This window comes from Helicobacter sp. MIT 01-3238 (assembly GCF_003364135.1).
Classification (GTDB): domain Bacteria; phylum Campylobacterota; class Campylobacteria; order Campylobacterales; family Helicobacteraceae; genus Helicobacter_B.
In genome coordinates, this window is sequence record NZ_NXLN01000005.1 from 1 (window position 1) to 107,018 (window position 107,018).

Here is a 107,018-nt window from a genome sequence, read left to right on the forward strand (position 1 = left end):
TGCAGGGATTGGGGAAATGTTTATCTTAACTCACAAAATCTTGCTTTATCTGCTTTTTATTGTTTTTTATCTTACTTTACTTACTTTATTTTACTTTTTTCTTGCTTTACCTTACTTTTTATCTTATCTTGCCTTGTTTTTTATCTTACTTTATTTTTTATCTTGCCATATATTGTTTCAACTTGATTGTAAAAACTTGCTTATACAATCTAAATGCTTGTGAAAAAGATGACTTTGGGTAGAAAAACAGCTAAAAACCTTAAGACTTTACATAAAAATAACTTTTAAAGCTATTGAAAATAATAAACAACTTCTAGTAGATTTCTAAAAAAAAGCAATTTCAAAAACTTTCAAGGTTTATAGCACTCTTAAAAACTTCAAAATTTATAGGAACTTGCAACCCTACAAAACACTTATTTGGATTATTTTTTGACAGCTATTTAGGAAAATTAGTGAATACTTATGAGGAATTTATAAAACTTTTAAGACTATTAAAAATAAAAAACAACTTCAAAGCTAACTTGAAAGTTTGTGTTATTGGGGTGGGGATTACACTTGCTTTGTCTCACATTTTTAGATTTTACTATATCATCAAATGCTTTAAGCAGGGATTATAGAATTTTTGCGCGCACTCTTTTGCAAAGAAAAGAGGCAAAGCAGAAGAATGATGCCGTAAATAAAAGCAGTGTAGATTGCTTTTATAAGCATAATAATTTTTGCACGACTATTGTCGGCTAAATACCATAGCCAACAAAATAATACCACTAACACCACATAAATAGACCTGCCCAGCCACAAGAGTAAGTCCTTAAGCAACCCAATCATAAATCTATGTTTATAAAAACTCATATACATCTAGATTTTCCCTCTTTTGCCACGACTTATTCCAAAGTTAGGTATTAGACAAGGTGTCTCATACCTACGCGCTTTGCTTTAAGAAGTGCGCTATCGCGCACTAAGAATTAAGAGCCCACCTGCGAAGCGCGGGGGGGGGGACAAAATCGCTTAACGCAAACAACGAGCCCGCTCTAGTTTGCTACGATTAAGAGTCCCCCGCGCTTCGCAGGTGGGCTAAAGGCGAAAGGCATTTTAAAGGCATAAAAAAAGCCCTCACACTCATATAGAGTGTAAGGGCTAATGCCATTTTAAAAGAATTGTAATCCTACGGAGAAAGGGCGAAAACTCCTTAACACTTGACTACAATGACCAATCAGGAAAACCTGATATCAGGAAAAATCCTGCAAGGCGTTATTATAGCATAAGAAAATTTAACAAGTGGCTAAAACTTTACAGGAAGTATCCTGCAAGGTGTTGGGGGAGGAGGAGGGATAAAGGAGGGGACAGCCTATCGGCTAGCATTACTTGCGTCCCTCTAATCTCTACGAGATTTTAAGAATGTATTCGCGAGTATTCATTGCGCGAGAACGGAACATTCGTGCAATATCTTACGCCTAAGCGCGAGGGCGTGCTTTATACTGCTATCTTATCTCAAGCCCTCCTAAAAAATGGACCTAGCCATTTTTTGCGCTATCGCGCTACGGAGTGGCTTACACAAACACGAGACGCGCACTACTCGTGCGCTTGTTTGTGTCGCTCGCTTAAGCTTTTGCAACATATATTTTTATCCCTCATCTGCCAAATAAATGTGTAAATTCTACCCATAGCCATATTTTTTTCGTATTTTTTACGCGCTTTTTAAATCACATTAGGTAAAAAAATATATAACCTTTCTAAGCATTCGCTATCATAATTTCATAGATACCAATGCTAAAAAATCTGTAAAAAAGGAGCTAAAATGGCTATAAAAGGTTTTGCGATGCTAAAAATCGGCTCGGTTGGTTGGATAGAAAAAGACGCTATCACGCCTTGTGGTCCGTTAGATGCGATATGTCGCCCACTAGCGATTGCGCCTTGCACTTCAGATATTCACACAGTTTATGAGGGTGGTATCGGTGAGCGACACAATATGTTTTTGGGACACGAAGCGGTGGGCGAAGTCATTGAAGTTGGCGAGCTAGTAAAAGATTTTAAAGTTGGCGATAAAGTCATAGCCCCCGCTATCACGCCTGATTGGGGCTCGATAAACGCACAAAGAGGATTTGCCCAGCATAGTGGTGGTGCGCTTGCAGGGTGGAAATTTTCAAACTTCAAAGACGGCGTGTTTGCAGAAAAGTTTCACATAAATGAAGCCGATGCAAATCTAGCGCACCTCCCAGAAAATGTCGATGTCGCCGATGCAGTAATGCTGTGCGATATGGTTACCACAGGGATTCACTGCGCAGAAAATGCTGATATAAAGCCGGGTGAGTCTGTGGCAGTCATCGGTCTAGGACCTGTGGGGCTTATGGCTTGCGCAGGTGCAAATCTAATGGGTGCTAGCGAAATCTACGCCGTTGATTGTATAGAATTTCGCGCTGATATTGCCAAAAAATATTACGGCGCGACACATTATATAGATTTCACAAAAGGTGCGTTTTTTGACCAAATCAATGAAATCACAAAAGGCAAGGGAGTAGATAAAGTCGTAATCGCGGGAGGGACTACAAGCACGATAGGCGAGTGCTGCTGCTGTGTCAAAAATGGCGGTGTCGTATCAAATGTCAATTATCTAGGCACGGGAGATAATATCACTATTCCTCGCGTGGCGTGGGATGTGGGAATGGGACACAAAGACATAAGAGGTGGGCTAACTCCCGGTGGACGCTACCGAATGGAGAAGCTAGCCTCTTTGCTCTCCACCAAAAAGCTAAATGTCAAGCCACTTATCACGCACAAGCTAGAGGGTTTTGGCAAGATAGAGGAAGCACTAGAATTGATGAGAAACAAGCCAGCAGGGCTTATCAAACCTGTGGTGGTATGCTAGGATTTTAGCCCTAGAAGTGTTTAGGGGGGTTTAGTTTTTTAAGCCGTTTATAAGTGGAGGGGGATTGTCGCTATGGCAGTTATCACAAAAGCAGGGTTTAGATAGTTTTAGGTGTTTTCTTGGCATTGCAAAATCACAAAGCTCAAAATAACTAGCGTAGCAAAATCCAAAAATACTAAACCACTCTAAATCTAGCGCAAAATCTACAAGTCTAGCAAACATACCTGCCAATAATCTGCTTCATAACATTTGTATCAATCATTTCTATGTCCAAAAGCATTTTATAATAAGAAATACACCTAAAATTATTACAAAACTACACAAATGCAAAAATTTCATCAAATATTTTCTAAAAATTCAAAAAATATTTAATCTTTTGGAGTAAAAACGCTTTTGAGGGTTTAAGCAAATGCAAGTTTTACTCCAAAGGATTTTAGGTAGATTTTGGAGCAAAATCTATTTGCAAACGCCTCCAAACAAATAAAGCAAACTCACGCTATCAGGCAAGATTTGCTAAAAAGGGTAACTAAAAGTGTCGGTGTCGCTTGCTTCTACTTCTAAGGGCTTAAAAACGGCTTTATTAGACTTCCTAGTGTCTAAATAGTGCCTAAAAGATTCTTGCAAAAGACTTTCTAAGCATTGTAAGCTAGCCCTAGGGATAGAATCAGCGATAAACAAAAGCCTTTGATTTTGGCAAAATCAAAGCAAACTTATTTTAAGGAGACAAAATGTCTAAAACAATGAAAGCCGCAGTGGTAAAAGAGTTTGGCAAACCACTTGTCATACAAGAAGTCCCAATCCCCGAGCCACGCGATGGAGAAGTGCTAGTAAAGATTGAAGCGTGTGGCGTATGCCATACAGATTTGCACGCAGTCGATGGCGACTGGCCTGTCAAACCAAATCTAAAAGCCTTAGGCAGTGGTGGGTTTATCCCGGGACACGAGGGCGTGGGCTTTGTAGTAAAAGTCGGCAAAGGTGTTACACACATAAAAGAGGGTGATGCGGTGGGAATCCCTTGGCTTTATAGTGCGTGTGGGCATTGTGAGCATTGTATGGCAGGCTGGGAGACACTATGTGAGAAGCAAGACAATGGTGGCTATTCGGTAAATGGAGGATTTGCAGAATATGCCATAGCTGATGCCAACTATGTGGGAATCCTGCAAAAAGATGTGAATTTTTTGAATATCGCACCTATTCTTTGCGCAGGGGTAACCGTCTATAAAGGGCTAAAGGTTACAGAGGCTAGACCGGGGCAGTGGGTAGCTATCTCTGGCATAGGCGGGCTAGGACACCTAGCAGTGCAATACGCAAAAGCTATGGGGCTAAATGTCGCAGCTATCGATGTGAGTGATGATAAGCTAGAGCTAGCCAAAAAGTATGGAGCAGAAGTCGTGGCAAATGCCAAAACTCTAGGCGAAGAAGGCACGATAAAGAAAATCATAGAAGAAACAAATGGTGGCACTCACGGCGTGCTAGTAACGGCTGTGCACCCCATCGCTTTCAAGCAAGCACTAGGTGTGGTTCGCAGAGGTGGCACTGTGGCTATGAATGGCTTGCCACCGGGAGAATTCCCTGTAAATATCTTTGATATGATTCTAAATGGCGTAACGATTCGGGGCTCGATAGTGGGCACAAGGCTTGATTTGCAAGAGGCAATAAGATTTGCCGAAGAGCAAAAAGTCCACGCCCATGTCGCTCCTGCCAAGCTAGAAGATATAAACGACATTTTCGCTCGTATGAAGCAAGGCAAAATCGATGGGCGAATGGTGCTAGATTTTCGCGCTTCATAAATCCGCTAAATATGCTTGTGCTAAAACCAAATGGCACAAGCAAACAAGACACGCAATAGAAGCAAAATGGGGGGAGGAAATATAAGAAAAATGAGGGGGAAGTATGGAGGGGGAAGCAAAGCACAAATACGGAGGGGGATAAATCTATCAAAAAAGCACAAAAAAGAGGATAAACACAACAATTCAAACACTACAAATTATGGATAATCTGCCAAAATCACACACTATCAAAACCACTATAACAAGGACAAACAATGCAAGCAAAACAATCAACACAGCAAGAAGCACAATCCAAAAAAACAAAAATCCTCCTACTTGGCGCGGGCTATGCAAATATGAGCTTACTTACGCGACTAGATGAAGAAACGCTTAGCAAAGCACAATTTAGCATAATCACAAAAGAGCCATACCACTACAAAAGTATCTGTCTGCACGATGTCGCTTCGGGCAAGCACGACAAATCCGTGCTTTTCAATGTGGATTCTACGCTAGATAGCAAAATCAATGTTATCCAAGATGAGATTACAAGCATAGAATCTAGCATAGTCAAAGGGGCAAAATCAAGCTATGAATACGACTACCTTGTTGTGGGGCTTGGATTTGGGAGCGATGATTTTGGCATAAAAGGCGTGAGAGAGTATGCCAAAAGTATCACTTCTTATTCAAGTGCGAGAGAGATTTACGCCCTCATACTTTCAAAGCTAGAGGGCTTGCGAGAAAAAGACGATGATGAAGCAAAGCTAAGTTTTGCAGTGTGTGGAGGTGGCTTTAGCGGGATAGAGTTCGCAGGCTCTCTAGCCGAAGAGGTGGCAAAAAAATGCAGTGAATTTGGCATAGATTTTGGCAATATAAAGATTTATTGCATTGAGGCTGCACCTAAGATTTTGCCTATGTTTAGTGATAGCTTGCAAAGAGCAGGGCTTGATAAGCTAGAATCTCTAGGCGTGCAAGTGCTTACTAGCTCCAAAATCCTAGAATGCAAGCAGCACTCAATCATCATAGAAAAAGAAGCCACACAAAGCGAGATAGACGCTGATGTCATCATTTGGACAGCAGGGGTAAAAGGCAATCCCGTGATAGAAAGCTCTCCACTTTTTAGTAGCACGATTCTAGCTAGGAGCAGGGTAGAAGTCGATGAGTTTTTGCGCCCCAAAGAATCCAAAAAATCACAAGATACAAGACAAAACACAGAGCAAGACACACAAAAAAGTGTGGGGCAAAGCACAGATAAAGCCCTGCAAGATTCACAAGCACAAAATTTAGCGCAATCCCAAAATGACACCAAAATCCAAAGCAATCAAACCTCCTCTCAAGCCACCACTTTGGAGGACACATCACAGAGCTTATCCACGCAAAGCAGTGTGCTAGAAAATGTCTTTGTGCTAGGGGATTGTGCTAGCTTTAGAAATGAGCCAAGTGAGCGGTTTTTCCCTCCCACAGCGCAGCTAGCACGAGAGCAGGGCAAATATCTAGCGCAAGTTTTCCAAATCCTACTAAAGAAAAAGACACAAAAAAAACTAGCGCAAAACAAATCCCCCTATGGCAAAAAAATCCTCCCCTTTAGATTTACCCCAAAGGGCAGTATCTGCTCTATCGGCGAGTCTTATGCACTAGGTGCACTAGGTAGCTTTGAGATAAAAGGACGCCTTGCTAGCGTGCTAAAAAAAATCATAGAATCCCTTTGGAATTTGCAACTAAAGGGATTCTCTTTGTGATTTAGATAGATTTTAGTTTTAGGCGTATTTGGAGGGTTTAAGCTAGATTTAGCCCAAGCCACAAAAACGCAAAATCTTTGTAAAAATTGCGCTAAAATATGACACTATTTTGCCAAATCACAACCAAAAGGAAAAAAATGCGAACACAATGGATACAAAAACGCACAAATGATAAAATCAAAACACAGCTACATTATGCCAAGCAAGGAATCATCACAGAGGAAATGCGCTATATCGCAAATATCGAGCATATATCCGCAGAAGTGGTGCGCAAAGAAGTGCAAAAAGGACGGCTAATAATCCCCGCAAACATAAACCACACAAACCTAAACCCTATGGGCATAGGCGTAGCCCTCCGCACCAAAATCAACTCCAATATCGGCTCAAGCCAAATCATAAATTCCATAGACGAAGAAGTCCAAAAGCTAAAAGTATCTATCCAATACGGCGCGGATACGGTTATGGATTTGAGCACGGGCGGGGATTTGGACTTGATTCGTTGCGCTATCATAGAGGCTTCTAGCGTCCCTATCGGCACTGTGCCTATGTATCAGATACTCCACGATGTGAAAAACGATGTTTTAAAGCTAAATATTGATTCTATGCTAGCTACGCTAGAGAAGCAAGCAAAGCAGGGCGTTAGCTACTTCACCATTCACTGCGGATTTTTGCTGCGCCACTTGCCCTTTGTAGCTAAGCGCAAGATGGGCATAGTATCGCGTGGTGGTAGCCTAATGGCAAGCTATATGATGCACTATCATAGGGAAAATCCATTTTATGAAGCATTTGATGAGATTTTGGATATTTGCCAAAGATATGATGTGAGCTTGTCGCTAGGGGATTCGCTTCGACCGGGCTGTCTAGCAGACGCAAGCGATGAGGCGCAGTTCGCCGAGCTAGAAGTGCTAGGAGAGCTAGCAAAAAGGGCAAATGCCAAAGATGTCCAAGTGATGATAGAGGGACCGGGACATATCCCGCTAAACCAAATCGAGCGCAATGTCAAAATCCAAAAGCAGCTTTGCAATGAAGCACCGTTTTATGTGCTAGGACCGCTTGTAACGGACATCGCCGCTGGCTATGACCATATCGCAAGTGCTATCGGTGCGTGTGTGGCGGCGTGGAAAGGTGTAGCGATGCTTTGCTATGTAACGCCAAAGGAGCATTTGGGACTGCCAAATGCAAATGATGTGCGTGAGGGGATTTTGGCTTACAAAATCGCAGCGCACGCCGCAGACATAGCGCGAGGCAGAGTCGCCTCAAGGGTGCGAGATGATGCGATGAGTGATGCGCGGTATGGATTTGATTGGGAGAGGCAGTTTGAGCTAGCACTAGACCCGCAAAGAGCGCGAGAATATCACGATGAAGCACTACCCCAAGAAGTGTTTAAAAAGGCAGAATTTTGCTCTATGTGCGGACCGAAATTTTGTAGCTACAAAATCACGCAAGATATTTTCAAAAAATATGGCGATAAAGACACGCATAAAGAGGACAAAAGCTCACGCAAAATGGCTTAAATCAAGCGAAATCTAATGTCAAAGCCAAAACCTAGCCCCCACGCACAAATCAGCAAAATAAATCCAAAAAACCTAAAAATCGGGGGGCAGGGTAGATTACCAAGATAAAATGCGAGGATAAAAAGCAAAGTAGTTTTTAACGCAGGAAACACAGCATAAAGTGCGACACAAAGCCCAAGATAAAATCAGCAAGATAACTAGCAGGGCAGACTTTGGCTAAAAATCTTTAGCCAATCCTCTTTAGCCCGAGATTTCTAACCACCCAAAACTAATGAAAGCTAAAAACTATAAGTATAGCGCAGAAGTATGCTATAAGGATTATATATGGTTGTATTGGCTTCTATCTGCTTGTTTAGGTAGGCTATTTCCTTACCTGCATTATTTTGCTTTTTTTGATACTCATCGTAGTATTCATAAAACGCTCTACTTCCAAAAAAAGACACCCTAAAGGCAATCTCCACTCCGTGCACCTTTTGCAAAGTCCCTCTCAACCCCACATTTAGAGCCATATCAAAGCTCGTTGTATTGCGCTTTAGCCCATCTAGCAGGGCTATGTCTTGTGCGCTAAGGTTTGTTTCATAGATACCTTTTAGCTTATCCAAATCTTTGCCAAGCCAAGTATTAGCCCCGATACCAAGCCCTACAAACCCACCAAAGCTAGAATCTCTCATTACGACAAAATTCCCTAGCAAATCCACATTTGCACCGTAGTTTAGCATTGTGGCATTTGCTTTTGTGTTTGGCAAGCTTTCGCCCCTCGCTTCAAACGCCAAGTGCGCGACATTTATATTTGCATAAGCCCTTAGCCCAAAATACGGCGTTACAAATAGCTTATACCCCGCGACAAAACCATAATCCACACCGCCATCACTGCTTAAGCCCTCGCTTCCCTGCCTAGCATCACTGCATACAGGATATTCCGCACTCGTGTCTGTGGCTTGGCATTTATAGTAGCTAGATTTTACCTCCCCCCCCCCCCACTCATTCCTATTTCAGCTCCTACAAACGCACCGCTTCTTTCAGCAGCCACATTGCTAGCCACGCTAGCCAATGCAAACAAAGACACAAACGGCTTGAAAGCAAAAAACTTCAAAATTCTACAAACTTTTTTCATCTTTACTCCTTTTTCCTATTTGGTTTAAGTCTTAGCACATTTGTGCACACTGTCGCTTTTTGCACTATCCTTACGCGCAAAGATTCTTACAAAATCTTACCAAGTGATTCTTGCACAATGCTCCCTTGCATAAGATTTTGCATTATTCTTGTGGCTCATCAGGCAGAGGCATTATCTCCTCACTTGTGCCGATTTGCTCTTTGATTTTGCCTACTATTTCGCTAGCTAGGGCTTTGTTTTCTTTTAGCGCGGCTTTGGCGTTTTCTCTACCTTGCCCTAGCTTCTGGTCTTTGTAGCTTAGCCACGCACCGCTTTTATCGATGATGTCTAGCTTGATTCCATAGTCGATTATCTCGCCCTCCCTGCTTATCCCCTCGCCAAACATAATATCAAACTCTGCTTCTCTAAATGGTGGAGCGACTTTGTTTTTTACCACTTTTGCTTTTGCTCGGTTGCCTATGTGCTGCTCATTTTGCTTTAGGCTTGCGATTCTGCGTATGTCGATTCTCACACTAGCATAAAACTTCAGTGCGTTCCCGCCCGTAGTCGTTTCTGGGCTACCATATCCCATAGTGCCGATTTTCATACGAATCTGGTTGATAAATATCAGCGTGGTATTCATCTTGTGCAAAGCACCTGTGATTTTGCGTAGAGCGTGGCTCATAAGCCGTGCTTGTAGTCCTACGTGCTGGTCGCCCATATCACCATCGATTTCCGCTTTTGGTGTGAGGGCTGCCACCGAGTCGATGACTACCAAATCCACCGCCCCACTCCTAGTCAAAGTTTCTAGGATTTCAAGTGCTTGCTCGCCATTATCTGGTTGAGATACAAGCAGATTTTCCGTATCCACACCAAGCCGCTTGGCATAATACACATCTAAAGCGTGCTCCGCGTCAATAAACGCCGCGATTCCGCCATTTCGCTGACACTCTGCTACGACTTGTAGCGATAGAGTGGTTTTCCCGCTTGATTCTGGTCCATAGATTTCTACGATTCTACCCTTTGGAATCCCCCCAATCCCTAGTGCCATATCTAGCCCCAAAGAGCCTGTGGAAATAGAGTCGATTTTTTCTACTTGCTTATCGCCAAGCCTCACAAGTGCGCCTTTGCCAAACGCCTTGTCAATCTGCTTTAGTGCTAGCTCAATAGCTTTTTGTTTATGTTCATCTTGTGCCATTTATGTCCTTTTAATTGAAATAAGCCGTGATTATACTCAAAATCCATTTAAGATTTGCTTTAGCGCGTAATGATTTGCTTCTAGGCTAAATCCTCTTATTTTAGCATTTGCTAGATACCTTGCCAAAATCACAATAACCAAAATCCAAACAATCTAAAGCCACGATAAAATCGCTTCTTTGACTTTGCTTGGCTCAAGCACTTCTTTATGCACGATAGGCTTATCAAATAGGCTTAATATTTCCTCCCCCACTTCCGCGCCTTTTTCTCGCATCTTTGCGATAGCTTCAAAATCGCTTAAAACCCCACCACTACTATTTGGGCCAGATTCTATCCCTTTTAGCACACTAGGGGCAAATTTACTCCACTGCGCTGTGGAGCATATAAGTGCCTTTGTGTCCGCTCCTTTTTTTGCACAAAGCTCTAGATACGCTCCATATCCTAGTGCGGTGTGCGTATCTAGGATATAGCCCTGATTGTATGCCTTGCCTACTAGCTCCAAAGTGTCGCTATCATTTCCATAGTAGCAGCCAAAATACTCTTGCAGTTTTTCTAGCTCACTTTTTTCTAGGGCATATTTGTTTGTGGATTCTAGGCTTTGCATAAGCTCATTTGTCCGCTTCGCGCCAAATAGTGCGAAAAGCACGCGTTCGACATTGGAGCTTTTTAGTATATCCATAGCAGGCGATACACTTTTGTGTAGCTTTTTGCTAGAAATGTCATACACCCCGCTTGTGATAATCTCGCTTAAGATATTGTTTGCATTGCTTGCGATGATGATTTGTCGCAAATCTAGCCCCGCGCATTTGGCAAAAAACGCTCCCAAAGCATTGCCAAAATTTCCACTTGGGATAATGCAGTATATCTCCTCGCCAAAGGTTATCTTTCCACTCTCTACTAAGCAGAAATATCCCCAAATGTGATAGATGATTTGGAATGCTATGCGTCCGAAATTTACCGAGTTTGCCGCAGATAGCGCATAAGATTTCGCTTCTAGGGCGCAGAGAAACTCCTCATCATTTAGTAGCCCTTTTAGCAGGCTTTGCGCGGTGTCAAAATCCCCATTTATCCCTAGCACTTTTAGGTTACTTGCATTTTGGGTTTGCATTTGCAGGGCTTGGACTTGGCTAGTGCCACCGCTTGGGTAGAGGCAGATGACTTTTATGTTTGGCTTATTTGCAAAGCTATGAAGTGTAGCAGGTCCTGTATCCCCGCTAGTAGCGGTAAGTATGAGGTAGTTTTGTGCCGTGTTTTTGGTGCGGTGTGTGTCTTTGGCTAGATTTTGCTCTTTTTGTATCAGTTCGCTAAATATCACACCAAATGGGCACAACGCCATATCTTTAAAAGCCCTTGTCGGTCCGTGATATAGCTCCAAAAAATGCGCATTTCCCACACTTGAGATAGGTGCTGGGTCGCTAGGATTATCAAAGCTATCATAGCTTTGAAGTGCGGTTTGTAAAATCCTAGAATCTAGCTCTAGCCCAAAATGCCTAAAGACTTCTTTGCACAGCGTGGCATATCTATGCGAAATCGGTGTGGATTTTAGTAGGCAAAAAAGACTATCAAAGTCAATGCTAGGGATTTGGCTAATGCTCCAAAGCCCTTTGTTTGGGGCATTGGGAGAGAGTATCGTGCTAGGGAAATCCACACTTTTTATGGAATCATTCCGCTGTGTGGGGACTTCGCGCGTAGAGACAAACGATTGCATTTGTATCCTTTGTGTGTGTGAAATGAGATTTTGAGGTGCTATTGTAGCGTATTTTGGTTTGTGTTTTTGCTTGGTAGCAAAGCAAAATTGCCCAAAATTGCTAGAGTTTATCCACGCGAACTTGCTTATAAATTTGCCTAGTAAATTTAGCTTGCAATCCCTTTTGCGCAAAACTCCACTTGCGCAAAAACTTACCCGCAAAACCTATTTGCATTAGTTTATTTAATATATAGTGTGAAATCTTATCTGCCCAAAATCTTATCTAAAAGGACAAAAATGGATTTTAACTACAAGCTAGTAATGTTTGGATTCCCAGCACTTTGCGAGGACATAGAGGAAGTAAAACTGCGAATGAAGCAGATTCCGCTAGAGAGGGCAAAAGCAGAGACACTAGAGCAGTGCTACCTCATAGAGCTAAAAACAGCCAAGCACTACAAAATCCTCTGCGATGAAAAGGGCTACTTTATCGATAAAGGCGATGACAAGCAGTGATAAGTAATGACAAGCGCGAAATATGACTTGCCACATTTTGCTTAAAAAAGGCACAGAATATAAAAGCAAAAAGAGGATAAGGAAAGCAAAAGAGGGCAAAACAAAAAAGAGAAAAAAGCATAGCAAAAAGCAAAATCCTAATAAAACCCTAACGATTCCACAGAGACTTTGCTATGCAAAGACTTCCCCCCCCCCGTGAAAATCTACTAGAATCTACTAAAATGTATAAGAATACCCTAGCGTTATGATGAGATTTCGCTCTTCATATTTGGTGGTAGTCCCATTCGCTGTGTCTGTGGTGGTAAGCGTAGTGGCAATGGTAGGGATTCTGAAGTTTAGGCTTGCGTTGTGGTGCTTGCCCATATAGACTTCTAGCCCGACATTTACAGGTAGCACAAATCCACTTGCGACTTTTGTATCTATCGTAGTTGTAGTGGATGCTTCTGTGGTTCTTGTATGTGAGTTTGTCGCGCTATATCCTGCACCTAGTCCCGCATAAGCACCTAGCCCCACGCCATTTAAGTCAAAAAACTTAAATGTGGCTTCGACATTCCCTGCTACTTGATGATATGAAGCAAGCAGGGAGGATTCGGTTGTGGTATTAGTTTCTGTCGTAGTGGTGGTGTTATATGCAAAACCATAATGATAGTTTGCATAACCTCTTATACCCACCCATTTGTTGAAAAAGTGCGTATAGCCAAGCTTCACACCGACATTTCCGATAGGAAATACGCTACTTTCTGTTGTGGTTGTGTTGGTAGCATTGGTTTCTGTGGTAGTCTCTTTTGTGTTTGTGAAACTAGCTTGTCCTCCAACCTCCGCGCCTAAGAAAAATCCGCTTATATCCCCGCTTTTGCCACTTTTGGTAGGGGGGGGGGTGGCTGCACTAGCCGTAGCTAGGCTAAGTGCTATAAATGTCGCAGTTCCCAAAGCCAAGTTTGTAGCTCTTTTTGTAGCTATCAAGTTTTGTCCATAGTCAATATTCATCGTTTCTCCTTTTGATGATTTTGTGTAGCGATTTTTGTTTCATAGATTTTACAAACGCTACCTAGTTTTTAAGCTAGTTTTAAAAATCTTAAAAAGCTAGAGGCTGATTTTCTATCAATAAAGTTACAATAAAGTTAATATGATAAAAAATATCAACAAACACGATGCGTATTCTCTCAATTCGCAATGTTTCTTAGCAATGCTTTCTAAGCCCTGAAGCCACGCAAAACTGTAAAGTCCTTATAATACTACTCATTAAATTTTACTCTTAAATGGCGTTTTTAAGCCTTTGGTTTCATCTCCTTAATTTAGCGATTTGTTGTGTCAATTTGTGCTACAATGCAAGCAAAACAGCATTCTTCAAGGAGGCGAAAATGAGGCGATATGGGCAAGTTAAGCTAGGGGAACTAAGAGAGCTAGTGAGAAAAAGCATAGTCGCGCTGATATGCGCTAGCTTCACACTACTTTACGCGCAGAATATAGGGGGTGTAAAGAGTGCAAATGGTGCAGGTGGTGCAAGGAGTGTAAGTGGTGCAGAAAATATCGATGATGAAGCAATCGATGAAGCCTACATAGACAAAGAACTCCACACGCTCATTTATGGAGCGGATTGTAGCTGTGGAGCGCACGTTACCCCACGAAGTGCCTCTCCCAAAAGCACGATAAACGCAAGCAATAACAGCACCATAGATAGCACAAAATACACCGATACCAAATCCCGCACTATCTCTTTTAATGGCAGTGTGCTATATGGCGGAATCTTTGATAACACTTCTAATGCAAATCTCTACTTAAGCGCAGATAGACGCATATCTTACACGCTTACAAACGGCACTTTGGATAATGGCACACTAGAAATCAAAGCTATTTGTGAGAAGCAGAGCTTTAAGATTAGCAACTTTAGCAATGGCGATTTTAATATCTACCTTAGCAAAAATCCCACAAAAGAAGTCGCAATCGCGCTTAATGTCAATACCTCGATGAAAGGCTACATAGAAGCGTTTAAGGAAATCGCACCCTTTGTAGCAAAGCATATTTTAGGCGATAGGGAAAAGCAATATGCGAAGATTTCGCTTGTGATTTTCTCAAATAGAGGCACGGAGAATTTGGGCACTTTTTATGATGTGCAAGAGTTTGCAAACACGGTAAATAGCGTGCAAGTTATCAAGTCTACTGTCGTGCTTACAAACGCTGCTATTATACGGTCTATAAAGAACTTCACCAAAGACAATGGACTAAAAAAGGAAGTCTATCTAATCGTAGCAGGAAGCCCAGATGATACGCGCAACACACAGACAATGCTAAATCTAACCAAAAGCATTAACGCTAGCATTGTCAAAAACTCGCCACAAAATGCAGACAATCTAGTCAAAATCCACGCTTTTGCACTAAGTCCGAATCTAGAGTTTCTAAAAAATATCGCCAAAATCACAGGTGGCACTTACAATGAAGCAAACAATAGCTATGACTTCAAAAAGCAGATTTTGACCCTTAGCAATGGTGGCAAGCCATTTGATATGCGCAAGCTAGATAACCAAATCCGCCCAAGCAAGACAAACAAAATCTATGACCCTGATAATCCACAAGATAAGCCAAACAAATAAGCAAAAGTAGCGCAAAATCAAGCCAAAAAGCGAGGGGGAAATGAAGTGCAAAAATGAGTATGGATATAAGTGCTAAAAATGGGTGCGAAATGGGTGGGAAAATGAGTGAAAAATAGGCAACATAATTAAAGATTTTACAAATGAAAATAAGCAGAGCATTTACAAATGCTTAAAAGTGGATTTTGCCACAAAATCTCTACTAAAGATTTGTAGCAAAATCCTAGCATAAGGGGATTTGTGTCTTTTAGTGTTTGTTTTTAGAGATTTTGTATAATGCTATAAAAACTCGCAAAAAGCCTATGAAGCAGTGGCGATGAAAAACTAGCAAGGCATACGACAAAGCATGCAGATACAAATTTGGGAGAAATGGCGATGAAAAACACCACACCACCAAGCCCAACCACACAAAGCCAAACCCCAAACCCCGCACAAAGCAAGTCGCCACATATCAGCCAAAGTAGCGCACCCGCCGCAAAAATCGACCTAAAAGCAGATTCTATCCCTAAGCTATTTTTTTACTACTTTATCCCCGCACTTCTTGCTATGCTAGCATTATCGACTTACTCTACGATAGATGGGATTTTTGTCGGCAAAAAGGTGGGAGAGAATGGCTTAGCAGCGATTGGAATTTGCTGGCCTATTTTCCCTGCTTTTATCGCCTATGAGTTGTTATTTGGCTTTGGTGGGGCTGCGATTGTGGGGTATTTTTTGGGCAAAGACCACGCATATAGAGCTAGGCTTGTGTTTTGCTCGATTTTTTATTTCGTGGCGATTAGCTCGGTGTTTATCGGTATAGTTGGATTTTGCTTTGCAGACTTTATCATCACAGCACTCACAGCAAACAAACCTATCTCAAGCGAGATAAAAGACTTCGCACTTGCTTACATAAAAGTGATATTTCTAGGCACACCTATGCTGATACTCCACCCTTTGTGTGATATTTTTGTCATCAATGACAAACGCCCGATTTTGGCAAGCATAGCGATGATAGTGGGCTCTGCTAGCAATATCGTGCTAAATTATGTGTTTTTGTTTGTGTGCGATATGGGGATAGAGGGTAGCGCACTTGCCACAGTGAGTGCACATCTCATCGGTTTTGTGGTGCTTTTTAGCCATTTTATCTCTCACAAAGGCAAGCTATTTTTTATCCCTAGATTCTCTATCGCTTCTATCATCTCTTCGGCAAAAAGCGGTATCCCAGAGAGTATCGCAGAAGTTTCTGCAGCAGCGGTGATGCTACTTTTTAATGTTACTTTGCTACAAATCGCAGGCGATGATGGCGTGAAAATTTATAGCATTATGATGTATTGTGGAATCGTGTTTTTTACGATTTTACTATCTGTATCGCAGGCTTTGCAGCCTATTGCTAGCTTCAACTACGGAGCGGGGAATTTTGCGCGACTAAAGATAGCGTTTTTGTTTTCGCTAGGTATGGTGGTTGCCATAGGAGTGGGAATATACGCGCTTTTTTATGGGTTTGATAGATATTTGGTGGAGCTATTTTTGCAAAAAGAGGATTCCACTCTAGTGCAATCTAGCTTGGTAGATTCCGCTTTGGCACATTCTAGCTTAGCAGAGCGCACGATAGAAGCTATGAGTGTATACTACATAGGCTATGTGATTTTTGGGATAAATATCGTGTGTGCGATATTTTTGCAATCCGTGCAACGCACGGTAAGTTCCTTTATCATCACTATTTGCTATACGATATTATTTCTAGCTATACTTTTACCACCTCTTAGCCACACTTATGGCATAGATGGTGCGTGGGCTAGCTACCCATTATCCCAAGTGTGCGCGTTTGTGGTGGCTTTTGGCGTGATGTGCTATGAGTGGCGATATGGGATTTTTTCGGGCGAGATTCCTAGTGGAGCGACATTGTGGAAAAGGAGAAAACATCGTGGCTAATATTTTTGGTAAATTTTTGGGCGAAAAGGGTAATGAGAGTAGCAAAAAAGCCGCAGAGCAAAACTCACAAAACAAGAGTTTGCAAAATGATGATTTGCAAGATAAATTTGAGCTAGCCCCACAGAGTGTAGCACAAAGTAGCGATGAAAAAATCGAGCTAAAGCCTGATAATGACGCAAAAGGTGGGGATAAAATCATCGCACATTCTACGCAAGGGTATGCTCATCTATCTAGCAACGCGACAAGTGAAAAAAAGATTATTTTGTTTGATTTGGATGGGACGCTGCTAGATTCATTGGAGGGAATCTATGCGAGCTTTTGCCGAGCGTGCGAAGAGGAGGAGGGCAAGGAGGCATACGCACCTAGCCTAGAAGAAGTGCGCTCTATGATAGGACTGCCTTTGAGGGAAATGTTTTTGCGTGTGGGGTTTAGCCAAAACGAAGTAGAATCCCGCGTAACGCGCTACAAAAACCACTACCGCAGAATCTGCATAGAGAAATCAAAGCTATACCCAAAGGTGCGTGAGGCTTTGATTTTGGCAAGGGAGTTTGCTCATCTTGGTGTGGTAACGACAAAAACAGGGCTTTACTCTAAGCAGATTTTGGAAAATTTTGAATTGCTAAAGTATTTTGGCGTAGTCATCGGTATCGAAGATGTAAGCGAGCCAAAGCCCGATGCTGAGCCGATTTTGCGTGCGCTTAGCTTTTTGCCCATAGCACCAAAGCAAAAGGTGTATATGATAGGAGATACCATACTAGATATAGAGTCAGCCAAAAACGCAGGTGTAAATGCGCTGTGGGTGCGCTGTGGCTATGGGCAGGGGCTAGAAAGTCAAGCGGATAAAAGTTTTGATACCGTCTATGAAGCAGTGGCTTATATCAAAGAAGTGCGATAGACTTGGCTAAATCTGCTACAAAATCAAAATGCTAGAATCTAATATCCTCTATGAGCAAAGCAGGGCTAGCTCTGCTTTTTTGCCTCGCTCATATCCCCAAAAAGACACACCTCTTTTGATATATGGTCCCCCAAAAAGTGGCAAAACCTCCCTTGCGCTTGAGTATGCCAAAAATGCAAAGAATGCCAAGCGTGTTGTATTTGTTGATTGCTCTGATATGAGATTTTGCCTAGAGGACACGCAAAAGGAGCTGCTTAAAGCATTTTTGGAAAAAGCCTTTGATTTGCTCGTGGTGGATAACTATGACATTTCCTCTCTTGCTTTTAACCTATCATCTAAGCCCTCGCTTATTTCATCTGCGGAATCCACTCTATCTAGGACTGCTACGCCTGTGCTTACTCTGCCAAATCTTAGCAATATTATCCTTGTTTGCGCCACACCTATTTGTGATAAGCAGGGCTTATCAAAATATCCTACACACCATTTTGCACACCATCTTGCACACCTTAGGCAAATGAGGGTTTTGCCTCTTAGCTTTAGGGAGTTTGTAAGCTTTAGCAAAGCCCAAAAGCTAGAATCGATTTTTTCGACATTTCTAAAAAGTGGTAACTTACCTGAAATGCCATTTCTCACAGAGTCAAAGCACACCGCTAGAAATCAAGAAATTATCCGCCTTGCTTATCAAAAGCACGCACGGATTTTCCAAGAGATTTTGGACTTTCAAGGGCAAAATTTTAGCGCGTATAGCCTTTTGCGCAAGCTAAAGCCAAGTCTTAAAACCTCCAAAGATACGATATATGCTTTCATAGAAAGCCTAAAATCCCAGCAAAGTATCTTTTTGCTACCCCACACCCAAAATCGCTCAAAGCCTAAGCTATATTTGTATAATTTTGCCCTGCCTTACGCACTTAGTGCTTCGCCACATTTCCAGCATATTTTTGAAAATATGGTGTTTTGTGAGCTACTTCTAAAGTATAGCAATCCTTTTAGCGAGATTACCCAAGCAGAATCTAGCACGCCAAAATCACTTATAAGCTATGATGAGGAATGTGATTTTTTGGTAAATGATATTGCTTATATTGTTATGCCATTTCCAAATGATACGCTACTAAAAGCAAGGCTACAAAAGCTCACAAAGAAGTATAAAAAAGTCATTTTTATTAGCATTGAGCATAGTGAGAAACAAAGCGAATATGAAGTGCAAAGTTTTATTGATTTTGCACTAGATGATGAGGTTGGCTAGGATTATTTGCTATTGCCTAAGCACAATACATTGCTTGTAGCATTGCCTATCTTTGCTTATCTCATTGCCATTCATCGCTTAAGAGTGCGTGGCATAAGTCGCCTATGGTTTTTAAGTGCAAAATCTTAAAAAAATATATGAAATTTTGCGTGATTTTTTCGACATATTAACTGAATTTTTGATAAAGTCTTGGCTAATCTTTCTAGCCAAAAGAGGTTTTGCTGATTTTGTCAAAATGTGCCAAAACCTTTGCAAAATCTTTCACAAACCTTTCTGTTTGGCGATGATAAGAAATCTACTTCACAAAGGACTTAGTATGACTACTAAAAATCTTTTAGCTTTGGCGTTTCTAGCGGCGTGTAGCCTTGCATTTGCAAAGGATTATGAAATCAAAATGCTAAACAAAGGTGCAGAGGGACCTATGGTATTTGAGCCAGCGTTTGTGCATATTCAGCCCGGTGATACTATCACATTTGTAGCTACTGACCCTACACACAACGCACGAAGTGTAGTAATCCCAGCAGGTGCGGAGAAATTCCAAACACCTCAAACGATGATGAGAAACAAGGGTGAAAAATTCACTATCAAGCCAAACAAAGAGGGCGTGTATGTATATGAGTGCATACCTCACACACCAATGGGTATGGTAGGCATATTCCAAGTAGGCAAAGCTACTAATGCAGCTGCTATCAATGATGGAATATTTAAGCAGCCAAAGGCAAAAGAGCGACTAAACAAATACATTCAGCAAATCAAAAAATAGCGCAAGTAGCACTTAAGCCTAGACGCGCTAAAAGTGCGGGCTTAGGTGCTTTTGCTAGATTTTGTATTTTTGCTTTATTCTCGCATTTGACTTCGTTTCCCCTGACTTCATTTTTGCTTTATCCCATAAATATCAAAATCTTTTGCGCAAAAATCTTAGCTTCTTAATCTTTGTAGATTCTAAGTCATAAAATCCTAAAAACTTTTTTCTAAAAACCCTAAGCAAATCTCACACTTATCTATAAAATCTATTTGTAATTTGGGTAATGATATTTTGCACTTCTAGCGTGCCTTTTGGGACAAAAAAGCGTTGATTTTCCTGCCTTATGAAGCCTCTTTGCCTAAAGTCAAAAAACGCCCTTAGTGCTTCATCTAGGCTTTTTGCGTGGCGCATTAGGGAGTTTTCTAGCAAGTATTTATCGTGATAGAGCAAAAGTGAGCGAGTAGATAGCGTGGGTATGCCTAGAAAGCTAGATTCTAGATTCATAGTCCCTCCTCCACCTAGTAGCATATCTATGCAGGGATAAAACTCGTGCGTGAAAAGCGTCTCTTTTGCCACACACACGCTAGGATAGCTACCAAATTCAGCTTCTAGGTATTCTCTCTCATATCGTGGCATAATGATGATATTTGCCTCCTTAGCAAGCGCGTGCAAAGCCTCATAAAAAAGCGGATATTTTTTTTTCACATAGTGGGCTTTATACTCCTCCTCTCTAGCTAAAATTAGTGGCTTATTTTCATTGGCAAAGCCAAACTTTTTCAAAAATGCCTTTTTTGCTTCTTGGCTAAATTTTAGCCTATCTACTTCTAGCCACAATGCCACATCAATGAAGTTGTAGGGAATTAGATTTTGCTCTGCTACACCAAAAAAACTATATGCTTGCTTTGGCACGACAAATGGATAAAAAATAAGGCTTGATAGGGGCAAACTAAGGCGTGATAATAGCGTGATATGTGCTTCTCCACCCTCAAAGCTATCCATAGGCGTATCGCTAAAATGCACCACAGGAATCCCTAGCCCAAAAGCACTTTGCGCCCCATCCGTGCTAGCACCTGTGAGAAACACTCTAGGCAAGCCCACGCGCTTAAAAAGAGCGATAAATTCTTCTTGGCGTTTGATTCTAGCCAAAAATTTATCCTCTAGCCCGCTCCCACCATATCCACTCTCCCCACCTATGCAAATCGCTTCAACCCCTAGCTTTTCCAGCAAGGAAGCGCACTCGGTATAGCCTGCACTTTTGCGCGTGGTAACTAGCACGGTGTCGATTTCGCGCAAATGTGGCAAAAGAGAGCTAAAAAACAGCGCGTATTTTGGGTCTGTGATGTCTATCCATAGCATTTTGTGCCTTAGATTTGCTAGATTTTACTAGATTTGGTTTTGCTACGCATATTTGCTTTAGCCTACCTCAAGCCTAAAGCCACTCTCACGCTTTTATCAAATGATGATTTAGTATTTCTTGCGTGATAGATTCTAGTGGTTTGCTCGCATCGATGACTAAATCTGCGGCGTTTTTGTAAATATCTTTGCGATAGAGAAGAATCTCTCTAGCTTTCTTCAAATCCCTAAAAAGAGGCCGTTTAGTTCTTTGTATAGAATCTAGCCTTGAGAGAATCTCATCAAAGCCAATCTCTAAATACACCACAAAGCCCATTTGCTTGACATCATTAAAAATCGGCATACCGCCACCTGTGGAGATGATAGCGTTTTTTACACTTGAGCACACCCAAGCGATAAATTCCGCTTCCCTCAAGCGAAACGCTTCCTCGCCCCTGCGCTTAAAGTATTGGCTGATACTCATACCCAAATTTTTGCTTATCATCTCATCGCTATCAAGCACAAATCGAGTAAATTTTGGATTTTGCGCGGTGTCTTTGCGCGGTGTCTTTTGTGATAGATTTTGGGACGGATTTTGACTTTGGCTATATCTTTTGCCAAGATTTTTAGCCACGCTACTTTTGCCACTGCCCATAAAGCCGATTAGGACAATGTTTGCACTATCAAGCACCAAAATCACTCCACCGAGATAATGTAATAATCCACTTCTTTGTCAATGTGGTAGGTGTATTGTCCATCAAGGGTGATGATGAAGCGATAGAAATCTTTATGCACATCTAGGGCGGCTTTGGTGAAATACTTGACATTTAGCGGGACAAATCCATTGCTAGATGTTGGAGGCTTTTGCAAGCCGTATTGCTCTGCTTTGTCTATGTCTATTACGATGCGATAGGGCGAGGGAAGCACAAATGAGCGGATAATAGTGTTGGCACTAAAGAGGTAGAATCGATTTTTTTGAGTGAAAAAATCAAAAGGCGTGATAGTGTAGTGCTGCACTTTTTCGTTTAGAAATGCTTTTCTTTGGCTTAGCAAAATAGGGAAATGCCAATCAATCCCCTCATCAATATTTAGGGTTTTGCTCTCTGTGCTACCGTCAATATTTTGGTATGTTATGGTTACGGTCTTTAGGATTCTAGCGGTGCTAGGTAGCTTGAAGTCAAACTCTTTGAAATAGTTTTTTGCATTGGGGGATTTAAAAGTATCTTCTTGCGGGCGACTCATCGGCTCAAATGGATTCTCTCTAGCCAGCGCAAAATCAATAGCTAGTAGCGCAAAAAGTGTGGCACAAAGCAGGGCGGGCGCAAAATACGCAAAATATGCGACAAATCGCGCAAAAGTAGCTTTGATAGCATTTAGCTTGCTAGCACTTAGTATGTCTTGTAGTATGTTTTGATTACTCACGGTTCTAATCCTTTGAGCTCAAATAGCACTTTTTGCAATCTAGCATTTTCAGTTTGTAAGGTATCGACTTCTTTTTGCAGGGTGTTTTTTTGCTCCCTATTGTGAAGTAGCACTTCCAAAGAATTCTCCCCCACGACCAAAAATGTCAAATACGCACTGGCCCCTGCCAAAAATAGCAAGAAAAAAGCGTATTTTCTATGTGTGTAGAGGAAATACCAAAGATTTTGCATTTTGCTCTCCGTTTTGCCTAGTTTAGTTTTGGATTCTAGGCTAGATTTTGCTTGCAAATACTTGCGTGGTGGTTGCTAGATTTTGTGGCTTTTTTGGGATAAGCATATTTTTTATGCCTTTTTCACTTCTTAGGCTTTTTACACGGTTTTGCGCGTTTCGCACTTCTTTGGCTACTCTTCTATGCTTTTATACGAAGATTTAGCCAAATAGCTCCCTGCCTAGATAGTGAGGTTTTGCTAGCTCGTGATGCAGGGCAAGCAAGCGATTATACTTTGCCATTCGCTCGCTTCTAGCCGTGCTTCCTGTCTTTATCTCGCCCGTGTTTAGAGCTACTGCAAAATCCGCGATGAAGCTATCCTCGCTCTCTCCACTTCTGTGGCTCATTATGCACTTATAGCCATTTCTTTGTGCCAAGCGCACGGTTTGCATAGTTTCACTCACTGTGCCGATTTGATTTGGCTTGATTAGAATCGCGTTTGCGATTTTTTGTTTGATTCCGTGAGAGAGAATCTCTGCATTGGTTACAAACAAATCATCGCCCACAAGCTGGACTTTGCCACCTAGCTTTTTGGTAAGTAGCTTCCACCCTTCCCAATCATCTTCGCTTAGCCCATCTTCGATAGATACGATAGGATATTTCGCGCATAGTGTTTCGTAGTATTCTACCATTCCTGCAGAGTCTAGCTTCCTGCCCTCGCCATCTAGGTGGTAGATTCCTTTTTCATCGACTAGCTCGCTACTAGCGACATCTAGGGCGATAGCCACTTGCTCTTTTGGCTTGTATCCCGCTTTTTCTATGGCTTGGAGTATCACTTCGATTGGCTCGGCATTATTTTTGAGATTTGGTGCGAATCCCCCCTCATCACCGATACTTGTGATATGTTTGGATTTTTTTAGAATCGCTTTTAGGTGCTGGTAGATTTCCGCACTTGCTCGCAATGCCTCATCAAAGTCCTCAAACCCAAGTGGCATTATCATATATTCTTGGAAATCCACCGTATTATCCGCGTGGCTACCACCATTTATGATATTTAGCATAGGCACGGGAAGTGTTATAGCATTTGCGCCACCTAGATAGCGATATAGCGGGATTTTTAGGCTTTTGGCACTTGCCCTAGCCACTGCCATAGACACGCCTAAGCTAGCGTTTGCGCCGATATTTGCGTAGTTGTTTGTCCCATCAATCTCTTTTAGCGTAGAGTCGATAAAGGCTTGGTCATAAGGGCTAGTCCCCACAAGCGCGTCTGAAATAATCGCATCTACATTCTCGCACGCCTTTAGCACACCTTTGCCAAGATAGCGCGACTTGTCGCCATCTCGTAGCTCTATGGCTTCTCTTTTGCCCGTGCTTGCGCCACTTGGCACTATCGCACTCTCTATCGTGCCATCACTTAGGGCGACTGTGGCTTTGAGGGTGGGATTCCCCCGAGAGTCAAGCACTTCTTCGGCAAAAATACTATCAATAAAAGTCATTCTACGCTCCTTATGCGTCTATAAAGTCTCAAAATGTAGCCTTAGCAATTTGGATTCCACCTATTGCACTACACTTACACCACTTTGATGATTCTTTGGCAGTTTCACATATCTTTAGTTCGTTTTGATTTATAAAAGCAAAATCTATTGTAGCATTTCTTTGTAATGCAAAAACAAGTTTGGTGCTTTTATTGCCCAAAGCAATTATTGAAGTGAAAAAGTCTTTTGCTAAGATTTAGAAGTGATAAAAAATGATAAAAGTGTCGCAAGCTAGATTTAGCTTTTTCAAAGTTATTTAGCAATTTTTTGAAACTCGCGTGGACTTATGCCGTATTTTTCTTTGAAGTTTTTGCAAAAGCAAGATACATTTATATAGCCCACTTCATTTGCTGTGAAAGAGATAGATTTGCCCTCTTTTAGGATTTTGCAAGCATTGTTGATTTTGCAGGATTTTAGGAACTGATAGATAGAGATTCCCTCATATTTGACAAAATCCTGCGTTAGCTTGCTCACACACACGCTAAATCTCTCGCTCAAATCACGCAAGTTTAGCTCATCTTGGCTTAGAAAATAGTTTGCTTGCAAATATTCCTTTACTCGCGCTATGTATGCTTTCGTGGTGTATTGCGTGCTTTGGCAAGTTGTTGGTGTTGTTGCCCTAGCTTGCTTTAGCTTCATATCTATCTCTAGCAAGCACTCAAGCACCTTTAGTCGTATCATATCTACGCATTTGGCTTGCTCGATATGGTGGAAAAGCATTTTATCGCGCACGCAAGCGTCCAAAATATATGGATTTTGGTTTGACATTTCATAAAACCTCTCCAAATCAAATTCACTAAAAAACGCGTTTATCTCCTTGCTCGCTTCTTGTATGTCGATATTTATCTGCACGCATTTGCATTGTGCTTTCGCGCTTTGCCCAAAATCGTGCATATTTGGCGAGATGACAAACATTTCATCATCGCTTAGGGCGAAGTCTTGCCCATCGCAGCTACTTTTGTAATACCCACTTTGTATTAGCCCAAAATTTACACTTGGCTTATCATAGCTTAAATCTAAATGCCCAAAATCCCCCACAAACTCCCCAAAATCCACCGACACTCCTTGCAAAATAGAGCAGGTTTTTATATCTACTTTTGCATCTTTGCACTCAAGTTTTAGCTCTTTTATACCATTTTGGTTTGCTTGATAGTGCTTTAGCGTGCCACCGATTTTGGCAAATGCTTGATAATGCCTGCTAAAATCTCTTGCTTTGTTTAGAAACCTTGCTTCACTCATTTTCTTTCCTTGCTTTTTTGATTTTTGTGCTTTCTATACTTAAATGTATTTTGTAGCTATTTTTGGGTTTTTGATGACTTTAGCTGTGGTATTCTCATTATATTTCAAAATATGAGAATCACTCTAAAAGTATCTTAAAAAGTCGCCATTGTAGCACACAAAAAAGAATAAAAATGCAAAAAAATGGCAAAACGCGTTATTGCAAAAAATTATGGCATTTTGAGGTAGAAAAAATTTTTGGGTTTTATTATCATTTGTCTTGTTTAAAATCTTTTCCACCCTCATAAATGAAAATCTCAAAATGATAAAAGGAAAGCCAAAATGAATACTTTGCCAAAAGCGACAAAAAAGCTAAAGCTAATCCTGCTAGTAGCCACGCTAGCAAACGCACAAAATCTGCCAAGCACTCTACAATCTAGCACAGATTCTAGCCAAACCACAGATAGCCAAACCAAACATAGCACTTATGAGCATCTAAAGCCCCACGAGCTAGAAAAAATCACAACGACTGCAAACAAATATGAAGCAGAAGTATCAAGTGTAAATTCTAGTGTCCAAGTCATCAAAGAAAAGCAAATCGCCAATACAAACATAAACTCCACCGATGAGCTAGGCAGTGCTTTTGCAGGACTACAAATCCAAAACTCCGATGGCTCAAGCGTGTTTCCTATGGCGGTTTTGCGCGGTGTGTCAAGCAGCGATTATTACTCCACCACGCTAAATCTCTATGTCGATGGCGTGCCTCAAAGCCCAAATTTCATTATCCAATCTCTAGGAGATGTAGAGCAAGTAGAGCTACTTCGCGGTGCGCAAGGCACGCTTTATGGCGAGAATTCACAAAGTGGGCTTATCTCTATCCGCACCAAAAATCCTATGAAAGGCAACTATGCAAATATCTCCCTCACAGGCTCAAAGCTCTATGAGGACTTAAACGCATATTTCGGTGGCGTGCTTATCAAAGACAAGCTATGGGGCAAAGCAAATGTGCGCTACACTCACGAAAATGGCTTCATCAAATACGGAGATAAGTATAGAAAGACAAGTGATAACATTCTAGGTGGTGTGGCATTGTATTATGCACCTACAAGTGCATTTCTAGCGACACTAAGCTATAATTTTAGCTTTATGCCAAACAACACCAAAGGATTCTACCTCACAAAATCCCAATTTGAAAACAATGCCACAGATTTTGGCTATGAGATTTCAGGGGATATTCCGCCTTTATCTAGTTTTGCTAGCCCGCATATCTACGCGCCAAATCCGTGGCACAAATCCTTACAAAATAGTGCTTCTCTAAAGCTAGAGTATGATTTTGGCAAGCATATTTTAGCTTCCATTAGCGCGTTTAGCAAAAGTGATTCTCTACTAAATGTTTATCCCATAGTTGGGACTTCTCCAAACACTTCAAAAGGCTATTTTGCCACCAAACAAAATGGATACTTTTATAATGTAACCCAAGCACTAGAGGAGCTTCGCCTAAATAGTGAGTATAAAAACGGAATCAAAACGACTTTTGGGGCGTATTATAAATATTTGCAGACAGATAATGGTATGCGCGGATTTATCGCTGATAATGGCAATGGGCTTACTTCGTTTGGATTTCGTGCGAATTGGAACGCAATAGAGAGCATAAACACCGCTGCGCTATTTGGAGATGCTTCTTTCCCTATCGGTAGGCACTTTGACATAGGCGTGGGTGCTAGGTATCAAATCTTACGCGCTGATATGGACGCCCCCATTTCCCCGGGAGCGGGGATAACACAGCCTTACAAATCCCACAAGATTTGGCATAGCTTTGACCCTAGAATCTCTTTTGGCTTTAGTATTAACGACAATGCCAAAATCTACATTAGTGGCACTAGCGCGACAAAGCAAGGTGGCTTTGCCAAATTCCCTTATGCCAATAGCGACCAGCGTCCCTACAACCCCGAGTATATTTATAGTGCGGAGATTGGCTCGCATTTGAAGTTTTTGGACTCTAGGCTAAGGGCAAACTTGGCGGTGTATTATATGTTTATCAAAGATAGACAATCCTATGTAGGCAACACCACTCAACAATCCATAAAAAACATAGGCGATGCACAAAGCTATGGGCTAGATGCAGATATAAGCTACTATGGGGAGCGCGTAAGCACAGGGCTTGGGCTAAACATAGGGAGTGCTTCATATACAAACTCTAGCAAAAACGCAGGCTATTTGGATTTTTATAACGCCACACAAAGTCAAAATCAGCAAGTGCCTTATGATGTGCGAGGAAAGGGACTCAAATTTTCGCCACTGCTTAGTCTAAGCGCAAATGTTGATTGGAATTTTTTGCGTGTAGGGGGGGGGCGCATAGATTTTATCTAGGTGGAAATCTAAGATTTTATACCAAGCAGTATTTTGAGGACTTAAGCAGGAGTGATGATTTGGCACAAAAGCCCTATGCGGTTTTGGATTTGTTTGCAAGGTATGAAGTCAAAAATCTAAGCCTAAAAATCTTTGCCCAAAACGTCACAAACACCAAATACGCGCTATATTCTCGCTCATTTAATGGAATGGCTACTTACTATATGGTAGGCAACCCTTGGAATCTAGGTGCGCAAATCGCGATTAAATACTAGGAAGTGCTATGCAGATTTATGCTATTTCTTTTGGTGTGTATGGGGTTGTGAGTATTTTTACGCTAATGATTTATGGCGCATTGCCTGCTATCGCTGCCAAAAACGGCTTGCCCCCACAGCAAATAAGCCTGCTATATCTTAGTATGATTCCTTTTATGCTTAGCTTTTTTTACTCTGGGTTTGTAGAATCCTATCGCAAAAAGCCCCCACGCAATTTTAAGCTACTCTGCCTCACACTTGGAGCTGTATCCGTGCTTGGATTTGTGCTACTTGGGGTGGTTTGCGCACCAAGTGATATTTTGCTTATGAGTGTGGTATTTGTGGCTATGTGTTTGCTTGGGGCGTGCGCTATCATTAGCCTAAATGCAATCGCTATTGAGCAAACAAGTGCGGATAAAAAAGTCGCGCTAAATACCATAATGCTACTTGCTTCTGGCGTGGGTGGAGTGCTTGGGATTGTGCTAGCACTATTTGTGTATGAGGAGTTTGGCTTTAGCGTGGCTTGCTATGCAATGGCTATGTGTGTGGGTGTGCTATGTGTGCCATTTGTGCTTATGAGTAGTAGTGGCAAGTATGGCAATATAAAATCTAGCACAGAGCACACCAAACCCACACACTCCATACTAAAAACGATAAAAACCCCGCGCCTATGGTGGCAGCTAGGATTTTTGTGTGCGTGTATGCTCCCTATCACACTAGCAAACACCACAAGCACAATGCTTCTAGTCTATATTGGATTTTCCTTGCAAGTGGTTGGAATCTTTAGTGCGATACTAAATTGCGCGATTATGTTTGTAGGCTCGCCTTTGGCATATTTTTTTATACGCATACTTGGGTTTAGGAGGGCGTTTATAGCCTTACTTGGATTTTGTGTGGTGGTGTTTGTAGGGCTAGTAGTGAATATGTGGTTATGGCAAAATCACGCATTTATCGTGCTTGGGCTAGCAGGAGTGAGTGTGTATTTTTGCGCCCTTTTTGTGTTTGTGTATTCGCTTGGTATGCGCTGGTGTGAGGGCAGCACACAAAGTGGCGTGGATTTTAGCTTTTTGCGCTCGGCTGAAAATGCTTGCTTTGTCATCGGTGGCGTGGTCGCTTCACAGATTTTAGGGATTTTTATCGCGCAAGAAAAGCTAGATTCTCTAAGTAGCCACTCTAGTGATTTTATCGGCTTTTCTTTGTGCGAAGTCTTGGGAAAAAGCGGGATTGAAAGCAGTGTGGCAAATGGCTATGGAGTGCTTTTTTGCGCTTCTTTGTTGTTTGCTATCATCGCACTTGGTATCGTTGTGCGCGATAAAAAAATCACCTAAACATAAAATCTAAACCAAAGGAGCAATGATGAACGCACAAAATCAAAAAGCACAAGAAATATTGCCACAAAAGCCCAAAAAAGGAATCTTGCGCTTGCTTGAGCTAAGCGGGGAGAAAAAAACACTCCTCATCTTTTCAAGCCTGCTTTCCTCGCTTGCGGCGATTTGTCAGTTTGTGCCTTATTTTGCGGGGTATTATATCGTGCAAGAATTTATCCTAAATGCCTACGATTTGGGCAATGTCGATAAAGAAATCGTCTTTTGGTGTGCGTTTATCGCCATTGCTAGCGTGCTTGTAGCGATGCTACTAAATGGCATAACATTCACACTTAGCCATTTTGGCGCGTATAGGATTTTATACAATCTGCGCTTGCGATTAGCGCGACATTTAGCGAGCCTCCCGCTAGGGTATTTCACGCACCACACAAAGGGGCAGATTCACAAAACCTTGCAAGAAAATGTCGAAAAAATCGAAAACTTTGTCGCACACAAAATTCCAGAATTTATCCAATCAGTTATAGGTGCGAGTGCGCTATTTGTGATTTTTTTGATGAGTGATTGGAGGCTAGGGCTTGTGTGCGTGGCGACTTATATCGTGGCGATATGTGTGCAGTTTAGCACCTATGGCAAGACCAAAGAGGAGATGAAGCACTGCTTAGAGCAGTATTTTGACAAACTAGAATCCATAAACGCCTCAAGTATTGAGTTTGTCAAAGGCATAAGTGTGGTAAAAATGTTTGGCAAAAGCATTAGCTCTTTCCAAGATTTTGCCAAAAGCATAGAGCAGTATCATCACTTCACGCTAGGCTTCACTTACAAGTGTATGCGCCCTTTTGGGATTTTTAGCACACTTGTAAATGGCTTTATTTTATTTACCCTGCCATTTTGTGCCTACTTCATCACGCGCGATACATTCAATCTCTATGACATTTTGCTTTGCGTGTTTTTTATTTTGCTTAGCAATGGACTGATTGCGCCGTTTTTAAGGCTATTTAACCTAAGTGGCGAGCTAATGCAAATAAGCGAGAGCGTGGAGCGCATAGACAAAATCTTTGGCCAAAAGCCCCTGCCACAAAGCCAAAATCCCAAAAAGCCAACGCGCTTTGACATAGCGTTTGAGAGCGTGGATTTTGCCTATACAGATTCTAGTGGCAAGCCCTATGCCAAAAACGCGCTAAAAGGCGTTAGCTTCACACTCAAAGAGGGCGAGTCCCTTGCCATAGTAGGCAAAAGCGGTGCGGGGAAATCTAGTGTATTACACTTGCTTGCGAGATTTTATGATACAAATAATGGACATATATGCATCGGTGGAATCGACATAAAAGACATAGCCGAGCGCGATTTAATGCAATCTATGAGCTTTGTTTTTCAAGAGAATTTTATGTTTTTGGACTCATTGCGCGAGAATATAAAAGCGGGCAAAGAAGCCAGCGATGAGGAAGTGCTAAATGCTGCTAGTCTAGCGCAATGCAAAGAAGTCATCGATAAATACGGGCTTGAGTGTGTCATAGGCAAAGAGGGAATGAATTTGAGCGGTGGGGAAGCACAAAGAATAAACCTCGCCCGCGCTATCCTAAAAAACGCGCCAATACTTTTGCTAGATGAGGTCAATTCCGCACTAGATAGCACCAATGAAGCAAAGCTCAATGAAGCTTTGTCCCACCTAGCCAAAGGCAAAACGCTCATAATGGTCGCCCACAAGCTAAACTCCGCGCTAAAGTGCGACAAAATCGCGCTAATGCAAGATGGGCAAATCATCGCTTTTGGCACGCACAAAGAGCTACTAGCAACAAGTGCGGAGTATAAGGAGCTGTGGAATCTCTACAACGACACACAAAAGTGGAGTATCAATAATTAGATTTTGGAGGTGGTGGCTTTGGGGATTTTGGTGGATTTTGGGCTTTTAGATTTTCAAAGCACGAGAATTTTTCAGAATTTAAATTTTAAAGGTGTGTAAAAAATGTATGAAACGCGCATAAAGCGCAAAAAATAAACCAAAAAGGAGCAAATACAATGTTGCAAATGCTAAAAATCATCACCCTAAATGATATGCCTAGATTTTATAAATCGCTTTTTTGGACAAGCATAGCAGAGATAGCAAAATTTAGCACGATTTTTGTGGTGATTTATTTTGTCGCTAGGGTTTTGGGTCCGTTTTTTGAGGGCTCGCTTTTTTACTTTGGTGGGGTGGAGGCGAGCTTTAGCGAGCTATTGCTTATTTGCGCAGTGGGATTTTTGCTAATGATAGCGGGCTATTATCTCTCTATCCCTGCGTATAGGGCAAACTTTGAGAGCACTTACAAAGCAAGCGCAAAAGGGCGCATAGAGCTAGCCGAGCATATCCGCAAACTGCCTCTAGGGTTTTTAGAGAGTGCAAATCCTTCAAGGCTAAGCCACTGCATTATGAAAGATTTTGCAAGTATCGAGCAGGCAAATAGCCACCTTGTCCCGCAAGTCTTTGGGAGCTTTGTGGTGAGCGTGGTGGTATTTGTAGGGCTAGCGATTTATCATTTTCAAATGGCGTTGGCGTTTTTTGCGTGCGTGCCTTTGGCGGTGGTTATTTTATGGGCTACAAGGAGGCTTAGCGATTATCTAAGCGCAAGGCATATCGATGCGGTTTTGGACGCTTCAAATCACATAAACGAATACATTGATGGAATCACTACGATAAAAGCGCATAGCCTAAGTGGCGAGAAATTCAAACGACTAGAGAGGAGCTTTGAAAACCTGCGCAAAGAAAGCATAAAAATCGAAGTGGGGCTAATGCCTTTTGCACTTGCTGTGGTGTCGTGTATGGGTGCTGGAATCGGGCTTATGATAGGCTTTGGCAGGGAGTTTTTGCTACGCGGAGAACTCTCTGTGATTGAGTATTTGGGCTTTATTTTGGTGGGCTCTAAGGCGTTTGTCCCGCTAATGACTTTTGCGATAAATTTCATTGAGCTACGCTACTTCGTAAAATCTGGGCAAAATATCCTAGCCCTAAGGGCGCAAAAAGAAGTGAGCGGAAGCGATAGGCAAATCCCGCAGGGAAATGACATAGTCATAGAAAATCTGTGCTTTAGCTATGGCGCGAGGGGTAAAAGCAAAGGCGGGGATTTCGAGAATGTGCAAGGAAATGGCAAAGATAAGGGGGTAATTAAGCAAGACTTAGATAGGCAAGACTTCGCACTGCGAGATATAAACCTCCTAATCCCGCACAAAAGCAGTCTAGCAATCGTAGGCGAATCTGGCTCGGGCAAAAGCACGCTAGTCAAGCTCATTGCTAGATTTTATGAGCCAAGTAGCGGGGCAATCAAAATCGGCAACGCAAATGAAAAAGCTAGCCTAAAAAATATCGCTTGGCTAGAAATCGAAAGCCTTATGGGTAAGTTTTCTATGGTGTTTCAAAACCCTTATCTTTTCGGTGGGAGCCTGAAGTCAAATGTCGCCTTTGGCAAAGAAGACGCAAGCGATGAGGAGATAAGAGAGGCACTAAAATCTGCCAACGCGCTAGAGTTTGTAAATGCGCTACCCTATGGCATAGACACAAAGGTGAGTGAGAGCGGGGCAAGCCTAAGCGGTGGGGAAAAGCAGCGAATCTCAATCGCTCGGTGCAACCTCAAAAACTCGCCTATAATCTTGCTAGATGAAATCACTTCAAGCCTTGATGTGTATAATGAGTTTGCGATGCAGCGCGCGCTAAACCGCCTAGCAAAAGACAAAACAGTCATCATAATCGCCCACAAACTAAAAAGCGTGATGAACTGCGACAAAATCGTGTTTTTAAAAAACGGCAAAATCGTAGAGAGTGGCACGCACAAGCAGCTACTCGCACTAAAGGGCGAGTATGCCAAAATGTGGAGCGCACAAAATCTGGGGTAGTGGCTAAGGTGGCTAGATTTTGGGGATTTGATTTTGTGGATTGCATAGATTGTGTGGGGTTTGGGAAGCAAAGATTTTTGTAGAAAGATTTTGTTAGCGAAAGTTTTAGTTAGCAAAAAGGTTTTATCAAAATAAGGCGATAAGCGAACACTATGTCTAGAAATCTAGTTTGGATTTAGCGGGCTTGCTTGAAGTAGTGTGTGAAGATGTGCTAGGGTTTGCTTTTTTAGCGAGGGGTTGCGTAGGAGCTGTGATAGAGAGTAGGTGGCTATTGCCTTTTTGTCTAGCAAATCTAGTGCTACGCCTTTGTGGCTAAAGTCTAGTCCTAGCACACTCTCACACACCACTTCGCCAAAAAGCACTACGGCTTTTGCTGGGCTTTTTGATAGCTGGGATATGAGGTAGGGTTTGCACGCTTCGCGCTCTTGCTGGGTGGATTCTCTAGTGGCGCATTTTAGCAGGGATAGCACGCTAAATTTATTGGTTTTAAACACATTTTGGGCGATGTTTTGGAGCATTTGTGCTCCTTTGGAGTCGAAAAGAAATGGCGAAAAGTTCGCGGAGTGGGCGGAGGGACTTTGCGGATTTGATTTTGGTGGCTTTGCCATATCGCCCATAGCAAATTCGCTTACAAACACCACCACACTATCGCTTCGCACATAGTCAAGTTTGGGTGTGTCTAGCTTGCTTCTAGCGCAGATGCGACAGCTTTTGATTTGGGCAGCTAGGCTTGATTCTAGGGATTTGCTTGGGGCGACTTGGGGAGCGCACTGGGCTATGTAGTCTACTCCAAATGACTTTGCTAGATATAGTTCATATAGCTTATAGATTTCAGCGGTTTTTGGATTTTGCGCTGGATTTTTGGTGGCTTGGGGTGTCATTTAGAGATTCCCTAGATGCTCGATTAGTAGCAATGGAGTGAGTGCGTAGGGGTTTTTCTCTCTATGAGAAGCAAGCGCGTGGGCTAAAGAAGCGTTTATCGTGCAATCTAGTGGGGATTTTTTTGGGGTGGCTTTGGCTACTGATTGGGCTAGATAGGCAGCGATGACACCGCATAGCACATCGCCACTTCCGCCTTTGGCTAGGGCTTGGCTACCAAGTGGGTTTATGTATAGCTTGCCATTTTGAGCGATTATGGAGTTTGCTCCCTTTAGTAGTAAAGTGGCTTTGGGATAAGTTTGGCTAAATTTTAGGGCGAGAGAGAATCGGTTTTGTAGCACCAAATCAATCTCTTGGCTTGCTTGCCCATCATTTGTTTGGCTAGAATCCTCCAAAATCGAGCAGATTTTGGCTAGAGAAGCAAACTCTTTTGGGTGGGGAGTAAGCACGATTTTGCCTTGTACTACTTCATCGCTTAGCAGTTCTGCTACAAACTCCGCATAGCACATATCCGCATCAAGCACGACAAAATCCAAGCTAGAATCTGCTAGAGCGGATTTTAGCGCGGTTTTAAGGCTTTTATCTATTGAGCTAAGCCCTAGCCCCATTCCTACCACAAGGACATTTGCCCCCTTTGGTAAGCACTGCTCTAGCATTATCTCTGGATTTGTGGCGATGAGGGCAAAATCACTAGATTTGCTTTGGCTAGATTCTCTTTGAGTAGAATCGCTAAAATCTTTTGCCCCCGCTGCCCCCCCGTCTAAATCTTTGCCAAAATCTTTTATCAGGCTTACTTTGCCCGCTCCCATACGCAGGGCAGATTTTGCTGCTAGCACACTAGCACCTAGCTTTTCTCCGCAGATAAAAGCGACATACCCGAAGTCGCCTTTGTGGCAGGATTTTTCTCTCCTTTGTGGCAGGACTAAGTCGCTTTCCTCTAGCAAAAAAAACGGGCTTTGCACTTCATAGTCTTGCGAGCTAATGCCTAAATCCCCTACGATGACTTCGCCTACGAAATCTTTTGCATTATCGCTAAAAAGCCCTATCTTTAGCGCACCCATACAAAGTGTATAATCCGCCCTAAACGCTTCTTTCACTCGCGTATCAAAGCCGTTGCTTATATCTAGTCCGCTTGGAATATCACACGCGATTTTTACCCTAGCACAAGAGTTCATCTGCCCTAGCAGTGTGATAAACTCACTCCCTAGCTCGCCACTAAAGCCACTCCCAAAAAGACAATCCACCACCACATCACAAGGCAAAATCTTTTTTGTCCACTCTACGCCACACACTTGCGCCCTTTGGGCTTGGAGCTTGCATAGAGTGGATTTTGGCTCTTTTGCTTCATATACACGCACGAGATAATCCCCTCTAATCTTTCTAGCAAGTGCGTAGCCATCACCTCCATTATCCCCGCTACCGCAGACTATGGTTATCACGCTTTTTTTGTGCGTAATCCTAGATATGAGCGAAGCAAGCGCGTTTGCGGCGTTTTCCATCAAAATCTCTTCGCTTAAAAGAAATTTGCTAATCGCGCGTTTATCGAGATTTGCACTGCTTTGGTAGAGTTTTTTCATTTCGGCTTCTTAAGGTTCTATGTTTTGATTTTGTGGGGTTTGTGGCTTTTGTGATTATTTTCGCAGATTTTGCAAAGCTAAAGTCTATCCACTTATTTGCCACACTTATTTTTTACTCGCCATTTTTGACAAAGTCTATGACATTCTTTATGCTTAAAGCCACTAGCTCTTTTAGAGAATCGCCATACGCCCACGCGATATGTGGCGTGATAAGCAATCTATGAGATAGCTCCCCGCCACTTATAAGTGCGGAATCCAAAAACGGGTGATTCTCCCTCATAGGCTCGCTCTCTAGCACATCTGTGCCGTAGTAAAAATCCGCGCCATTTTTTAGGGCTTTTGCCACTGCTTCTTCGCTGACTATGCCACCGCGTCCTAGATTTAGCAATATCGCACCACTCTTTAGTAATGATAGCTTGCTAGAATCTATGAGGTTTTTTGTCGCAGGGTTTAGCGGGGCGTGGATAGAGATGATGTCGCATTCTCTTAGTAGCTCATCTAGCTTTACGCGCTTAGCGTTTGGGTTGTCGTTTTTGCCACTTGTGGAGGTGTAGCACACTTGCGCGTCAAAGGCTTTGACTAAGTGGGCTACTCTCTGCCCTATGCTACCAAAGCCTATGATTCCCCACCTTTTCCCTGCTAGTCCAGCCCTGCCTATGCCTAGATGAGTGAAAATATCGCTTTTGCACCACGCACCAGATTTGACATAGCTATCATAGTAGTGGATTTGGCTTAGGAAATCTAGTGCTAGAGTAAGTGTGTGCTGTGCGACACTTAGCGTGGAGTAGCCCGCGACATTTTTTACCTTTATCCCGCGCAAGGTGGCATAGTCTATGTCGATGATATTTGTGCCTGTGGCGGTTACGCAGATGAGTTTGAGATTTGGCAGAGATTCTAAGATAGGCTTATCTAGGACTACTTTATTTGTAAGGATAATATCTGCTTGCTTTGCTCGTTCATAAGTCTGCTGATATGTGGTGGTGGGGTATTCTATATAGTTGCCATAGGATTTTAGCTCGCTCAAATCCGCGCCACCTAAGGTTTTGGCATCAAGGTTTATTATGGTTAGATTTTGCATTGTTGCTCCTTTTGCTGTGGGGTTTGTCGCTGTATTGTCGCTGTGCGCTGATTTGGCAAGGCGTTTGGTTAGAGATTTTAGCTTAAGGCGATGATTTGCTGATATATTATTAGTAGTTATTTAAGTGGATTTTATATATTTTGGGTTTTGCGTGGCTTGAAATCTCACTTTAAAAATATCGCTATATTAAAGTGTTGCAAGGGTATTTTATAGAAAAATTAACAAAATATGTGTTTTTTGCGCAAATATTTTGCAAATTTCTTTGTCAATTAACTTTTTTTATGTTATAACTTCAGTTCAATTTCACTTTTTGAGGAGAATCCTATGAAAAAATTGGCTCTTTTTGCTTTCGTAGCAGCTCTAGGCGTATTGTTTGTTGGTTGTGGAGATGACAAACCAAAACAAGAAGCTACTTCCACAGAAGCTCCAGCAACTGAAGCTACACCAGCTCCAGAAGCTAGCACAGAAGCTCCAGCAACTGAAGCTACACCAGCTCCAGAAGCTAGCACAGAAGCTCCAGCGGAAACTAAAACAGAAGAAGCTAAATAAGGCTTTTTTAGATTTTATTCCGTCTTGCCTAGCTTAGGGATTCTAAGCTAGGTTTTTTTATGCCCTTTTTTTAGGGGTTTTTACTTCTTTAGTTCTCTCTTGCTTTTTACTTCTTTTTTCTTTTCTTTATTTCTTTTATTGGATTTTTTAGTAGAGATTTCGCGTTTCCACGCTTGACAAAAAAAAAAAAACGGGCAAAATCACATAACAAAACTTCTAAATATAAGGATATGTGATGCGAACCTCTTTAACTCGCTCGTGGCAAATTTCCCAAGCACAAATCTCCCAAGATTCACAAACTCCCCAAGTATCTGCCAAAACCTCTAAAATGCTTAAAGCCTTGTGCTTAAGCGCATTTGTAGCGTGTGTGGCGCAGGCGCAAAATCTAGACGCAGAGATAGAGCGACTAGAGAAGCAAAAAAAGATTTTGGAGCTAAAAAGGCAAAATAATCAACTCCAAAAAGAGCTAGATAGGACAGGCACGCGAAGCAATCCCCAAAATAGCGCACCAAATAGCTATCCAAACAACTATCAAAACACACAAGGCAACTATCAGGGCAACTACCCAAATAACTACCCAAACCAAAAATCAAAGCAAAACTACCCGAAAGGAAATCAACCCCAATACTACGGTCCCCCTGCGCAAAATCAGCAGCAAAACAAAACAAGATACTACTATGAAGAAGAGGAAGATGATGAGGAAGTCATCTATACGAGCAAAAAAGACACAGATACGCAGTTTTATATCAGGCTTGAGGGCGGGGCTTATATCGGTTTGCATTTGTGGATAGTCCCACAAACTAGCCTTGAGCTAGGGTTTAAGTATGGCGATAGCACTAGGTTTTTCTTAGGAGCAAGCTATGCGTGGGCTAAGGGAAATCAATTTATCGTAGATGGATATTTGGGCTTGGGGTGGATTCCTCAACTTTTTGATAGCCCTGTGCGATATGTGCTAGACGCGTATATCGGCGGAAACTATGGGGAGTATGATTATGAATATGAAGTCGGCACTAAATCGTATGTGGGAAATACTTATTTAGGCTATGGCTACAAATATAAAGGCAGAACTTCGGGTGCAGGTTTTTTGGCAGGGATAAAGACAGGGCTAGCCTTTGATATAGGTAGGCATACTTGGCTTGAGTTTGGGACAAGAGTGGAAGCCTCCATAGGCTCGCTGTATAATCTTGTCGTTGTGCCTTATGGCAGCTTTAGTGTGCTTTTTTAGAGAATCCAAATGAAATATATCTATCATAATCTATGTAGATTTGTATACGCGGTTTGTTTATGTCTAGCGTGTGGTGTGGGGCTAAGCGGGTGTCTAGATGTCGTGCTACCAACCGTCATAAATGAAATAACGCCAGCAAACACAGGCAAGAGTATCTATACACCAAAGCAGAGTCAAAATCTAGGATTTACCACCTTGCAAGGAAGCTCACTAGGTAGCAATCCTATGCAGGACAAAAGCAAAATCTGCTTTGCTAGCTTTTGGGACAATACAAAGCTAGCATTCCCCGTGCACTTTGAGTATAATCCAAGCCTAAATAGCGAGGGCAAATATAGTCCTAGCGGGACAAAAGCGCAAGGTAGCTTTGGCGAGATGAGGGGCAAAGGCGGGTTTTGCGTAGAAGTGGCTGGGGACTATCCTCTAGCTATATTTTCACTTGGCAAATATCCAAGCTATATCGTGTTTGTCCCATCTTCTGGAGCGACTTACTGCATAAGGGGCGACATAATACTAGGAGGAGGAGCTGGGTCATCTCTAAGTTTGACAATGTCAAATCGCGCATATTGTGAGATGTTTTTCGCCACTATGAAAAAGAAAAAGAAGTAAAAAAGTAGGCTAGAAGCAGGGCATTTGTGAATTTTGCTGGTTGTATATTTTGGATAAAAAAGATTTTTGGGGCATTTTGGGGGAGTGCAAAAATCTAGTGTTTGAAGCATTGGGATTATTTTATGAAAATGCTTGGTTTATAGTAGGGACACTTATATCTTTGATTTTGATATGCCTTATCTCATTTGCTATAAACAAATTGATTGCTAGTTTTTTTGAAATTTTGATTAAGGTTTTGCTTGGCTTTGTTTGTTTATCGTGTTTCATTATCGCAGTTGCTTGCTTTGTAAATAAGTCTATTTGGGGAGGGGTAGGCTGGGCAGTAGCTTCTTTGCTACTATTTTTGTATTTGCTTGCGTGTGTAGGCTCTAGCGATTCTATCAAAAAATCTAGCGATAAATCCACCACACCATAAAGACAACTAAATGGTGTGGTATTTTATTGCGCCTCACTCGCTCAAAATCTCAATGCTTACAATACTATCCCCTTGCTTTAGTGAGTCAAGCGCGGCAAAGCTGTCTTTGTCCTGCTCCTCTATACTGCCAAACACCGTGTGCTCCCCGTCCAAATGAGGCAAATCCACAAAACACAAAAAAAACTGACTGCCTCCTGTGTCCCTCCCTGCGTGCGCCATAGAGAGTGCGCCCCTCTTGTGCTTGTGGGGATTGCTAGCTACTTCGCACGCGATAGCATAGCCCGGTCCGCCTGTGCCATCGCCTTTTGGGCAGCCACCTTGCGCGACAAATCCATCTATTACGCGATGAAATGTGAGATTGTCATAAAATCCGCTTTTTGCTAGAGTGGCGAAATTGCTAACTGCTTGTGGTGCAGCTTCGCCAAAAAATCGCACGATAATATCGCCCTTGCTTGTGGTGATTTTTGCCTTTGCATAAGAAGCTAGCTCCTCTTTGCTTGGGCTAAATGTCTTTAGCTCTTTCATTTGTATCCTTTTAAGTTTAGTTTCATAAAGAGTGCTTAAAGCAATGCGTATTTTACCGATTTTGCATTTACCACATTTTAATGCCTAGAAATTTATCTTGCTTTTTTGGCGTGAAATATTTTGGGCGTTAGTTGATTTATCTTTTTTGTGGGGGAATATTTGGAGTGGTAATCTTGGGGGTAAATGTGTGGAATCGGGGAAAAATCTATGCCAAAGGCTTATCAAAATGCGCGTTTATAAAATCTACAAAAATGCTATTATTTTTGGTGTTTTGTGCTTTTTTGGCGGATTTGTCGCGCTTGCAGAGGGGGCAGAGGAAGTAGGAGCAGCAGAGAATACAGAGACAGCAAATAGCGCAAAAAGCTCCCAAATCGCCAAGCAATTTGAAGCGATAAAAGAATCTAGCCAAGATTCTAATGATAGCTTGGCAAAAAGCAAAAATTCTACACAATCCACCGCACAAGCTATCGCCCAAACTCCACCAAAGCCCAAAATCCCTACAAAAATCCCCACTCACAAGCCAGAAGCACTAAACCTCCCCGCCCCAAAAAAAGGCTTGCAAGATTTGCTCGTTATGCAAACGAGCTTGCCACAGGATTTCCAAGAAGTGCAGAGAAGTTTCCCGTGGATTCGCTACATAGGACTTGCTATGGTAAGTTTTGATGATGGGAGCTACCGCAGTGGGTTTGGGCTACTACTACCTGATAAAATCTTTTTGACTTCTGCGGAGCTAGCGCACAACGCTTCTGCTTACCCAAAAGAAATGCTCCTAAAAATGCGCGATGATAGTGCGGGCAACCTCATCTGCATAGCACAGCTTCGGCTAAAAGCCCTTGATAAAGGGCGCGGGCTAGCACTATTTGAAGTGGAGGAATACACTGATGACTACTGCAATATCCGCGCTCAAAGCTACTACCACGCAAGGCTTATGAAAAACAATGCCTATGACATTAGCAAGCCTGCTGTGAGTGCGAGCGATTATTTCACAGTTACTACGACATTTAACAACCCCGATATAAGCGTGCTTCGCGTAGGCAGGGCAAACACCCAAAGTGTAGAGCTGCCTATACAAAACGACCAGCGCGTAATCTTTGGGCGTCCGTTTTTTAGCCGAAGTGGCGTGCTACTAGGTATGGCAAGTATGCAGGAAAATGCGTTTAAACCGATGATTATCAGCAATGCTAAGATAAAGGAGTTTATCTGCGCTATGCGCACAAGCGGTGTGGTGCTACCTGCAAGTGTCGGCAAAATCTGCGCTGGAGCGCAAAAATACGCCACAAACTCTATGAGTGGCTTTGGAGCGCAAAAAAGCTCTCAAAAGGACTCTATCAAAAACTTTGTGCCAAAGTCCAAAACAGATGTTCAGAAGTTTAAAGAGTATCTAGAGAGGCAAGATGCGTGCCTAAGTGATAAGGCTGCCAAAGAAGCAGGCTCGTATAAGAACGGCTCTTTTGTAAGCAAGAGTAGCGACTTCTACGAGTGCAAAATAGACTAGAAGCACAAAATAGACTAGCGTTTTGGTTGGGGGTTTTGCACATTTACAAGAAAAATTGCAGATAAATGTTTATGTGCAAAAATGCTTTAGTGCGTGGTTAGAAGCGAACTCATCAAATGTGGATTGCCATTAAACAACGCAATACTATCACTTGTAAGTCGCACTTCTAGTTCTGTAAGGCTACTAGATTCTATGGAAGAATCATATCTATCAGTAAGGTAGATAAACCGCTGATTGCTAGAGCCTACTAGATTGCGTGAGCTACTTTTTTGCTCTTGTATATATCGCCCATCGATTAGCACATCTAGGTAGGATAGTAGCTCTGCTCGCTCGCTTATATGAGAGTTTAGGATTTCTTTGTGTGTAAAACCACTAAAACAAATGATAGAAAGCCCCATTTGGCGTATACCTTTGGCTAGCTTTGATAAACCCTTTGCTTGCAAAAACGGCTCTCCACCTAGAAAGGTTACTCCCTCAATATTGTGCGCTTTTTTTGATTGTGCGATTAGCCCTAGTAGTTTTTGTGTGGACATAAGATTGCGCGGGATAAAGGGCTGTAAGGCTAGATTGCAGCAGTTTGGGCAGGCTAGATTGCAGCCTTGCACCCATATACAAAATCTCTTGCCTATGCCCTCTGCTTTTGTGCAAGGAATGAAGCGAGCGATATTTAGCAAATTTACTCCTTAATTGTGATTAAATCTAGACAAGCTAAAAATCTATGCTTTATACAAATTCTATTTTTAGTCCCTCATCGCCACTGCGAGAAATCTTTAGCACTTTGTTTGCATACTCATCACTTTCAAAAATCGCATTTGAAATAGGGTCGATGAGAGAATCTACCGCCGCGTTTAAAATCCCTCTCCCACCACTACTAGAGCCACCCTGCTTCAAAAAATCACTAATCATTGGATTTAGTGCGGAGTCTTGCAAATCTAGCGAAGTGATTTTATACTTGCTTTGTAGAAGTGCTTCTAGATTTGATAGTTTGGATTGTATGATTTCGCGCAAAATGTCTTGATTGTCGATGTGATTAAAGGCAGTGATATTGTTGCCAATGCGGTTTAGCAATTCTGGGCGATTGAGTTTATCCCTAAAGTGCTCTTGCACAGCTTGTATAAACTCTTTTTCGCTTCTAGCCGTGCTTGCACCGATATTTGAGGTAAAAATAATCACAGATTCTGTGAAGCTAACTGTCTCTCCTCTGCCATCGGTAAGTCGCCCATCCTCTAAAATCTGCAAAAATTTATCTAAGATTCTTGGGTGTGCTTTTTCGATTTCATCAAATAGTAGCACGCAAAATGGACGCTTTTTTAGGGCGTTTGTAAGCTGTCCACCCTCCTCATATCCTACATACCCGGGTGGAGCACCTACTAGCCTTTGGTCGCTGTGTTCGTGATTATACTCACTCATATCAAAGCGGATACACAAATCCTCATCGCCAAATAATGCTTGTGCCAAGGCTTTTGCTAATTCTGTTTTGCCAACTCCTGTGGGTCCTACAAAAAATAGCGCACCTTTTGGTGTTTTTCTAGCACTTGAGTGCTGAATCCCAGATAGTCCCGTATATGCGCGAAGCACCATTTGAGCGACTTTATCTACCGCGCTATCTTGTCCTTTTACGCGCTTTTTTAGCGTAGTTTTTAGCTCACGCACTGTGGCTTTGTTTAGCGATTCCCACGGGCTAGTTTTTGTGCCATATTTGTAGCGATAGATTAGGTCTTTGTGATTTATGTTCTCACCTTGTAGCGTGCAATATGCTAGCAAATCACGCAAATGCAAAATATCCCTAATGCTAAACCCCTCCAAATGGTCGATAAACTCCTCTTGTGCCGTAGAATCTTGTAGCAATTCTTGGCTAAAGTCAAAAGTAGTCATATTGATAAATGTTTCTCTTGTAGCTCTATCTGGCATAGGGATAGCAATATCCTTAATAGAAGCATTGTTTTGCGATAAAAGCAGGGGGATATGCGCTAGATTTTGCACGATTAGAATGATTAGTGGCTGTGGTTTGCCTCTATCGCTAGATTCTGCAAAGTGTGATTGGCTCACACACTCACGCAAAAACATCAAAGCCTTTTTGTCATTGTTATCAAGCTGCGTGGCATTTGGCATAGCAAATGAAGCATAGTTTGCAATAAATGCCACTCTTTTTTGCCCTACTTCCTCACTTTCATTTGCCTGCATAAATGCGGAGCGAATCATCGCAAAAAATTCTGTTGTATCCGTTTTTTGTGGTTGTTTTTGGCTAGATTCATCATCAAAATCGATTGGCACACCGCTACTTGGCTCTTTGTGCAAAGATGATATTTTTGTATTGTCTGCGCCATTTAGCCTATCCCAAAAGCATAGCTGTGTATACCCTACTTCGCGCAAAATCTCTTCAAGTCGCTTCTGCAAAAGGACAAAATCCTCTACGATTGGCGAGTAGAAATAATCCTCTACATTGCCGTGCAAAATCAACATTTTGTTGGCAAAAATTTGTGTGCGCAAAAACGCCACCCATTCGCCTTCTTTGTTTTGCTTATCTAAACTTACGCTAGCCATTGTGTCCTCCTGTATTGGTATGTGTGGGTGCTGGGATTGGTTTCGCGCTTTTTTTGATTCTATCTGGGTTGCCCTCTATTAGCTTTATATGGCTTGTGTCGATGCTATATATGGATTTTAGGATTTCTAGCACCTTAGAGCTTCCCTCAAAGCAAGAATCCCCCTCATACCCCTTAAACTCATAGCGCACACCCAAATCATTGATAGCAAAGCTCGCCCTCTCGCCACTGAAGTTTTTACCCTCGATTATAAAGGTATTTTGCTCTGGCTCAAACCTCGCTTTTGAATCCAGCCCTATGCTATCAAGTGCTTTTTTGATAGATTTTAGATTGTCATATCTTTGCTCCTCATCTTGGATATGGCTCATAAACTCTTCGCCAATGCCAAATATCTTATCTCTTAGCTCGCTAAAATTTGTGCTAGTCATATCTCGCTTTTTGATTGCTTGGCGCATAGATTGTATACTTGCACTTAGATTCTTAGCCAAGCAATCTTTGACTTCTTTGATAGTGAAGTCTTCTTTAAATGTGTTATCTCGCAGTGTTTCTAGGGCGTCTAGTTGCTCATTTAGCAAGCGATTCTCTGTGGCAAATGCTTCCTCCTTTTCAATGAGGGCTTGACTTTGAGATAAAATCTGTCGTTGTCTTTCTTGCAGTCGCAAAGCTGTGTTTAGATTTTGCTTTGCTTGGCTGTGTATGTTGTTGATTTTTTGCGTTTGCTCCTCTGCATATTGCTCTACATACCACGAGCCACGATAGATGTCTTCTTGTAATTGTGGCAGGGCAGAATCCAAATCAATGTCTTGCTTTAGCGTTTCTAGCTCATTTTGCAATGTGTCAAATTCACATTGCAAATCGCTATGCACACTAGCCTTTTTCTCTAGCGTGGCTAGTATGCGGCGGATTTTAGCTCTCATATCTATGATTTGCTTTGATTTTATGCGGTGGTTATCTAGCTGTGCTTGTGTGATATGGCTCATTTCTTTTTCCTTTTCTTTTGGAGTTGATTGACTTGAGGGTCATTGATGCCTGCGTAGAGTTTTTCTAGTTGCCCATTTGTGCCATTTGCCCTTGCACATAGATTGTTATCATTGCTCCTAATCCACACCTTTTTTACAAGCGATTTGCGCAAAGGGTCGCTTAAAAAATCTTTTGCGATTTCTATGAGGCTATCATCTGTGCCAAACCTATCGTAGTCAAAATCATCATATTTATCAAAGCTAGATTTGGCTAAAAAGCGGTTTACTTCGCGCACTTTTTGCGCCCTTTCATCATCGCCGTTTTTTAGCCCATCTAGTTCTTTTAGGACAGATTTTGGGACTATGTTATACAAATCGCGCATTTTGGATTCTAGGGATTTGCTAAAGTCAATAAGTGCGCTTGTATCCCATATAGCGATAGTTTTGGCATTATATTTTTTGAAGTAGTCAATATGCTCAAAAATACCCGCGCTAAATTCGCGTAGATTTTCTAAAATCTCTTTGGTGTGGTTTATATCGCACTCTTTTTGTAGCTTGTCGTGCACTTGAATCAACCCTTGTAATAGCTTAAGTTTGTCGCTTGGGTGGATTGCTTTTGATAATTGACCGTGTAAATCGATGATTTTATACGCATTGTGCGAGGTAAAGCTAGCAAACTCATTTGCGCTATCTATGCTTTGATTTGTTGCTAGTTTGTCAAACTCTCTAAATAGCTCTTGGGATAGAGTGCGATTGCTTAGGGCAATGTCTTGAGTGCTTTTATCAAGTAGCTTGTATTGACTAGCTCGCTTTATATCAGCTAGATTTTGTTTTGGCATATTTTTGATAAATACGGGTTTAATCCACTCATATATTGCCTCTAGTGAATCATCTTTTAGCGTGGCTAGCAAAGTATCGCTTAGAGTGCCTTTTGTAAGTGGGGGATTTTGGCAGTATTTCTCAAATAATTGCTTTGCTTCCTCGCCTTTGTGCTGTGATTTGTGAGTGGCGATAGTGTGCAATCTATCGATATACTCTCGCCCCTCCAAGCACTTGCCAAATAAAAACATTTTTAGATTTTTATTTGCAGGGATATTTTGCTCAAAATAGTGCGTGATGAAGCGCATAATAGAGGATTTTTGTAGTTTGTTTATCGCTGTTTGTATATCGTGTAGCTCTACTTGCTTTTTGTCGTGCTCGCTTTTATCGTGTGTCTGGAGTGCGATAGAGAGTGGTTTGGGGTTTGGCTCTGCGCCAAGTGCGTGCAAAGCTATGTAGCACTTAAGAGAAGTGATAATCTCACTAAAATCACGATATTTTTTATACTCGTTTTGTAGGTAGGATATGACTTGTTCTTTTACGCTAGTGATTTTTGAAGAATCATTTTTTGCTTCAATCACAGGGATTTGTAGCGTTTTGGTGCGCTGTTTGGACATTTTTAGCTTGACATTGTAGAGCGTATAAAGTGAATCTTTATCAATCCACTGCCCACATTCTAGTCCAAAATCATTAGGAATAACTATCTCATTATACTCCTCTTGCTCATCTGCTTTTTGTGCGGATTTGCCCAAATCATTCTCAAGCAAAATAAAAAGCGTGTTGTGATTTTGGTTGTGATTTTGCCGTATCGCTTCTATCGCATTTGCCCTGCCTATACATAGATTATCGCTTATTTGATACTCAAGTCTATATGTGGCATTGGTGGCTAGATGGGTTTGGTGCAAATCTAGCAGGGCAAAGTCCTCACTACCTGCTTGTGTGCTGATAAATACCTCATCTAGTAGTTTTTGAATCACGCGTGTATCATTTAGTCCATTTAGATAGTTTGCAAACTTTTTACTTGGAGAAGCAAACTCAATCACGCACTCGCTCATATCAATACGAATATGAAGTTTTGTATCTTTGCTAAGCTGCTCTTTCTCAATGTTCTCAATTTTTAGATTGAAGTGCTTTTCTAAGCCATTGGCGATAAAGTCTTTTAGCTTATCTTGGTTTATTTGGGAAAAGTCCGCATTAAGCTCATTTGGGCTACTTGCCCTTTCGGATTTGTGCATAGAAAATACATCATCAGCGAAGTAATCATAATAGATTGTTTTAGACTCTTTCTCTCTATCGCCTAGTATGTATCCACGGTCATAAAAATCACGCATTTCCTTGCTAATGCTTATATCCTTTAGTGGCGATTGCATAATAGACTTTTGCTCGCTAGAATCTGTGCTAGAAATAATATCCCTTGTGGTTAGATTTTCTTGTATCATCGAGTATAGCAGTGATTTTGGCAAGTGAAATGAAAAATCACGCGGGATAGATTCTATCATATCCTCTAAGCTAGAATCTCCACGCTTTTCCTTATAGTGCATAATCATACTTAGCACAAAAAACTCTATGTCATTCATCAGACGCTCTTGCTTGGAGTAAGAATAGCTTGTCTCTAGCTTAAAGTATGGTGTGGCGATGATAGTATGAAAAGGAGTCATTGTTAGCCTTTGTGTGGTTTATCTGTGCTTGCGTAATCACTAGATTTGTAATGAATAATGTCTTTTAGCTTTTTATTTACTACGAAGCATTTTTGGGATTGGCGCATTTTTTGGTAGCCTAGTTTGGTTTCCTTATCACCAAATGATAGTTGAACTCTATCAAATGCTTCATTGCACGCTATGACTATGAGTAGCTGCCTTGCGCGAGAAAAAGCCACATTTACACGGCGATAGTCTTTGATAAAGCGATTGTGGCTAATGCCTTTATCCGTGCGCACAAGGGATACGATGATGACATCTTTTTCTTTGCCCTGAAAGTCATCGACTGTGGATATATCTATGTCTAAATCCTTAGAATAGTCTTTATCCTTGCGGATATTTCTAAGCTCTCCTACTTGCGCACCATAAAAGCTAATCACTCCTATTTCTTTGCGCTTACTTTGGGCGAGATTGTGCTTAGTTTTGTGTGCTTTATACACACTAGCCATATCTTTGATGATTTTTCTTATGACTTCTACTTCTCGCATATTGCGCTTAGAGGTGCTGTGCTCTGGAGCGTCTTCACAGCTAGTGCTACTATCTATCCATAGTATATGTCTATGTTCTATGCCATATAGCTCTCCAAACTCGTGCGCTCTGGTTTCATCTGGATTTGGCAGTCCGCATTGTAGTCGCTTATCATTATAAAAATGGTTTATAAACTCCATAATGTGTGGATGCATACGAAACTGCGTAGTTAGTCGCGACTTGGCACTATCAGGGAAAATCTCAAAAAACTGCGTGAATTTAGAATACTCGATTAGATTTTTGTATCTATCAAACATTTCATCTGAAATATCAAGCATTTCTTTTATCTCTTCTCGTTGTATGCCCTCTTTAAATATCGGTGGGAGCTGGTGCTGGTCGCCTACTAGGATAAGCCTTTTTGCCCTCTGCATTGGCAGTAGCATTTCAATAGCGTTCATCTTGCTTACCTCATCGACAATGACGACATCAAATATGATTGGTGTTTCTTTCTCATCTTGCATTATGGAGAGTTTTCTGGGGTCGATATTGCAAGTAGCAGCATAGACATTTGCGCAAATCTTTATGCCCTCCATTACATTGGCATATCTAGTGCAGTTCTCACTAGCTTTGGCGCCTTGTTTTGATTGTAGTATTTCATTTGCGATTGCTTCTAGCTCTTGCTCGCTTATGTTTTGTTTGTTTTCTTTGGCAATATCAATATCACGCAAAATCTTTTTTAGCTCTTTTTCATTGGTAGTGGCATTTGTAGCAAATCCTTTTTGCATTTTTTCTAACATTTCTTTGGTAATGTCTAGCCCAAGTTTTTGGTTTAGCTTTTGGGCTATCGTTTGGAATGTGGATTCTTTGCTAGGCATCTCCAAAGAATCTAGCTTTTTATAGATAGCTAGCTTTTCTTGCAGGTGTTTGATATGTGCCTTTAGCTCACTATGTGTGTTTTGAGTCGTGTTTTGTGAGTGGGTATTTTTGTCAAAATCTAGCTTCTTTGCAATCTCTTCTAGAGTGGATTGTATAGAGTCTTTGCGCTTGGCTAGGGCATCTCGCTTTTGCATTTGCTCTTTTAGTTTATCTTGGATTTTATCTTGTAGCTTTTGTGCTTGCTCTTTTGTATTGACCGTGTTTGCATTTATGTGATTTTCTCTCATAAATTGTTTGATTATGTTGGGTGGAGTATCGCCTATGCAGCTTTGCATTAGCGTGTGAATCTCTTTGTTTCGCGCTTCTTCGCCTTTTTCCCATAGAGTTTGCCATTGCTGGTTTGGCTCATTTGGCTCATCACTACTTGCATACTTGCCAAGAAAGCTATATTTTTGCTGACTTTGCTCGCACAAAAACTTATGAAATCTCTCGCACTGCTCCTTTAGCATAGATTTTGAAATACTTCGCAATATAGAGAGATTGGCACTATTCAAATCTTTGCAAACGGTATCTATGTATGCAAAAAAGCTAGATTGTATGACTGTGTCTTGCTCTTGTCGCGCACTTGTGATGCTAGACTCTAGCTTGTGTAAGTCTTTATCTATGTGTATGAACTCATTATATGTGCTTATATACTTATCAATGTTCTTGCCATAAGTGTCGATAAACTCACGGATTTTGCCACGATATTGGTATATAAAGTAGTCTATCACTTGAGAATCATTGGCAAATAGCTTGTCTTGGATTTTGTCCTCACTACCGATACGCGTGGGGAAAATCCTCTCATCTTTTGGCAATCGCTCTAAGACATTATCTACTGCGAGATTTGACTGCGAGGTTAGCCAAATCTTTTTGCCTTGTGCGGTGTATTGGGCTATTAGCTCGGCTATGACGGTGGTTTTGCCTGTGCCGGGTGGTCCTTGGATTAGGTAGATGGGAGTAGGGCTAGATAGGGCTTTGGATATGGTTTCTTTTTGGTCGGGGGTTAGAGATTTGTTAAAATAATTTATAGAGCTGATATTGTGGGGGGGGGGGGGGCAAAACTTCGCTTTGTTTTTGAGCAGGGTCTATTGTCGCTTGGCTTGTGCTTGTCGCTATTTCTTTAGGAAAATAAGTCTCTGGGTTAAAAAATATGTCATTTAGTGGCAAGTCTTTGGAGTGATTGTCGCAGTTTTTTACCCACCTATCGATTTGGACTTTATCTCGTATGATATTTGTGCTTATTAGGACTTCTTCTAAGTTTTGCGCTTCTTTGTCTGTGAATATCTTAGAAGCACGCACAGTAAGAGAAGCTGATAGCACATCTGTGTAGTTTTCATCTTGCTTAAAATCACTTATATCAAGCACATCAAAAGCTCTAAGTCTTCTCTCTTGCTTTTCTAAGTCATCTTGGCTATATAGCACATATTCACCACCCTTGCCTTTTTTGGATTTTTTTATTTGGTTGGCGCAGTAGATGGCATTAGCTTTGCTATCTTTGTCGTTTGAGACATATATTTTGTAGCGATATGCCAAGACAGGCTTGATAGCTGATTTGGTAGCACCTTTGCTTGCAGATTTGCCATTTGGTGGATTTTCACTGATACTTTCTGCTTCATCTTCGTATTCTATATCATCACTCTCTACTTGGTATTCGTCTTTGTCCTCATACTCTACCTCTGCTTGTGGGATTCCTCTTTTTTGTGCTTGCTTTTGGACTATGTTGTAGAGATTTGCACGCACGAAGTTTTCTAAATAGTCTTTGTAGATAGCAAACTCTCTCTCATAAGGGTAGCTTAAGGCTTGCTTTACCTTATCATCATCTAGAATAAAAGGTTCTTCATTTTCACTAAAATCCCCATAGAAAAAGCTCGCTTCAATCTCTATATGTGGCACAGAGTCCAAGTCATCGATTTGTAAGTGCTTTGGCAGAGTTGCATTTATAGCGTTTATGGCGTCCTGCGTGTCGTGGTAAATGTTGTCATTTACCCAAAACCACCTATCATTTTGTTCATTATTTCGCTTAGGTTTATTTGCAGAGCACTGTATGAACTCATCTTCTTCGTTTCTAAAAAGATATGTGTTTGTATCGACTTTGTATAGTGTGTAGTTGAGGTAATAATCATCTCTAAAGATTCCCATCACTTCATCTTCATCACCAAGAAATGGTGTCTTTTGAGAATCAGAAAACGCTAATGAAATGGTAAATTCTGTGGCTTGTGGCAAGGCAGACTCCTTATGATTTGATATGGCGTTTAGACAATTTATGTTGGTGTAGCTTTGTGGTAGTGCAGAAGTATTTTACAAAAGTAGATAAAACCTTGACTTTTATTTTGCTAGAAAGTTTTGCTTAAGCGAGTGAAAATCTTGCGTAGAAAATCTTGCAGGGCTTGAAGTCCCAAAATCACGCAACTACCAGCAGTGCAAGACTTTGGGACATATCATCTACTATGCAAATCTAGCTAGAGGCTTTTGCTAAGGGCGCAAAAACGCCCAAAACAAAGCTAGAATCTAGCTAGCAGCTATAAGTAGTGATAAACTCAAATGGGTGAGGGCGTCCCTCCCAAGGCCAGATTTCGGTTTCAAACTTATATTGCTTGTAAGTTTGGATAAAGTCCTCGCTAAAGACTTTGCCCTGCTTTAGATACTCTTTGTCTTGGAGCATTTCCTCTATGGCGTGGCGAAGTGTGTGTGGAAGCTGCTTTATGCCTTTTGCACGGATTTCATCAAGCGTTAGCTCAAAGAGATTCATCTCCATTGGTTTGCCCGGGTCGATTTTGTTTGTGATTCCATCTAGTCCTGCCATAAGCAGTGCGGCAAACGCTAGGTAAGGATTGCTTGAGCTATCGGGGAATCGAAATTCCATTCGCTTTGCTTTCTCGCCACTATTGTATGGTATGCGGATACTTGCACTACGATTTTGTGCAGAGTAGGTAAGGATACTAGGGGCTTCAAATCCCGGGATAAGCCTTTTATACGAGTTTGTGCTAGCGTTGGTAAAGGCTGCTAGAGGGCGAGCGTGCTTTAACACGCCGCCTAAGAAGTGCAGTGCCATATCGCTAAGCCCCTCATAAGCATTCCCTGCAAAAAGATTTTTGCCACTTTTCCAGATGCTAATGTGTGTGTGCATACCGCTTCCGTTGTCGTTATACAGCGGCTTTGGCATAAATGTCGCGGTTTTGCCATTTAGGTGGGCTACCATTTTTACGACATATTTAAACTTTTGGATATTATCCGCCGCTTCTACAAGAGTGCCAAACTTCACGCCGATTTCGCCTTGTCCTTGAGCGACTTCGTGGTGGAGGACAAAAGTCTCTAGCCCTACTTGGTTTAGCACTTTTACCATTTCAGCGCGCAAATCCATCATCGTATCCACAGGTGGCACAGGGAAGTAGCCGCCCTTTGTGCCCGGGCGATGTCCTATATTTACGCCATCAAACTCTTTGTCGCGATTCCACTCGCCCTCTTCGGTGTCGATTTCATAGTATTGGCAGTTTACCGCACTTTTCATTTTGATAGAATCAAAGACAAAAAATTCATTCTCTGGTCCGAAATACGCGACATCGCCTATGCCACTAGAGCGCAGATATTCGCTCGCTCTTTTTGCGATAGAGCGGGGGCATTTCTCATAGGGCTCATCTTTGTAAATATCCCAAATATCACAAAACACCACCGCTGTGGTATCTGCGGTAAATGGGTCGATGAAGTATCGCACAGGGTCAGGGATAAGAATCATATCGGATTTGTTGATAGGCTGCCACGCAGGAAGTGAGCTACCATCAAATGGAATCCCCGCAAAGCTGTCCTCATTCACAGCATTTGCAGAAAATCCAAGATGATGCCACACACCTTTTATATCAGTGAAGCGAAAATCGATAAATTCTACCTCGTTTTCTTTGCAAAACGCAAAAAACTCCGCAACCGCCTTTTTGTCAATGGCTTTTTTGCTCATTAGTTCTCCTTTTTGGATTTGTTGGCAAGGGCGTAAGAAGTGGAAGTCTAAAAAAGGGGGTTGCTTTGCTAAGAGGAGAGAATCTGCATCGTGGCTAGTTGGCAAGTGTAAAGCTTACAAAACCAAAGCTTAAGAAACATCGATAAGAAGTAGCATTATGCAATCCCTTATTAGGCTTTACTTCTAGTAGCACAATGCAAGCGAATTTTAGCATTTTTTGATTATTTTTAAGAGAGATTTTGGGGGATTTTTGTGCGGATTTGTGTAGATTTGGAGTAGATTTTGCCAAGTGGATTTGGTAAGGTAAAGGGATTTTATACTTTTGTGATTTTTGTGGAGTTTGGCAATGTGGCTGTTTAGTAAAAACCACCACAAAGCTATGAACCATATCATTTGAAGCAATATTTTACAAAAACTCGCTTATTTTGCGCACGCCCAAAATGCACTCAAAATCTCTGTGGCAAGAGTTTTTGTGGATAGAATCTTTGCAAATATCCTTGATAGAATCGCTATGAGCGTTTTTGGCAAAATCGCTAATAGAATCTTTGTGAGAACATTTGATAGAAGCATTAGAGGCGTTTTTGGCGTAGTCTTTTTTGGCAAATATGTCTTTTATAGAAATGTCTAGCTTTTTTAGGCTTAAGTCTATTTTTGTGATAGTGGGATAGGAGGTTTTTAGCGAAGAGATAATCTCATCTAGGGCGTTTTCTAGCAAGCCGTATTTGCGCTGCTTTAGCATAGTGGCGATATGCTTTATTATCTCTACATAGTCCAAATACTCACTTAAGCACTCTTGTCCTGCCAAATCAGCAAATCCCTCCAATCCGCTATGCGAGCTTTCGCGCAAATCTTTTTTTGCACCCTCACTTTTGTCTTTCCTATCATTTTGCCTCTTATCACTTCTGCTCTCATAGTGTATGCTTGCATTTATTAGCACTCTTTGTGGTGTCTCTCTCTCACTAGGTAGCACCCCTATGATAGCCTCTATACAGAGATTTTCTATGAGAATCTCATAGCCCATACCAAACCCCAATCACACAAAATCTAGCAAAACCTATCAAAAGCACAAATCTAGCATAAAATCTAAACAAGCTATAAAACCTTGCTTTCTTGTCCCTTAAATAGTCGCATAATATTTGGTATATGCGTGTAGAGAATGATTAGCCCGATAAGCACGATTGGCGTGTGGCTGTTTATCTGGGCGGTGATGTCTATGCTAGGAGGCAATGGCAAAAGATAGGGAATCACAAAGGTAAGCACCACGCCACTTAGCACGCCTGTAAGCGAGGAGAGTGAAGAGACTTTGAAAACTTTGCCAACCACTGCCCACACTACAAGTCCCAATGCCCCCTCAATAGGCATAAGCAAAATCACCGAGCCAATCGCGGTAGAAACCCCCTTGCCCCCGTGAAATCCCAAATACGGACTATAACAATGTCCAAGCACAGCCAAAATCGCCATAAACCACTGCGCGCCATAAGGCAGTCCCACAGCTTTAGCAAGTGCTATGATGACCGTGCCTTTTATCGCATCAAGTATGAGCGTAGCGATAGAGATTAGCTTCGCTCTTTTGGGGTCGTGCTCTTTTAGTGCGCGATAGACATTTGTAGCACCGATACTACCCGAGCCTATCTTGCGCAAATCAATTCCATAAAGCACTTTGGTAAGCATAACGCCAAATGGTATCCCACCCACAAAAAACGCAAGCAGATAAAACCACAGATTGATATAGTTAGTAAAAAACTCCATTTTTGCTCCTTATTTTGCCTTTTGTCGCAATCCTTGAGGCTAGATTTGCAAAACGCTAGATTTAGAATCTATCATTTTCAAACCTAACTTCTTGTGGATTTTGTTTATTTGATTTTGTGTTTTTGGATATGAGTGCACACAAATCTGTGCATAAATCTAGCCTTTGGATTTAAAAAGCAAAAATACTAGCACAAAAAGGATAATTTAGAATAATCTCATTTTTTGATAGATTTTGATATGCTTGGGATAATGCTTTTTGGCAATGTTTCTATTTGGATTTTGCCACGCAAATCGCGCACTAAATCATAAGAGCGACTAGCCACTTCAAATCTACACAAATCCACTACGATAGAAGCAAATCTCGCTTAAAAACACCTACTATGATGATATATTTCACTTTTTCTAATAAATTTTGCATAGATTTTACACAAATTGACAAATTCTAAATGATTTTGTTACCAAACATTGCGTAGAATTTCTCATTTATATGCCGAGTTTGAGAATCTAAAGTCATTTAGATTTTGCTTACACTTTTGCTATGCGTTCTTAGTGTGGCAAATGCGTAAGCAAACAACCGCATATAAAACACCTAAGGAGTAAGGAGAGTAGATGCGCTATAACATTCTCATTGCCGCGATAATCTTTGTGGGCGGATTTATAGTGGGAAATGGCGCGTATAGCCTCTATAATGCGGATACTCTAAGCTATCTCTCAAGCGATTCTAGCGCGTGCAACAACTGCCATGTGATGAATGAAGTCTATGCTGATTATCACAAGGCATCTCACCACGAGCTAAATTGCATAGAGTGCCACTTGCCTCATTCTTTTGTGCGCAAATGGGCTGCCAAAGCCCAAACAGGCTTAGGGCACGCTTATCATTTCACTTTTGATAAGTCATTGCCACAGCACTTTAGCGCAAATAGCGATACAAAGAAATGGGCGCAAGAGAATTGTATCCGTTGCCACGGCGACTACGCACACAATGCCATAAATCCAACGCTAAATCCAAGTAGCACAAAAGACGCGCTAAATTGTGTCTCTTGCCACAGCAGTGTGGGGCATTTGCGCTAGCTAGTCTAGGCGAAATAAAACACCAACCAAACACCAAAAGGAGTAGAAAATGAACAACAACAAAAAATTGTGGGGAATCCTAGCAGTAGGCTTGATAGTAGGCTTTGTAGTGGCTTATATCACCGCAGACATAGGAGAGAAAAAAGGCGAGCAAATCGCGCTAGCTAGCGCAAATATGGCAGGAATCAGCGATGATGACCCGAGATTTACCACTTGGGGCAAGGCTTTCCCAGAGCATTTGGACTCTTATCTAAAGGGTGCGAACTATGAGCCTGTGCCAACGAAATTTGGTGGAAATCTATCATACAACAAACTTGATAGATTCCCTCAACTTGTGAGAATGTGGGCAGGGTATCCATTTTCGGTGGATTTCAATGAAGAAAGGCATCACTTCTATATCCAATCTGACCAAATGAAAACCGCTAGAAACAACAAAGACTTGCTAAATTCTGCGGGGCTAAAGGCGTTTGGCGGGCAGCCAACTGCGTGTATGAACTGCCACAGCGGCTGGACAAAATGGCTTATTGATAATGTAGCTGGTGGGGATTTTGTGAAGTTTAATAGCGCGAAGTATTGGACAATGATAAAAAATGTCCCAACAATGGACAATCAAGCACCCGATAGCAAAGAGCACACAGGACTTCACGGAGGCACACGAATGGGGCTTACTTGTGCGGACTGCCACTCTCCAAACGATATGAGTTTGCGACTTACTCGCCCAGCTCTCATAGAAGCACTTGTGGATAGAGGCTATGAAAAAGACGCAAAACAAGGCATAAAAGCATCTCGCCAAGAAATGAGAACCCTTGTATGTGCGCAATGCCACGTGGAATACTACTTCAAATCCACAGGCTCAAAAGTCGCCACTATGGGTGAATCTATCGCTAGCAATCCAAATGCAAAATGGCTTGATGGCTCACAAAAGACTTATGAGCAGATTGATTATTGGCGTGATGGCAACAAGCCAACAGAAGTAACCGTAGACGGACTCACACTTGCATTCCCTTGGAGCGAGTGGAAAAAAGGCGAACCATTTAGAATCGAAATGCTTGATGACTACTATGACAAAGTGCGTGAGAAATTCCCGCAGGATTGGGTGCATAAAGAGACAAAAGCTCCTATGATAAAAATCCAACACCCAGAGACAGAATTTGCAAGTGGTGGTATCCACGCTCAAAATGGTGTATCTTGCGCGGACTGCCATATGCCTTATACACGAGGTGGAGCAAAAAAAATCACAAGCCACGAATTTACCTCTCCGCTTAGAGATGTCAATGCTGCGTGCAAATCCTGCCACGCACAGCCTGAAGAGTATCTAAAAGCCCAAGTATATAGCATACAAACTTCTATCGCTTCTATGCAGCGAAGTGCAGAATACGCCATAGTAAGCCTTATCGAGGATATAAAAAATGTCCGCGCTGCTATGGGCAATCTAGCAAAATACCAAACTGATGGCAAAGCTGATGACAAAAAAATCTCTGCCGCGCTAAAAGAAGTGCTTGAATTGCATAGAAAATCTCAAATGAGGGCGGACTTTGTCAATGCGGAGAACTCCACAGGATTCCACAATCCTACTGAAGCAGCTCGCATAATGGGGCAATCTATCGCTATGGCAAAAGAGGGACAAGGGCTACTTGTAGTGCTAGCGCAAAAAGATGGCATAACTATCACTCCTTCCAATCTAGGATTTAAAGAAATCCAAAAATACGCACCGGGACTATTGCGCTACCCAGCTGATATGGACGGACACAAAAAAGGCGACATATACTATGATGAGCACGATGAAAAAGATGTAAATCGCGCACCTGCTAAGGATTTGCTAGAGCTTGATGAAAATCTAGCCCCCTACAACTACAAAAAAATCATCAAGCCTCTCACAAGCGCGAAATAAGGCTAGCTAGCTTAGGGAGGGTTTAAGAAAAAAAGGGGGGGGGGCAAAAAGTGTTTTTTGGTGATTTCGCGTCTATTGTGGAAGTGGGGGAAGTGGAGGAAAAAGATATGACAAATCTAAGGAGGGGGATTTATCCTATCTAGGTGTCTTATCTTGTGATTTTGCTTCTAGCTTTACTAAAAAAGCCTATTTTAGGTGGATTTTTTTACTCCATTTTGTGAGAGAATCTCTTTTGTCTATGGTGTAAATTTTGGCACAAAATCATCGCTAAGGCTTTTTAGCCAAAAAGTTTCTAGCTATTGTTGCGCTAAATCTTTGCACACAATGTGGCTTTTGCCCTTGCTATCTTTTAGTAGATAATCGCCATTTGTATTTAGCTGATTTCCATTTGGCTTTTGCTCCTTTGCAAGTATTTTCAGGCGACATTTATCAATTTTTACTTGGCATTTTATCGTTATTTATTCTAGCTTTTACTTGGATTTTAGGAGTTGCACTTAGCATTCCTTATAGTTTAAAAATACCCTGCATATCACTACACACATACTCTTTTAGATTTGCATTTGTTGTGCCGTTTTTGTTGTAATACACTAGCTTCACACGCACATTTTGCCCTTGATATGTCAAAGCTATGTTTTCAAAAATCTCTCTAAATCCTTGCGCTTTATTTTCTGCGTTTTGCGGGGCGAGGCTCACTCCCTTTGGGTCTATAAACACTATATCAAACTCACTTCCCCGCTTAATCCAAAAGATAAAATCAGGGTAAAATCTCCTCATTTCTTGCGCACTCTCATCAAAGTAAGGGATATAGATTTCATCGACATTTTCTACCAAACGACAAAAACACCACTCACAATCTTTTAGCACACTATCCTCACGCAAGATATAGCCCTGCAAATCACGCAAAAATTCTACCTCACTGCTATGCCTTATAGCATACACGATACTTCCTTTTTCCCTACTTGTGCCTTTTTCATCGATTATGAGTGGATTGTAGTAGTGCTTTGATAGACTAGAATCTAGCTTGTATCCATACACTTCGCATTGCGTGGATTTGCTTGCGTTTGATTTTATGGCTTGTGTGTATTGCTCTATGCTGATTTTGCTCTGCTTTACTTCCTCCATTAGCTGTGCTTCGCTTTTGGTGCTTGGGCTACTGCTTACTAGCTCTTTGATTTTTTTGTTTATTTCATTGATTACCATTTCATCAAGTGTGCTTGTGAATCTCTCAAAATGGCAGATTTCGCCATCTAGATTCACAAATTTACTAAACTCTTTTCTCTTTGCGTGAAAAAACCTATCAATTACCACAAAAGCATTACTAGAGCGCAAGACTTTTTTATTGCCCCGCACTTCAAAGCCCTCATTTGCGCGGATTTTTGCGATAGTGTGTAGTCCCATATCCACACTACTTGCCCCACCACAAAGTAGCAAAATATCCTCATCATAGCTTTTTACATACTCTTGCAGATTTTCCAAATCCACCTTAGAAATTCCGTAGTTTTCATTGTGCTTTTGCCCCTCTTTGTATGTCGGCACGAGCAGTGGCGAAAAATCACGCCGAATTTTAAACCCCTTTATGCTCCCACTTGTCTTAAACGCCTCTATCCCCTCTAGTATCGCCTCTATCGCACTATAATCACTCGCCATTATAAAAAGTGTCTCCACCCCCACGCATAGCGGAGCTAGATTTTCTTTTATGGCTATGTCTATATGGGCTTTTTCTAGCCTTTGACGCACATTTGCAAAAGGCTCGATTCTTACCCCTCGCCCGATAGTTTGGAGGACATATTTTTTGGCATTTTTTGAGCCTATGTTTATAAAGCAGATGAGATTCACGCGGTTGCTATCCCACCCCTCGTTAAAGACTTTGCTACCCATCATTATATTGATAGGCGAAGTGCTATCATTTATGCTACCAAAATAGCCTAATCCCAAATCCTCTCCACTCTCTAGCCCAAGTGATTGCAAATAGTGCTTTTCCCACTCTTTTGTGCTACCAATATTAAGTAGCATAAATGGCTTATTTGCATTTTTGCTTTTAAAAGCGAGTTCTTTATCATTGCCTTTTATTTTGCACGCCTCTACACTAGAAATCCCACCCGCATAAAACACACTCTCCCTCACAGCCTTGCTATCCACACTACGCACAATGTCTAAAAACGCTTCGCTTAGCTCATTTTGAGCGAAATACATATTTGCCTCTTTTAGCTTTGTGGCTAGATTTTGCGCGATTGGCTTTATGTCTATATCATTTGCCAAAATCTGCAAAATCGCTTCAAAATAGAGCTTTACCCCCGCTTCTTTGGTATTTACCTTATCGCTTACAGCGATTATCAAAGGATTGTGATATAGCAATGGCATTGTTTGCAGCGATTCATACTCGCTAAATTTGTCAAAAAGTTTATCTTTGCTTTGTTTTATCGCGCAAAATAGCACAAAACTTTCTATGATTTTCTCTCTTTGTGTTTTCTCATCGCCTTTGTCTCTAAATGAGCGCAAATCGCTATCAAGCACGGCGATATTTTTGCCATAGCCGTCATTATTGAATCGCTCTAAGTTATAGTTAAACGCGCAAGTGTTCAAATCTAGCTCATCTTCAAATGTCGCGCTAAAATTAAATATAAATCCACGCGCAAAGTCATTATTACGCAAAATCTCGCCATTTGGACGCATTCCACTTGCCAAAGCATTGAAGTAGCTTTTGCGCACGGAGTCCTTGCTATCACCTTTGTGCGCTTCATCTAGCAGGATATACCACCCACTTTGTGTGAGGAAATTTCTATAATTTAGTCGCTTTGCCTTTGCGTCTTTGCCGACATTTTCAGCTGTGTCTAGTAAATCAATCCTAGCGATATACACCACCACTTCGCCAAACAAACTCCCGCTAGATTGCGCTCTCTCAAAGTCTTTTAGCTCAATAGGCGTTATTTGCTTAGCATTAAAGGCATTATAGCTTTCTATCTGCGCTCTAAACTGCTCCAAAATCTTATCATTTGGTGCGAGTAACATTATGGGTTTTTTGGGAATCACGCCCTTTTGGCTTAAGCCACCTAGCAAGGCGATAAGTTTTATCATCACAATAGTTTTGCCACTGCCTGTCGCCATCCAAAAACTAGCTCTGTTTATCTCGCTTCGCTTTATTTGTGGCATAAGATTTTGCTTTTGGTATGTGTGATAGGCATTCAAAAGACTAAGCGCATTATCTTGGAATCGCTCTATATTGCGCAAATCTTTGTGATTGTCCTCTGTATCGCCCATATAGAGTTTTAGCGCGATTAGGGCATTTTTTAGCGCGGCTTGTTGGTAGTCTTGGAGTGTGATAGAGTAAGAAAATGTGCCAAATTCTAGCTCACGCAAAAACTCATCAAAATCTTTATAATTCTCTTTGATGATTTCATTTAGCACAAGTTTTTTAGCCACAGGTTTGCTTAGGGATTTTTGTGCCTTACTCATTTTTTGTCCTCAATTTGTTTGGCAAATTTTTCAAACGCGATTTCTATGTCCTCTTTTGTCTTTTGCTTATAGAGGATATACTCTTTATGTGCTTTTTGTATCGCCTTTTTGTGCGACACACTCCCCGCATTATCTAGCACCGCTCGTCCAGAAAAACGCAAAAACTCATTTAGCTTATCAATATGCTCTTGCATTGTCTTTGGCTCTCTATTCATCGCAGATAGCTCGGCAAACTCAAAATACGCGCTTACGATTCTATTTAGTGCTTCTAGTTCATCTTTGTTTAGGTAGTTTTTGGCAATTTCACTTTCTTTTTTGGTCGGCATTTTGCCCTTGAAATTTGTAAGCCCCAAATGCGGCTTATCGCTATCTACGCGCTCAAATATCACCTCACTAGCTGTATATCCGTGTGCAGAATAATGGAGTTTGTTTTGAATAGTTTTAAAAAGCTCGATTGTGCGCTCATCGTCTTTATCATAGTCTATCGCTGTGGAGTAGATTTTTAGCACTTGGGCGTAGATTTTTGCCTCACTAGAGCGAATATCCCTAAGTCGCTCTAATAATTCATCAAAATACCCCTCATTTTGTCCTTTTAGTCGCTCATCATCAAGCGCAAATCCTTTGATAATGTATTCTTTTAGGATTTTACTAGCCCATTGGCGAAACTTTGTCGCGTTTTTGGAATTCACACGATAACCCACCGAGATAATCATATCCAAATTATAATGCTCGATTTCGCGCGAAACTTCCCTATTTCCCTCGTTTTGAACTATCAAGAAAAACTTGATAGTTGATTTTTTTGCCAACTCACCCTCTGCAAAAATATTGTTTATATGCTGATTTATGGCTTGTTTGGTTACGCCAAAAAGCTCGGCAATTTGCCTTTGTGTAAGCCATAGCGTTTCATTTTCTAGCACAATGCTAATGGAGGGTGAGTCGCTAGAATCTTGATAAATCACGATAGGATTATTTGGCATTAGTTGCGTAACAGGCGACTTTTTAGGCATTACTTTCCCACCAAATAAGGCTTTTTAGCTTTGGGTATTTTGCTATGTTGATGCTTTGCACATTTAAAATCTCACCGTTACTATATTCGCACAATTCTATTGTTTTATCCAAAAATAATCGCTTGATTTTCCACCCCATAAGGTTAGCGATAGTTTGAAATATATCAAATTCCGCTCTATATCCACCCATATTTAGCGTTATTGGCTTATCATATTCTTTGTTTAGCTCTTTTATAAGTTTGCGTGATTTGCGATAGTCAATGATAGAATTTTCATCTAAAACATATTCGCAATTTGCCAAAGCCTCTTCATAAGATTCTAATTCATAATATCTAAACGCTCCGCCACCTTTATAATCCACTTCTTTGCTGATACCGCTAGCAAACCCTGCTATGACCTTTTTTAGTCTTGGTAGCACCACTTTATAAAAATGTTCGCCCATCTCTACGCCTACAAATTTTCGTCCTAATTTTAAAGCCACAGCACAAGTTGTCCCACTTCCTACGAAAAAATCTAAAATAGTAGAATTTTGATTGCTTCCTGTCAAAATAGCCCTTTGTAAAATTTTTTCGTGATTCTCTGTTTGAAATCCCCAATCACTAGAATATCCCACCCAATCTGTCCAATTTGAAGTCAATTTTTTTATATCACTTTCTTGTGTTTTTGGATTGCCGTCTATCAATCTAATTTCACTTCATTTTTCCAATTCAAAAATTGTTTCTTGACTTAAAGCCCAATGCCTACCATTGGGTGGCAATAATTCTTTACCCAATATAATTCTAGCCTTACTTGTGTATTTACCATTTTTAATAACTAAGTTATCTTGCGAAAATAAATGAATGTAATCATTTGGGATTGGCGACCATCTTTCACCGGGCAAGTGCATATCTCTCCACTTTCTCTCTTCTCTTTGAATGCCCTGAACATTAAAAATGCAATCATTTGTTTTTCCAAAAAAGAAAAGTGAATCGCTTCCGCTATGATATTTTTTTATTGTTTCTGTAAGTTTTGCTGATTTGCTTACTACAATTTCGTTGATAAAATTATCATCGCCGAAAATGTTATTCAATAAGCTTCTTACTATAAAATTTCCATTATAATCGCACCTTACGAAAATACTTCCTTTGTTGTTTAAAATTTGATTTGCTAATTCCAAACGAGAATCTAACAACGAAGCCCAAGTAGAATCTTTAAAATTTACTTTATAATCAAAACTAGCATTCTCGCCAAGATTAAAAGGAGGGTCGATATAAATCAAATCAATTTTTCCTTGATATTTTGGCATTATGGAGTTTAGGGCTTGGAAATTATCGCTTTTGATTAGCTCACCATTTAGCAAAGACTCCAAATCGCTAAATGCAGAAAGCAAGGCAAATCTACTCTCTTTGCTTAAATGCTTTGTGTCAATGGGCAGAAATTTATATTTATCATTTTGGAGTGCTTGTATTGCTTCGTTCCCTTGCAATGATGAGAGAGCAAAATCCTCGCCTACTAAATTTAGCTCTTTCCATTCTTTGACTTGCGATTCAAAGTGTGAGTCACTAAAGATTTTTGCTAAAAGTGCGTTTGCATTTGTGGCGTTTGATAAAATCGTATTGATACTAAACACATATTGCGTATTTTTGGCAAATTTTGGTTTAAGCCATATCGCTTTTAGCTCCTCCTCAAACGCTACGATAAAGTCAATAATCTCATAAGCTAGATTTTTGACATTTTGCAATCGCTTGATAGAGACTTCCTCCCACTGCTGAAACGCGCTATCTTTGTAAAGATAGCTAAACATCCACAAATCAAACTGCTCTTGCAAAAACTCTTTGGCATTTTTGTGGATAAAGAAGTCGATTTCGTTTTGTTTTTTGTAGCTTGAAAAGAGTTTTTTAAGCGACTCAATGTGCGAATCGGTAGGCTTTTTGGGCAATAAATTATTATCGCTTAGTGCTTTGATAAAATCATCGCTAAATTCATTGGAATTTGATTTAAATACATTGAACGAATCGGGAAATAAATCTTTTTGATTGGTTACTTTTATGGTGATTTGGGGGATTGACAAATTATCCTCTTGCTCCCCCTCACTTGCGGAATGCAACTCTATTGTTCCCCCTCCCTCTGCGGAGGGGGCTAGGGGGTGGGTAGAATTTAACGCACCATTTGTGATACAATCAAGCTTAAAAATCACCTTATTTTTGCTATTATCGGCGTTTTGTTTGTATTCACTCGCATCAAAAAATATGCTAAATCTACCCTCACTATCTTTTTCTGCATTATTTTGCAAAATAAGACTTTGATAGAGTGTGTCGCTTTTGACATAGTAGAGATTTTGTGTTTTGTAAAAAAGGCTTGTGTCTTTGGAATTGCTATAAATTTTGGCATAAATGTTTTTATAAATGGGCGTATCGGTAAAAAACGGCGTGCCTGTCTCATTTAGGTAGCTGTCAAAAAATGTGTAGAGTTTGTTATAAATGTCTTTTGATTCTATGGTGTCATTGCCGATGAGGGCTTTTATGCGTGATTGTAAGTGTGCTTTGATATGTGCGAAATACTGCTCTTTGATATGAAGTAGGTTTGTAAAGCCACTTTTGGTGGAGCTATCGCTGCTACTTGCTTGGCTATTTGCAAACGCGCTATTTGTATTTGATTCTTTTGCCACTTTGGTTTCTTTGTTTGCACTCACTTCCTTGACTTTTGCCCCAAGATAGCAATCCTCTAGCTTACTATAAAACGCCTTTTTGTAGTCCATATCTGCATTCCTTTTTTGCCCCACTACACTATGTTTGCAATTCCTTTGTTTCACGCTAATTTTTCTTAAAAATCTAAAAAAATCAATAGAAAATTATAGCCAAATTTCGCCCTATCTTTATCCCCTTAAGCCACTTTTGATTGGGATTTTAAGCCCGATATTTTAGCCAATTTATGTTAAGATTTTGGCTTTGCTTTGGACTCTTAAACATAAGGCTTTTGCTAGATGAAAACACTGATTTTACAAGACTTCCTAAACCGCTACAAAGACATAAAAGCCCGTGTGCATTCTATGGAGAGCTTCGGTGGGAGCGATGGTCCGGGCGTGCGCTTTGTGCTATTTCTACAAGGCTGTCGCCTGCGCTGTCTCTACTGCCACAATCCTGACACTTGGGACACGCACAGCGGGCAAGAGATGAATCTAAAAGACATTCTTAAAAAGATTTTGCCCTATAAAAAATTCTACCAAAATGGCGGGGGAACGATTTCTGGAGGCGAGCCACTGCTACAAAGCGAGTTTTTGTATGATTTTTTAGTCGCATTGAAGGTGCTTGGATTTCACAGCGCGATAGACACAAGCGGGGTTGTCCCGCTTAAGAAGTCCAAAAAGTGCATAGATGAGGCAAGTATGCTCCTGCTAGACATAAAGGAGGTAGATGAGCGCGACTGCGTGGCACTCACAGGTGCTAGCGGAGAAAACGCGCTAAAAACGCTCCACTACTGCGAGGAGACAAATAAGCCCGTGTGGGTGCGCTATGTGTGCGTGCCAAACTACACTCTAAGCACAGCCAAAATCCACGCACTAGGTAAAATCTTGCAAGGGCTAAAGTGCGTGCAGCTAGTCCAGCTCCTGCCATTTCATCAGCTAGGGGCGCACAAATACGCACAGCTAGGCTTGCCCTACAAGCTAGCAGCCCTCCCCACACCCACAAATGAGGCAATGCAAGAAGCAAAGGGGATTTTGGCGGACTATGGGGTGGTGGTGTGAGATTTCGTAGGGTTTATACGAGGGGTTGCATTGTTTAGAGATTGCGCTTGGTAGAGCCTTTTTAATCAATTTTAGCCAAACTCTAAAATAATCCTAAAGTAGCCTTTGGGAATAGATTTTTGAGGATAAGATTTTGCCGACAAAATTAAGAAAAATCACTTAAAAAAGCAAAACTACAAAAAGAAATCATAAAAGCTAAAAAAAACTAAGACAAAGTAAAAATACGCTAAAGGCTTCACACCTTTAGCGTAGTAGATTTAGGCTTGAGGGGCTTGTGAGTATGGGTGAAGTATCGCGGGGTCTGGGAGCAAGCACACGCTTGATGGGTCTTTGCCCTCATAGTCGATTTTGCTTAGCAAATCTCGTGCAAGATTTATCCTCGCTGCTTTTTTGTCATTAGAGTCCACGATAATCCACGGCGCATAAGGCGTATGCGTGCGTGAAAACATTTTTTCAAACACCGCAGTGTATTCATTCCACAAATCAAGCGATTTGGAATCTATCGGGCTTAGTTTCCACATTCGTAGTGGGTCTGTTTTTCGCCTCTTTATACGGAATTTTTGCTCATCTCGCGAAACATCTAAGAAATACTTAAATATCATTGTCCCGCTTGCGATAAGCATTTGCTCTAGGCTAGAGACTTGGTAGATAAATTGACGATACTCTTCAGGCGTGCAAAATCCCATAACCCTTTCCACACCCGCACGATTATACCAGCTTCTATCAAAAAACACGATTTCGCCACCGCTTGGCAAAGAGCCTATGTAGCGCGTGAAATACCATTGTGTTTTTTCTACTTCTGTTGGCTTAGCAAGTGCTACGATGCGAAATCCACGCTGATTTAGATGCTCTGTTAGGGCTTTTATCGTCCCACCTTTTCCTGCCGCATCGCGTCCCTCTAGGATAATGACGATTTTTTTGTTATTTTTCTTTACCCAATTTTGAAGCTTAAGTAGCTCTACTTGGAGTTTTTGGATTTCGTTTTCATAAAACTCCCTTTTTAGACGCCCCGTTTTTTTCTTAAACACATCTTTAGCGTTTGTTTTTACGGATTCTGGGCGAACCGTAATTGCCTTTTTTGTTTCTTTTTTTTCTGACATTGACTTCTCCTTACAGCGAATGAAATAAAAAGCAATAAATGATAAGAAAATTAACTTAAAATAGACTTTAAATTTCTTAAATTTTGGCTAAAATATCGCATTTTTACCCAAAAGTAGCAAAATCTATCCGCTTTTTAGCCTACACTTCTATAAATCTATCTTTTAGCATCTAGTTATTTGCAAAATCAAAATAGCACCACAAGGCTACTAAAATCTACAAAAAAATTCTAAAATCCATTTAAGGAAAATCTATGCAAACCTCCCCAAATGCCAAAACAAATACTCAAACAAAAGCCCAAACGCCACTAAGCAAAATCTACTTTCTAAATATGCAAATAACAGATGCTATGACTTTGTGCGGGGAAATGCTGGAAAAATACGCCCTTGTATGTGAAAAAGATGGCGATATATGCGCAACTATCTATGCAGCACAAAGTCAAAACGGCACAAAAGAGAATCAGGCGAGATTTAGCGAGTTTGTCGCGTGGTGCAAGGGGTTTTTTGGTGCAAATGTCCTCTTTGGAGATTGCCTAGACTCTATTGCTTTGGAGCGACTAAAAGCCCAAAATCTTATGTGTGCTACCGCAGAGAGCTGCACAGGCGGGCTTCTAGCCTATCATTTTACACGAAACGCTGGAGCTTCTGCGGTGTTTTTGGGCGGAGTGGTAAGCTATGATAACTCCATAAAGCAGGAGATTTTGGGCGTGAGAGAATCAAGCCTGCAAGACTTTGGTGCAGTGAGCGAAAAAGTAGTAAGCGAAATGCTACACGGAGTTATAGATAGATTTGGCGCACAAGTGGCACTAGCTAGCTCTGGCATAGCTGGTCCTAGCGGTGGAAGCGCACAAAAGCCTGTGGGGTGTGTGTTTTTGGGTGTGCAAAAGTGTGGCGAAAAGCCCCTCATAGAGCAGTATTTTTTCACAGGCACTAGGGAGCAAATCCAAGAGCAATCTTGCCAAAAAGCCCTAGAAATGCTACTAAAAATCATATAACCCCTTGACAAAATAAGGCAAAAAACAATATAATCGCGTTTTGCTTTTTATTTGGGCTTTTGGTTCGTATTTTGCTTAAGGCTTTATCTCTAGCTTAGATTTCGTTAATTTTGTTAAGAGATAGGAATCTATGCAAGAGAAGTGCGAAATTTATAAACTTGTTCTTTTATTTGATTTTGTAATCTGTTTTTTGATTCTGTGGTGCTGACCCGCTAGCTCAGTTGGTAGAGCAATTCCCTTTTAAGGAATGGGTCGTTGGTTCGAATCCAACGCGGGTCACCATTTGATTAAGTAGTGGCCCCTTCATCTAGTGGTTAGGATACCACCCTTTCACGGTGGCTACAGGGGTTCAAATCCCCTAGGGGTCACCACTTTTTCATCACTTCTTTTTCTTATCAAAATCGCTGGTCGCTTAGCTCAGTTGGTAGAGCGCCACCCTTACAAGGTGGATGTCATAAGTTCGAGCCTTATAGCGACCACCACGATTTAGCGACTTTTTACTTTCTTTTTGCGTAGATTTGCGTTATGTTTTGCGTGATTGCGCGGATTTAAGGTTGCAGCGGTAGTTCAGCTGGTTAGAATGCCGCCCTGTCACGGCGGAGGTCGCGGGTTCGAGCCCCGTCCGCTGCGCCACTTAGCTTTTTCTCACTTTTTACTTCTTATGCTACACTTACGACACAAAGCCTAGCAATTTTTACTTGACTTTCTCTAAAAATCACATTCCAAAATACACATATATATGCTTTATTGATTGCACCTACCACTAGCACATTGATTTAGCGTAGCTGCGCTAGGGAGTGCGTTATTCCCACGCCTATCATCTCCCTCGCCTACACAATCGCTAAAAGAAAGCGCACTAGCAAATGGCAGATTTGGGGCTTCTCTCACTTCTATTAGCCCTAGCCCTGCTAGGATTGAAGTGCGCCCTCTTGCCCTAGCAGTAAGCCTTGCGCGTAGTTCAGCATTGTTGGTCGCTACCTGCATATATCGCCGAAGCGCGTCAAGCGAGAGAGCGCGTATATTTGTAGGAATCATTACAATGCCCTCATTTGTGTGCAAAATAACCACGGTATGCCCCATTATAGTTTCTCGCTCTGGCAAAAATAGCAACAAAAATGCAAGATACATATCCCCCCTCCTGCTATCCCTAAATAGCCTATCTATCAAGTCCGTTATGCCCTGCGTGTTTGCACTCACGCCAAACAAACTCCAATCATACTGCGGAAGCATAGAAATAGAGCTAGCTATCGCGGTATTCATAGAGTTTAGAAATACGCTTGAAGCTGCGGTTGTGGGAATCGCATAATAATCCTCAATATCTGCCAAAGTATCGTGCAGTATAGAATGCCGTTGCTGAAAACTTGTAAATGGATTGGTATTTGGTGCGGTATCAAAAAAATATCCACCGCTTGTGGGTGGAGAGTTGTGATAGTGCATAAATTCTGCGACTATTTGATATGCTTGTAGCATACACACGCCACAAATACCCTGCGAGTGAGACGCAGAATCGCGCCTTGTGGTATTTATGATTTGCAAAAGCCTCTGCTCCCACGCACCTAGATTAAAATCTGGCGGTAGCTGCATTAAAGGTTGCATTAAAGTGGGCGTTGTCAATAAAAGCGTGTTTGGCTTAGTGTAGATTCTGCGATTTTTTTGCGGATTTTTGGCTAGATATTGCGTGAGTGCAGAATCGTGCGGGGCAAATTTAAATCCATTGCGCTCTAAATAATCATATTTCTCATCATACTCTTTCTTTGCCTTTTCCGTGCTAGAGTCAAGCAGAGATTGCACTTGTGGGTGGGCATCAGGGATTTGTGGAATATTATAATCTTTGCTACACGCGCTAAATGCAATTAGCACAAATACAAGCAACAAAGATTTATGCAATGATTTTTTCATTTTTTCCCCTTAATTCCTAATCAGGTCTAGGATTTCCCGGAGCTGGACAAAATGGTAGATTATCCCCCTCATTTGCACTAATAAGTGCTAACCAATCTTGGAATTCTCTAGAGATGATAAACTCCGAACTAGCCGCGTTTGCTGTGTCTTTTGGGATATATGAGGGCTTAGCAAGGTAGGGCACACCCCAATGAATCCCATAATGCGTTACGCGTAAGTAATTTCCATTTCTATCTTTCAAGGCTACCTTTTTTTCACCGATTAGCACGGGCTTAAAAAACGCTCTATTTTCCTTAGGTGGCTTTGTATCATCACATTTTCCCCACACTACCCAATCCCAATCCCCGCCATTTAGATTAGAATACATACAATTTAGCTGTGGCACAAACGCATCATAACTAGCGATATGCCCACTCTCTACATTGTAATACAAGGGGTATTTTTCTGTTGAGGAGGAGTCATTTCGCACATAGTATTTTACGCCTTTTTCTTCCCAAGATAGCAAAAATCCAAAATTAAGCGTCCCCGCTGGTGCGATTGTTTTTTCCCACTCAAGCATACTAGAATCAAGGCTGTGTTCATTGTATTTCTCATCAAAAGCCCACGCTGCATAGAGAAAATCCCCATCATCTTTTATGCTATATCGCTCATCGACACTCCAAAACTGCCCATTTTTGATTTTCCACTGCTGTCTTTCATCGTTGATTACGCAAGGGCTAAGGTATAGCATATCAGCTTCTCTAAGTGAGCTAAACACCGAGCCGGGTGCGGTTATACACACCCAAGTATTATTTATGTAATAGGCTAGGCGAGAGAGGACATCATAACGAGCTTTGAGTGCTTCATCACGCGAACAGCTTATAAGTGCCATATATGAGTAGTTTTGCGCACTCGCAGAGAATTGCGGTGCATAGCACCATTTGGCATTGCCCTGCACTCGCACAGCTATGGGAGTATCTTTGGGATTATCTGGCGGGAGCTGTCTAGGCGAAGATAGATTTGGTGTAGCTCCTAGTGCTTTTAGCGTTTGTCCTTGAGTGCGCTTATTTTGGCTAGACTGGCTGATAGGTTTGTTATGAAGCGAGCAAGAAGCAAAAAATAGCGATGCAAAGAGTAGCGCAAAAATCGCTAATGAATATTTTTGTAGCATTGCAAATCCTTAAAAGTGGTATGCAGACATATTACAACAGATTTTACAACATATCATCTGAAATCTTACAAATGCGCGTTTGGATTAGATTTACACAAGTTTTTGGCAATAGATTCTGCCTATTTAGTTTTGCTTACTCTTATCCCTCACAAATCCCTATTGCGCCCCTGCTCCCTAGCACTCCTTTGCATAGCGCATAATATCTAGGATTTGCTCCTTTGTTTTTCCTTTTGCACGCTCCTTTAGGTATTCTTTGGAAGCAAGCCCTAGCTTTGCCTCATCGCGAAATACTGCCCTTACCAAGTCCATTCCCGCATAAAATTCTTTCATCAGCACCACGCACACATAGTGCCCAAACTCCGTGCATCGCAGTATCCTTTTAAAATCTAGATTCTCTCCCGCGCTATTATCCCCCTTATCACGCTTTTTGAGAAAATCCCTTTCCACCCTTATCGCACCACACGCCTTTAGCCCCGCTATTTCCAAGCGCAAATCCTTCTCCAAATCACATTTATTGCTTGCATTAAACTCCTCTAGATTAAGCTTGCCTGAAAAAATCTCACACAAAAACAAATAGCGCAAAATATCCACCCTCGCAAAATCCGTATAAGCGATATTTGCATTGCGCTTCTTAGCCACGCTCTCGCAGTAGTCTTTGAGGTTAAACGCATTGACAAAAAGCCTCCCGCCGATGAAACTAAACGCCCCACTTCCCGCGCCCAAATACTGATGATTGGCACTGACATATTCATCACTAAGCGTGCTTGCTTGTGTCGCTTGATTTTGCCCGCGATTTTCCTTGCTATTTTTGCCGTGATTCCCCCCAAGATTTTCGCTGCGATTTTCTCCACTATTTTCCAAATGATTCCCGCAATCCAAAACCTTAGAAAACCCCCACGCGTTGTTGCGTTTATAGTCGCTAAACTCCGCGCAAATGATTCTATAAAACTCCAATTCATTATCTTGCATAGCCCCGCCTAGCGCACTTTCTATCTTAGATTTAGTAAGGTTTGAGCGCATAAGCGGGTAGGTGGTGATTTGCTGTGCGCCGATAGATTTTGCGATAGCTATGTCGCGCAAAAGCTGTTCTTTGGTTTGGTTTGGGAAATTGAAAATCAAATCAATGCTAAGCGTAGGCAAAATCCCGCACGCCTTTGCTAGCTTATCTTGGAGAATCGCACTTGAGCCAAATTTCTCATACCGCCCGATTTTGCGCAAAATCTCATCATCAAAGCTCTGCACCCCACAGCTAAGGCGCGTGATAAGCCCCCTAAATCGCTCTAGTTGCGCCCTCTCAATGTGGCTAGGGTCGCTCTCACACGAGATTTCTTTGATACTAAAGAGCTTTTTACACAGCTCCAAAGTCTTTAGTAGCTCGCTTTCATTGATGAGTGTCGTCCCGCCACCCACCACAAGCGTGTCAAAATCAAAGCCCTTGTCCTTGATAATGTGTAGCTCTGCCCGCAGGGAATCAAAATACGCGGCGGCTAGATTCTCATCATAAAGGTATTTGTGGAAGCTACAATACGGGCAAAATGTGTGGCAAAAAGGAATGTGGATATACAGCATTGTGGGCTTGCCATTTGGCAAGATTTCGCTCTGCCCCAATCGCACCTTGAAGCTCCGCTTTAGTGCGCTTTGCATAGAGTGGCTTGCATAGCGCGTAGCAAGGGATTCTATGAGGGTTTTTGTGGGATTTTTTGCAAAAAGAGAGTGTCTTAGTAAGTGATTTTGGGCGACATTTGACACTTGGACTCCTTGTAAAGCAAGTAGTGTAAGTAGTGGGCAAAGCGGTGCTAATATGAGAAATGTTTAAAACAAATTCGCATTATACGCTAATAATAAAAATTTATGAGGAAATATTTTATGTGTTCGCGCTGATTTTGGCAAATAAGCTAAACGCGCTTAAGTTTGGTAAAAAATCTTGCTACCAAAAAACTTTTGACACAATCAAAGCTAGCGCAAAAATTAGTGCAAAATTCGTCCTAATGCGCTATTATAGAATTTGTAAATGCTTAAAAGCAATGACACAAAAAAGGATAGCAATGCAGAATTTATATGATTTATTTGGCGCGGTTGTGGGGGAGGCTAGCGGATTTTTATACACTTATTGGCTTGTGTTTGCACTGATTTTGTGCGGGCTGTATCTCACTATTGCTACGCGCTTTATCCAAGTGCGATTTTTGCGTGATGTATTTGGTGTGCTAAAAGAGCGTAGTCAAAAAGAGCATATCTCGCCCTTTGGTGCGCTGATGATTTCTACCGCCTCGCGTGTAGGCATAGGCAATATCGTGGGTGTCTCTGTGGCGATTGCAAGTGGGGGGAGTGGTGCGCTATTTTGGATGTGGGTAAGCGCGATTGTCGGTGGTGCAAGTGCCTTTGTAGAATCCACTTTAGCCCAAGTCTATAAGCGCAGAGTCGGCACTCATCGCTATAAAGGCGGACCAGCTTATTATATCGAGCAAGCACTAGGCTCACGCAAGCTAGGCGTTATCTTTGCTATTTCGCTGATTTTTTGCTTTGCCTATGGATTCAATGGCTTGCAGGCTTTTACGCTTACCTCGTCATTTGAAGTTTTTGTAGGGAGTGAAGTCTTTGCCAATAGTCCTTTGACAATTTTTGTGGGGCTTATTTTGGCGATTTTGGTGTCGTTTTTCTTTTTTGGAGATGATAGCAAATCCGCGCTTATCTCATCGATTTTAGTGCCTATAATGGCGTTTGGCTACTTCGCAGTCGCCCTTGTAGTCATCGGGCTAAATGTCGATAAAATCCCGCTTATCTTTGCTAGCGTATTGCAAGAAGCATTTGATTTTAGTGCGATATTTGGCGGGTTTGCAGGGAGCGCAATCGTTATCGGCATAAAGCGCGGGCTTTACTCAAACGAAGCAGGTATGGGCTCTGCGCCAAATGCCGCAGCCGCAGCGCACACTAGCCACCCTGCAAAGCAAGGAATGGTGCAAACGCTTTCAGTTTTTATCGATACTTTGATTATCTGCACGGCAAGCGCGTTTATGGTGCTATGCTCTAGCATAGATAAAGCCGAGCTAAAAGGAATGGCTCTAATGCAAGCCGTGATGCAAGGGCATTTTGGCACATTTGGGCTTATCTTTGTAAGCGTGGCAATAGTGCTTTTTGCCTTTACCTCGCTTATCGGCAACTATTTCTACGCGGAGGCAAATTTCAAATTTATCACCGAGAATAAAGCCGCCTTGCAGGTGTTTAGATTTAGCGCGGTGGTAATGGTGTTTGTCGGTGCGCAGCTAAATCTAGGCTTGGCTTGGGATTTGGCAGATATTTTTATGGGGCTTATGGCTAGCATAAATATCATAGTGATTTTGTTCCTCAGCAATATCGCACTAAAGGTTTTGCGCGACTATGAATCGCAGAAAAAGGCAGGGAAAAATCCTGTGTTTAGGGCAGAGAGTGTAGGAATCTATAATACAGAATGCTGGAAGTGAGAATCTAAAAAGGAGGTAAGCAATGCCATTTGTCAATATCCGCATAACCAAAGAAAAAGGCGAACCCACAAAAGAGCAAAAAGCGCAACTCATAGAGGGCGTAACAAACCTGCTTAGTGAAGTGCTAGGCAAAAACAAATCTAGCACCGTGGTTATCATCGATGAAATCAGCACCGATGACTACGGGCTAGGGGGCAAGCCTATCACGCAAGTGCGCAAAGAGCAGGCAAAAGCGCAGGGCAAATCCCAAGCCAAAAAGCTAAAATGAAGCGCAAAAATCGTAGTGATGAAATCAAGCGATTTAACGCGATTTGGTGGGGTTTGCGGGCTTTGCTAAAACTCTCGCTTCACAAGCGCATTGTGATAAGCGCGTAGTAAGCTACGAAAATCTATCACTTTTGTTTTTCTATGCGCTTGATTTTGCTATTTTGCTTTGTAGATATTTTGTCTAGTCAAGCTAGCGAAATCTTTTATCACAAAGCACTTTGCCAAAAAGTTTTATGTAGATTCTGCTAGCCCTAATGTCGATTCTAAAGTAGTGCCTTACACGCTGTGAGATGGGCTTAAGCCTATCAATTTTTGCACAAAACTCTTTATAATCCCTACACTCTAAAATCGCTTTTAATCGTGGATTAAAACGCAAAATATCCTCATCAAAGTTATATGAAGCTATGAGATTTTGCAGCTTTGTAAAATGCCTATCCTCTGCACCCATAGGCATATTTTGCACCAAAGAAATATCAATTTTATGCGCCCTTAGCAAGTCAAATTTCACAAAATGCTCTAGCATATAGGCAAAATTCGCAAAATTTTCATCATAAGAATATCGCCATAATTTCATAAGCGAACCCTCTCTTTGTCGGTAGAAATACCTAGCCGTGCGAGTGTAGGCGACTTTGTCAGCTAGCGCATTTACGATATTACCAAAAGTTATATCCTCGCCCAAACGCGCATTTGAATAGCGCAAATGCTCTAAAAATGGGGCGCGATACAACGCCAGCCACGAAGCGATTTTGCTACCCTTACGCGTGATTCCACCACGCGATTTACGCCCACGATAGGCAAAAATCGCACTATTATAATCCTCGTGCTTAAAGCGATATGTATTAAAACTTTTTGTTACCATAATACCCTGCTTGGAGTGTGATTCTAGGCAATAGATAAGGTTTTTATAATAATCTAGCGCAATCACATCATCACTATCCACAAAGCCGATATAATCGCTCTTGTCGGGTTTTAGCGTATTAAAGATATAATCTAGCCCCGTGTTTCGTGCCATTCCAAGCCCTTCATTTTGTGGCTTTGTAACCAAGATAAACCGCTTATCATTTTTGGCATATTGCCCAGCGATTTGAGCGGAACTATCCGTGCTGCAATCATCTACCATAATGGCTAGAAAATTCGCATAAGTCTGTGCTTGGATAGAATCCAAACATTCCTTTAAGGTATGGTTCTACATTGTAAATAGGGACTATGATATGAAGTAGATTTGTATCATAGTGGGGAGAATTTGTGTAGGTGAAAACCGTGTAAGCAGTATTTGTAAGGGTGGAATCTTTTTGGGTGGAATTTGTAGAATCGTTTTGTGTTAGATTTTGGCTTGTTTGGCTGGCGGAGTTACTCTCTCTCTCTCTCTCTCTCTCGTTTTTGCGCGGTGTGGTTCATCGCATACTCCTTATTATGATAAATATTCTAAAAACGCGGTATTATAACACATATTTTTAAGCCAAAAAAGGAATTAAGAAAATGCAAATCTATCTAGCGGGTGGGTGCTTTTGGGGCGTGCAGGCGTATTTTGACCTCCTGTATGGCGTGGAGAGCACGCGCGTGGGCTATGCAAACGCGCAGGAGCGCACGCTTAAAAATCTAAGCTATGAAGTGGTGTGTAGCGGGCTAAGTGGCGCGGTGGAAACAGTGGAGATTGCCTTTGATGAGGGGGTGCTACCGCTTGAGGAGGTGCTTGCGCGCTTTTTTAGTATCATTGACCCCGTGAGTGTGGATAGGCAGGGAAATGACATAGGTAGCCAATACCGTAGCGGAATCTATGCGCGAGATTTGCACATTCTCGATGTGATAAGCGAGTTTATCACGCGCTATGTCGCGCCAAAAGTCGCGCTACGCACTTCTAAGCAAATCGCTACTGAAGTTTTGCCCCTGCGCAACTTCACTCCCGCAGAATCTTACCACCAAAAATACCTAGCCAACAATCCAAATGGCTACTGTCATATTGATATTTCTAAAGCCTTAGAGCCAATAGAATCATAAAATACCACACAAAGATAATGCCTTTTGCGCGTTTTTACGCTGTTTTGCAGATTTTGCAAATCATTAGTGCCAAAACTGCATAAAGCCCAAAATCTATTTAGAAAAATTATGCTACAATTAAGACACTTTTGTTGTTGCCATAGTCGTTGCTACAAATGCTTCAAACCCACGCTAAGCACGACAAACAAACTTAAAACAGCCAAATCAAAAAGCAAAATTTAGCAAAGTCCAAAATCAGTAAAATCCAAAAATCAAGGATGTGTAAAATCGCGCTTTGCAATCCACAAGCACGATTAAGGCGAATAAAGGAGTAGAAAATGCCTGATAACAAACCTAGCAAAATCAATGTCCCAACATTTCGAGAAAAAAATGTCAAACTTGATGTCAAAGATGAAAGCGAGCTAAAAAAGAAAGATGATTCACTTTTTTTGTATGTCATCGGCGGGATTCTAATCGCAGTAATGTTTATCGTGCTGTTTTTAAGCGAGGCATAATCTAAATCCATACACATAAATCAGCCAAAGCAAACCTCACAAAATCCAACCAAACAACCACGACACAACTAAAAGGGTAAAAAGTGCAAGGCTATATTTTGCATACCCAAAGGCAAAAAGGCGAGGACTTAATCGTCCGCGTGCTGACAGAATCAAAAATCAAGACCCTATATCGATTCTATGGTGCTAGGCATTCGCTCGTGCATATCGGGCACAGAATCGACTTTGTCCAAGAGAGCAATGGAATATTTTTGCCAAAACTTCGTAGCGTTATGCACTTAGGATTTGGCTGGGAGAGGGAGCTAGAGAGAGTGTATGTGTGGCAAAGATTTATCGGGCTACTTGATAAGCATTTGCGTGATATTTATGAGGTTGATAGGTTTTATATGGAGGTTTTGGACGAAGCAGCTCGCAAACTCCTAAAGCAAAATCCTATGCGCGTGATGATAGAAGCATATAGTCAAATCCTCTCAAAAGAGGGACGAAAGCCAAGTCAAGCAAGCAACAATAGCGAGTGCTTTTTGTGCGGGGAGGCACTAGGCGAGGATATAGCACTTGCAAGGTCGTTTATGGCAGCGCATAGGCATTGTGCGCGTGGGCTGCACACACAGATGGGCAAAATAAAAGATTTCCTAAGCACAGGCGATAGCTTAAGGCTAAGTGATGAGGAGGTGCGCTCTTTGTATGAAGTGCTTTTGCTTGGATTTTAGGTATCTAGCAGCTTTGGCAAGATTTTGCGGGTAAATTGTAGATAAAAATTGCGGGTAAAATCGTGTGTAGATTTGGGGGAAAATTTGTGATTTATTTTGTTTATTTAAGGATTGTGCTATGAGATTTGTTGGTAGATTTTGGTTGTGTAAATTGCGCAAGCTGTGCAAGTCGTGTGAGCTACATAAAATATGCTTGGGGCTAGCTGTTGTGGGTATGATTGGCTGCTCGACAAAGTCCCCAAACACGAATCAAAACATCAAGAATAGCTCTGTGCAAGATATTGGGCAAAATATCGCAAAAGTAACGATAAATATCTCTAGCCAAATTGATGGACTAAATAAATCCGTTTTGACATATTGGTGCAAGGTAGATGAAAAACCAGCAGATGACAAAGAGGCAAAAGAACACAAATGGACAGAGGATGACGAGAATAAGAGGGACAAAGATGATAAAAATGACAAAGCAGATATGCCTAAACAAGACTTCATACCACAATCCACACACTCTAAAGATTTTAGCCCACAAGATTCTAACCCAGATGATTTTACAAAGAATTTTACACAGGATTTTAGCCTGCAAGATTCCAAAAATCACAAAAGCCATAGCGAGCTAGACTTACAAGCAAAGCCTACCCACACCACCCAAAACCCTAGCAAACTAGACACTACCAAACCACCCAAATGCAAAGCTATCGGCGGGGCAAATGCGTTTTTCCGCGCACTAAAAACCTCTCGCTTTCGCGCCCCAAGAGATGAGGTGGTGGAGCTAGAAGCAGGCGTGTATTATCTCGCAGCTTTTGAGATAGAGGCAAAAAGGCATATTTTGCACTCTTGTGATAAGGAGGCGAGCAAATGCGGTGGCTATGAGGGAGGCAAGCCTAGATTTTTGGCATTTCGCGTGGATAGTGGCGAGAATATCACCTTACCAAAGGTTCTTATTTTGCCAAAAGCAGAGGCTAAAGAGGCAAATCTAGCAAGTGATTTTGATAGCAAAACAAACGATAAAAAAAGCGAAAAAAAAAGCAATAAAGATAAAGAGAGCAAAAAAGCTAAAAAATCCAAAAATGATGAACCAAAAGAGCTTATTTTTGTGATTTTGGAGGATTTTGACAAGCAAGGAAGTGAAAATCTACCACATAAAGCAGAATCTAAGCGTGGTAATGCTATATTTTCGCTTGGCTCTAGTGTGTCATTTGAGTTTGATAGCACTCAAAACAACAAAAATGAAGCAACCCCAAAAAGCTCAAACCAAAAAAGCAATGACACAGATAGCGCAAAAGACAAGGAGACACAAAGTGGGTCAAGAAGCAATGAGGTAAGCCACACTCACACACAATCTACAAAATCTATGGATTAAGATTGATACAGCACACAGACAGGCAAGCAAGCCAAGTGAGTGGGTGGCGAGCGGAATGTAAGTTGCTTTTAGCAAATCGACTAAAAAAAACAAAAAAGAGGTGTAAAAAATGTCTGAAGTTATAACGATTACTTCTGGTAAGGGAGGTGTGGGCAAATCCACAGCTACGGCAAATATCGCTGTGGGGCTTGCCCAGATGGGGCAAAAAGTCGTGGCAGTGGATTTTGACATAGGCTTGCGAAATTTGGATATGATTTTGGGACTAGAAAACCGCATAGTATACGATGTCATTGATGTTATGGAGGGGAATTGCAAACTTGCCCAAGCTCTTATACAAGACAAAAGAACACCAAATCTACACTTTCTCCCTGCAAGCCAAAGCAAAGACAAAAATATCCTAGATAAATCAAAAGTCCAAAACCTCATAGAAGAGCTAAAAAAAAGTTTTGATTATATTTTGCTTGATTCTCCTGCGGGGATAGAGGGAGGGTTTGAGCATTCGATTTTTTGGGCAGATAGGGTGCTAGTGGTGGTTACACCTGAAGTAAGCTCGGTGCGTGATAGCGATAGAGTTATCGGGCTTATCAATGCCAAGTCCCACAAAGCAAGTGAGGGGATAAAAATCCCACTTCATCTAATCATCAACCGCATAAAACCCGAGCTAGTAGAATCTGGCAAAATGATAAGCACTCAAGATGTGCTAAAAACCCTTGCTATTGAGCTTATAGGGCTTGTGCCTGAAGATGACAAAGTCGTAACAGCGACAAACAAAGGCGAACCTGTGATTTATGACAAAAACAGCATAAGTGGCGAGTGCTACAAGCGTATCGTAGCTAGGGTGCTAGGCGATGAGGTGGAGTTTGTGGAATTTAAGTCTAATGGTGGCTTTCTAAAAGCACTCGGCAAGATTTTCAACAAGTAAGGTTTAAGCGATGGGTATCCTAAACTACTTTGTCAAAAAAGATAATAGCGCGAGAGTCGCCACAGATAGATTACAGCTAATCCTCGCCCACGAGCGCACTGCCAAAATCCCATATATGGAGCAAATGAAGCAAGAGATTTTAGCAGTGGTAAAAAAATACACCAACACAGATAATATCTCCATAAAAGCAGATTCTAATCAAGACATAAGCACACTTGAAGTAGAAATCATTTTGGATAACACAAAATAGCACATTACAGCACTTGCACTCTTAGGCACAATCTTAGCGAGATAATATCCATTACGGAGGTTTGAAAATGATGCGATTTAGCAAAAGCATAAGCACGATTCTTGTCGGCTTGTTTTTGGCAGGTATCGGGCTATATGCGTATAAATTCTACGAAAACGACACCGTAGTCAAGCGAGAAAAAATCCAAGCCCAAAAAGAAGCCAAAAAACAAGATGATTCAAAAAATGAAGCGCAGAGTGCAGAATCTAGCGGCTGGCAAAATATCTTTGAAAAAGCCCAAAATATCGTAACTTCTAGCGTAAGTAGCGCAAAAAACGCAATAACTAGCCACAAAAAACCCTACCTCGCCATAATAATGGACGACATAGCATACCCTAGACAATTTGAAGACTTACAAAAGCTAGGGCTAAAAATCACGCCCTCATTTTTCCCTGTGAGCTACTACTCGCCCCAAACAGCCAAGCTCGCAGCAAAAAGCGAATTTTATATGGTGCACTTACCACTAGAATCAATGAGTGTCCAAAGCCCGAAATTTGAGTGGATGCGCGTAAATATGGACATATCCAAAATCCAAGAGATTATCGCTAAAATCAAAAAAGACTTCCCCAAGCTAGAATATATCAACAACCACACAGGTAGCAAGTTTAGCTCAAGTTTTAGAGATATGCAGCGGCTACTTTATGTGCTTGATTTGTATGGGATTGATTTTGTGGATTCACGCACGAGTGCAAACACACAAGCACCTAAAATCTATGATGAGAGCAGGAGAGAACTGCTAAGTAGAGATGTGTTTTTGGACAATGAACAATCCGTGCCATATATCAACTACCAAATCCACCAAGCCATAGAAACAGCCAAGCAAAAGGGCTATGCTATTGCGATTTGCCACCCACATTCTGCGACATTTCGTGCACTAAGGGAGGCAAAATCCACCCTCCAAAACGAAGTAAATCTAGTCTATATAAAAGACTTGCCACTTGCCAAATCCAATCGCCCACGCCTACAAATAGCCCTAGATGACAAAACAAAATCCAAGATAAATCCAAAGCTCTTTGAGGGAGTGCCAAACTCACGCTATGCCAAAATCGATGATAGTATGTTTGCAGAGAGCAAAAGAGAAAAATCCCACCCCCAAGTCGCACCAAAAGATTCTAGCCCAAGTGTGGCAAAGCAAGCTGGATTTAGCAAGACTTCTACCCAAACTTCAGAAGTAGCCCAAATGGCAAAATACACCAATTCAAATAACTCCATAAAATCCCAAGCAGGTGTCCTAAGCACAAGCAAACCAACCCCGCCCACAAGCACACGGTCAAACCCACAACCCACAAAAGCATATCCACAGCACCTAGCCCAAAGCCCTGCACCAAAGCCACAAACTCCACAAAGGCGATATACTCCACCCACACCACCCAAATCCGTTCCCTACTCGGTGTGTTCAGGCGATGAGCTAGAAGCGTTTGTATCAGGCTGTGGCGGCTCAAATGATATGGGGCAAAGTGTGAGAGAATATCAAAGAAAGCAAAAAAACACAGATAATTTCCTAAGTGTCCAGATGTGCAAAGACGCGGGTGGTAAATGGCAAAATGGCAAATGCCAAAGCTCCAAAAACGCACATTCTTTCCACTCTCAAAGCATCTCAATAGAGGGATTTTAGTCCGTCTATGCAAAGTCATTTTTCTAGCTGTGAGCTAGATAGGATTCCAAAGGAACTTCTTGGGCTAAAATCCCCACCCAAAAGGCTTTTTTTCACAGGCGATACAAGCCTACTAGATATTTCGCCAAAAGTCGCTATCATCGGCACTAGGAAGCCAAACCAATACACCCAAATCCAAACCACAAATCTAGCAAAATCTATCAGCCAAGCAGGTGGTGTGGTGGTAAGTGGGGGGGCTTTGGGCGTGGATATTATCGCTCATAGTGCCGCGCTTCCCCGCACGATTATGATTTCTCCATCTAGCCTTGATACTATTTATCCTGCAAGCAACTCAAAGACAATCTTTCAAATCGCTACAAATGGGCTAATCCTAAGCGAATACGAAAACAACAAAACCCCACAAAAATATGATTTTCTTCACCGAAATCGCCTAGTCATCGCCCTAAGCGACATAGTGATAATCCCCCAAGCCGACAAAGCAAGCGGCTCTCTCTACTCTGCTAACCTAGCCCTAGAATCCAAAAAGCCCCTTTTTGTCCTCTCTCATCGCATAGGAGAGTCGCTAGGGACACAGGATTTATTACTAGAGGAAAAAGCAGAGGCGATTTTTAGCATAGAAGCATTTTTGCAAAAAATAGGACTACAAGAACTCACCTTAGATTCTAGTAGCGGAGACTATGCAGAGATTTTAGATTTTTGCAAGGGGAGTCCTAGCTTTGAAGAGGCATATTTGCGCTATGGAGAGGAGATTTTAGCTCTTGAGCTAGAGGGGAAAATCACCCGCACAAATGGACGCGTGGTGGTGCAATGAGCGCACACTCACAGCCAAAATCTAGCGTGATTATCGCTTGTGATGTGGGGCTAAAGCGCATAGGGCTAGCCACACTCACAAATGGCATAGTCTTGCCACTAGAGCCCATAATCCGCAAAAATCGCAACCAAGCAGCTAGAGATTTGCGCGAAGTGCTACAAATGCGCGGTGTAAATAAGCTAATCGTAGGACTTCCACTATATCAGCACACACAAGATATAAACTCGCAAAATCCACAAAAAGAATCACAGCAAACATCACAAAACCACACAGATTCTAGCAATGCAAAATCTGGCATAGATTTTATAGATTCTAGCCTAGATTCTAGCACAAACCCTACTTCTGTGCGCATAAAGCACTTTATTGGGCTGCTAGATTGTGCTAGTATGTGCTGTGAGGTGATGTATGTAAATGAGGATTTTAGCTCTATCATCGCCCTAGAAAACCTATCCCACACTACCAAATCCGCTCGCAAAAAATCAGTCAAAGACGGCAGGCTGGATTCTCTAGCGGCGTGCGAAATCCTGCGCCGCTACCTTAAAATCAGTGATGCAAATCCATAAAATGTAGTGTTTTTGTGCGTAAATAGCTTGAATATTTTACAAGATTTTGCAAATTTATGCGTATTTTTGGGCTTTTTAAGCGTTTTTGCGACACACTTGCCCAAAACTAAATTATAATAGCGTTTTTACTTTATCCCAAATCCACGCAAAATCTAACATCTCTTTATTAGCAATCATCTAATCATAAGCACATTTACATTAACCAAAACGCACCATATAAGGAGATTGTCGTGCTTTACTACCTGTATTCTTATTTTGATGTCAATATTTTTCGCTACCTTACTTTTCGTGCGGGGATAAGTTTTTTTGTAGGATTTTTGCTATGTGTGTTTTTGATGCCCTACTTCATCTCTTGGGCAAAGAAGCGCAAATCCTGTCAGCCTATCTCACGCTATGTCCCCGCTCACAAATCCAAATCAAACACCCCCACTATGGGAGGCGCAGTATTTATCTTTAGCACAGTGATAGCCTCGCTTCTATGCGTGCAGTTAAGCAATATTTTTGCCACGCTTGGTATTATCGTGCTTGTGGCTTTTGGGCTTATCGGCGGGAGAGATGACTATATCAAAATCGCACACAAAAGCAACGCAGGAATGAGTGCTAGGGCGAAAATGTTATTTTTGTTTGTGGTGTCTTTTGGTGTGTGTTTGATTTTGTATTATTGTGCGCATCTAAGCTCGGATTTTTATTTCCCCTTTGTCAAAAATCCTCTTTTCGCACTTAGTAACTATCCCACGCTAATGATAGCGTTTTGGGTGCTTGTGTTTTTGGCTAGCACCAATGCTGTAAATGTAACAGACGGGCTAGATGGGCTTGCTACTGTGCCTAGTATTTGCGCGATATTTACGCTATGTGTGTTTGTGTATTTATCGGGCAATATTGAGCTTAGTAAGTATCTATTTTTGCCAAAGGTAAATGCAGGCGAGCTAATGGTAGTAGGTGTTGCCCTAATCGGCTCTTTGCTAGGATTTTTGTGGTATAACTGCCACCCCGCACAAGTATTTATGGGCGATAGCGGAAGCCTATCTATCGGAGGCTTTATGGCGTATATGGCAGTCGTCTCAAACAACGAAATACTACTAATTCTAATCGGCTTTGTTTTTGTGGTAGAAACACTATCTGTGATGCTCCAAATCGGTAGCTACAAGACACGAAAAAAGCGGATTTTTCTTATGGCACCTATCCACCACCACTTCGAGAAAAAAGGCTGGGCAGAAAACAAAATCATCGTGCGATTTTGGGTGATAGCCATACTTGTAAACCTAATCGCACTTCTAAGTATAAAGGTGCGCTAATGCCACAAAGCAGTAAAATCCCTATAAAAGTCCCACCTCACTTGCTTCCTAGCCACATTAGCGTATTTGGCTATGGGGTTACAAGCAAGCCATTTGTAGAGTTTATAAACTCACTTGGCAAGACTTGCTCTATTTATGATGATAGGTTTGAGGTAAAATCTAGCGATGAGTGCGGCAATGCTTTGCTCCCACCTAGTGCGTTTGATGAGAGTAAATCTAGCCTAGAGTTTATAAGCCCCGGGATTTTGCCTACTCATAGTGATTTCTCAAAAGCGCGAAATCCTATCGGCGAGTATGACTATGCCTATAAGCTAATGAGTGCAAATGATTTTGAGCTAAAAAGTATATGGATAAGCGGGACAAATGGCAAAACAACCACCACGCAAATGCTAACTCATCTGCTAGAATCTTTTGGTGCACTCTGTGGTGGCAATATCGGCACACCACTTACCACACTCGCGCTAAAGCACGCACAATCACTTGAATTTACCAAAAATCCACCCCAAAAAGAGATTTATCAAAATCAAAATAACCCAAAAGAAAAAACCACCAACACTCCCAAAAAAGATTCAAAAAAAGAGCCTTTTTGGGTGCTAGAATCTAGCTCTTTTGCTATGCACTATGCCCACATTGCTACCCCGCAGATTTATCTGCTACTTCCACTTAGCCAAGACCACATAAGCTGGCATAGCGGATATGAGGGCTACATAGAGGACAAACTCCGCGTTTTAGCGCGTATGGGCAAAGGCACTTGCGCCCTGCTACCACAAGAGCTAAAATCTCACAAAATCGTGCAAGAATATATCCACAAAAATCACTCAAAGCCCAATAATGAGTGTACAGAGTGCGCAATTTTTTATGAGGATTCTAGTGATTTAGCGAAGTTTTTGGGTATAGAGCTAGATAGCATTTCTTTTGGCGAGCCGTTTTTGCTAGATGCGCTTGTGGCACTTAGCGGGTCGGTGTTGGCACAAAAAATGGGCTTATTAGATTTTAGCGGGGATTTTAGTGCTACCCCTGCGTATTTTTTAGAAAAGCTAAAATCTTTCCACATAGGAGCGCACAGAATTGAGGAATTTTATGAGCCCTATAATCAAAATGGAGCAAAATCCAATCTACAATGGCTTTGGGTAGATGACTCCAAAGGCACAAATACCGATGCCACACTAAAGGCTTTTACACGATATAAAGGCAAGCGCATCTATGCTTTGCTAGGGGGCGATGATAAGGGAGCAGATATTGAGCCTATTTTTGAACTTATCGCAGATGGATTTTGCAAAAAAAACAGCTTTGTAAAGATTTTTGCCATAGGTAGCAATGAAAAAAAGATTTTGTCCCTAGCGCAAAAATATGACATACCTGCCTTTGCTTGCCAAAATCTAAAAAACGCTATGGGGTGCATAAAAAACGAGCGAGAGAAAGATTTGATAGAATTTAGCGATGATTTTGCAAGTGAAGCAAAATCATCGCAGACAAAATCCACTCAACAAGATACAGAAAAAAACGCAAAACAAGATTCTAAGGCAGATTTTATCGCTTCTTTTGTCGGGCTACTCTCTCCCGCAGCAGCAAGCCTTGACCAATTTCGCTCATACAAAGAAAGGGGCGAACTTTTCAAAAAATACGCGCTAGAATCATAATTTAGGAGCAATGATGAGTAAAAAAACACAAAATCCACAAGAGGAAGAAAAAGCAGCCTACAATCCAAAAGCGATAGAATCTACTATCTATGAAATCTGCAAAAATAGAGGGTATTTTGAGACAGATGGCAATGCAGCCCTTGCTAAAAAACGACAAGAAAGACTAAAGCAAGAAAAAAATAGCGACAAAAATGGCAATGAAGCAAATGAGAAAAAATTAGAGCCAAAAGACACGCATTTTTGCATAATGATGCCCCCTCCAAATGTAACAGGCGTGCTTCACATAGGGCACGCACTTACCCTTAGCTTGCAAGACATTATCGTTCGCTATAAGCGAATGCAAGGCTTCATCACTCTCTATCAGCCCGGGCTAGACCACGCAGGAATCGCCACGCAAAATATCGTAGAGAAGCAGCTCTTAGCAAAAGGGATAAAAAAAGAGGAGCTAGGCAGGGAAGCATTTATCAAAAAAGTGTGGGAGTGGAAAGAAGAGTCTGGAGGCAAAATCACAGGGCAAATGCAAGCCTTAGGGATTTCTCCCGCACTTTCTAGGGCGCGATTTACTATGGATAAAGGCTTGCAGCAAGCCGTGAGGGAAGCATTTGTCGCGTGGTATGAGCAAGGGCTAATCTATCAGGGGGATTATATGGTGAATTGGTGCACGCACGATGGAGCACTAAGCGACATAGAAGTGGAGTATGAGGGGCAGGATACAAAGCTATATTATATCGCTTACAGGCTAGCTGATAGTTCGCAAACTAGCGATTATTCTTTGAGGGCTCATAGCGCGGATTTTGCAGACGCGCAAGGGGACACAAATGAGCATAATTTCCCAAAAGACGCCCTTGTAGTGGCTACTACGCGCCCTGAAACTTTCTTTGGCGATGTCGCTGTGATGATAAATCCAAATGATTCTCGCTATGCTCATTTGGTGGGCAAATCTGTCGTGCTTCCTCTGCTAAACAAAGAGATTCCTATCATCGCTGATAGTGCGGTGGATATGGAGTTTGGCACGGGTGTGGTAAAGGTAACGCCCGCACACGACATAAACGACTATGAAGTAGGCAAACGACACAATTTAGAAAACCTCGTCATATTTGATGAAAAAGGAATCTTTAATGCAAATGCAAAGGGGTTTGAGGGTAGGGAGCGACTAGAAGCACGAGAAGACATAGTCGCAGCACTACACTCTTGCGGTGCATTGCTAAAAACCCAAGACTACCAAAATCAAGTCGGCAAATGCTATCGCTGTGGCAACATAATCGAGCCATATATCTCAAAGCAGTGGTTTGTCTCAAAAGAAGTTGCTAATGGCGCGATAAAGCGCGTAAATGAGGGCGAAGCGAAGTTTTATCCAAGCGCGTGGCTAAATAATTTCAATGCGTGGATGCGTGAGCTACGACCGTGGTGTATCTCGCGCCAGCTGTGGTGGGGGCATAGGATTCCTATTTGGGACTGCCAAAACCCCAAATGCGCTCATCGCTTTGCCTCCAAAAACGAAGTAGAATCTAGCTGCCCAAAATGCGGAGGCGAGCTAAAGCAACAAAGCGATGTGCTAGATACTTGGTTTAGTTCAGGTTTGTGGGCATTTAGCACGCTAGGGTGGAAAAACAATCTATCTTTAGATACTAATCACACAGATTCTGCACCCTTGCACGAAGCAAGCACGAGCGAGAATCCATACAACCCAGATGATTTGACAAATTTCTACCCAAATTCCCTGCTTATCACGGGATTTGATATATTGTTTTTTTGGGTAGCTAGAATGCTATTTAGCGGCGAGTCTTTGCTAGGCAAACTACCATTTAGGGATATTTATTTGCACGCCCTTGTGCGCGATGAAAATGGGCAAAAAATGAGTAAATCTCGCGGAAATGTCATCGACCCGCTAGAAATGATAGAAAAATACGGCGCGGATTCACTGCGATTTAGCCTTGCCTATCTATGCGCACAAGGACGCGATATACGACTATCCACCGCTCAACTAGAGATAGGCAAAAACTTTGCAAACAAACTTTTTAATGCCACGCAATTTTTGCTTTTGTATGCTAGGCAGCAAGATTGTGGATTTGGTGGATTTAGTAAGGTTAGCAAATACCACACGCCACTTGGCAGATACGCCAAATCGCGTCTAAATACTGCAAATAGCGAGCTTATAGCTGCACTAGAATCTTATCGTTTCAATGACGGCGCAAGCGTGCTTTATCGCTTTTTGTGGGGGGAATTTTGCGATTGGTGTATAGAGCTAGCCAAAGTGCAAAAAGAAGCGATAAACGAGCTTGGAGCGGTGCTAGCAGACGCGCTAAAGCTATTGCACCCTTATATGCCCTTTATCAGTGAGGAGCTATACCACAAGCTAAGGGGGCAGGAGCTAAAAGATGCCCAAAGCATTATGGTGGAGGAGTTTCCTAGCGATTTTGAGCGGGATTTGGAGGTGGAGGCAGAATTTGAGATGATAAAAAACGCTACGATTTCTTTGCGCAGACTAAAAGCAAGCATAGATTTGGCAAATAAGCCCGTGCAACAAGCATATATACAGAGCTTTGATGACAAAAAAATCGCCCAAAAAGCCCTAGATTCTATCCAAAAACTTGCACGAGTAGAATCTATAAAGATTTTTGATAGCACAGATACCAAAAACTTCGTAGTAGATATAGGCGAGGGCGTGAAGTGCTACTTACCGCTTGATAATATCGATTTATCGCCTATTTTGGCTAGGCTAGATTCTCAAAAACAAAAGCTAACAAAAGAGCGTGATAAGCTAGAATCAAACCTCAAAAATGATAGATTTTTAGCAAACGCGCCAAAAGAGGTAGTCTCAAAGCTAGAATCTAGCCTGCAAGAAGTCCTAGACAAACTACGCAAAATCCAAAGCGAAATAGACACGCTAGATAGAAGATAGTTTGGCTTCTATCAGCGATGGAGCTTGATTATTTCCGCACAATGTAGGGATTTTGTTTCGCAGATTTTTGCGCACTATTAAGTTGGTATTTTGGGCTGATATTTTGGTGGATTTGCGATAAGTGAGAGAATCTTTCTTGGCAAAATATTGTGTTTCTTTGTTCTGCGTGCTTGGCGCATTTGATTAGTGTGCTTGATAAGATTCTCTATTGCATTATGGATAAATGTCTTAATTCTTACTGATTTTGAAATCCGCATTATTTACCAATCTATTGGCAAACTTTGCAAACGCGCTGATTCTACCACACTTTTTAGATGATACAAGCTAGTTAGCATAGCTACTTATAGCGTTTAAAATTTTTACTTCTTGCGTCCGTCTTCTAGGACTTTGTGGCTTCCATTTTCATCAAACTCAACTACCACATAGGGCAAACCTTGTTTGTTTAGCTCCTCCATAAATGGGTCGGGATTGTTTTGCTCCATATTCCACACACCAGAGCCTTGATTAGAATCTAGCCCTTGAGATTCTCCACCTTTTGGCATATCCGCGTTAAACGAGGGAACGCAACCCAAGCCATTAGAATCAAGATTCTCAAATTCTAAGGTTGCAGATGAATTTTTGGGGTTGTGCGAGGTAAGCGAATGAGACGCACTCCTCGTGCGTTGCAGTGAAGCGTCCGAAGCACTCCCCAAAAAGTCGCTGCAAACTGAATTTGTTATTTTTTCACAATTTATGCCCCACTTGCCCTCACATATCAACTTCGCCCCTATCATCGCAGGCACACCTGTGGTATAGCTCACCCCCTGTGCGCCCACCTCCGCGTAGCACTCCTCGTGCGTGCAAATGTTATAAATGTAAATTACGCGCTCCTTGCCATCTTTTAGCCCCTTTATGTAGCAGCCGATATGCGTCTGCCCTTTGGTGCGCGGGGCGAGACTTGCGGGGTCTGGCAGGAGTGTTTTTAGCACCTCTATTGGCACGATTTTGCCCCCCTTGTGTGCCACCTCATCGATTCGCAACAGCCCCACATTCTCCAAGCACTTCATATGCGTAAGATAGCTCTCCCCAAATGTCATAAAAAAGCGGATTTTGCGCAGTCCCTTGATATTGCGAATAAGCGATTCCAACTCCTCGTGGTAAAGCAAATAGCTATTTTTCACGCCCACGCCCAAATAATCCCACTCTTTCATTAGAGCAAGCGGGGCGACATCGCGCCACTGCCCGTTAAAATACGGCACATTTTGCAAATCCTGCGTGTTTGATTCAAGTGCGAAGTGCTTTTCCTCTCTTTCAAATTTGCGATAGATTTTGTCTTCTTGCAAGTCGGGGTTAAGTGCTAGATTTGAATCCAAACTCACAGAATTTGCGACACTTGAATTACAAAGTTTTTGCGCAAAATCACTAGAAATTCTAGAATCTTGAGAGAAATTTGTGGGTTGTGTAGCATTTGGCGAATGAGGCGCACTTGCGTGTGCACCGCAGTGAGATGAATGCAAACTCCCGCAAATTTCGCCAAGAGTCGAATTTTCCTTTACCCAATACCTAGCTTTGCTGCTCACTTCGCGCAAGTTAATTTCAGGGTTAAAGTTTGTCGCAAACGCATAGCCGTGGTCCCCAGCATTGCAGTCCAAAATATCAATGCTGTGAATCTCATCAAAATAATGCTTTTGCGCATAAGCACAAAACACATTAGTAACCCCCGGGTCAAAGCCACTTCCCAAAAGCGCGAAAATCCCCGCTTCCTTATAACGCGTGTCATAAGCCCACTGCTCCTTATACTCGAAGTACGCGTTATCGGGGTGCTCGTAGTTTGCAGTATCGAGGTAGTGCGTCTTTGTGCGTAGGCACGCCTCCATAATTGCCAAATCTTGGTAGGGCAAAGCCACATTTACCACGAGTTTTGGGCGGTATTTCTCTATCAAAGCCACCACAGATTCGACATTATCAGCATCTACTTCATCGATTTCAATCTCTCCAAAGCCCTTAGAATGAATGCTATCCGCAATCGCCTTGCATTTAGACAAAGTGCGCGAAGCTAATATAATGCGCGAAAACACACCACCAGATTCAGCGCGATTTATCGCCATTTTGTGCGCCACCACGCCACCTACGCCACCTGCTCCGATTTGTAAAACACACGCCATTTTCACTCCTTATAAGATTTATGCACCTAGTAGATTTACATAGTTGAGATTTTAGCAAAATTTCTTTAAGCAAAAAACACAAGATTTTGCTTACAAAGCCACGCCCTTATAGTAAAGCAACTTAAAGCGATAAAAAGTTTTGCAAAATTTGCAAGCCGATTTTGTGGCTTTTTTCGGGGTGGGCTTGGATACCTAGCACATTATCTTTTGCGACAATAGAGGGAAACCTAGTGGCTTCTACCTCACTTTTTTTGTGGCTCTTGCTAGGCTCGCTATATTTACACCACGCCAAAACATCTCTCTCATCGACATTGCTCGCATAATATGAATGCACAAAGTAAAGATACGCACCATTTGGCACGGTATCTAAAAGCGAGTGAGGAAGCGCGCAAATCTTTTGCTTATCCAAGTTTGCATCCTCATTAGCAAAAAAGTTTTGATTCCACCCGATATGAGGCGTGCGCAAATCCTCCCCAAACTTCACAATCTCGCCTTTTAAAAGCCCTAGCCCTCTATGCTCTCCAAACTCATAGCTTCGCTCAAAAAGTAGCTGCATACCCACACAGATTCCAAGCATATATTTGCCACTTTTGACAAACTCTGCTATCGCTTCATCAAACCCACTTTTCCTAACTAGCCCCACCACATCGCCAAACGCACCCACACCGGGCAAAATCACTTTGTCATAATCACACAATTTGTGCGGGCTAGACTCTATGGCAAGGCAAGCACCAAGATATGCAAATGAATTTCTCACACTTCCTAGATTTCCCGCTCCGTAGTCGATGATAGCGATATTTTGTGTTTTCATTGTCGCGCTTTTGATACTTTTGACATTTACTAAATTATCTTACTAAACAAACTCTAAAACATCATTTCCCAGCGATTTTTTCACACCGCTCACATAGCCCGCCACTAGAGCTTGCCATATATCGCCAGCACCGCTCGCATTTGCACTCGCCACTTTTGTGGATAGCATAGATTTTGCCCTCTATCTCTATTGTGGAGATTTTTTCGCCAAGCTTTTTGCCCTCTTCACTTACTATAAGCCACTTAGCACTTTCTTTGAAATCGCCAAAATCCCCCACCACACAAAGCTCAAGCCCTGATTTTACTACTCCGTCTTTTTTTAGGCTATCAAGCGTTTCGTTAAATTTATTTCGTAGCTCAAGCAGCAGGATAAAATCTACATTTTCCCTATCACTAGCAATCTCTTTGTAAGATTCTAGTGGGGCAATCTCAAAAACGCCAAATTCTCCTCCTACACCCAAAATCTTAGGCGCAAAAGAGAGTGCTTCCTCTATGGTGTAGGTAAGCACAGGTGCTAGCAAATGACACAAATGGCTTAAAATCACTGCCATTACGCTTTGGTGTGCCACTCTCTCTTTGCCATTTTTTTTATCACAATACAAGCTATCTTTGCACAAATCCAAGTAGATTCCGCTTAGCTCATTGCTAATGAAATATGAGAGAATCTGCATAGCACTGATGAAATTATACTCTTTGAAATGCGCCCTAGCTTGACTAAACGCGCTAAAAGCCCTGCTTAAAATAAACCTATCTATCTGTCCTAAATCACTCTCTTTAGCCAAGCAATCCAAATCGCTCACATTTGCCATAAGGAATCTAATAGTATTGCGGATTTTTTTATACTGCTCGCTTACTTGCTTTAGTATGTCATTTGAAATTTTTTGGTCATTTTGATAATCACTTAGTGCTACCCAAAGTCGCAAAATCTCGCTACCATATTGCTTTAGCACCTCTTGAGGTAGGACTACATTGCCCTTTGATTTGCTCATTTTTTGCCCATTTGCATCCATTGTAAATCCGTGAGTAAGCACGGCTTTATACGGTGCACGCCCTTGCAAAGCACAGCTTAGCAAAAGAGAGCTTTGAAACCACCCTCTATGCTGGTCGCTCCCCTCCAAATACATATCACTAGGATATTCTCCTGCATCATAGATTCCGCTTTTTAGCACGGCATTCCAAGTGCTACCGCTATCAAACCACACATCTAGTATATGCTCGCATTTTTCGTATTTGTGCGCTTGAGATTTGTAGCTTGAGGGAAGTAGCTCTTCTATCTCTTTGTCCCACCACGCATCACAGCCCTCTTTTTCAAATATTTTTGCGATAGATTCTAGCACATCTTCATCTAGCAGTGGCTCGCCGCTTTCTTTGTCGATAAAAAACGCGATAGGAACTCCCCAATCACGCTGTCTAGAGATACACCAATCAGGGCGATTCTCTATCATAGCATTTATGCGATTGCGTCCGCTTGCAGGATAAAATCTAGTCTCATCTATCGCCTTTAGCGCGACTTCTCGCAAAGACTTGCCATCTAAAAATGGCTTATCCATTAGGATAAACCACTGCTTTGTTGCACGATATATCACAGGCTCGTGTGTGCGCCAGCAGTGCGGATATGAGTGGACAAATTTGGAGCAAGAGATGAGATTCTCCCCTAGTAGCTCTAGGATTTTCTCATTTGCCTTAAAAATATGCAAGCCAACAAAATCATTTGCCACGCTACTAGGCAGTAGCTCACACACACTCTCATCATAGCAGCCTTTATCATTCACGGGCATCAAAATCTGCGTAGGATTGTATTTTGCCATTTTTGCTTCATCGGCGTATTTTAGCCACAAGAAATAGTCATCTTCGCCGTGTCCGGGCGCGGTATGCACAAGCCCACTTCCCCCCTCCATAAGCACGTGCTCGCCTAGCAAAATCACAGATTTTCGCTCATTTAGCGGGTTTATCGCTTCGCAGTATTCTAGCTCTTTTGCATAGACTTCTTTGAGAATCTCGCCTTTTGTTATGCCTTTGTCGATTAGAGAATCTAGCAGTGGTTTTGCTAGCAAATATCCCTCTTCTGTGATGACATAGATTTCATTTGGATTTAGCGCGATAGCTTGATTTGATAGAAGCGTCCAAGGCGTGGTAGTCCATATCACTGCTTTTATCTCTTTATTTGACTCTAGGGTGAGTTTTTGCTTTGATTCTTGCGTGAGAGAAAATCCCACAAAAATACTATAATCCTCTTTGTCTTTATACTCCACTTCCGCTTCAGCTAGCGCACTTCTAGCTGCCCAGCTCCAAAATATCGGCTTAGAGCGAGTGGCTAGCAAGCCCTTTTTTGCCACCTCACAAAGCGTGCGATAGATATTTGCCTCAAAGGCAAAATCCATAGTTTTATATGGATTTTCAAAATCCCCCAAAACCCCCATTTGCTTAAATTCATCTGCTTGGATTGCGAGATATTTAGCAGCGTGAGCGCGACATAGCTCGCGGATTTTAGATTTTGGCAGAGTGTCTTTTTTTGCCTTTCCTTGTGCATCTTTGCCAAGTGATTTTTCTACTTGCTGTTCTATGGGCAGTCCGTGGCAGTCCCAGCCCGGTGTATAGCGCACCGAATCGCCATTAAAAAAATGTGTCTTTATGACAATATCTTTTAGGATTTTATTTAGCGCGTGCCCTATGTGGAGATTGCCATTTGCATAGGGAGGTCCATCGTGTAGAGTGAAAGTCTTTTGTGGATTATGAGTATTTGTAGCACGCAAGGAGCGCATTTTGTGATAAGCTGCGCAATCTTTTTGCCATTTTTCATAGATTTTTGGTTCATTTTGGGGTAGATTGCCCCGCATTGGGAAATCTGTCTTTGGCAACAACAAAGTGTCTTTATAGTCCATTTAGTGTCCTTTACTAAAGTTTATAGGCAAGTTTTTAGGCTTTTTAAGCAAAATCTAAAATGCTTAAAAAAACGCTATTGTAGCCAAAAAATACCTCAAAAAAGCTTAGTGCAATGCTCGCTTGCCAAAAGTTTGCCCCCAATAAGCCTAAATTGCTAAAAGCAAATTGCCAACGCAAACCACAAAAGCAAATCACAAAATCCACCTACAAAATTTTCCTAAAAAAATTTTTTTGCAATTTTTGCAAACCTAGCACGCTCCGTATTTATAATAAGCCGCGCAAGCCCCCTCAGAGCTTACCATACAGCTTCCTAGTGGGTGGCTAGGGATACAAGATTTGCCAAATACCTTGCAATCTAGTGGCTTTGCCACCCCGCGCAGTATATCCCCACAGCGACAAGATTTGTTATCTGCTATGGGGGTAAAATCTAAAACCTCTTCAAACTCACGCACTGCATCATAAGCACGATACTCTTTGCGCAATCTTAAGCTAGAGTTTGGCACTTCGCCTAGCCCCCTCCACTCAAAGCTAGGTGCGATTTCAAAAAATGTATTTACTAGTTCTTGTGCTTTTTGATTGCCCTGCATATTTACTACGCGGGTGTATTGCACTTCTAGCTTTGGGTTTGCATTGTGGGTTTGTATGTCATTTGCTTGGCTAGCTAGCATAGCGATACTTTGCATCATATCCACAGGCTCAAAGCCACTCACCACGATTGGAATGCGATATTTCTCTAGCAATGGTTTGTAGATTTTCGCACCTGTGATGACACTTACGTGAGATGGAGCGATAAGCGCGTTTATAGCACAATCTTTGGAATCTAGTATGGCTTCTAGCGGTGGAGGGACTAGAATATGATTGATATGAAAAAATAGATTTTGGCATTTTGCTTCTATGGCGCGAGATAGTAGTGCGGCACTCATAGGCGTAGTCGTCTCAAACCCGATAGCAAAAAACACGACTTTTTTGCTTGGATTTTTTAGAGCGATTTGCAGGGCTTGGCTAGGCGAGTAGAGAAACCTCACATCTGCGCCTTTGGCACGGGCATCTTGGAGAGAGCCATTACTCCCCGGGACTTTTAGCATATCGCCAAGCGTTAGCAAAATCACATTTGGCTGCATAGCGATAGTGTATGCTTGGTTTATGCGAGATTTTGGCATCACACATACAGGGCAGCCCGGTCCGTGTATGCACTCAATATTGCTTGGCAAAAGCCCCTTTAGCCCATAGCGCATAAGCGTGTGAGTATGCCCTCCACACACTTCCATCATTTTTAGTGGAGTTTTTAGATTTTTGGCTAGTTTGTGGATTTGCTTTGATAGGGCTAGAATAGCGTCTTTTTGGCGAAATCCATCTAGCAAAAGAGAAGTGCTTAAAGTGGCTGAAGTTTTTGCAGGAGCGTTTGCAAAAGCACTTGCAGAAGCATTTGGAGTAGAATCTTTGCTAGACATTGCCCTATCCTTAAAAAATATGTGAATCTAAAATGCACCCAAAATCTTATGGCTTAAACTCGCTTGGCAAGCTACTATAAGACTCCTCGACTACGGCGAAATCTGGCTTTTCGCCCTCATACTTGGCTATGTCTTGTGGGCTTAGTGGCGTCCAAGTAAGGCTTTCCCCTAACCACCCCTTTTTATCTAGGCTTGCCCTTAGTGATAGATTGCCATTAGATTCTATGGTAATTTTTAGGTAGTAAGTCTTGCCATCATCGTAGTTATACACCTCTCCGCCCTCATATACGCACTCATCAGCAGATTTTGATAGCCCATAGACAAACACCGCACCTTTATCCACGCGCTCTCTTAACTTTGGATTTGGGTTTTTTATGTCTTTTTTGGGTCCGCTACCATCGACATTGGCATAGCCATAGGCGTAGATTTTGGTTTTGCTACCATTGCTTTTTGTGAAAAACTCTACGATACTTTGACGCCCGCTTTTGCCTATGTGGGTTTTGTAGTGCTTTGTCTTAGTGCCTAGCTCACATTCTTTTGCTTGAGCTATACTAGCAGAGCCAAGCCCCAAAGCAAAGCAAGCCACTAGCCAAAATCCACCATTTGTATGTCTGTGATTTTTCATCTACTCTCCTTTATGGCTTTTGTGATTTTATTGCGTTTTTTGCGCTGTGTCATATTGCTCATCTATGTATTCATCATCGTCCATACTTGCTACTATTTCCTCATATAGCTTTATGGATTCTAGCGCGGATTGTGTATCAATCTTGCTCATCACATAGCCGATATGCAATAGCACATATTCCCCCACTTGGACTTCATCTTGCATCAAATCTAGGCTTGCCTCGCGGCTAACGCCTAGCGTCTCTATGGTGGCGGTATTGCTAGATTTGTCTATGGATATGACTTTTGATGGGATAGCTAGACACATTTACTCTCCTTTTTGTTAGACATTTGGCACAAAAATCCTAAAACTTATGTTTGGAATGATACCCTTTCATTTTGCATTCCACAATAAAAGTGCGCACTTTTTGGATAGAATCTATGTCATCTTTGCTTGTGAGAAAGATAGGAATGCCTTTTTTTAGCTTAGCCAAATCACTCTTTACCCGCTCCAAATCAAAGCCAAAATGCTCTATCAAGTCTGCTTTGGAAATGATAAGTGCGTCTGCACACAAAAACATCGTAGGATACTTTAGCACCTTGTCATCGCCCTCTGGCGTGGATAAAAGCACGATATTTATATCCGCACCGAGATTGTAGCTCGCTGGACACACAAGATTGCCGACATTTTCAATAAACAGATAGCCTACACTCTCTAAAGCATTGCTAGATTTTAGATGATGATATGCCTCCTCTATCATTGTAGCATCTAGGTGGCAGGCTTCGCCTGTGAGGATTTGATAAGCGTTTATGCCTTTTGCTTTTAGCCTATCAGCATCGCGATTTGTCTGCAAATCTCCCTCAATAACGGCAAACCCAAAATCACTAGATTTTGCGCTAGATTCTGCAAGGGTTTCTAAAAATGTCGTTTTTCCACTGCCTGCAGAGCTCATAAGGTTTATCACATATAGCCCATCTTGCGCGTATAACTCACGCATTTGCAGGGCTTTTTTGTCGTTTTTGCTTAGCACTTTTTGGACAACTTCCATAGTTATGCTTTGGGTTGTGTTTTGAGTTTGTGTTAGATTGTCTTTCATTATGGATTTCCTTTTTGGTGTTGTTAGGAGTTGTGCGAAAGGCTAAAAGTGGTGGCTATACATAAAAGACATAAGCAAAAACATAAGATGAGATAGGACAAACCCAAGCAATATCCAAAGCTAGCCCGAGATTTTAGCCAAATATCACACAAGAATATTTCACAAGATTTTTGCACAATGCTTTTTATAGCGGGCTTTCTAGCGTGCCTTGTGGCAAAATCTCACTATCCAAAACCACTACCCAAAGCTAAGCTAGATAAACATTTTTAGCGGATAGCTTTCTTTGCTTATCCTCTTTAGCTCCATATATGCCACAACCCCGCGCATATCCTCGCTATTTCGGCTAGATTTTATCTCGCTTTGCGCTCTATCTATCATCTCTAGTTCAAGTAGCACATACACAAACGCCTTATGCACCCTCTCGCTTTTATCGCTCAAATCACTAAAGATTCTTAGCCATTTATCAGGGCTTAGCTTGGCGTGCGTAGACTTTGCTAGAGCCAAATAATCATCACCATCAAACCCCACTCCCTCGCCCAAATCTATGATTTGACTAGAATCTAGCGGGCAAGATTCTAGCGCAAGGCAAGTTTGCAAGGCATTGTGCAAAGAGGGTTTATCAAGGTAGTCTTGGACTTCAAGGGCTTTTTTTATCTCTTTTGGCACACCACCCTCACAGATAATCCCAAGCGCAAATCGGCGAGATAGCAAAGGCTTAGTCGGGTCCTTTATCACTTCAAGGGCATTTTTGGCACTTTTAAGAGCATAGTTTTGCCAATTTTTCACCACAAACGGAGAATCTTTTTCTAAGTGATATTTGTTTATCTCCTCATATTTTCCGTTACTGATGCTTACAAGTCGTGCCAAAAGTTTGTCTATGCGGGAGTTTCCGCACTCTTGTGAGCCTAAATTTGGCAGTAGCTCAAAGCGAGATATGATAAGCGATAGAGTGCGCAAATGCGGGTTTTTTATCGCACTTGGAGATGGCTTAGCAACTCTTTTAGAAAAATTTTCAAAAAGTTTTGAGCGTATTTTTAGGGCGTTTGCTATGAGAGAGGCAGTATCTGCGATGTCATTTAGGCTTTGCTTTGGATTTTTTAGCAGATTTTGCCCTATGCTTTTTTGTGGATTTTGCAGCGTGCTACTTTGGACTATTTGCCCTGCTGTTTTTTCTTGCGCGGTATTGGCACTTTTGGCATCTTGCGTGCTAGAGTGTATCTCATCTATTGTTGGATAAGTGTTTTGTGGATGGGCATTTTGCGTGGCTTGGAAAAGCACTTGAGAGATTAGAGAGTCCAAATCCTCATAGTTATTTCTGCGCACGATAAGCGAGCGCACCCAGCTATACGCAAAAAATAGCGAGCTATACACAAAAAACACCACCAAAATCAGCACTATCCATACAGCGATATGCAGGCTCATACCAAACGCACTATATTCTTGTGTGTCAGTGATAGTGTATGCTCCGATATACACAGCGATGATAAAAAACAGCGAAAACAACGCGTAGTATTTAAACTTCAATCTAACTCCTCTACTTTGATTTCAAACATTTCTAAAGCACCCGACACTTCTTTTAAGCACCTAGCCTCGCACTTCAGTCCCAAACGCTACCAAAAGAGCGAAAATCTTGCAATACTTCACGCCAAAATTTGATTTTGCAAAGATTCCTACCAAGACTTCGCCACAGACTTAGTTGCTTTATCATCATTTGCTTTGTCATTTTTGGCTACTCTTTGGGATTTCTCATAGACTTCACGGCAGTCGATACAATATCGTGCGTGAGGCTTAGCACGCAGTCTATCTGTGCTTATCTCATCATCACACATTTCACAAATCCCATAAGTGCCATCTGCAATCTTTTGCAACGAGCTCTCTACCTCTTGCAATTCTAAAGCATATTTTTCAATAATGAGACAATCAAGCTGCCCTTGAATATGTGCCACTGCCAAATCGCTATCATCTTTTAGAGCACTAGAGTGCAAATCTTTGATATTACCATTTCTAGAATCCAAAATCTCTAATAGACTTTTATGCCTAATCTCCAAAATATTTTCAAACTCCTTAAACTTCGTTTTTGTTTGGCGTTTTGTATTCTGTTTTGCGCACTTTTTGTGTGGCATTTTTGCTCCTTATTTGTGGTATGGGTGGTGGTGGATAATGCTTAGAGCACGATAGATTTGCTCTAGCAAAACAACGCGAACGATTTTGTGCGAGAATGTCAAATCACTAAGGCTAATCGCACTTGTTTTAGAGATAAACTCATCATCAAATCCATAAGGACCCGCGATAAAAAAGCGTAAATCCGCTTTAGACTGCCTCACGCTATCGACAAGCTGTGAGAATTGAATGCTATCAAGTTTCATTCCTCTAGGGTGAAGTGCGATAGAATCCGCCTTTGTCCCAAGCAGTGGGCTAAAGGCTTTTGTATATGCTGCTTGAGCTAGGCTTGCACTTTTGTTTTGCTGTGAGTTTTGCGCTCTTTTTAGTTTTTGATTTTGCCATTTTTGGCTTTTGTTGTGCTTGTGAGCGACTTTGTGTGCGCTATCTATGTCGGTGTTAAATATTGATTCTACACACACACTTGCATTAAATGTTTGGCACAGCTTTTGGTAATGCCACTCTAGCGGTGTCATAGGCATCGACTTAGATATGGTGTAAAGCAGGATTTTCATAGCCATAAGGATTGAGATACAAGCTCAAATCTTTTAGCGTCTTGCGCAAATCGCCTCGTGCTACCACCATATCAATAAGCCCGTGCTCAAGCAAAAACTCCGCCGTCTGAAAGCCCTCTGGCAAATCCGCGCCGATAGTTTGCTTAATCACTCTTGCTCCTGCAAAGCCTATCATCGCTCCGGGCTCTGCGATGATAATATCCCCCAAAAAAGCAAAACTAGCACTCACCCCGCCAAAAGTCGGGTCTGTAAGCACAGAAAAAAACGGCAATGAATGCTCGCTTAAGCGATTTAGCGCAGCAGAAGTCTTTGCCATTTGCATAAGTGAGTAAGTGGATTCTTGCATTCTAGCTCCACCGCTTGTAGATACGATAAGCAGTGAGTGCTTTTTCTCACACGCCCTACTTATCGCTCGGACGATTTTCTCTCCCTCTACCGAGCCCAAGCTCCCCCCCATAAACGCAAAATCAAATACCACGATTTGAAATGGGACTTTTTCTATCAAGCCCTCGCCTGCGATGACAGAGCTAGGACGCCCTGTTTTTTGGGTGTATTTTTTTACCCTTGCCTTGTAGCTTTCTTTATCGACAAAATCAAGCGGGTCAACAGGGGCTAATCCCTTATCAAATTCTACAAAACTCCCATCATCACAAAGCAGATTGATTCTCTCATTTGCCGATATTCTAAAGTGATGATTGCATTTGGGGCAGACTTGTCCGTGCTCATAAACTTCTTTATAATACATTAGCGAGCCGCATTTGTCGCATTTCACCCAATGGCTTGAAGTATCTTTAGCACTTCTTTCTTCATCGCGTTTGAGGTTTTTTAGAAAATCTACAAAACCCATTCTCTCTCCTTATACTCTATCTTGTTTTGTTGTATTTGTGGGATTGGTGTTCTTAGCGTGTGTTTGTCAAAGATTGCCTAAAAATTACTTAAGAATTGATTTTTGAATCTGCTTTAGTCCAAAACAATCCCTGAAATCATATCAAAAATTTCTTTATACTTGCTGACAAGCAAAAAGAACGCACCATTTTTATCCACTATTTCCCTGATATGCAAGTCCCGAGCCAAAAACTGTCCAGCTTTAGCGTCATATCGCCTACTTTTCCCCCCAAGAAGCAAAAACCTCCCCTCCAAGCAATACGCCCAAGATAGCGCACCCGCACCTAGTGAGCGAAATTTAACCTTGTGATTGTGTAGCTTTGCCACCACGCTAGGATTGCAATACGCCCGCTCAAAGATTCCACATTTTGGGGGTTGTAGGGGCTGTGTGTTTTTATCATCGGCGATAGGTTTTGGGCGCAAAATCTCCTCTCTAAATAGATGAAGTTTTGTATATGGGGGAGAAATCTCATCTAGCGAATTTTGAGTGTTTGAGGGTTTGCAATCCCGCTTAGAGTCCGCTCTATCATAGAATACCTCGCCACTGCAAAAATTCATAATGCACGCTTCTTTTACATTGCCATCTTTATCACAAAGCGCCAAAGAAGCACCATAGTAGGGAATGTTTGAGAGATAGTTATCACTGCCATCAAGCGGGTCTAGCACGATAATATCACTTGACTCCCCCCTGCATTTTATAAGCCCCCCCTCTTCAGAATCAAGGCTTGCAATACCAAGCAGTGCCTCCCCAAACTCCTCCTCACACAGCAAATCCGCCCCGATACTTATATCCCCTCCAGCTCCCTTGCTGTGTCGCACAAACATTGCCCTGTCCCTTTTAGCAAGGATTGGTGCTAGCTTCGCCCCTGCTTTCATACAGCCCATCAAAAACTGACTTGTTTGTAGCAACTCATCAAATTTCATCATTTTTCCTTAAAAACAATCCTAACAAAACTCTATCTAGTAACCCACTTGCAATTCACTTAAAAAAACCTACAAATCCCTTAGAAATCTATGAGCGATAATCCGCATTTATCGAAATGTATTGCGGTGTCAAATCACAGCCATAAGCCTTTGCAGATTTTGCACTATTTGTGTTTTTTAAATCAGCGATTATGCTTACTTCATCAAATCCTAAAATCCTTGTTGCTTTTTTTTCATTGATTTGCAAGGCTTGCCCATTTTTCATTATGATGATTTCCCCACCTTTGCTTGTGATTTTTAAATCCAACTTTTCTTTTGGGAATTCAACCCCTGCATATCCCATAGCACACAGGATTCTACCCCAATTTGCATCATTGCCATACACCGCACACTTTACAAGATTTGAGCTGATTATGGATTTTGCTAGTTTGCGTGCTACGCGCTTGCTTGGAGCATTTTGCACGCTAGCAGTGATTAGCTTGCTTGCTCCCTCGCCGTCTTTTGCGATTTGGCGAGATAGCTCATCACATATCATCATAAGCCCTTGCACAAACGACTTATAATCCACGCTCCTCTCATCGACTATGAGCTCATTTTTTGCGGTTTTGTTGCTAAGGGCTAGCACCATATCATTTGTCGAAGTGTCCCTATCCACGCTTATCATATTAAAGGTATTTTTGGTTACTTTTTTTAGGGCTTTTTGGAGGAGTTTTTGAGAGATGCTTATATCAGTGATGACAAACCCAAGCAATGTCGCCATATTTGGGTGTATCATTCCGCTACCTTTAGCTATGCCAGCTAAGCGGATTTTTGAGCCATTTTTGCTTCTAAACTCTAGCGAGCATTGCTTTTGGTGTGTGTCTGTCGTCATTATCGCTTTTGCTGCATTGCTTGCGCAAACCTCACTAGAGCCTTTTGCTTTGGCAAGGCTTAGGATTCCTTTTTTTATTTTTGGCATTGGTAAAGGCACGCCAATCACCCCTGTGGAAGCCAAAAGCGTAGAGTGAAAATCTATATCTAGCGCGATACTCGCACTTAGCGCACTCTCTAAGCAGTCTTTTTTGCCTCTCTCTCCTGTGCAAGCATTTGCGTTACCTGCATTTATGATGACAGAGTGAAAGTAGGGCGTGTCTTTTAGTCGCTCTATGTTGTATTCTACGCAGGCAGCCCGCACCTTATTGTGCGTGAAAACCCCCGCAGCCACACAAGGAGTAGCACTATAAAGTAGTGCCATATCAAGCCTATCTTTATACTTCACGCCAGCTTTTACCCCCGCAAACTCAAATGAGGGCAGGATTTCTAAGCCTTTTTTTAGCATTCGCATTTTTGGAGCAAAATCCTTGATAGATTTTTGGGTGGATTTTGTAAGTATCTTTGTGGCGTTTGTAGCTGTATTTGCATTGGTTTTTGCTTTTAGGAGCTTTAGATGAAATGTCGTGGTGGATTTTATGCTTGGTTTGGATTTTGGAGTGGTTTTGGGTGTGGACTTTGTGCTAGACTTTGTGCGTGATTTTGGGGTAGATTTTGCTATATTTGGCTTTGGTGTGCTTGTCGTTTTTGTATTGCTGGAGCGTAGATTTTGCACGATTTGACTAGGGGTTAGAGGTGGATTTTTTGCAGGATTTTGCAAATTATTTTGTTGCAAAGTATCGTTTTGTAAGTCATTGTTTTGCAAGCTAGGATTTTGTGAGCTAGAGTGTTGCGAATCTGTGGAAGTATTTTTTAGATTTGATGAGTTCATTTTATCTCCTTAGAGTCTTATGTAGCAAAACCTTTTGTGCCTTTGCTAGAGTTGCCCCCAAATCGTGTGCCAAAATCGTGCCAAAAATTTGTGAGATTTTACACTACAAAACTTAAGTTTTAGCAATTTTTAGATTTTGCTTTTGCTAAAGAGTCTTATCAAAAGTAGTAAAAGCCTTAAAAATTGCCAATATTTCCTTAAAAAATATCACAAAAATTTCCCCAAAATCTTTCCACGCAATATTTTAGGCAATATTTTAGATTTTGGTAAGCGTGTTTTGTGTATTTAGGCTTAGCTCATAGCGATTAGTATTTGTTCGCAAATCCCAGCCTTGTGTTTTCCAAAAGGCATTGCCGATTAGATTTTCGCTAAACGCAATAAGCGCAATCGAAGTGATACACTCCCTCTTAAACCCCTCTAGCGCGTAAGCCACCATAGATTTGCCGATACCTTGCAAGCGGAAATCTTTATGCACGCAAGCGTGATAAATACTTCCATAGCGTCCATCGTGTCCGCACAAGATAGAGCCTACGATTTTTGGCTTGCTTTCTTTGTCTTGAAGTGCCAAACCTCTAAGCACCAAATCGCTACCCTGCTTATCTTTTTGGCTTGTTATTTCTGCGACAACGCTAAGATTTGGATTGCGCTTTAGAAATCTCTCTATCCCCTCACGCGAGTCATCTACACTGCGGATATAAAACCCCTCAATATGCGCCCACAAATGAGCCACCGCTTCATAGTCATCAATACTCATAGGGCGGATATGGATAATGTGCTGATTTTGCATTTTTTTGCACTTTTGATTTTTAGGTTTTAGCCACATTTATGGAAATAACGGCACAGCTTCAAGCCCTGTGTGTTCACTGATTCCAAAGAGTAAATTCATATTTTGCACAGCCTGCCCAGCCGCACCTTTGATGAGGTTATCTAGCGTAGCAGTGATGATTATGCGGTTTGTGCGCGTGTCAAAATACGGCGCAATATCGACAAAATTACTACCCTCTACCCAGCGCGTTTGCACACTCATATCCGCTTCCAAAATCCGCACAAATCTTTCCCCCTCATAAAAATCTTTATAAACTTGTGTTAGCAAGTTTTTAGGAGAATCTGCTTTGTGTAGCTCTTTTGCAAAATTCTCACTTGGCGAAGCATAGATTGTGGCAAATATCCCGCGATTCATCGGCACTAAATGAGGAGTGAAGCTAAGTGTGATTGGCTCTTTTGCTAGTTTTGAGAGAGTTTGCTCGATTTCGGGTGTGTGGCGATGAGAAGCGATAGAGTAGGCTTTGAAGTTTTCATTCACCTCGCAAAAAAGCGTATCGATTTTTGTGCCTCTACCCGCACCTGATACGCCAGATTTTGCATCTATGAGTATGCTAGAAATGTCTATGCTAGGTTTTGCGCTATATTTATCAAGTTTTGATTTTGAGGATAGAAGCGGGGCTAGGGCTAAAGCAGCACAAGTAGGATAGCAGCCCGGATTTGCGATTAACCTAGCGGATTTGATTTGCTCTCTATTTAGCTCACAAAGCCCATATACAGCCTCTTTTAGTAGATTTGGATTGCTATGAGGAGCGTGATACCACTGCTCAAAAACACTTGGATTTTCCAATCGAAAATCCGCACTCAAATCAATCACTTTGGTGCAATCTAGTATGCCCTCATCTAAAATCTTGGCACAAAAATTATGCGGTGTCGCGCAAAAAAGCACATCAATTTGCTTGGCAAGCTGCGCTAGATTTTCCCCATTTATGCACTCCAAAGGCAAGATTTCAAAAAAGTTTTGATACGCTCTTGTGTATGGCTTCCCATCAAAACTTTGAGAGCCAAGCCAGATAATCTGTGCTTGTGGGTGTGTGCACAAAAGTCTTACAAGCTCATTTGCGCTATATCCACTCGCACCCAAAATCCCTACTTTTATCATATTTGCCATTTTTTGCCTTATTTTTATTTGATAAGTTTATGCCTAAACACCGCTTTAGTCAAAACGAAATTATATAGCAAAAATGTATTTTTGTAGTTGAAGTTTGCAAGCTGTGTTATTTCTTTGTCTTGCGTTTTTTCCTGCCTTTTTTGCGAGATTTTTTGGTGGTGATTTTTTTGGGCTGTGTGGTGTTTTTGTGTTCTATGTTATCGCTTTTTGAATTATTTGGTAAGGCATTAGATTTTCTTGTTTTGCGTTTTTTTCTTTTGTATAGTTTTTTATACCTGCTTGTGCCTTTGTTTGCTTTTTTGCTTCCACTTTTATTTGCACCTTTATCCCCCCCAAACTCATACCCTAGTAGCATTCCAGCTTTTAGAATATAGGGTTTGCCCTCTATTATATCTAGCACTCTATCGACAAACACTCCACCTATATCAGCATTTAGATACAATTTACCATTGCTTCTTTGCAAAGGAAACTTTTGAGAAAACACAAAGCTAGCAGAATATATAGCATTATTAAAAAATGTAGTGTTTTTATAGTGTGCTCCATTACCCAAAT

General features: G+C 41.7%; 90 protein-coding genes, 4 tRNA genes and 2 pseudogenes. 44 read left to right on the forward strand and 52 right to left on the reverse strand.

The genetic code is table 11. The annotated features are described in order from the left end of the window. Nucleotides 1-1,435: 1,435 nt before the first annotated feature. Both CQA40_RS02445 and CQA40_RS02450 read left to right on the forward strand, forming a co-directional pair. Complete coding sequence (locus CQA40_RS02445) at nucleotides 1,436-1,651, forward strand: hypothetical protein (protein ID WP_115519389.1); 216 nt, start codon at nucleotides 1,436-1,438, stop codon at nucleotides 1,649-1,651. A gap of 144 nt (nucleotides 1,652-1,795) precedes the next feature. Next, complete coding sequence (locus CQA40_RS02450) at nucleotides 1,796-2,863, forward strand: NAD(P)-dependent alcohol dehydrogenase (protein ID WP_309544443.1); 1,068 nt, start codon at nucleotides 1,796-1,798, stop codon at nucleotides 2,861-2,863. 30 nt (nucleotides 2,864-2,893) lie between these two features. On the opposite strand, the gene CQA40_RS02455 is transcribed toward CQA40_RS02450, so the two are convergent. Continuing rightward, on the reverse strand, nucleotides 2,894-3,094 hold the full coding sequence (locus tag CQA40_RS02455; protein ID WP_115519390.1) for a hypothetical protein: 201 nt from the start codon (nucleotides 3,092-3,094) through the stop codon (nucleotides 2,894-2,896). A gap of 497 nt (nucleotides 3,095-3,591) precedes the next feature. On the opposite strand from CQA40_RS02455, the gene adhP reads away from it, so the two are divergent. The 3 genes from adhP (at nucleotide 3,592) to thiC (ending at nucleotide 7,882) form a co-directional block, all read left to right on the forward strand. Beyond that, nucleotides 3,592-4,653 (forward strand): alcohol dehydrogenase AdhP, encoded by a 1,062-nt coding sequence (gene adhP, locus CQA40_RS02460; protein WP_115519391.1) that lies wholly within the window; start codon nucleotides 3,592-3,594, stop codon nucleotides 4,651-4,653. Nucleotides 4,654-4,907: 254 nt separating this feature from the next. Then, a complete protein-coding gene (locus CQA40_RS02465) occupies nucleotides 4,908-6,368 on the forward strand; it encodes an NAD(P)/FAD-dependent oxidoreductase (RefSeq protein WP_115519392.1) in 1,461 nt (486 codons plus the stop codon). 137 nt (nucleotides 6,369-6,505) lie between these two features. Beyond that, nucleotides 6,506-7,882 carry a phosphomethylpyrimidine synthase ThiC gene (thiC, locus tag CQA40_RS02470; RefSeq protein ID WP_115519393.1) on the forward strand — a complete coding sequence of 459 codons (1,377 nt, stop codon included), beginning with the start codon at nucleotides 6,506-6,508 and terminating at the stop codon, nucleotides 7,880-7,882. A gap of 278 nt (nucleotides 7,883-8,160) precedes the next feature. Here the strand turns inward: thiC and CQA40_RS02475 are convergent, their stop codons facing one another. The 4 genes from CQA40_RS02475 to thrC all read right to left on the reverse strand — a co-directional run bounded on the left by CQA40_RS02475 (nucleotide 8,161) and on the right by thrC (nucleotide 11,880). Continuing rightward, the gene (locus CQA40_RS02475) at nucleotides 8,161-8,742 is read right to left on the reverse strand and encodes an outer membrane beta-barrel protein (protein ID WP_115519394.1); all 582 of its coding nucleotides are present in this window, start codon (nucleotides 8,740-8,742) and stop codon (nucleotides 8,161-8,163) included. Nucleotides 8,743-8,843: 101 nt separating this feature from the next. Then, a complete protein-coding gene (locus CQA40_RS10985) occupies nucleotides 8,844-8,996 on the reverse strand; it encodes a hypothetical protein (protein ID WP_181882801.1) in 153 nt (50 codons plus the stop codon). 142 nt (nucleotides 8,997-9,138) lie between these two features. Continuing rightward, nucleotides 9,139-10,173, reverse strand: coding sequence for a recombinase RecA (recA, locus tag CQA40_RS02480; RefSeq protein ID WP_023928721.1), 1,035 nt, complete (start codon nucleotides 10,171-10,173; stop codon nucleotides 9,139-9,141). A 153-nt stretch (nucleotides 10,174-10,326) separates the two neighbouring features. Continuing rightward, the gene (gene thrC, locus CQA40_RS02485; protein ID WP_115519459.1) at nucleotides 10,327-11,880 is read right to left on the reverse strand and encodes a threonine synthase; all 1,554 of its coding nucleotides are present in this window, start codon (nucleotides 11,878-11,880) and stop codon (nucleotides 10,327-10,329) included. 276 nt (nucleotides 11,881-12,156) lie between these two features. Between thrC and CQA40_RS02490 the strand changes: the two genes are divergently transcribed. Next, nucleotides 12,157-12,372 carry a hypothetical protein gene (locus CQA40_RS02490; RefSeq protein WP_115519395.1) on the forward strand — a complete coding sequence of 72 codons (216 nt, stop codon included), beginning with the start codon at nucleotides 12,157-12,159 and terminating at the stop codon, nucleotides 12,370-12,372. A 216-nt stretch (nucleotides 12,373-12,588) separates the two neighbouring features. Here CQA40_RS02490 and CQA40_RS02495 read toward each other — a convergent pair whose 3' ends face one another. Then, entirely contained in the window at nucleotides 12,589-13,359 is a 771-nt protein-coding gene (locus tag CQA40_RS02495; protein ID WP_115519396.1) for an outer membrane beta-barrel protein, read from the reverse strand. 374 nt (nucleotides 13,360-13,733) lie between these two features. Between CQA40_RS02495 and CQA40_RS02500 the strand changes: the two genes are divergently transcribed. The 5 genes from CQA40_RS02500 (at nucleotide 13,734) to CQA40_RS02520 (ending at nucleotide 19,772) form a co-directional block, all read left to right on the forward strand. Beyond that, complete coding sequence (locus tag CQA40_RS02500) at nucleotides 13,734-14,963, forward strand: hypothetical protein (protein ID WP_115519397.1); 1,230 nt, start codon at nucleotides 13,734-13,736, stop codon at nucleotides 14,961-14,963. Between the two features lie 372 nt (nucleotides 14,964-15,335). Then, on the forward strand, nucleotides 15,336-16,871 hold the full coding sequence (locus CQA40_RS02505; protein ID WP_115519460.1) for an MATE family efflux transporter: 1,536 nt from the start codon (nucleotides 15,336-15,338) through the stop codon (nucleotides 16,869-16,871). Beyond that, nucleotides 16,864-17,766 (forward strand): HAD family hydrolase, encoded by a 903-nt coding sequence (locus CQA40_RS02510; RefSeq protein WP_181882802.1) that lies wholly within the window; start codon nucleotides 16,864-16,866, stop codon nucleotides 17,764-17,766. The genes CQA40_RS02505 and CQA40_RS02510 overlap by 8 nt, the downstream gene beginning before the upstream one ends. A gap of 28 nt (nucleotides 17,767-17,794) precedes the next feature. Beyond that, nucleotides 17,795-19,009, forward strand: a complete 1,215-nt coding sequence (locus CQA40_RS02515) for an AAA family ATPase (protein WP_115519399.1) — start codon at nucleotides 17,795-17,797, stop codon at nucleotides 19,007-19,009. 316 nt (nucleotides 19,010-19,325) lie between these two features. After that, the gene (locus CQA40_RS02520; protein WP_023928734.1) at nucleotides 19,326-19,772 is read left to right on the forward strand and encodes a pseudoazurin; all 447 of its coding nucleotides are present in this window, start codon (nucleotides 19,326-19,328) and stop codon (nucleotides 19,770-19,772) included. Nucleotides 19,773-20,006: 234 nt separating this feature from the next. Here the strand turns inward: CQA40_RS02520 and CQA40_RS02525 are convergent, their stop codons facing one another. The 7 genes from CQA40_RS02525 to CQA40_RS02550 form a co-directional block, all read right to left on the reverse strand. Then, nucleotides 20,007-21,110, reverse strand: a complete 1,104-nt coding sequence (locus tag CQA40_RS02525; protein WP_115519400.1) for a DUF354 domain-containing protein — start codon at nucleotides 21,108-21,110, stop codon at nucleotides 20,007-20,009. 85 nt (nucleotides 21,111-21,195) lie between these two features. After that, the gene (locus CQA40_RS02530) at nucleotides 21,196-21,777 is read right to left on the reverse strand and encodes a shikimate kinase (RefSeq protein WP_147290143.1); all 582 of its coding nucleotides are present in this window, start codon (nucleotides 21,775-21,777) and stop codon (nucleotides 21,196-21,198) included. A gap of 5 nt (nucleotides 21,778-21,782) precedes the next feature. Beyond that, entirely contained in the window at nucleotides 21,783-22,508 is a 726-nt protein-coding gene (locus CQA40_RS02535) for an AMIN domain-containing protein (protein WP_115519402.1), read from the reverse strand. Then, on the reverse strand, nucleotides 22,505-22,738 hold the full coding sequence (locus tag CQA40_RS02540) for a hypothetical protein (RefSeq protein WP_147290144.1): 234 nt from the start codon (nucleotides 22,736-22,738) through the stop codon (nucleotides 22,505-22,507). Before CQA40_RS02540 ends, CQA40_RS02535 begins: the two co-directional genes overlap by 4 nt. Nucleotides 22,739-22,778: 40 nt before the next feature. Continuing rightward, nucleotides 22,779-22,901 (reverse strand): hypothetical protein, encoded by a 123-nt coding sequence (locus tag CQA40_RS11535; RefSeq protein WP_258864433.1) that lies wholly within the window; start codon nucleotides 22,899-22,901, stop codon nucleotides 22,779-22,781. A gap of 36 nt (nucleotides 22,902-22,937) precedes the next feature. After that, nucleotides 22,938-24,212 carry a phosphopyruvate hydratase gene (gene eno, locus CQA40_RS02545; RefSeq protein WP_023928741.1) on the reverse strand — a complete coding sequence of 425 codons (1,275 nt, stop codon included), beginning with the start codon at nucleotides 24,210-24,212 and terminating at the stop codon, nucleotides 22,938-22,940. Between the two features lie 291 nt (nucleotides 24,213-24,503). After that, nucleotides 24,504-25,490: an AraC family transcriptional regulator gene (locus tag CQA40_RS02550; RefSeq protein WP_115519404.1), complete on the reverse strand. Its 987-nt coding sequence runs from the start codon at nucleotides 25,488-25,490 to the stop codon at nucleotides 24,504-24,506. Nucleotides 25,491-25,811: 321 nt separating this feature from the next. Here CQA40_RS02550 and CQA40_RS02555 point away from each other — a divergent pair, with 321 nt between their 5' ends. From CQA40_RS02555 to CQA40_RS02575, 5 genes are all read left to right on the forward strand, one after another. After that, entirely contained in the window at nucleotides 25,812-27,839 is a 2,028-nt protein-coding gene (locus CQA40_RS02555; protein ID WP_115519405.1) for a TonB-dependent receptor, read from the forward strand. Then, nucleotides 27,794-28,093, forward strand: coding sequence for a TonB-dependent receptor (locus tag CQA40_RS02560; protein WP_115519406.1), 300 nt, complete (start codon nucleotides 27,794-27,796; stop codon nucleotides 28,091-28,093). The genes CQA40_RS02555 and CQA40_RS02560 overlap by 46 nt, the downstream gene beginning before the upstream one ends. 8 nt (nucleotides 28,094-28,101) lie before the next feature. Beyond that, nucleotides 28,102-29,400, forward strand: a complete 1,299-nt coding sequence (locus CQA40_RS02565) for an MFS transporter (RefSeq protein WP_115519407.1) — start codon at nucleotides 28,102-28,104, stop codon at nucleotides 29,398-29,400. Nucleotides 29,401-29,428: 28 nt separating this feature from the next. After that, a complete protein-coding gene (locus CQA40_RS02570) occupies nucleotides 29,429-31,258 on the forward strand; it encodes an ABC transporter ATP-binding protein (protein ID WP_181882803.1) in 1,830 nt (609 codons plus the stop codon). Nucleotides 31,259-31,413: 155 nt separating this feature from the next. Further along, nucleotides 31,414-33,261 carry an ABC transporter ATP-binding protein gene (locus CQA40_RS02575; protein ID WP_115519409.1) on the forward strand — a complete coding sequence of 616 codons (1,848 nt, stop codon included), beginning with the start codon at nucleotides 31,414-31,416 and terminating at the stop codon, nucleotides 33,259-33,261. 164 nt (nucleotides 33,262-33,425) lie between these two features. Here CQA40_RS02575 and CQA40_RS02580 read toward each other — a convergent pair whose 3' ends face one another. From CQA40_RS02580 to CQA40_RS02590, 3 genes are all read right to left on the reverse strand, one after another. Next, on the reverse strand, nucleotides 33,426-34,142 hold the full coding sequence (locus CQA40_RS02580) for a uracil-DNA glycosylase family protein (RefSeq protein ID WP_115519410.1): 717 nt from the start codon (nucleotides 34,140-34,142) through the stop codon (nucleotides 33,426-33,428). Further along, the gene (locus CQA40_RS02585) at nucleotides 34,143-35,717 is read right to left on the reverse strand and encodes an NAD(P)H-hydrate epimerase (protein ID WP_115519411.1); all 1,575 of its coding nucleotides are present in this window, start codon (nucleotides 35,715-35,717) and stop codon (nucleotides 34,143-34,145) included. A gap of 112 nt (nucleotides 35,718-35,829) precedes the next feature. Further along, complete coding sequence (locus tag CQA40_RS02590) at nucleotides 35,830-36,795, reverse strand: D-2-hydroxyacid dehydrogenase (protein WP_115519412.1); 966 nt, start codon at nucleotides 36,793-36,795, stop codon at nucleotides 35,830-35,832. A 324-nt stretch (nucleotides 36,796-37,119) separates the two neighbouring features. Here CQA40_RS02590 and CQA40_RS02595 point away from each other — a divergent pair, with 324 nt between their 5' ends. The 4 genes from CQA40_RS02595 to CQA40_RS02610 all read left to right on the forward strand — a co-directional run bounded on the left by CQA40_RS02595 (nucleotide 37,120) and on the right by CQA40_RS02610 (nucleotide 39,590). After that, the gene (locus CQA40_RS02595) at nucleotides 37,120-37,344 is read left to right on the forward strand and encodes a hypothetical protein (RefSeq protein WP_115519413.1); all 225 of its coding nucleotides are present in this window, start codon (nucleotides 37,120-37,122) and stop codon (nucleotides 37,342-37,344) included. 235 nt (nucleotides 37,345-37,579) lie between these two features. Beyond that, complete coding sequence (locus CQA40_RS02600; protein ID WP_115519414.1) at nucleotides 37,580-38,569, forward strand: hypothetical protein; 990 nt, start codon at nucleotides 37,580-37,582, stop codon at nucleotides 38,567-38,569. A 9-nt stretch (nucleotides 38,570-38,578) separates the two neighbouring features. Continuing rightward, nucleotides 38,579-39,175 (forward strand): hypothetical protein, encoded by a 597-nt coding sequence (locus CQA40_RS02605; RefSeq protein ID WP_147290145.1) that lies wholly within the window; start codon nucleotides 38,579-38,581, stop codon nucleotides 39,173-39,175. 97 nt (nucleotides 39,176-39,272) lie between these two features. Next, a complete protein-coding gene (locus tag CQA40_RS02610) occupies nucleotides 39,273-39,590 on the forward strand; it encodes a hypothetical protein (RefSeq protein WP_147290146.1) in 318 nt (105 codons plus the stop codon). A gap of 33 nt (nucleotides 39,591-39,623) precedes the next feature. On the opposite strand, the gene CQA40_RS02615 is transcribed toward CQA40_RS02610, so the two are convergent. Beyond that, a complete protein-coding gene (locus tag CQA40_RS02615) occupies nucleotides 39,624-40,115 on the reverse strand; it encodes a peptidylprolyl isomerase (protein ID WP_115519417.1) in 492 nt (163 codons plus the stop codon). A 226-nt stretch (nucleotides 40,116-40,341) separates the two neighbouring features. Here CQA40_RS02615 and CQA40_RS02620 point away from each other — a divergent pair, with 226 nt between their 5' ends. Then, nucleotides 40,342-41,610, forward strand: a complete 1,269-nt coding sequence (locus tag CQA40_RS02620) for a hypothetical protein (RefSeq protein ID WP_115519418.1) — start codon at nucleotides 40,342-40,344, stop codon at nucleotides 41,608-41,610. Nucleotides 41,611-41,696: 86 nt separating this feature from the next. Here CQA40_RS02620 and CQA40_RS02625 read toward each other — a convergent pair whose 3' ends face one another. The 9 genes from CQA40_RS02625 to plsY all read right to left on the reverse strand — a co-directional run bounded on the left by CQA40_RS02625 (nucleotide 41,697) and on the right by plsY (nucleotide 54,712). Continuing rightward, on the reverse strand, nucleotides 41,697-42,284 hold the full coding sequence (locus CQA40_RS02625; protein ID WP_115519419.1) for a 4Fe-4S single cluster domain-containing protein: 588 nt from the start codon (nucleotides 42,282-42,284) through the stop codon (nucleotides 41,697-41,699). Nucleotides 42,285-42,333: 49 nt separating this feature from the next. After that, nucleotides 42,334-44,154 carry an AAA family ATPase gene (locus CQA40_RS02630; protein WP_115519420.1) on the reverse strand — a complete coding sequence of 607 codons (1,821 nt, stop codon included), beginning with the start codon at nucleotides 44,152-44,154 and terminating at the stop codon, nucleotides 42,334-42,336. Then, nucleotides 44,147-45,133, reverse strand: a complete 987-nt coding sequence (locus CQA40_RS02635) for a hypothetical protein (RefSeq protein WP_115519421.1) — start codon at nucleotides 45,131-45,133, stop codon at nucleotides 44,147-44,149. The genes CQA40_RS02630 and CQA40_RS02635 overlap by 8 nt, the downstream gene beginning before the upstream one ends. After that, complete coding sequence (locus CQA40_RS02640; protein ID WP_115519422.1) at nucleotides 45,130-47,589, reverse strand: PIN domain-containing protein; 2,460 nt, start codon at nucleotides 47,587-47,589, stop codon at nucleotides 45,130-45,132. The genes CQA40_RS02635 and CQA40_RS02640 overlap by 4 nt, the downstream gene beginning before the upstream one ends. Before the next feature lie 2 nt (nucleotides 47,590-47,591). Next, a complete protein-coding gene (locus CQA40_RS02645) occupies nucleotides 47,592-50,096 on the reverse strand; it encodes an AAA domain-containing protein (RefSeq protein WP_309544444.1) in 2,505 nt (834 codons plus the stop codon). Then, nucleotides 50,029-51,237 (reverse strand): hypothetical protein, encoded by a 1,209-nt coding sequence (locus tag CQA40_RS02650; RefSeq protein WP_115519424.1) that lies wholly within the window; start codon nucleotides 51,235-51,237, stop codon nucleotides 50,029-50,031. Before CQA40_RS02650 ends, CQA40_RS02645 begins: the two co-directional genes overlap by 68 nt. Nucleotides 51,238-51,526: 289 nt before the next feature. Continuing rightward, entirely contained in the window at nucleotides 51,527-52,963 is a 1,437-nt protein-coding gene (gene glnA / locus CQA40_RS02655; RefSeq protein WP_115519425.1) for a type I glutamate--ammonia ligase, read from the reverse strand. 406 nt (nucleotides 52,964-53,369) lie between these two features. Then, nucleotides 53,370-53,984 carry a dihydroneopterin aldolase gene (locus CQA40_RS02665; RefSeq protein WP_115519427.1) on the reverse strand — a complete coding sequence of 205 codons (615 nt, stop codon included), beginning with the start codon at nucleotides 53,982-53,984 and terminating at the stop codon, nucleotides 53,370-53,372. Nucleotides 53,985-54,055: 71 nt separating this feature from the next. Next, on the reverse strand, nucleotides 54,056-54,712 hold the full coding sequence (plsY, locus tag CQA40_RS02670) for a glycerol-3-phosphate 1-O-acyltransferase PlsY (protein WP_023928770.1): 657 nt from the start codon (nucleotides 54,710-54,712) through the stop codon (nucleotides 54,056-54,058). Nucleotides 54,713-55,321: 609 nt separating this feature from the next. Here plsY and nrfH point away from each other — a divergent pair. Together nrfH and CQA40_RS02680 are read left to right on the forward strand one after the other, a co-directional pair. Next, nucleotides 55,322-55,783: a cytochrome c nitrite reductase small subunit gene (nrfH, locus tag CQA40_RS02675; protein ID WP_115519428.1), complete on the forward strand. Its 462-nt coding sequence runs from the start codon at nucleotides 55,322-55,324 to the stop codon at nucleotides 55,781-55,783. Between the two features lie 49 nt (nucleotides 55,784-55,832). Next, a complete protein-coding gene (locus CQA40_RS02680; protein ID WP_115519429.1) occupies nucleotides 55,833-57,674 on the forward strand; it encodes an ammonia-forming cytochrome c nitrite reductase subunit c552 in 1,842 nt (613 codons plus the stop codon). A 504-nt stretch (nucleotides 57,675-58,178) separates the two neighbouring features. Here the strand turns inward: CQA40_RS02680 and CQA40_RS02685 are convergent. The 4 genes from CQA40_RS02685 to CQA40_RS02695 are packed head-to-tail and all read right to left on the reverse strand — an operon-like array spanning nucleotide 58,179 to nucleotide 64,871. Beyond that, nucleotides 58,179-61,127, reverse strand: a complete 2,949-nt coding sequence (locus tag CQA40_RS02685; protein ID WP_115519430.1) for a DEAD/DEAH box helicase family protein — start codon at nucleotides 61,125-61,127, stop codon at nucleotides 58,179-58,181. After that, nucleotides 61,124-62,134 carry a virulence RhuM family protein gene (locus CQA40_RS02690; protein ID WP_220271888.1) on the reverse strand — a complete coding sequence of 337 codons (1,011 nt, stop codon included), beginning with the start codon at nucleotides 62,132-62,134 and terminating at the stop codon, nucleotides 61,124-61,126. The genes CQA40_RS02685 and CQA40_RS02690 overlap by 4 nt, the downstream gene beginning before the upstream one ends. Then, the gene (locus tag CQA40_RS11840; protein WP_408941404.1) at nucleotides 62,127-62,816 is read right to left on the reverse strand and encodes a DNA methyltransferase; all 690 of its coding nucleotides are present in this window, start codon (nucleotides 62,814-62,816) and stop codon (nucleotides 62,127-62,129) included. The genes CQA40_RS02690 and CQA40_RS11840 overlap by 8 nt, the downstream gene beginning before the upstream one ends. 12 nt (nucleotides 62,817-62,828) lie before the next feature. After that, nucleotides 62,829-64,871 carry a DNA methyltransferase gene (locus CQA40_RS02695; RefSeq protein WP_408941405.1) on the reverse strand — a complete coding sequence of 681 codons (2,043 nt, stop codon included), beginning with the start codon at nucleotides 64,869-64,871 and terminating at the stop codon, nucleotides 62,829-62,831. A gap of 225 nt (nucleotides 64,872-65,096) precedes the next feature. Here CQA40_RS02695 and pflA point away from each other — a divergent pair, with 225 nt between their 5' ends. Next, nucleotides 65,097-65,858, forward strand: a complete 762-nt coding sequence (gene pflA, locus CQA40_RS02700) for a pyruvate formate-lyase-activating protein (RefSeq protein WP_115519431.1) — start codon at nucleotides 65,097-65,099, stop codon at nucleotides 65,856-65,858. Nucleotides 65,859-66,115: 257 nt separating this feature from the next. Here the strand turns inward: pflA and ppk2 are convergent, their stop codons facing one another. Next, a complete protein-coding gene (gene ppk2 / locus CQA40_RS02705; protein WP_023928779.1) occupies nucleotides 66,116-66,958 on the reverse strand; it encodes a polyphosphate kinase 2 in 843 nt (280 codons plus the stop codon). Between the two features lie 251 nt (nucleotides 66,959-67,209). Here ppk2 and CQA40_RS02710 point away from each other — a divergent pair, with 251 nt between their 5' ends. From CQA40_RS02710 to CQA40_RS02730, 5 genes are all read left to right on the forward strand, one after another. Beyond that, nucleotides 67,210-67,950, forward strand: a complete 741-nt coding sequence (locus CQA40_RS02710) for a CinA family protein (protein WP_115519432.1) — start codon at nucleotides 67,210-67,212, stop codon at nucleotides 67,948-67,950. Nucleotides 67,951-68,156: 206 nt separating this feature from the next. Next, a tRNA-Lys gene (locus CQA40_RS02715) sits at nucleotides 68,157-68,232 on the forward strand. A 14-nt stretch (nucleotides 68,233-68,246) separates the two neighbouring features. Then, a tRNA-Glu gene (locus CQA40_RS02720) sits at nucleotides 68,247-68,321 on the forward strand. A gap of 35 nt (nucleotides 68,322-68,356) precedes the next feature. After that, nucleotides 68,357-68,432: transfer RNA gene (locus CQA40_RS02725), tRNA-Val, on the forward strand. Between the two features lie 74 nt (nucleotides 68,433-68,506). Further along, nucleotides 68,507-68,583: transfer RNA gene (locus CQA40_RS02730), tRNA-Asp, on the forward strand. Nucleotides 68,584-68,694: 111 nt separating this feature from the next. Here the strand turns inward: CQA40_RS02730 and CQA40_RS02735 are convergent. The 3 genes and pseudogenes from CQA40_RS02735 to CQA40_RS11795 all read right to left on the reverse strand — a co-directional run. Continuing rightward, nucleotides 68,695-69,849 carry a DUF1561 family protein gene (locus tag CQA40_RS02735; RefSeq protein ID WP_115519433.1) on the reverse strand — a complete coding sequence of 385 codons (1,155 nt, stop codon included), beginning with the start codon at nucleotides 69,847-69,849 and terminating at the stop codon, nucleotides 68,695-68,697. A gap of 16 nt (nucleotides 69,850-69,865) precedes the next feature. Then, nucleotides 69,866-70,999, reverse strand: a complete 1,134-nt coding sequence (locus CQA40_RS02740; protein WP_115519434.1) for a DUF1561 family protein — start codon at nucleotides 70,997-70,999, stop codon at nucleotides 69,866-69,868. A 648-nt stretch (nucleotides 71,000-71,647) separates the two neighbouring features. Further along, a pseudogene (locus tag CQA40_RS11795) lies at nucleotides 71,648-72,679 on the reverse strand (coproporphyrinogen III oxidase family protein); the annotation flags it as partial. Nucleotides 72,680-73,044: 365 nt separating this feature from the next. On the opposite strand from CQA40_RS11795, the gene CQA40_RS02755 reads away from it, so the two are divergent. Continuing rightward, nucleotides 73,045-74,457, forward strand: coding sequence for an alanine/glycine:cation symporter family protein (locus CQA40_RS02755; RefSeq protein WP_115519462.1), 1,413 nt, complete (start codon nucleotides 73,045-73,047; stop codon nucleotides 74,455-74,457). Between the two features lie 22 nt (nucleotides 74,458-74,479). After that, nucleotides 74,480-74,725 carry a 2-hydroxymuconate tautomerase family protein gene (locus tag CQA40_RS02760; protein WP_115519437.1) on the forward strand — a complete coding sequence of 82 codons (246 nt, stop codon included), beginning with the start codon at nucleotides 74,480-74,482 and terminating at the stop codon, nucleotides 74,723-74,725. A 189-nt stretch (nucleotides 74,726-74,914) separates the two neighbouring features. Here the strand turns inward: CQA40_RS02760 and CQA40_RS02765 are convergent. Further along, nucleotides 74,915-75,895, reverse strand: a pseudogene (locus CQA40_RS02765) (glycosyltransferase family 2 protein); the annotation flags it as partial. Nucleotides 75,896-76,005: 110 nt separating this feature from the next. Between CQA40_RS02765 and CQA40_RS10990 the strand changes: the two are divergent. The 13 genes from CQA40_RS10990 (at nucleotide 76,006) to CQA40_RS02820 (ending at nucleotide 89,320) form a co-directional block, all read left to right on the forward strand. Further along, on the forward strand, nucleotides 76,006-76,182 hold the full coding sequence (locus CQA40_RS10990; RefSeq protein ID WP_181882804.1) for a hypothetical protein: 177 nt from the start codon (nucleotides 76,006-76,008) through the stop codon (nucleotides 76,180-76,182). Nucleotides 76,183-76,203: 21 nt separating this feature from the next. Then, the gene (msrA, locus tag CQA40_RS02770) at nucleotides 76,204-76,722 is read left to right on the forward strand and encodes a peptide-methionine (S)-S-oxide reductase MsrA (RefSeq protein ID WP_115519439.1); all 519 of its coding nucleotides are present in this window, start codon (nucleotides 76,204-76,206) and stop codon (nucleotides 76,720-76,722) included. 317 nt (nucleotides 76,723-77,039) lie between these two features. Then, complete coding sequence (locus CQA40_RS10995; RefSeq protein ID WP_023928790.1) at nucleotides 77,040-77,216, forward strand: hypothetical protein; 177 nt, start codon at nucleotides 77,040-77,042, stop codon at nucleotides 77,214-77,216. Nucleotides 77,217-77,299: 83 nt separating this feature from the next. Continuing rightward, complete coding sequence (recO, locus tag CQA40_RS02775; RefSeq protein WP_115519440.1) at nucleotides 77,300-77,926, forward strand: recombination protein RecO; 627 nt, start codon at nucleotides 77,300-77,302, stop codon at nucleotides 77,924-77,926. A 118-nt stretch (nucleotides 77,927-78,044) separates the two neighbouring features. Next, complete coding sequence (locus CQA40_RS02780) at nucleotides 78,045-79,283, forward strand: hypothetical protein (protein WP_115519441.1); 1,239 nt, start codon at nucleotides 78,045-78,047, stop codon at nucleotides 79,281-79,283. Between the two features lie 109 nt (nucleotides 79,284-79,392). Then, nucleotides 79,393-80,205: a septum site-determining protein MinD gene (minD, locus tag CQA40_RS02785; RefSeq protein ID WP_023928794.1), complete on the forward strand. Its 813-nt coding sequence runs from the start codon at nucleotides 79,393-79,395 to the stop codon at nucleotides 80,203-80,205. Nucleotides 80,206-80,215: 10 nt separating this feature from the next. Beyond that, a complete protein-coding gene (gene minE / locus CQA40_RS02790; protein ID WP_023928795.1) occupies nucleotides 80,216-80,455 on the forward strand; it encodes a cell division topological specificity factor MinE in 240 nt (79 codons plus the stop codon). A 67-nt stretch (nucleotides 80,456-80,522) separates the two neighbouring features. Then, complete coding sequence (locus tag CQA40_RS02795; protein ID WP_115519442.1) at nucleotides 80,523-82,109, forward strand: divergent polysaccharide deacetylase family protein; 1,587 nt, start codon at nucleotides 80,523-80,525, stop codon at nucleotides 82,107-82,109. 7 nt (nucleotides 82,110-82,116) lie between these two features. Continuing rightward, nucleotides 82,117-82,920 (forward strand): DNA-processing protein DprA, encoded by an 804-nt coding sequence (dprA, locus tag CQA40_RS02800; RefSeq protein WP_115519443.1) that lies wholly within the window; start codon nucleotides 82,117-82,119, stop codon nucleotides 82,918-82,920. Then, nucleotides 82,917-83,483, forward strand: coding sequence for a Holliday junction resolvase RuvX (ruvX, locus tag CQA40_RS02805; RefSeq protein WP_115519444.1), 567 nt, complete (start codon nucleotides 82,917-82,919; stop codon nucleotides 83,481-83,483). Before dprA ends, ruvX begins: the two co-directional genes overlap by 4 nt. A 230-nt stretch (nucleotides 83,484-83,713) precedes the next feature. Then, complete coding sequence (mraY, locus tag CQA40_RS02810; protein WP_023928800.1) at nucleotides 83,714-84,778, forward strand: phospho-N-acetylmuramoyl-pentapeptide-transferase; 1,065 nt, start codon at nucleotides 83,714-83,716, stop codon at nucleotides 84,776-84,778. Further along, nucleotides 84,778-86,418, forward strand: a complete 1,641-nt coding sequence (locus CQA40_RS02815) for a Mur ligase family protein (RefSeq protein WP_115519445.1) — start codon at nucleotides 84,778-84,780, stop codon at nucleotides 86,416-86,418. Before mraY ends, CQA40_RS02815 begins: the two co-directional genes overlap by 1 nt. A gap of 13 nt (nucleotides 86,419-86,431) precedes the next feature. After that, on the forward strand, nucleotides 86,432-89,320 hold the full coding sequence (locus CQA40_RS02820) for a valine--tRNA ligase (protein ID WP_115519446.1): 2,889 nt from the start codon (nucleotides 86,432-86,434) through the stop codon (nucleotides 89,318-89,320). Between the two features lie 77 nt (nucleotides 89,321-89,397). Here the strand turns inward: CQA40_RS02820 and CQA40_RS10825 are convergent, their stop codons facing one another. The 17 genes from CQA40_RS10825 to CQA40_RS11010 form a co-directional block, all read right to left on the reverse strand. Beyond that, complete coding sequence (locus CQA40_RS10825) at nucleotides 89,398-89,577, reverse strand: hypothetical protein (protein ID WP_147290147.1); 180 nt, start codon at nucleotides 89,575-89,577, stop codon at nucleotides 89,398-89,400. Between the two features lie 102 nt (nucleotides 89,578-89,679). Further along, entirely contained in the window at nucleotides 89,680-91,464 is a 1,785-nt protein-coding gene (locus CQA40_RS11405) for a saccharopine dehydrogenase family protein (protein WP_220271889.1), read from the reverse strand. 121 nt (nucleotides 91,465-91,585) lie between these two features. Continuing rightward, on the reverse strand, nucleotides 91,586-92,275 hold the full coding sequence (gene hisH, locus CQA40_RS02845; RefSeq protein WP_115519449.1) for an imidazole glycerol phosphate synthase subunit HisH: 690 nt from the start codon (nucleotides 92,273-92,275) through the stop codon (nucleotides 91,586-91,588). 61 nt (nucleotides 92,276-92,336) lie between these two features. Then, the gene (ileS, locus tag CQA40_RS02850) at nucleotides 92,337-95,156 is read right to left on the reverse strand and encodes an isoleucine--tRNA ligase (RefSeq protein WP_115519450.1); all 2,820 of its coding nucleotides are present in this window, start codon (nucleotides 95,154-95,156) and stop codon (nucleotides 92,337-92,339) included. A 249-nt stretch (nucleotides 95,157-95,405) separates the two neighbouring features. Then, nucleotides 95,406-96,608, reverse strand: coding sequence for a hydrogenase formation protein HypD (gene hypD, locus CQA40_RS02855; RefSeq protein ID WP_115519451.1), 1,203 nt, complete (start codon nucleotides 96,606-96,608; stop codon nucleotides 95,406-95,408). 46 nt (nucleotides 96,609-96,654) lie between these two features. Continuing rightward, on the reverse strand, nucleotides 96,655-97,233 hold the full coding sequence (locus CQA40_RS02860) for a DUF2147 domain-containing protein (protein ID WP_115519452.1): 579 nt from the start codon (nucleotides 97,231-97,233) through the stop codon (nucleotides 96,655-96,657). Nucleotides 97,234-97,260: 27 nt separating this feature from the next. Continuing rightward, nucleotides 97,261-97,539, reverse strand: a complete 279-nt coding sequence (locus tag CQA40_RS02865; RefSeq protein WP_023928809.1) for a HypC/HybG/HupF family hydrogenase formation chaperone — start codon at nucleotides 97,537-97,539, stop codon at nucleotides 97,261-97,263. A 37-nt stretch (nucleotides 97,540-97,576) separates the two neighbouring features. Next, nucleotides 97,577-98,308 carry a hydrogenase nickel incorporation protein HypB gene (gene hypB, locus CQA40_RS02870; RefSeq protein ID WP_115519453.1) on the reverse strand — a complete coding sequence of 244 codons (732 nt, stop codon included), beginning with the start codon at nucleotides 98,306-98,308 and terminating at the stop codon, nucleotides 97,577-97,579. 252 nt (nucleotides 98,309-98,560) lie between these two features. Further along, entirely contained in the window at nucleotides 98,561-99,832 is a 1,272-nt protein-coding gene (locus CQA40_RS02875) for a hypothetical protein (RefSeq protein ID WP_115519454.1), read from the reverse strand. Between the two features lie 146 nt (nucleotides 99,833-99,978). Beyond that, nucleotides 99,979-100,431: an RNA polymerase-binding protein DksA gene (dksA, locus tag CQA40_RS02880; protein WP_115519455.1), complete on the reverse strand. Its 453-nt coding sequence runs from the start codon at nucleotides 100,429-100,431 to the stop codon at nucleotides 99,979-99,981. 9 nt (nucleotides 100,432-100,440) lie between these two features. Then, entirely contained in the window at nucleotides 100,441-100,983 is a 543-nt protein-coding gene (locus tag CQA40_RS02885; protein WP_181882805.1) for a 23S rRNA (pseudouridine(1915)-N(3))-methyltransferase RlmH, read from the reverse strand. Continuing rightward, nucleotides 100,955-101,830, reverse strand: a complete 876-nt coding sequence (gene accD / locus CQA40_RS02890) for an acetyl-CoA carboxylase, carboxyltransferase subunit beta (RefSeq protein ID WP_023928814.1) — start codon at nucleotides 101,828-101,830, stop codon at nucleotides 100,955-100,957. The genes CQA40_RS02885 and accD overlap by 29 nt, the downstream gene beginning before the upstream one ends. Nucleotides 101,831-101,943: 113 nt before the next feature. Further along, nucleotides 101,944-102,792, reverse strand: coding sequence for an inositol monophosphatase family protein (locus CQA40_RS02895; protein WP_258864434.1), 849 nt, complete (start codon nucleotides 102,790-102,792; stop codon nucleotides 101,944-101,946). 88 nt (nucleotides 102,793-102,880) lie between these two features. Continuing rightward, the gene (argJ, locus tag CQA40_RS02900) at nucleotides 102,881-104,533 is read right to left on the reverse strand and encodes a bifunctional glutamate N-acetyltransferase/amino-acid acetyltransferase ArgJ (protein WP_258864435.1); all 1,653 of its coding nucleotides are present in this window, start codon (nucleotides 104,531-104,533) and stop codon (nucleotides 102,881-102,883) included. Nucleotides 104,534-104,789: 256 nt separating this feature from the next. Next, the gene (locus tag CQA40_RS02905; protein WP_115519465.1) at nucleotides 104,790-105,320 is read right to left on the reverse strand and encodes an N-acetyltransferase; all 531 of its coding nucleotides are present in this window, start codon (nucleotides 105,318-105,320) and stop codon (nucleotides 104,790-104,792) included. Nucleotides 105,321-105,356: 36 nt separating this feature from the next. Beyond that, on the reverse strand, nucleotides 105,357-106,457 hold the full coding sequence (gene argC, locus CQA40_RS02910) for an N-acetyl-gamma-glutamyl-phosphate reductase (RefSeq protein WP_115519466.1): 1,101 nt from the start codon (nucleotides 106,455-106,457) through the stop codon (nucleotides 105,357-105,359). Nucleotides 106,458-106,572: 115 nt separating this feature from the next. Continuing rightward, nucleotides 106,573-107,018: hypothetical protein (locus CQA40_RS11010; RefSeq protein ID WP_181882806.1), on the reverse strand; the 446-nt coding region annotated here is incomplete at its 5' end.

Bases quoted from the DNA above. Each gene is read 5' to 3' on its own strand.
- CQA40_RS02450 (WP_309544443.1), top strand. From the start codon at position 1,796: ATGGCTATAAAAGGTTTTGCGATGCTAAAAATCGGCTCGGTTGGTTGG.
- adhP (WP_115519391.1), top strand. From the start codon at position 3,592: ATGTCTAAAACAATGAAAGCCGCAGTGGTAAAAGAGTTTGGCAAACCA.
- CQA40_RS02465 (WP_115519392.1), top strand. From the start codon at position 4,908: ATGCAAGCAAAACAATCAACACAGCAAGAAGCACAATCCAAAAAAACA.
- thiC (WP_115519393.1), top strand. From the start codon at position 6,506: ATGCGAACACAATGGATACAAAAACGCACAAATGATAAAATCAAAACA.
- CQA40_RS10985 (WP_181882801.1), bottom strand. From the start codon at position 8,996: ATGAAAAAAGTTTGTAGAATTTTGAAGTTTTTTGCTTTCAAGCCGTTT.
- recA (WP_023928721.1), bottom strand. From the start codon at position 10,173: ATGGCACAAGATGAACATAAACAAAAAGCTATTGAGCTAGCACTAAAG.
- thrC (WP_115519459.1), bottom strand. From the start codon at position 11,880: ATGCAATCGTTTGTCTCTACGCGCGAAGTCCCCACACAGCGGAATGAT.
- CQA40_RS02490 (WP_115519395.1), top strand. From the start codon at position 12,157: ATGGATTTTAACTACAAGCTAGTAATGTTTGGATTCCCAGCACTTTGC.
- CQA40_RS02495 (WP_115519396.1), bottom strand. From the start codon at position 13,359: ATGAATATTGACTATGGACAAAACTTGATAGCTACAAAAAGAGCTACA.
- CQA40_RS02500 (WP_115519397.1), top strand. From the start codon at position 13,734: ATGAGGCGATATGGGCAAGTTAAGCTAGGGGAACTAAGAGAGCTAGTG.
- CQA40_RS02505 (WP_115519460.1), top strand. From the start codon at position 15,336: ATGAAAAACACCACACCACCAAGCCCAACCACACAAAGCCAAACCCCA.
- CQA40_RS02515 (WP_115519399.1), top strand. From the start codon at position 17,795: ATGCTAGAATCTAATATCCTCTATGAGCAAAGCAGGGCTAGCTCTGCT.
- CQA40_RS02520 (WP_023928734.1), top strand. From the start codon at position 19,326: ATGACTACTAAAAATCTTTTAGCTTTGGCGTTTCTAGCGGCGTGTAGC.
- CQA40_RS02525 (WP_115519400.1), bottom strand. From the start codon at position 21,110: ATGCTATGGATAGACATCACAGACCCAAAATACGCGCTGTTTTTTAGC.
- CQA40_RS02540 (WP_147290144.1), bottom strand. From the start codon at position 22,738: ATGCAAAATCTTTGGTATTTCCTCTACACACATAGAAAATACGCTTTT.
- eno (WP_023928741.1), bottom strand. From the start codon at position 24,212: ATGACTTTTATTGATAGTATTTTTGCCGAAGAAGTGCTTGACTCTCGG.
- CQA40_RS02550 (WP_115519404.1), bottom strand. From the start codon at position 25,490: ATGAGTGAAGCAAGGTTTCTAAACAAAGCAAGAGATTTTAGCAGGCAT.
- CQA40_RS02555 (WP_115519405.1), top strand. From the start codon at position 25,812: ATGAATACTTTGCCAAAAGCGACAAAAAAGCTAAAGCTAATCCTGCTA.
- CQA40_RS02565 (WP_115519407.1), top strand. From the start codon at position 28,102: ATGCAGATTTATGCTATTTCTTTTGGTGTGTATGGGGTTGTGAGTATT.
- CQA40_RS02570 (WP_181882803.1), top strand. From the start codon at position 29,429: ATGAACGCACAAAATCAAAAAGCACAAGAAATATTGCCACAAAAGCCC.
- CQA40_RS02575 (WP_115519409.1), top strand. From the start codon at position 31,414: ATGTTGCAAATGCTAAAAATCATCACCCTAAATGATATGCCTAGATTT.
- CQA40_RS02580 (WP_115519410.1), bottom strand. From the start codon at position 34,142: ATGACACCCCAAGCCACCAAAAATCCAGCGCAAAATCCAAAAACCGCT.
- CQA40_RS02585 (WP_115519411.1), bottom strand. From the start codon at position 35,717: ATGAAAAAACTCTACCAAAGCAGTGCAAATCTCGATAAACGCGCGATT.
- CQA40_RS02590 (WP_115519412.1), bottom strand. From the start codon at position 36,795: ATGCAAAATCTAACCATAATAAACCTTGATGCCAAAACCTTAGGTGGC.
- CQA40_RS02595 (WP_115519413.1), top strand. From the start codon at position 37,120: ATGAAAAAATTGGCTCTTTTTGCTTTCGTAGCAGCTCTAGGCGTATTG.
- CQA40_RS02600 (WP_115519414.1), top strand. From the start codon at position 37,580: ATGCGAACCTCTTTAACTCGCTCGTGGCAAATTTCCCAAGCACAAATC.
- CQA40_RS02605 (WP_147290145.1), top strand. From the start codon at position 38,579: ATGAAATATATCTATCATAATCTATGTAGATTTGTATACGCGGTTTGT.
- CQA40_RS02615 (WP_115519417.1), bottom strand. From the start codon at position 40,115: ATGAAAGAGCTAAAGACATTTAGCCCAAGCAAAGAGGAGCTAGCTTCT.
- CQA40_RS02620 (WP_115519418.1), top strand. From the start codon at position 40,342: ATGCGCGTTTATAAAATCTACAAAAATGCTATTATTTTTGGTGTTTTG.
- CQA40_RS02630 (WP_115519420.1), bottom strand. From the start codon at position 44,154: ATGGCTAGCGTAAGTTTAGATAAGCAAAACAAAGAAGGCGAATGGGTG.
- CQA40_RS02635 (WP_115519421.1), bottom strand. From the start codon at position 45,133: ATGAGCCATATCACACAAGCACAGCTAGATAACCACCGCATAAAATCA.
- CQA40_RS02640 (WP_115519422.1), bottom strand. From the start codon at position 47,589: ATGACTCCTTTTCATACTATCATCGCCACACCATACTTTAAGCTAGAG.
- glnA (WP_115519425.1), bottom strand. From the start codon at position 52,963: ATGAGCAAAAAAGCCATTGACAAAAAGGCGGTTGCGGAGTTTTTTGCG.
- CQA40_RS02665 (WP_115519427.1), bottom strand. From the start codon at position 53,984: ATGGGCTATGAGATTCTCATAGAAAATCTCTGTATAGAGGCTATCATA.
- plsY (WP_023928770.1), bottom strand. From the start codon at position 54,712: ATGGAGTTTTTTACTAACTATATCAATCTGTGGTTTTATCTGCTTGCG.
- nrfH (WP_115519428.1), top strand. From the start codon at position 55,322: ATGCGCTATAACATTCTCATTGCCGCGATAATCTTTGTGGGCGGATTT.
- CQA40_RS02680 (WP_115519429.1), top strand. From the start codon at position 55,833: ATGAACAACAACAAAAAATTGTGGGGAATCCTAGCAGTAGGCTTGATA.
- CQA40_RS02685 (WP_115519430.1), bottom strand. From the start codon at position 61,127: ATGAGTAAGGCACAAAAATCCCTAAGCAAACCTGTGGCTAAAAAACTT.
- CQA40_RS02690 (WP_220271888.1), bottom strand. From the start codon at position 62,134: ATGCCTAAAAAGTCGCCTGTTACGCAACTAATGCCAAATAATCCTATC.
- CQA40_RS02695 (WP_408941405.1), bottom strand. From the start codon at position 64,871: ATGGACTACAAAAAGGCGTTTTATAGTAAGCTAGAGGATTGCTATCTT.
- pflA (WP_115519431.1), top strand. From the start codon at position 65,097: ATGAAAACACTGATTTTACAAGACTTCCTAAACCGCTACAAAGACATA.
- ppk2 (WP_023928779.1), bottom strand. From the start codon at position 66,958: ATGTCAGAAAAAAAAGAAACAAAAAAGGCAATTACGGTTCGCCCAGAA.
- CQA40_RS02710 (WP_115519432.1), top strand. From the start codon at position 67,210: ATGCAAACCTCCCCAAATGCCAAAACAAATACTCAAACAAAAGCCCAA.
- CQA40_RS02735 (WP_115519433.1), bottom strand. From the start codon at position 69,849: ATGAAAAAATCATTGCATAAATCTTTGTTGCTTGTATTTGTGCTAATT.
- CQA40_RS02740 (WP_115519434.1), bottom strand. From the start codon at position 70,999: ATGCTACAAAAATATTCATTAGCGATTTTTGCGCTACTCTTTGCATCG.
- CQA40_RS02755 (WP_115519462.1), top strand. From the start codon at position 73,045: ATGCAGAATTTATATGATTTATTTGGCGCGGTTGTGGGGGAGGCTAGC.
- CQA40_RS02760 (WP_115519437.1), top strand. From the start codon at position 74,480: ATGCCATTTGTCAATATCCGCATAACCAAAGAAAAAGGCGAACCCACA.
- msrA (WP_115519439.1), top strand. From the start codon at position 76,204: ATGCAAATCTATCTAGCGGGTGGGTGCTTTTGGGGCGTGCAGGCGTAT.
- CQA40_RS10995 (WP_023928790.1), top strand. From the start codon at position 77,040: ATGCCTGATAACAAACCTAGCAAAATCAATGTCCCAACATTTCGAGAA.
- CQA40_RS02780 (WP_115519441.1), top strand. From the start codon at position 78,045: ATGAGATTTGTTGGTAGATTTTGGTTGTGTAAATTGCGCAAGCTGTGC.
- minD (WP_023928794.1), top strand. From the start codon at position 79,393: ATGTCTGAAGTTATAACGATTACTTCTGGTAAGGGAGGTGTGGGCAAA.
- minE (WP_023928795.1), top strand. From the start codon at position 80,216: ATGGGTATCCTAAACTACTTTGTCAAAAAAGATAATAGCGCGAGAGTC.
- CQA40_RS02795 (WP_115519442.1), top strand. From the start codon at position 80,523: ATGATGCGATTTAGCAAAAGCATAAGCACGATTCTTGTCGGCTTGTTT.
- dprA (WP_115519443.1), top strand. From the start codon at position 82,117: ATGCAAAGTCATTTTTCTAGCTGTGAGCTAGATAGGATTCCAAAGGAA.
- ruvX (WP_115519444.1), top strand. From the start codon at position 82,917: ATGAGCGCACACTCACAGCCAAAATCTAGCGTGATTATCGCTTGTGAT.
- CQA40_RS02815 (WP_115519445.1), top strand. From the start codon at position 84,778: ATGCCACAAAGCAGTAAAATCCCTATAAAAGTCCCACCTCACTTGCTT.
- CQA40_RS02820 (WP_115519446.1), top strand. From the start codon at position 86,432: ATGAGTAAAAAAACACAAAATCCACAAGAGGAAGAAAAAGCAGCCTAC.
- CQA40_RS10825 (WP_147290147.1), bottom strand. From the start codon at position 89,577: ATGCGGATTTCAAAATCAGTAAGAATTAAGACATTTATCCATAATGCA.
- CQA40_RS11405 (WP_220271889.1), bottom strand. From the start codon at position 91,464: ATGGCGTGTGTTTTACAAATCGGAGCAGGTGGCGTAGGTGGCGTGGTG.
- hisH (WP_115519449.1), bottom strand. From the start codon at position 92,275: ATGAAAACACAAAATATCGCTATCATCGACTACGGAGCGGGAAATCTA.
- ileS (WP_115519450.1), bottom strand. From the start codon at position 95,156: ATGGACTATAAAGACACTTTGTTGTTGCCAAAGACAGATTTCCCAATG.
- hypD (WP_115519451.1), bottom strand. From the start codon at position 96,608: ATGTCTAGCAAAGATTCTACTCCAAATGCTTCTGCAAGTGCTTTTGCA.
- CQA40_RS02860 (WP_115519452.1), bottom strand. From the start codon at position 97,233: ATGAAAAATCACAGACATACAAATGGTGGATTTTGGCTAGTGGCTTGC.
- CQA40_RS02865 (WP_023928809.1), bottom strand. From the start codon at position 97,539: ATGTGTCTAGCTATCCCATCAAAAGTCATATCCATAGACAAATCTAGC.
- hypB (WP_115519453.1), bottom strand. From the start codon at position 98,308: ATGAAAGACAATCTAACACAAACTCAAAACACAACCCAAAGCATAACT.
- dksA (WP_115519455.1), bottom strand. From the start codon at position 100,431: ATGCCACACAAAAAGTGCGCAAAACAGAATACAAAACGCCAAACAAAA.
- CQA40_RS02885 (WP_181882805.1), bottom strand. From the start codon at position 100,983: ATGAAAATCCTGCTTTACACCATATCTAAGTCGATGCCTATGACACCG.
- accD (WP_023928814.1), bottom strand. From the start codon at position 101,830: ATGGGTTTTGTAGATTTTCTAAAAAACCTCAAACGCGATGAAGAAAGA.
- CQA40_RS02895 (WP_258864434.1), bottom strand. From the start codon at position 102,792: ATGAAATTTGATGAGTTGCTACAAACAAGTCAGTTTTTGATGGGCTGT.
- argJ (WP_258864435.1), bottom strand. From the start codon at position 104,533: ATGAACTCATCAAATCTAAAAAATACTTCCACAGATTCGCAACACTCT.
- CQA40_RS02905 (WP_115519465.1), bottom strand. From the start codon at position 105,320: ATGCAAAATCAGCACATTATCCATATCCGCCCTATGAGTATTGATGAC.
- argC (WP_115519466.1), bottom strand. From the start codon at position 106,457: ATGATAAAAGTAGGGATTTTGGGTGCGAGTGGATATAGCGCAAATGAG.